Origin of the sequence: Hydrogenophaga sp. UC242_53, assembly GCF_042696965.1 — a bacterium.
Classification (GTDB): Bacteria; Pseudomonadota; Gammaproteobacteria; order Burkholderiales; family Burkholderiaceae_C; genus Hydrogenophaga.
Genome location: NZ_CP170552.1, coordinates 3755110 through 3864379, shown reverse-complemented (window position 1 = coordinate 3864379; position 109270 = coordinate 3755110). Strand labels below are relative to the sequence as shown.

The window sequence follows — 109270 nt, the reverse complement described above, 5'->3', positions numbered from 1 at the left end:
TGGTGGAAAGCCTGATCTTCGACGGCCTGCTGGAAATCGCCGACCGACGCCTGGCCTTGGTCTGAACTAGCCCTTGGCCTCGCCCCAGGGCAGCATCAGCGTCAGTGTCAGCAGCCGGGCGAACTCCGGCTCGAAGCGGTCGATGATCTGCTGCGGGTCCGGGCACAGCTGGGTGTCGGCGATCACGCCGAACTGCACGCCACCGCCATAGCTCAGGATCGACACGCCCAGGCCCACGGTGCCGGTCTGCGGCACCCAGAACATGGTCTGCTCCAGCGTGGCGCCGCACACCTTGAGCTTGGCTGCTGGCCCCGGCACGTTGGTCATCACCGCCGTGGTCTTGCGGCCGAACAGGCTGAGCATGGCGTCCTGCGCCGGCTTGATCAGCAGCCCCGCCACCGAGAGCAGGCCGAAGGTCAGCAGCGGCTGCAGGCTGCCCTTGAGGTTGTTCATGCGCGCGCGCACCGCGAACACGCGTTCGATCGGGTTGTCCAGGCCGATGGGCAGCACCAGGGGCACGAGGCCGAAGCGGTTGCCCAGTTTCCAGGCGTCTTCCATCGGGCGCAGGTTGATCGGCACCATGGCTCGGATTTCCTTGCCACCGGTGTCGTCGCCCAGACCGCGCAGGTAGGCGCCGATGGCGCCGGCCACGCAGCCCAGCAGCACGTCGTTGACCGAGCAGTTCATGGCCTTGCCGATGGCCTTGACCTCGTCCAGCGGGATGGGCTCGCACCAGGCCACGCGCTTGGTGCGGCCGGGCTGGCCCTTGAGCCGGGTCGGCGAGTCGTCGGGCATCAGCGCCAGCGAGGCCAGGTCGCTGGCGAGCTGGCCGCCCATGCGCGCGAGGTCCACCGCCTGGCCCAGCGTGTCGCTCAGGCTCTGCTGCGGAGCGGCAAGCATGGAGAGCGATTTCGCCGCGCCACCGCCAGCGGCTTCCAATGCCTTGGCCGTGATGTCGCCAAAGGGCCGGATCAGCGTGTCGGCCAGCCAGTCCTCGGCGCCGTCCAGGCCGATCTTCGGGGGCTTGCGGCGCTGGCGCTCGGGGGGCGCGCCGCCGCCATCGACCAGGCTCATCATCACGCTGATGAGCGCGATGCCGTCGGCGATGCAGTGGTGGATGCGCGCGATCAGGGCCGAACCACCGTCGTAGCGCTCGATCAGTTCGAAGCGCCAGAGCGGGTGCTCGGGGTCCAGCGCCTGCATGGCGAGGTCGCCCACGCGGTCCTGCAGCGCGTCCTGCTCGGTCTGGCCGGGCCGGCGTTTGAGCTTGTGCGTGACGATGTGCCGATCGATCTGGAAATCCGGGTCCTTGGACCAGTGCGCGCCGGCGGCGTCCTCGCGCGCGATCTGCACGAAGCGCGGGTAGGGCAGCAGGCGTTCGCGCACGCGTTCCTTCAAGGCGTCCGGCGTGAGGCCGGGGCGCAGGATCCAGACGCCCACGATCATCATCAGGTTCGACGGCGAGTCCATGCGCAGCCAGGCGGTGTCCACCTTGCTCATGCGCTCGCCTTCCATGCCCAGGGTGCTCGCCAGCGCCTGCTGGACCGAGGCGCTCGCGCCCCGCACGAGGGCCACCGGGGATTTGGCGGTGGCGGGTGGGCGCGCTGCGGAAGGGCCGGGCCGGGCGGCGACGCGTTGAACCATGGATGCTCCTCGGGTGCGTGAACCAGGCCGCTGAAAGGCCGGTGCCGCGGGTCTTGGGGTTGTGGCTCTATTGTGCAGACAGACCAAACCGTAAGATAGCGGGACAGCCCTAAGCCCGGCCGACCCGCGCCGGGCGTTTCATTTCAAACCAGGAGCATTCATGGCCGATCTCAAGTCCCGTTTCGACGCCGCGGTGGCGAATTCCAAGAACCTGAGCGAGCGCCCCGACAACGCCACGCTGCTCAAGATCTACGCGCTGTACAAGCAGGCCACCACCGGCGACAACGCCGAGAAGAAGCCCGGTTTCGGCGACATGGTGGGCCGCGCCAAGTGGGACGCCTGGAACGGCCTCAAGGGCACGGGCAGCGAGGACGCGATGCAGCAGTACGTCGACCTCATCGAAGAATTGAGCTGACCCCCCGCGCCGCCTTCGGCGTCACCCCCCTTGCAGGGGGGCGCACCTGGCGGCCCGGCAAAGCCGGTTCCGCGGGTGCTCTGGAAGAAGTCAAGCCGGCTCAGCCGGCTTTCTTCTTTTGGCCGCCGCCTTGGCGGCCGGCTTCCTGGCCGCCAGCAGCGTGTCGAGGTTCTTCACGATCTCGCTTTCGATGCGGTCCTTGAACGCACCGAGCAGAAAGCCCAGGCGGGCGTCGAGTTCGAAACGTTCGCCCGACACCTTGAGCGTGCCGCTGACGCCCGAGCGCGTGAACTGCACTTCGTCGCAGCCATCGCCTTCTTCGTAAGTGCAGCTCATGTCGAACTCGTTCTCGGCCTGTTCGGCCCAGCGCCAGGCCAGCTTGCGCGCGGCGGGCAGGCCCAGGGCGTGTTCGCGTTCGATGTGGATGTCTGCCATGGCTTGCCTCGTGTGTGGGTGGTGTGGTTGCCGGGGTCAGGGGTGGCGGGCCACCTGGGGCGCGCCGGCAGGTGCCAGGCGGCGCAACTGCGCTTGCCGTTCTTCCTTGGGCAGCGCGGCCAGGGTGCGAACCGCATCATAGAACCGCGCGAAGTCCCGCCCTTCGCGCTCGAACAAGGCCTCGAAGGCCGGGACCAGGCCGTCGTAGGCCGCCTGGGCCGCGAAGCTCGCGTTGTTGGCCTGGGCCACGAAGGGGTCGTAGCCGGCGAAGCCGCCCCAGCCGCGCTTGAGGTCCTGGTAGCTGCGGTGGAAGCCGGTCATGGCGGTGGCCTTGCGCCGCGCCTTCTCGGCGTCGTCGATCGTGGTGTCCCGGTAGATGTCCTGCAATTGCTGGCGCACGGAGAAGGTGAGCGAGCGGAAGGCGCGCCGGCGCTGGTCGAACACCGCGTAGTCGGCGCGCGCCTGCTCGCTCGCCTGGGTCGTGAGCCAGCGTGCACCGCCCAGCCGCTCCACGCTGGTGGCGAAAGCCTCGTTGAACTCGGTGTCGCCCCGGGCATAGGCCACCTGGTGCGCGAGTTCGTGGAAGACGATGCGGGCCAGCTCGCCTTCCGGGTAGCCGATGAAGGTGTTGAGCAAGGGGTCGCCGCCGGCCCAGTTCATCCAGCCCAGGGTGGAGTAGGCGGGCACGGGGTAGACCACGACCTCCAGGTCGGCGGGCAGGGTGCGGGCGAAGGCGCGCGCGTCGGCCTCGTCGAAGTAGCCCCGGTAGCCCACGCAGCCGGCGACCGGGAAACACCAGGTCTGCAGCGTGAGCGAGAGCGCGGGCGCGGCGACCACGTTGTAGACCGCGGCGCGGCGCTGCAGGTCGGCGTAGCGGTGGTAGCTGGCGTTGTCGGGCAGGGCGAGCTCGGTGACGGCGAAGGCGCGGATGCGCCGGGCCAGCGCCAACCGTTCCTTGAGGCGCTCCGGCGCCTGGGCGTCGGCCAGCCAGTCGTCCACCGGGCGCGCGGCCTGCATCAGCCGCAGGTGGCCGGTGACCGACTGCCAGTAATAGCCCACGCCGGTGGTGCTGGCGCAGCCTGCGCCCAGCAGGGCGAGGGCCATGAGCGCCAGGCCGCGCCGCATCAGGCGCCCTCGGGCAGGGTCGCCACTTCGACCAGGCAGTCGTAGAACACCGGGCCGCCGCCCATGTCGGTGAGGCGCTGGCTCGTGACCTCGTTGACGTTGGTGCCGAAGGGCCCGAGCTTGCGCCACCAGATGCCCAGGCCGTTGACCACGCCGGGACGGGCCCGCTTGGACACGCTGGCCTTGCAGCGGTATTCGCCGCGCTGGTTGAACACGCGCACCATCTGGCCGCTGGCGATGCCGCGCGCGGCGGCGTCGTCGGCGTGGATTTCCAGCAGAGGCTCACCCTCGATGTCGCGCAGGCTGGTCACGTTGACGAAGCTGGAGTTGAGGAAGTTGCGCGCGGGCGGCGAGATCATGGCGAGCGGGAACTGGGTCGAGCTGCCGAAGGCCTCGAAGTTGGGCAGGTGGTCGGGCAGGCCATCCTCGCCCTTGGCCGCCAGCCGCGCGCTGTGGAACTCGCAGCGGCCCGAGGCGGTGGGGAATTGCCCATCGGCAAACGGGGCCTCGGGCAGGTTCAGCGTGGCAAAGCCCTGGTCCAGCAGCTGCTGGAAGTCCACCGCGTCGCCGAAGGCGGTGCGGCACAGCGTGAGGTCGTCGTCGGCGAAACACGGTTCGTCGAAGCCCAGGCGCGCGGCCAGCGCGCGAAAGATGTCGGTGTTGGTGCGGGCCTGGCCGACCGGGGCGATGGCGGGCCGGTTGAGCAGCACGTCGGTATGGCCGTAGCTGGTGTGGATGTCCCAGTGCTCCAGCTGCGTGGTGGCCGGCAGGATGTAGTCGGCGAGGTCGGCGGTGTCGGTCTGGAAATGCTCCAGCACCACGGTGAACAGGTCTTCGCGCTCGAAGCCCTGCACCACCTTGCCGGACTCCGGCGCCACCGCCACCGGGTTGCTGTTGTAGACGATCACGGCCTCGACCTTCGGGCCGAAGCCGGGCGAGGTCTGGCGCAGCAGGTCGTCGCCGATGGTGCTCATGTTGATCGTGCGCGCCGCGCGCCCGGCCAGCAGCTCGGGCCGCTGCAAGGCCGCGCGCTGCACGGGGAAGTGGCCCGAGGCCGAGAGCAGCAGGCCGCCGGCCGGGTCGCGCCAGGCGCCCACCAGGGCGGGCAGGCAGGCGATGGCGCGCACCGCGTTGCCGCCGCCGCGCACGCGCTGCATGCCGTAGTTGAGGCGGATCGCCGCCGGTTTCGTGGTGCCGTAGGCGCGCGCCAGGTCCACGATCTGCTGCACCGGCACGCCGCAGACCTCGGCGGCGCGCTCGGGCGGCCATTGCAGGGCGCGTTCGCGCAGGCCTTCCCAGCCCAGGGTGTGGCGTTCGATGTAGCCGTGGTCCAGCCAGCCGTGGGTGATGAGCTGGTGCATCAGCGCCAGCGCCAGCGCGGCGTCGGTGCCGGGGCGCAGGGCGATGTGTTCGTGGCACTTGTCGGCCGTTTCGGTGCGGCGCGGGTCGATGCAGACCAGGCGCGCGCCCTCGCGCTTGGCCTGTTGCGCCAGCCGCCAGAAGTGCAGGTTGCTGCCGATCGAGTTGCTGCCCCAGATCAGGATCAGCTTGGAGCGCGCGAAGTGCTCGACCTTCATGCCGACCTTGCCGCCCAGCGTCTGCACCAGGCCTTCGCCGCCCGCCGAGGCGCAGATCGTGCGGTCGAGCAGGGACGCGCCCAGGCGGTGGAAGAAGCGCCCGGCCATGGCCTCGCCCTGCACCAGGCCCATGGTGCCGGCGTAGCTGTAGGGCAGGATGGCCTGCGGGTCGCGCGCGGCGATGGCCTGCAGGCGTTGCGCGATGTCGTCGAGCGCTTCGTCCCAGCCCACCGGCTCGAAGCGGCCGCTGCCCTTGGGGCCGCTGCGCCTGAGCGGGGTGAGCAGGCGCTCGGGGTGGTAGCTGCGCTCGGCGTAGCGCGAGACCTTGGTGCACAGGGCGCCGTCGGTGTGGCGGTGCGCCGGGTTGCCCTGCACGCGCAGGGCCACGCCGTTCTCCACCGTGGTGACCAGGGCGCAGGTGTCGGGGCAGTCGTGCGGGCAGGCGCCGCGCACCTGTTGCGGTTCCGGGGTGGTCGTGAGGGGTGTCATGGGGCGATGGTGTGGCAGCCGTTCATGATATTCGCGCCCCCATGTCCTTGCCGGTCGCACTTGCGTGCACTCGCTCACGCGGCCCCCGTTCATCGGCGACGAAATGCAGGCCGAAAGCCTTACTTTCGCCGGGGATTTGGCCTACGCTGCGGAACACATTCACGCGGTTGGGGGAACGGATCATGCGACGCAGAGACATGCTTGGACACGCGGGCCGCCTGGCCCTCTGGCCCACCCTGGGCGGGGTGGCGTTCGCCGCCCGGGCGCAGTCGGTGGGCATCAGCGACACCCGCATCGTGCTGGGGCAGTCGGCCCCGTTCAGCGGGGCGTCCGAACAATTGGGCCTGCAGTTCTACCTGGGCGCGCAGCTGTTTTTCGAGGCCCTGAACCAGAAGGGCGGCGTGCAGGGCCGGCGCATCGAGTTGCGGCGCCTGGACGATGGCGACGATCCCGATCGCTGCGCGGCCAACACCCGGCAATTCCTGAGCGAAGGCGTGTTCGCGCTGTTCGGCTACATCGGCACGCTCACCAGCGCGGCGGCCCTGCCCCTGGCACCGAAGCGAAGCTGCCGTTCTTCGCGCCCGCCAGCGGGGCCGAAGCCTTGCGCGTGCCCTTCAACCGCTATGCCATTCATGTGCGCGCCTCTTACCAGGACGAGACTGCGGCCATCGTGCGCCAGATCACCGGCACCGGCATCAAGAAGATCGCCGTGTTCCATCAGAACGATGCCTATGGCCAAGCTGGTCTGGAGGGCGTGGCGCGCGCGCTCCAGGCGCAGAACCTGTCGCCCGTGGCGCTGGGCACCGTCGAACGCCATTCGGTGGACGTGGTGAAAGCGGTCGACGAGATCCTGGCCCATCGGCCCGAGGCCATCGTGCAGATCGGTGTCTACAAGGCCTGTGCGGTCTTCGTCCGCCTGGCGCGCGGCCGGGGCTACACCGGCAACTTCTACAACGTCTCCGTGGTCGGCACGCAGGCCCTGCTCGATGAACTCGGCGCGATGGCCAAGGGCGTGCTGGTCAGCCAGGTCATGCCCTTTCCCTACACGCCGGTCACGCCCATTGCCAGCGAGTACCTCGCCGCGGTCAAGGCCCGGCCGGGCCTGGTGCCCAACCATTCCAGCATGGAGGGCTACGTCGCGGCCAAGGTGTTCAGCGAAGCCGCGCAGCGCGCCGGGCGCAACCTCACGCGCGAGGGCTTCATCCACGCCGTCCAGGGCTTGCGCAACCTCGATCTGGGTGGTTTTCCGGTGGATTTCGGGCCCAACAAGCACACCGGCTCGCGCTTCGTCGAGATGACCCTGCTCACCGAAGACGGCCGCATCCGGCGCTGAGCCCGCCAGTGGATCCCCCTGAACGCACTCGGTTGTCGCCCCGGGGGCCATCGTGGTCCCCTGCCTTGGGTACCATGGCCCCTTTGAACAGGTGCCCCGAGGGGTATCGAGAGGGTTCCCCATGAAGCTGATTGACTCCATCCTGACCCAGGCGGCCAGCATCGCCGCTGTGCGACGCGACATCCACGCCCACCCCGAGCTCTGTTTCCAGGAAGTGCGCACCGCCGACGTGGTGGCGCAGAAACTCACCGACTGGGGCATTCCGGTGCACCGGGGCCTGGGCACCACCGGCGTGGTGGGCATCGTGCACGGCCGCGACGGCGGCCAAAGCGGGCGCGCCATCGGCCTGCGCGCCGACATGGACGCCCTGCCCATGCAGGAGCACAACACCTTCGCGCACGCCAGCCAGCACGCCGGCAAGATGCACGCCTGCGGCCACGACGGCCACGTCGCCATGCTGCTGGCCGCGGCGCAGCATTTCGCGAAACACCGCAACTTCGACGGCACGGTCTACCTGATCTTCCAGCCGGCCGAAGAGGGCGGCGGCGGCGCGCGCGAGATGATCAAGGACGGGCTGTTCGAGCAGTTCCCGGTCGAGGCCGTGTTCGGCATGCACAACTGGCCTGGCCTGCCCGTGGGCACCTTCGCCGCGAGCGCCGGCCCGGTGATGGCGTCGAGCAACGAGTTCCACATCGTCATCCGCGGCAAGGGCTCGCACGCCGCGCTGCCGCACAACGGCATCGACCCGGTGCCCGTGGCCTGCCAGATGGTGCAGGCCTTCCAGACCATCATCACGCGCAACAAGAAGCCGGTGGACGCCGGCGTGATCTCGGTCACCATGATCCACACCGGCGAGGCCACCAACGTGGTGCCCGACAGCTGCGAGATCCAGGGCACCGTGCGCACCTTCACCTACGAGGTGCTCGACCTGATCGAGCGCCGCATGCAGGAGATCGCCGAGCACACCTGCGCGGCCTTCGGCGCCACGGTGGAGTTCAAGTTCCACCGCAACTACCCGCCCACCATCAACCACCCGGCCGAGACCGCGTTCGCGCGCGAGGTGATGGCCGAGATCGTCGGTGCGGACCACGTGCTGGAGCAGGAGCCCACCATGGGCGCGGAAGATTTCGCCTACATGCTGCAGGAAAAGCCGGGCTGCTACGCCTTCATCGCCAACGGCGACGGCGCGCACCGCGAGATGGGTCATGGCGGCGGCCCCTGCATGCTGCACAACCCGAGCTACGACTTCAACGACGACCTGATCCCGCTGGGGGCGACCTTCTGGGTGCGACTGGCCGAAAAGTGGCTGGGCCAGGCACGCACCGGAGGTGCCGCTTGATCTCGCCCCAGGACGCCTTTTCCTCTTCCTACGCCCGCGCCCGGGTGCGCTTCCTCGAAGGCGCGGCGGCCGCCGGCATGGCGATCACCAGCCACAACCACCCGCTGCCGGGCCGCGACGGTGAGACGCTCGCGATGGACGTGGCGCTCGACGGCTCGCCCGATGCAGAGCGCCTGCTGATCGTGAGCAGCGCCTGCCATGGGGTCGAGGGTTACTGCGGCTCGGGCGTGCAGGTGTTCGCCACGCACGACGCCGACTGGCGCGAACACGCGCGCTCGGCCGGTGTGGCCGTGCTCTACATCCACGCGCTCAACCCGCACGGCTTCTCGTGGGTGCGCCGCGTGACGAACGAGAACGTGGACCTCAACCGCAACTTCCAGGACTTCAGCAAGGCGCTGCCGCAGAACCCGGCCTACGCCGAGTTGCACGGCTTGCTGCTGCCCGCGCAGTGGCCGCCGACGGCGCAGAACGAGGCCGCGATCCAGGCCTGGATCGCCGAGCACGGCCTCCCGCGTTTCCAGGCAGCGGTGACGCAGGGCCAGCACGCGTTCGCCGACGGCTTGTTCTTTGGCGGCACCGCCGCGACCTGGAGCAACCAGACGCTGCGCGCGGTGCTTCGCCGGCACGGCCGCCAGGCCCGGCGCCTCGGATGGATCGACCTGCACACCGGCCTGGGACCCACGGGCCTGGGCGAGCGCATCTTCGCCTGCGCCGACGATGCGGCCGCGCTCCAGCGCGCGCGGGCCTGGTGGGGCGGTGATGGCAAGACTCCCGTGACCTCGATCTACGACGGCTCGTCCACCTCGGCCCTGCTCACCGGCCTGATGTGGTGCGCGGCGTACGAAGAGTGCCCGCAGGCCGAGTACACCGGCATCGCCATGGAGTACGGCACGGTGCCCGTGACCGAGGTGATCGACGCGCTGCGCGGTGACCACTGGCAGCACCTCCATCCGGAGGCACCGGCCGAATTGCGCGCCGCGATCAAGGCGCGCACGCTGGCCGCGTTCTACGTGGACACCGACGAGTGGAAGGCGCAGATCGTGTCGCAGGCGCGGCAGGCCCTGTTCCAGGTGGTCGACGGCCTGTCGGCCGGCTGATCAGCTGTCCAGCGCCACCCGCGCCGACGCGACGTACAGGCGCTCCATCGCGTCCTGCGGCTCGATCGACGCCGCGCGGTCGAGCAGCCGGTTCGCCTCGGGCAGCGCGTCGATGCCTTCCAGCATGACCAGGCCGTTGGCGTACTCGGTCAGCGTCACGACCGAGTCCGGGTTGAGCGCCATCGCCTTCTGGTACAGCGACAGGCCGGTCGCCTTGTTGGCGCCGTAGGTCATGCCGCCGACCATGCTGCCCACCTTGTCGATCACCTCGGCGTGGAACGCGGCCAGGGTGAGGTGGGCATCGGCGTGGTGCGGGCAGCGCGAGATCGTCGTCTCCAGCGCGTGGCGGATGCGCACGCCCAGGCCCTGCGTGAGTGCCTTGGCCACGCTGATGCCCTGGCTGTAGCGCCCCAGCGCGTAGGCCTGCCAGTACCAGGCCCCGGTGTGGTCGGCCTGCCGGCGTTGCAGGGCTTCGGCCCGGGCCGCGGCCTCGAGCAGCAGGTCCTGGCGGACCTGCTCGCGCGCCTCCAGGTAGTTGGCGTAGATGCAGGTGGCCTTGTTGGCCACGTTCATGCCCGCGTCGCCCAAGGCCAGGCCGGCCTCGGCCGCGCGCTGGAACTCGCCGTTGTGGAACAGCACCCAGGCCTGCACCACGGCCGACTCCTCGGGCCAGGGTTCGGCATCGCCGCGATGCAGCCGGCTCCAGAGCGCCTTGAGGCGGTCGGCGTCCAATGGGGTGTGGCCTGCGGAGGGAAAGGGTTTCCAATCGGCCATGGTGGATTCTCCCGGGAGGTGTTCAGGACTGGGGACCGTAGGCGCCGGTGAGCGTCATGAGGTGTTGCCGCTGCGTGGCTTCCAGGTAGGGCGCCAGCAGGTTGAGCACGTGGTGTGCGCCGCGCAGCAGGGCCTGCTGCGCGTTGTCGGGCTCCAGGGCGTTGCGCGGGTCGCGCACGTACTCGAAGCTCAGCCAGTAGGTGAGCACCACCACCATGCTGGTGGCGGTGGGTTCGCTCTCGCGCGCGTCGATGCTCACCGCGCCGTGGCGGCTCATGCCGTCGAGCAGGTGGCGGATCGCGCGCGACTTGTTTTTCAGCACGGTCTGGAAACGGGTTTCCAGCAGGCGGTTCTTCGAGAGCAGGTCGTTGAGGTCGCGGTAGAGAAAGCGGTACTCCCAGATGATTTCGAACAGCGAGTGCAGGAAGAACCAGGCGTCCTCCACGTTGCGCACGCCTTCGCTGGCGCTGAGCAGTTCACCGAGCGAGCGCTCGTAGCGCTCGAACAGCGAGTTGATCAGCTCGTCCTTGGCCGGGTAGTGGTAATACAGGTTGCCCGGGCTGATGCCGAGCTCGGCCGAGATCAGGGTGGTGGAGACGTTGGGTTCGCCGAAGCGGTTGAACAGCTCCAGCGTCACCTCCAGGATGCGCTCGGCGGTGCGTCGCGGGGCTTTCTTGGCCATGGCGCGGCGCTTTCAGCGGCTGTGGGCGGGCGCGGCGGGACCTTCGAGGTGCCGCTGCAGGTCATCCAGCGTGGCGTGCAGCCGCGCGGCCAGGGTGGTGCGTGCCGGTGGGGTGCGCGCGGCACCCAGCAGGCGCCGCTGCGGGTCGCGCAGCGCGGCCAGGTCCAGCGTGACACCATGGCGCGCCAGCTGCGGCCCCAGCTCGGCCTGCCGGTCCAGCAGCATGCGGCGGGTCTGCTGGTAGGCGTGCTCCGCGATCTCGCGGCGCTGGCGGTAGCTGAAGGTGTTGGCGAAGAACAGCGTGGCGTCGCGCTGGTCGGGTTCGATCAGCACGATGTCGGTGCCGGGGTAGGCGCGCTCGTAGTGCTTGAGGCCCAGCGCCAGCCGCGAATGGATCATCGAGCGGAAGGTCTGGCTCATCACCGCGGGCAGGCCGCCCTCGACCAGCGAGGGAATGCGCCGGCCGTCGTGCAGGCTGGGGTTGGTGTGGAAGGGCACCAGCGGGTTCAGGCACAGCAGCAGGTCGGTGCCTTCGTCCAGCGCCACGGTGGCGTGCAGCGTTTTCTTGAGCGCGCCGTCCACGTAGTGCTGGCCGCCGATCTCCACCGGCGGGAACAGACCGGGCAGGGCCGCGCTGGCCTGGATGGCGCGCGAGATCGGCACGTGGTCCCAGCCCGGGCGGCCGAAGGGCGCGGCGTCGCCGGTGTCGAGCTGCGTTGCGCACCAGGGTCAGGCGCGCGCGCAGCTCGCGGAAGTCGTTGCTGCGCCCCGGCTGGCTGAACAGGCGCTGAATCTGCTGGTGGATGCCCTCGTTGTCGAGCACACCGGTGGGCAGCGCCGCGCCCACGCGTTCGAGCGCGTGGGTGAAGGGCTTGCGGTGCACGCCCCAGGCCCACAAGGCACTGCCGATCAGGCGCGGCAGGCGCTGCAGCCGGTCACCGAACTCGCCCCAGGCGGGCTTGAGCAACCAGGACGGGTCGAAGTTGTCGTCCCCCGGCCGGTCTTCGATGAAGGCCTCGCACAGCTGGCGCGGGCGGATGCCGTTGGCCAGGCCGGCGGCGATGAACCCGCCGGCGGACACGCCGACGTAGTGCTCGCAGTCGTTGAGGTCCAGGCCCGGCAGGGTGTCGTCCAGCGCGCACAGCGCGCCGATTTCGTAGATCGCCCCGAGCGGCCCGCCACCGGCCAGGGCCAGGGCGATGCGGGGACGGCGCGACTTCTGCGGGGCCGGTCGTTGGGAGGCTTTGCGGGACGTCGTCATGCGTTTGAGTGTAGACCGCGAAGCGCGGCGAAACTGCTGCGTTGCAGCATGCGGCGCGGACGCGAAAAGGGGGCGTCATGCGCCCCCTGGTTCTTCGTGCCGTGGCCGGCCCGCATCGGCTCAGGCCGCCTTGCGCGGGGCCTTGCGCGCGGCCGCCTTCTTGGCGGGAGCGGCCTTCTTGGCCGGTGCGGCCTTGCGCGCCGCGGTCTTGGCCGGGGCCTTGCCGCTCAGGCCTTGCACGTGGCGGTTGAGCGCGTCGATGCGTTCGATCAGCGCTTCCACATCGCGCGCCGAGGGCACGCCCAGCTTGTTCAGCGCCTTGGCCACGCGCTCTTCGAAGATGTTTTCCAGCTTGTCCCACTGGCCGGTGGCCTTGGACGAGATGTCGGCGGCCATGCTGCTCACGCGGTTGGTCGCTTCGGAAATGCGCTCCTCGGCCACGGCCTGCGTCTTGCGCTGGATGGACAGGCCTTCCTTCACGAGCGACTCGAAGGCCTTGCCGCCTTCTTCCTGCGCCTTGGAGAACGCACCCAGGCCGGCCAGCCAGATCTGCTGCGCGGAATCCTTGATGGCACCCGACAGCGGGGAGTTGAAGCCCGCGGCGGTGGGCTTGGCGGCGCTGCCGGCTTTCTGGATTTTCTTGACCATGGGGATGCTCCTGGAGGGGTTGGAAAAACGGGGAGGGCGAACGGGCCGCCGCAACGATGGGCCACTGTACGGCCCGCGCGCCGGGCGTGTGTAGGGGCGCAAGACTAAACCCCACACGGGTTTTTGCGGAAGGCGGGGGCCCCCGACCTGGTCAAGAATGGCGGGCACACTGCGCCCCTCTTTCTTTGATTCCAACCGCTTCAGGAGACCTTCATGCATTACTTCGTCACCGGTGCCACCGGCTTCATTGGCAAACGCCTGGTGGCCAAGCTGCTGCAGCGCAAGGGCGCGGTGGTGCATTTCCTGATCCGTCAGGAGAGCGAAGGCAAGGTGGCGGGGCTGCGCGAGTACTGGGGCGTGAGCGCATCGCGCGCGGTGCCGGTGTTCGGCGACCTCACGGCCAAGAAGCTGGGCGTGTCGGCCGACGACGTGAAGGCGCTCAAGGGCCAGGTCGACCACTTCTTCCACCTCGCCGCCGTGTACGACCTGGAAGCCGATGAGGAAAGCCAGATCGCGGTCAACGTGGATGGCACGCGCAACACGGTCGAGTTCGCCAAGGCGATCGGCGCGGGCCACTTCCACCACGTCTCGTCGATCGCGGCCGCCGGCCTGTACGAAGGCGTGTTCCGCGAGGACATGTTCGAGGAGGCCGAGAACTACGACCACCCCTACTTCATGACCAAGCACGAGAGCGAGAAGATCGTGCGCAAGGAATGCAAGGTGCCGTGGAGCGTGTACCGGCCGGCCGCCGTGGTGGGCGACTCGCGCACCGGCGAGATGGACAAGATCGACGGGCCCTACTACTTCTTCAAGCTGATCCAGCGCATGCGCCAGATCCTGCCGCCCTGGATGCCCAGCGTGGGCCTGGAGGGCGGGCGCATCAACATCGTGCCGGTCGATTTCGTGGTCGATTCGCTCGACCACATCGCCCACCAGAAGCGCGGCAGCGGCGCCTGCTTCCACCTGGTCGACCCGATGGGCTACCGCGTCGGCGACGTGCTCGACATCCTGAGCAAGGCCGCGCACGCGCCCAAGATGAACCTGTTCGTCAACGCCGCGCTGATGGGCTTCATCCCCAAGAGCGTTAAGAAGGGGTTGATGGCGCTGGCGCCGGTGCGCCGGGTCTACAAGGCTGTCATGCAGGACCTCGGCCTGCCCGAGGACATGATGACCTTCGTCAACTACCCCACGCGCTTCGACTGCCGCGAGACGCTGGCCGCGCTCAAGGGCAGCGGCATCGAATGCCCCAACCTCAAGGACTACGCCTGGCGCCTGTGGACTACTGGGAGCGCCACCTCGACCCCGACCTGCACATCGACCGCAGCCTCAAGGGCACGGTGGCGGGCAAGGTGGTGCTGGTCACGGGCGGCAGCTCGGGCATCGGCCTGGCGGCGGCGCACAAGTTCGCCGAGGCGGGCGCCGTCACCATCATCTGCGGGCGTGACCAGGACAAGCTCGACGAGGCCTGCAAGGAGGCCAAGGACAAGGGCTACCAGTTCATCGCCTACCCGGCCGACATCGCCGACATGGCCGACGCCGACCGGTTCGTGCAGCTGCTGATCCAGAACCACGGCGGCGTGGACTTCCTGATCAACAACGCCGGCCGCTCGATCCGCCGCGCCATCGAAGGCAGCTACGACCGCTTCCACGACTTCGAGCGCACCATGCAGCTCAACTACTTCGGCTGCCTGCGCGTGACCATGGGTTTTCTGCCGGGCATGGTGCCAAGCGCAAGGGCCACGTGGTCAACATCAGTTCCATCGGCGTGCTCACCAACGCGCCGCGTTTCTCGGCTTACGTGCGCCAGCAAGTCCGCGCTGGACGCCTGGACGCGATGCGCCTCCAGCGAGTTCGCCGACCAGGGCATCACCTTCACCACCATCAACATGCCGCTGGTGCGCACGCCCATGATCGCGCCCACCAAGATCTACCAGAACGTGCCCACGCTGGCGCCCGAAGAGGCGGCCGACATGATCGCGCAGGCCTGCATCTTCAAGCCGGTGCGCATCGCCACGCGCCTGGGCGTCACCGGCCAGGTGATGCACGCGCTGGTGCCGCGCGTGGCGCAGATCGTGATGAACACCAGCTTCCGCATGTTCCCGGACTCGTCGGCGGCCAAGGGCGAGAAGGGCGCGAAGCCGCAGCTGTCACCCGAAGCGGTGGCGATGCAGCAGATGATGCGAGGAATCCATTTCTAGCCCCCGCCGCGCTGCGCGCGACCCCCTTGCAGGGGGCAATGCCTGTGGCCCGGCAAAGCCGGTTCCGCGGCATTTCTGGATTGGAGACAGGCAAGCGGGGCGTGTCATGCGCCGGCCCTAGAATTTCGCTTTTGCCCGCATAGCAGGAACCCGCATGACCGAGCCCTCCGACATCACCTCCATTGCACCGCGCGACAAGGCCGAGATCCTGGCGCAGGCGCTGCCGTACATCCGCAAGTACCACGGCAAGACCATGGTCATCAAGTACGGCGGCAATGCCATGACCGACCCGGCCCTGCAGCAGGATTTCGCCGAGGACGTGGTGCTGCTCAAGCTGGTCGGCATCAACCCGGTGGTGGTGCACGGCGGCGGCCCGCAGATCGAGACGCTGCTCAAGCGCCTGGGCAAGCAGGGCCAGTTCATCCAGGGCATGCGCGTGACCGACCCGGAAACCATGGAAGTGGTGGAGTGGGTGCTGGCCGGCGAGGTGCAGCAGGACATCGTGGGCCTGATCAACCAGGCCGGCGGCAAGGCCGTGGGCCTGACCGGGCGCGACGGCGCCATGATCCGCGCGCAGAAGCTGCGCATGACCGACCAGAAGGACCCGAACCTGGAGCACGACGTCGGCCAGGTGGGCGACATCGTCAGCATCGATCCTTCCGTGGTCAAGGCGCTGCAGGACGACCAGTTCATCCCCGTCGTCAGCCCGATCGGCTTCGGCGAGCAGAACGAGAGCTACAACATCAACGCCGACGTGGTGGCCGCCAAGCTGGCCACCGTGCTGCAGGCCGAGAAGCTGCTGATGCTCACCAACATCCGCGGCGTGCTCGACAAGGACATGCGCCTGCTCACCGAACTCACGCCGCGCCAGATCGACGACCTGGTGGAGGATGGGACCATCTCCGGCGGCATGATCCCCAAGATCGCCGGCGCGCTGGACGCGGCCAAGAGCGGTGTGAACGCGGTGCACATCATCGATGGCCGCGTGCCGCACGCCCTGCTGCTGGAGGTGCTCGGCAACGAGCCCTTCGGCACCATGATCCGCTCGCACTGAGGGCCGTTGCCGCACGATCGAGGCGGTCACTCACTGTCTGCCAACCACGCGGTTGCACTGAGAAAGAAGTCACCTCGCTGTGCGAGAATCGCCGAAACCTCACGGATCGCCCGCCCATGACATCCAACGCCCCTGAGTCCCCCACCCCGGAAGACAAAGCCGCGCGCGAAGCCGCCGAGGCCATCGAGGCGGCGGCGCATGCCGATGGGGGTGGTGGACGCAAGCGGCCCAAACCCGGCGAGCGCCGGGTGCAGATCCTCGAAGCCCTGGCGACCATGCTGCAGCAGCCCGGCGCCGAGCGCATCACCACCGCCGCCCTGGCCGCCAAGCTGGAGGTGAGCGAGGCCGCGCTGTACCGCCATTTCGCCAGCAAGGCCCAGATGTTCGAAGGCCTGATCGAGTTCATCGAGCAGTCGGTGTTCGGCCTCATCAACCAGCTGGGCGAACGCGAAGCCGACGCCAACGTGCGCTCGCGCAAGCTCGTCACCCTGCTGCTGCAGTTCGGCGAAAAGAACCCCGGCATGACGCGCGTGATGGTCGGTGACGCGCTGGTGTTCGAGAACGAGCGCCTGCAGCAGCGCATGAACCTGTTCTTCGACAAGATCGAAGCCGCGCTGCGCCAGAACCTGCGCGAAACCTCGCTGGTGGCCGGTGCCGCCACGCCCACGGTCGATGCCCAGGCCGATGCCTCGGTCATCACCGCCTTCTGCGTCGGGCGCCTGCAGCGGTTCGCGCGCAGCGGCTTCAAGCGCTCGCCCAGCGAAAGCCTGGAGCACAGCCTCGCGCTGCTGCTGCCCATCGTTCGCCACTGAAACACGGCATTTAGGGCGCAGCCCCTAAACAAAGGTCACACAAAACGCCGGTGGTTTGCACCGGAGCCCGGTTTTGCGGTAAAAATAGAACGACCGTTCGTATTTATTCGGACGGTCGTTTTTTCGAGCCCTCATCCAACCAGGACCGACCCCCATGAGCGTCACACCCACTGCCCGCCGCGCGCGCGCCGACGCCCCGGCCCACAAGCCCTTGCAGAAGGGGCAGCAGACCAAGGCCGCCATCGTCGATGCCGCGCTCGGCCTGGCCGACGCAGATCGGCCTGGAAGGTCTGTCCATCGGCGCGCTGGCCGAGGTCATGCAGATGAGCAAGTCCGGCGTGTTCGCCCATTTCGGCTCGCGCGAGGAACTGCAGATCTCGGTGGTGCGCGAGTACCACACGCGTTTCGAGGACGAGGTGTTTTACCCCGCCATGGTCGCGCCGCGCGGGCTGCCGCGCCTGCGCAAGCTGTTCGACAACTGGATGAAGCGCACCTCGGTCGAGATCGATTCGGGCTGCATCTACATCAGCGGCGCGGTCGAGTTCGACGACCGGCCCGGCCCGGTGCGCGACGCGCTGGCCAGCTCGGTCAACACCTGGCTCTCGGCCATGCGCCGCGCGGTCGAGATCGCGATCGAGGAAGGCCACCTGGCGGCCGACACCGACGCGTCACAGATGGCGTTTGAAATCCACGCACAGATCCTCGCGCTGCACTACGAAGCCCGCTTCCTGCGCAGCCCCGATTCGGTGCGCCGCGCGCTGCAGGCGTTCGAGGGCATCGTGGAGCGCTACAGCCACGCCCCCGGCGACGCCCCCGCGCGCGCCCGCAAATCCCCGGTGCCTGCGCGCAAGCCGCAGGGCTGATCCCTTTCGCCTTTTCACAAACCCAGCACAGGAGTTCCTCATGCCCGTTTACAACCCGCCCCTGCGAGACATGCAGTTTGTGATGCACGAAGTGCTCAAGGTCACCGACGACTTCAAGGCCATGCCCCAGCATGCCGATGTGGACGTGGACACCATCAACGCCGTGCTCGAAGAAGCCGGCAAGTTCGCCACGCAGGTGATCTTCCCGCTCAACATCAGCGGCGACACCGAAGGCTGCACGCTGGACAAGGCCACGCACGAGGTCAAGACGCCCACCGGCTTCAAGGACGCCTACAAGACCTACGTCGAAGGTGGCTGGGCCGCGCTGTCGTGCGACCCCACGTTCGGCGGCCAGGGCCTGCCGCTGGTGGTGAACCAGTGCTTCTACGAGATGATGAACTCGGCCAACCAGGCCTGGACCATGTACCCCGGCCTCACGCACGGCGCCTACGCCGCGCTGCACACCTACGGCACCGACGATCAGAAGAAGACCTACCTGCCCAAGATGACCAGCGGCGAATGGACCGGCACCATGTGCCTGACCGAACCGCACTGCGGCACCGACCTGGGCCTGATGCGCACCAAGGCCGAACCCCAGGCCGACGGCACCTACAAGCTCACCGGCAACAAGATCTTCATCAGCGCCGGTGAACACGACATGGCCGACAACATCATCCACCTGGTGCTGGCCCGGCTGCCCGACGCGCCCCCCGGCATCAAGGGCGTGAGCCTGTTCATCGTGCCCAAGTTCAACGTGAAGGCCGACGGTTCGCTGGGCGAGCGCAACGGCATCTACTGCGGCGGCCTGGAGCACAAGATGGGCATCCACGGCAACGCCACCGCGCAGATCGTGATCGACGGCGCCATCGGCACCCTGGTGGGCCAGCCCAACAAGGGCATGCAGGCCATGTTCGTGATGATGAACGCGGCCCGCCTGGGCGTGGGCAACCAGTCGCTGGGCCTGACCGAGGTGGCCTACCAGAACGCGCTGGCCTACGCCAAGGACCGCATCCAGATGCGCTCGCTGACCGGCCCCAAGGCCAAGGACAAGCCGGCCGATCCCATCATCGTGCACCCCGACGTGCGCCGCATGCTGCTCACCGCCAAGGCCTACGCCGAAGGCGGCCGGGCGTTGGCCATGTTCTGCTCGGTGCTGCTGGAGAAGGCGCACAACCACCCCGACGAGAAGGTGCGCAAGGACAGCGACGAGATGCTCTCGCTGCTCACCCCCATCACCAAGGCCTTCCTGACCGACAACGGCTACAACGCCGCCACGCAGTGCCAGCAGGTGTTCGGCGGCCACGGCTACATCAAGGAATGGGGCATGGAGCAGTACGTGCGCGATGCCCGCATCAACATGATCTACGAAGGCACCAACACCATCCAGAGCCTGGACCTGCTCGGCCGCAAGGTGCTGGGCAACAACGGCGCCACGCTCAAGAAGTTCGGCAAGCTGGTCGGTGCGCTGGTGATGGAAGAGGGCGTCAACGAGAAGATGGCCGAGTTCATCAACCCGCTGGCCGTGCTGGGTGAGCAGATCACCAAGTTCACCACCGAGATCGGCTTCAAGGGCCTGCAGAACGCCGACGAAGTGGGCGCCGCCGCCGTGGACTACCTGCGCGTGGCCGGCCACCTGGTGTTCGGTTACTTCTGGGCGCGCATGGCGCAGGTCGCGCTGCGCGAGATCGCGGCCGGCAACACCGACCCGTTCTACACCGCCAAGCTGCAGACCGCGCGTTTCTACTTCGCCAAGCTGTTCCCCGAGACCGCGACGCTGATGCGCACCGCGCGCGCCGGCAGCAAGGTGCTGATGGACACCGACGCGGCGCTGGCGTAAATACGCGGTTTCTTTCCCACCACCACCAGGAGACTTTCATGATCAAGACCACGCTGGCAGTTTCGCTTCTTGTGCTCACCGGCCACGCCTTCGCGCAGATGTCGCCCGTGGGTCTGTGGAAGACGATCGACGACGACTCGAAGAAAGAGAAGTCCCTGGTGCGCATCAAGGAAAACAACGGCGTCTACAGCGGCACCATCGAAAAGCTGCTGGACCCCAGCAGCAAGCAGGACGCGGTGTGCGACAAGTGCACCGACGAGCGCAAGGACAAGCCCGTGCTGGGCATGACCATCCTGCGCAACCTCAAGCAGAGCGCCGATGACAAGACTGTCTACGACGGCGGCGACATCGTCGACCCGAACAACGGCAAGGTCTACCGCACGCGCCTCAAGCCCGTCGAAGACGGCAAGAAGCTGGAAATGCGCGGCTACATCGGCCCGTTCTACCGCACCCAAGTGTGGATCCGTGTCGAGTGAAGCCCGCGCGTCCGACCCCTTTCATGGAAAACCAATGAACCGATTTCAAGTGAAGAAAGTCGCCGTGCTCGGCGCAGGCGTGATGGGCGCGCAGATCGCTGCGCACCTGGTCAACGTCAAGGTGCCGGTGGTGCTGTTCGACCTGCCCGCGAAGGAAGGCCCGAAGAACGGCATCGTCACCCGCGCGGTGGAAGGCCTGAAGAAGCTCAAGCCTTCGCCGCTGGGCGTCGCGGCCGACGCCGACCTCATCGGCCAGGCCAACTACGAAGAGCACATGGAGCAGCTGCGCGACTGCGACCTCATCATCGAGGCCATCGCCGAGCGCATGGACTGGAAGCTCGACCTCTACACCAGGATCGCGCCCTTCATCGCCGAGCACGCCATCGTCGCGTCCAACACCTCGGGCCTGTCGATCACCAAGCTCAGCGAAGCCCTGCCCGAGGCGATCAAACCGCGCTTCTGCGGCATCCACTTCTTCAACCCGCCGCGCTACATGACGCTGGTGGAGCTGATCGCCACGCCCACCACCGAGCCGCAGATCCTCAACGACCTGGAGACCTTCGTCACCAGCGGCCTGGGCAAGGGCGTGGTGCGCGCCAAGGACACGCCCAACTTCGTGGCCAACCGCATCGGCATCGCCGGCATGCTGGCCACCATGAAGGAGGTGGAGAACTTCGGCCTGACCTACGACGTGGTCGACGACCTCACCGGCAAGCGCCTGGGCCGCGCCAGCAGCGGCACCTTCCGCACCGCCGACGTGGTGGGCCTGGACACCATGGCCCACGTGGTCAAGACCCTGCAGGACAACCTGAGCCTGGAGACCGACCCGTTCTACGGCAGCTTCGGCACGCCGCCGGTGCTCAAGGCGCTGATCGAGGCCGGCAACCTGGGCCAGAAGGCCAAGGCCGGCTTCTACAAGAAGGTCGGTCGCGACATCCTGCGCTTCGACCTGGAGAGCGGCGAGTACGTGCCCGGCGGCGAGAAAGCCGATGAGGTCTACGGCCGCATGCTCAAGCGCCCGGCCGCCGAGCGCCTGAAACTGCTGCGAAACAGCGAAGGCCCGCAAGGCCGGTTCCTCTGGGCCATCCTGCGCAACAGCTTCCACTACGCCGCCGTGCACCTGGCGACCATCGCCGAGACCGCGCGCGACGTGGACCAGGCCATGCGCTGGGGCTTCGGCATGAAGCAGGGCCCGTTCGAGCTCTGGCAGGAAGCCGGCTGGCTCGAGGTGGCGAAGATGGTCCAGGAAGACATCGACGCCGGCAAGGCCCTGAGCAAGGCGCCGCTGCCCGACTGGGTGTTCAAGGGCCCGGTGGCCGAGGCTGGCGGCGTGCACACCGCGCAGGGTTCGTGGAACCCCACCAAGGGCACGTTCGAGGCGCGCCTGCAACTGCCGGTCTACCAGCGCCAGCACTTCCCCGAGCTGCTGCTCGGTGAAGCCGGTCCGAAGTTCGAGACCGCCGGCAGTACGTTGGAAGAGAACGATTCGATCCGCCTCTGGACGCTGGACGAACAGGTGCTCATCGCCAGCATCAAGACCAAGATGCACGCCATCAGCCCCGAGGTGTGCGAAGGCCTGATGGCCGCCGTGGACCTGGCCGAGAAGGAGTACCAGGGCCTGGTGATCTGGTCGGGTGACGAGCCCTTCAGCGCCGGTGCCGACCTGCAGGCCATGCTGCCGGCCTTCATGGCCGTGGGCGTGAGCGCCATCGAAGACGCCGAAGGCTTCATGCAGCAGACCATGCTGCGCCTGCGCTACGCCAACGTGCCGGTGGTTTCCGCCGTGCGCGGCCTGGCGCTGGGCGGCGGCTGCGAGATGGCCGTGTACAGCGCGCGCCGCGTGGTGCACATGGAAAGCTACATCGGCCTGGTGGAAGTCGGCGTGGGCCTGGTGCCCGGGGCCGGCGGCCTGACCTACATCGCCCGCCGCGCGGCCGAGAACGCCGAGACCTCGACCGGCAAGGACCTGCTGCCCTTCCTCACCGAAGGCTTCACCGCCGCCGCCATGGCCAAGGTGGGCACCAGCGCGCTGGAGTCGCGCCAGCTCGGTTACGTGCTGCACTCCGACGTGATCGTGCCGCACAAGGACGAGCTGCTGTACGTCGCCATCAACGAGGCCAAGGGCCTGTTCAACGGCGGCTACCGCGCGCCGCACAGGCGCTTGTTCCCGGTGGCCGGCCGCGACGGCAAGGCCACCATCCTGGGCAGCCTGGTCAACATGCGCGACGGCGGCTTCATCAGCCAGCACGACTTCCACATCGCCTCGCTGATCGCCAACGTGGTGACCGGCGGCGACGTCGAACCCGGCACGCTGGTGAACGAGGACTACCTGATGACGCTGGAGCGCCAGGCCTTCTGCTCGCTGATCGTGCACCCCAAGACACAAGAACGCATCCTCGGCATGCTCAACACGGGCAAGCCCGTCCGCAACTAAGGACACGACATGAGCAAACAGATTCAAGACGCCTACATCGTCGCCGCCACCCGCACCCCCATCGGCCGTTCGCACAAGGGTTCCTTCAAGCACCTGCGCCCGGACGACATGCTCGCCCTGGCGCTGCGCTCGGCGCTGGCGCAGGCCCCGGGCCTGGACCCCAAGGCCATCGAAGACGTGATCTGCGGCTGCGCCATTCCCGAGGCCCAGCAGGGCTTGAACGTGGCGCGCATCGGCGCCATCCTGGCCGGCCTGCCCAACAGCGTGGGCGGCATCACCGTCAACCGCTTCTGCGCCTCGGGCCTGTCGGCCGTGCAGATGGCGGCCGACCGCATCCGCGTGGGCGAGGCCGACGTGATGATCGCCGCCGGCACCGAGAGCATGAGCATGGTGCCCATGATGGGCAACTCGCCCAGCCTCTCGCCCACCATCTTCCGCAACACCGACGACGTGGAGAGCTACGGCATCGCCTACGGCATGGGCCTCACGGCCGAGAAGGTGGCGCAGAAGTGGAAGGTCTCGCGCGAGGCGCAGGACGCCTTCGCCCTGCAGTCGCACCAGCGCGCTGTGCTGGCCATGAAGAACGGGGAGTTCAGCGACGAGATCACGCCGGTGGAAGTGACCGAACGCAGCGTCAATCTGGAAAGCGCCGAGGTCAGCACGAGCACGCGCACCGTGAGCCTGGACGAAGGCGCGCGGCCCGACACCTCCATCGAAGGCCTGTCCAAGCTGCGCACGGTGTTCGCCGCGCGCGGCTCGGTCACCGCCGGCAACAGCTCGCAGACCAGCGACGGCGCGGGCGCGCTCATCCTGGCCAGCGAAGCGGCCATCAAGCGCTTCGGCCTCACGCCGCTGGCGCGCTTCGTGAGCTACGCCTCGCGCGGCGTGCCGCCGCACCTGATGGGCATCGGCCCGATCGAGGCGATTCCCGCCGCGCTGAAGTACGCCGGCCTCACGCAGGACCAGATCGACTGGATCGAGCTCAACGAGGCCTTCGCCGCGCAGTCGCTCGCCGTCATCAACACCCTGGGCCTGGACCCGAGCAAGGTCAACCCCATGGGCGGCGCCATCGCGCTGGGCCACCCGCTGGGCGCCACCGGCGCCATCCGCTCGGCCACCGTGGTGCACGCGCTCAAGCGGCACAACAAGAAGTACGGCATGGTCACGATGTGCGTGGGCATGGGCCAAGGGGCCGCAGGTATTTTCGAGCGGGTCTGAGCACCGTGTCGCGGGCAGGACGGCGCGCTCGCGCGCCTTCTTGCACACTCATCGCATGACCACCACACACGCTCTCGACCAGGCCGTCGCGCTGCACCCCACCGGCGCCCACCAATACCGCGGCGCCACCTCGCCCGCCTACGCCAACATGGTGGGGCCGTTCGGCGGCATCACGGCCGCCACGGCCATGCAGTCGGTGATGCAGCACCCCGAGCGCTTGGGCGAGCCGATCTCGCTCACGGTGAACTACGCCGCCGCGCTGGCCGATGGTGAATTCGCCGTCACCGCGCGGCCGGTGCGCACCAACCGCTCCACGCAGCACTGGGTGATGGAGATCACCCAGCCCGATGCGAGTGGCGCGCCCGCCACCGTGCTCACGGCCACCGCCGTCACCGCCGTGCGGCGTGAGACCTGGGGCGTGGACGACGAGCCCATGCCCGACGTGCCCGCGCCCGACCGCATCGCGCGGGCCTCGATCGCGCCGCAGGTGGCCTGGCCTCAGCGCTACGCCATGCATTTCGTCACCGGCATCATCCCCGAGCGCTGGGACGGCCAGGGCGACACCAGCCTGATCCAGATGTGGGTGCGCGACGAACCGCGGCGCGGGCTCGACTTCACCAGCCTGTCCGCGCTGGCCGACGTGTTCTACCCGCGCATCTGGCTGCGCCGCGCCACGCGCGTGCCCACGGGCACGGTGTCCATGACGGTGTACTTCCACGCCGGTTCGGCCGAACACGCCGCCACCGGCAGCGGCTGGCTGCTCGCGCAGGCGCGCGCCCAGGCCTTTCGCAACGGCTTCTTCGACCAGACCGCGCAGCTCTGGAACGAGGCCGGTGTGCTGCTGGCGACCACGCACCAGATCGTCTACTACAAGGAGTGACCCGCGCTCAGGGTCTGCCGAGGAACAGGTAGAGCCCGGTGTAGCCGCGCGGCGCGCTCACGATGCTCAGGTAGAGCGGGCCGATGCCGGTGTCCGCGCCCACGAACAGGCTGGAGCCCGCGCGCAGGTCGCCCAATGAGATGTCCCGGCGCGCCGTCCAGGCGTTGCCGGCCTCCAGCGAGCCGCCCACGAACAGCGCGCGCGCCACGCCCACGCTCCAGGGCAGGCGCTGGTAGTAGGTGAGGCGGCCGAACACCAGGTAGTTGCCCGCCACCTGGCCCACGCGGTAGCCCGAGAGCTGCTGGAAACCGCCGAGCGAATACTCGTCGATCGCGCCCAGCGGGATCTGGCTCGTCTTCGCCAGGCGTGCGCCAAAGTTGAAGGTGTGCGGGCCCCAGCTCTTCACGGCCGTGGCCGTGCCTTCGAAGCTGGTGAAGCTGCCACTGGGCGCGCCGTCGAAGCTGCGCCGGCCGAACACCACCTCGCCCTGCGCGCGGTAGCCGTGCGAGGGGAAGTTCGCGTAGTCCAGCTGGTCGGCGATCACCGCGCCGCGCACGCCGACCTCGCGCCACTTCAGCGAGGTGGTGGCGCCGGCCGGGATGGCGGCGGCCAGCAGCTCCGGCGTCACCTTGCGCTGCGCCGCGACCAGGCCCACGCGCATGTCGCCCACGTTGCCGAGCAGGCCCATGGGCCAGCCGATGTCGGCGCCCACGCGCAGGCTCTGCCGCTGCACCAGCGCCAGGGCCTCGCCCTCGGTGCCGAACAGCTCCACCTTGCGCAGGTTCGCGTCCACGTAGGCCGCCGCGAAGCGGTCGCTGCGCAGGGTCAGCGGCTGGTAGATCTCGGAATAGAGGCCCAGCGTCTCGCCCACCTGCACCCGGTTGCGCCACTCGGCGCCGGTGTCGTTGAGCCAATGCCGGTTGTGGCTGATGCGCAGGTTGAACGCGCCCTGGCCCTGGAAGTCGGTGCGCAGGTCCAGCCCCACGCGCAGGTAGTTCGGGCCCCAGGTGTTTTCGCGCAGGTGCACCTTGAGGTCCTCGGCGCCGTCCTCGCGCCGCGTCAGGGTGTAGTCCACGGCCTCGAAGTCGCCCATGGCCGCGAGCCGCTGCAGGTCGTTCTCCAGCTTGGGCACGTCCAGCCGCTGGCCTTCCGAGGTGTCCAGCGCGGTGGCCAGGCGCTCGGCGCGGATCTCGTTCACGCCTTCGAAGGTCACCGAGGCCACGGTGCCGATGCGCCCCGTGTTGGCTTTCTCCTGCGCCTCGCGCGCGGCCACCCAGCGCTCGTAGCGCGGCGCCTCCGCGGAGAACCGGGCCAGCGCGTCGCCCACCGTCTTGGCGTAGTCGTTGCCGATCTTCACCAGCTCGGGCGCCCGGCCGAAATCAGACGAGGTGAGCTGGCCCAGCGGCGGCGTCAGCAGCAGGTCGTTCGGCGTCAGCGTGGCGATGCTGGCCTGCACGTTCTGCTCGGTCAGGATGTTCACCATCTGCGTGGTGATGCCCACCACGCTGCCCAGCGTCTCGCGCCCGGCCAGCGGCGTGCCGATGTTGACCGCGATCACCACGTCCGCGCCCATGCGCCGCGCCACGGCCACCGGCAGGTTGTCCACCAGCCCGCCGTCGCCCAGGATGCGCCCGTCCACCGCCAGCGGCGAGAACACGCCCGGCACCGACATGCTCGCGCGCAGCGCGGCCGCGAGGTCGCCGCGGTCCAGCACCACGGCCTTGCCGGTCTCCATGTCGGTGCGCACCGCGCGAAACGGCGTGGGCAGGCCGTCGAAGCTGGCCAGGTGGCGCGTGGACAGCGTGTAGCGCCGCAGCAGCATTTCCAGCGAGCGGGTGGACACCGCGCCCGTGGGCAGCACGAAGGCGCCGTCGCGAAAACCCAGCATCAGCACCGGCGAGAGCTCGAAGTCCTCTTCCTTGCGGCGCTGCGACAGCAGCTGGCGCGGCTCGCGGCGGTCGAACAGGTCGCCCCAGTTCACCGCCAGGATCTCGCGCTCGAGCTCGTCCGCCGTCATGCCGCTGGCGTACAGCCCGCCCACGATCGCGCCCATCGACGTGCCCACGATCAGGTCCACCGGCACGCGAGCCGCCTCCAGCGCCTTGAGCACACCCACGTGCGCGAAGCCGCGCGCCCCGCCGCCCGAGAGCACCAGGCCCACGCGCGGGCGCTCGGCCTTCGGCGCGGGTGCCTGCTGCGCCAGCGCGGGTGCGCCGGCCAGCAGCAGGGCGAGCGCGCCGGCGAGGCCATGGACGAGAAGGGCGGTGAGTCGGGCTGGCATGGAACGGCACCTGTGGACAACGGCGGCGCCATGGCGCCCGGAAGCGGCAAGTGTAGGCGGCGGCCGTGTCCCGGGCGTGGCCGGAAACACCCTGTCACGCACCGGTCAGCCCCTGGGCGGCCCGCCTCGAAAAAAGCACGCCCGTTCGTGGTAATTTGCGGGTCCTTTCTTCGCACACTGAGAGACACCCATGAGCGACATCCTCGTCCACACCGAAGCCGGCGTCAGCACCCTCACGTTCAACCGCCCCGACAAGAAGAACTCCATCACCGCCGCCATGTACGGCCAGCTGGCCGACGCGCTGCAGGCCGCGCAGGACGACGCCGCCGTGCGCTGCGTCGTGCTCCAGGGCAACGAGACCATCTTCTCGGCCGGCAACGACATCGCCGACTTCCTCAACAACCCGCCGGCCGGCACGGATTCGCCGGTGTTCCGCTTCCTGCGCGGCATCGCGCAGTTTCCCAAGCCGCTGGTGGCGGCGGTGTGCGGCCCGGCCGTGGGCGTGGGCACCACGATGCTGTTCCATTGCGACTTGGTCTACGCCGGCGACAACGCCGCCTTCTCCCTGCCCTTCGTCAACCTCGGCCTGTGCCCCGAGGCCGCGTCCAGCCTGCTGGTGCCACAGATGCTGGGCTACCACCGTGCGGCCGAGGCGCTGCTGCTGGGCGAGCCCTTCATGGCCGAAGCCGCGCTGGAAGTGGGCCTGGTCAACCGCGTGCTGCCCCCGATGGAGGCGGCCGGTTATGCGCAGGCCGTGGCCCGCAAGCTCGCGGCCAAGCCCATCAGCGCGCTGATCGAGACCAAGCGCCTGATGAAGAAGCACCAGACGCCACAGGTGATGGCCGTGATGGCCGAAGAGGGCGCGAGCTTCGGCCGCATGCTGGGCGAGCCGGCCGCGCGCGAGGCGTTTGGCGCGTTCATGGAGCGCAGGAAGCCGGACTTCTCGAAGGTGTGAGCAGGCCTTTGCTGATCGGCTACGCCGCCTCGATGTCCTGCCCGATGCGCCACAACACGCCCGCCGGGTCGTTCAGGATGAAATCGCGGATGCCCCAGGGCCGGTCTTCGGGCGGCTCGGCGCGCACACCGTAGCGCTCGCCCAACCGCTGCGCCTCGACGTGCGCCCACCATGCGTCCACGTCCTCCACCAGCAAATGCATCATGAGGTTCTCGGCGAAGTCCTTCACGTAGAACTTCGTCAGCAGAAAACTGCTCCTGCCGGCCTCGGTGTGATCGGCGCGCTGTAGGGCAAGACGGCCGCCAAGTGACAGCCGGCGAGCGCCCGGACGAGATACTGTATAAAATTACAGCATGATGTCCGTCGCCCGCAAGATCCGCATCCTCGCGGATGCCGCGAAGTACGACGCCTCCTGCGCCTCCAGCGGCGGCACGCGCCGGGATTCGAGCGACCAGCAGGGCCTGGGGTCGAACGAGGGCATGGGCATCTGCCACAGCTACGCGCCCGACGGGCGCTGCATCTCGCTGCTCAAGATCCTGCTCACCAACTGGTGCGTGTACGACTGCCTCTACTGCGTCAACCGCGTCTCCAGCGACGTCGAGCGCGCCCGCTTCAGCGTGGAAGAGGTGGTGAACCTTACGCTCGATTTCTACCGCCGCAACGTCATCGAGGGCCTGTTCCTGAGCTCCGGCATCATCCGCTCGCCCGACTACACCATGGAGCAGCTCGCGGAGGTGGCCCGCCAGCTGCGCGAGGTGCACGGCTTTCGCGGCTACATCCACCTCAAAACCATCCCCGATGCCGACGAGGCCCTGCTCGCGCGCGCCGGGCGCTACGCCGACCGCCTCAGCATCAACATCGAGCTGCCCAGCCAGGACTCGCTCGACGCGCTCGCGCCGGGCAAGAGCAGCCAGCAGATCCGCCAGTCGATGGCCGGCATCCGCCTGAAGCTGGACGAAGCGCGCGAGCAGAAGACGCAGGCGCAACAGATCCGCTCCTTGCCCGGCCGGCCCGCCGCCAGCGCGCCACCGCCGCGCTTCGCGCCCGCCGGCCAGAGCACGCAGATGATCGTCGGCGCCGACGCGTCGGACGACCGCAGCATCCTGCAGGTCAGCGCCGGGCTCTACGCGGGCTACCGCCTCAAGCGCGTCTACTACTCCGCCTTCAGCCCGATCCCGCACGCCAGCGCCCGGCTGCCCGGGCAGGCCGCGCCGCTGGTGCGCGAGCACCGCCTGTACCAGGCCGACTGGCTGATGCGTTTCTACGGTTTCGACGCGAGCGAACTCGTGCTGCCCGGCGGCATGCTGTCCATGGACATGGACCCCAAGCTCGCCTGGGCCCTCGCGCACCCGGAGTGGTTCCCGGTGGATGTGAACCGCGCGCCGCGCGAGATCCTGCTGCGCGTGCCCGGGCTGGGCGCGCACTCGGTGCAGCGCCTGCTCGACGCGCGGCGCGTGCGCCAGGTGCGGCGCGCCGACATGGAGCGCCTGGGCACGGCGGGCCGCAAGGCGCTGGACTTCGTGCACCTGCCGGACCACCGGCCCGGCGCGGTGCCGCTGGCCCCCCTCGCTCGGCCACGGTCTCGCTCACCCGCCGTGGGCGAGCAACCCGATCTGTTCGGCTGGGCCGAAGCGCCCGCCGCTGCCTGAGACGCCCATGCGCTGGCAGATCGAGTACGACGCCAACGACGTGCCCGCCTCGCTGCGCGCGCTGTCGGCGCTGATCGCCTGCGGTGCCGAGCCGCGCGACGTGGTGTGGCGCGACGGCACCGAAGGGCAGGGCGATCTGCTGGGCGAGGACGCGGCTTCGCCCACCAGCGCACCGCCGCCCGAAGCCGTGCCCCTGCGCGCCCTGCGAAACCTGCCGGCCGAGGCCATGGACCTGGCCGACACGGTGGCGCAGCACGCGCACCCCGAGCGCTTCCGCCGGTTGCACGAGCTCGCGCTGGATGTGAAGGCCGACCCCCGCCGCTGGCGCGACGCCCTGGACCCGCGCCGCCTCGCGCTGGAGCGCATGGCGCGCGAGGTGCGGCGCGAGACCCACAAGATGCACGCCTTCGTGCGCTTCCGCCCGATCGAGGACGGCGATGGCGGCGACACGCGCTATGTGGCCTGGTTCGAGCCGGTGCATCACATCGTGCGCGCGGCCGCACCTTTTTTCGCGCAGCGGTTCGCCGCCATGCGCTGGGCCATCCTCACGCCGCGCCTGTGTGTGCACTGGAACCGCGAAAGCCTTGTGTTCTCGCCCGGCGTGGACCGCTCGCTCGCGCCCCCGCCCGACGCCGGCGAAGCCCTGTGGCTCGACTACTACCGCAGCATCTTCAACCCTTCGCGGCTCAAGACCGCCGCCATGCTGCGCGAGATGCCGCGCCGCTACTGGCACAACCTGCCCGAGACGCAGGCCATCACCGAACTGATCCAGACCGCGCCGCAGCGCAGCGCGCGCATGGTGGCGCAGGCCAGCGAGTCGCAGCGCCGCCTGCCCATCGGCGCGCCTCGCGCGGCGGCGCGCGCACCGCGCACACCGCAGGAGCAGCTGGACGACCTGGGTCGCCGCGCGCGCCACTGCACGGACTGCCCGGTGGCCTGCAGCGCGACCCAGGTCGTCTGGGGCGAAGGCCGCGTGGGCGCGCGCCTGATGATCGTGGGCGAGCAACCGGGCGACCAGGAAGACCTCGCGGGCCGCCCCTTCGTCGGGCCCGCGGGCGCGCTGCTGCGGCGCGCCATCACCGAGCTCGGCTGGCCGGTGGAATCGATCTACCTCACCAACGCCGTCAAGCACTTCCACTTTCTGGCGCGCGGGAAACGGCGCCTGCACAAGACGCCCGGCCAGCGCGCGGCCGAAGCGTGTGAGCAGTGGCTGGAAGCGGAGATCCGCCTCGTCCAGCCGCAGGCGGTGATCGCGCTCGGCGCCACCGCCGCGTCCAGCCTGCTCGGCGGGAGTGTGGGCGTGGCGCAGAACCTGGGGCGCTGGCAGGTGCGGGCCGATGGCCTGCCGGTCTGGGTGGTGCACCACCCGGCGGCCGTGCTGCGCCGCGCGGAGTCGGGCGCGCCGCCGTTCGAGGATTGGGTGGAGGCGCTGCGCCCGGCTTGGCCTCAGGCCGCGCAGGCCTCGGCCGCCACGCCCAGCCGCGTGGCGAGTGCCGACACCATCGCCGCCACTTCGTCGGTCGTGCCGGCCACGCCATACACATAGTTGTCCGGCCGCACCAGCGCCGCCACGCTCTGGTGGCGCTGCAGCCACGCTTCGGCCACGCCGTCGGTCTCCAGCGCACCCACCGTGCCGAGCGCGACGCAGCGCAACCACGGCAGGGCGCCCGCCCCGCCGGGCACGGCCTGGCCGGGGGCCAGCACCAGCCGCCAGCCGTTGCCGGCGATGGCATCCATGCGCTGGCGCTGCGGGCCGCTGAGCAGCCAGGGTTGGGGGAACAGGCTGCCGCGCGCGGCGTGCTCCTGCGGTGCGAGCCAGCCGGTGGTCAGTGCGGGCAGGATGTCCTGGCGCGGCGTGTCCTTCACCACGCCGCCGCATTGAGCCAGCATGGCCGCATCGCGCTCCCGGGCCTTCACCGGGTCGCGTTCGCAGATCACCGCGCCCACGTGTTTGATGCGGCTGGTGAGTTCGCGCACGTGGGCCTTGCGCTCGTCGCCGTAGCTGTCGAGCAGGGCCTCGGCGCTCGCGCCGGACACCTCGCCTCGCAGCACGGCCGCGAGTTTCCAGGCGAGGTTGCTCACGTCGCGGATGCCCTGGCACATGCCCTGGCCCAGGAAGGGCGGTTGCATGTGCGCCGCGTCGCCCGCGAGGAACACGCGGCCCCGGCGCCATTGCTGCGCCACCAGGGCGTGGAAGCGGTAGCTCGACTGGCGCCACAGCGTGCCGTCCTCGGGCGTGATCCAGCGCGAGAGCAGGCGCCAGGTTTCCTCCGGCGTGGCGGCGTGTTTCGGGTCTTCGCCCGGGTTGAGCGAGATTTCCCAGCGGCGGTGGTTCTTCGGGCCGATGACCAGGGTGCAAGGCCGTTCGGGCTCGCAGTACTGCACGCTGACCTGGGGCAGCTTGGCCAGGCCGCGCTCGTTCATGAGCACGTCCACCACCAGCCAGGGTTCGTCGAAGTCCAGGTCTTCCAGCGGCATCGCCAGCGCGGTGCGCACCGCGCTGGAACCACCGTCGCAGGCGATGGTGTATTGCGCGCGCACGGTGCGGGCGGGCTCGCCCTGCGCACCGCCGATGGCGAGGTCCACGCCCTGGTCGTGCGGCGTGAGGCCGGTCATCTCCACGCCGAGTTCCACCACCACGTTGGGCAACTGCGCCACGCGCGCGCGCAGGACCTTCTCGACCTCGGGCTGGGTGAACACCATCGAGGGCGTGTGGCCCTGCGGAAAGGGCGGCGCCACCATGGTCATGCGGCGGATCAGCTGGCCGTCCACGCCGAAGTACTCGGAGGGCGTGAAAGGTTCGCAGAACGGTGCCACCGCATCGGCCACGCCGAGCTGCTGGAACACCCGCATGATCTCGTGGTCCAGCGCGATGGCGCGCGGGATCTGGTGCACGTCGGTGAGCCGGTCGCACACGTACACGCTCAGGCCCGCCTGGCCCAGCAGGCCGGCGGCCACCACGCCCGAGGGCCCGCAGCCCACGATGGCGACATCGAAGACGCGCTGCTGCATGGTCAGGCCTGTTCGTTCACGATGGGGTTGACCAGCGTGCCGATGCGCTCGATCTCCACTTCGAAGGTGTCGCCGGCCTTCATCCAGGCGGGTGGCGTGCGCGCCTGGCCGACACCGGCGGGCGTGCCCATCACGATCACGTCGCCGGCTTCCAGCGTCAGCACCTCGGCCAGCAGCGCGATGGTCTCGGCCACGCTGAAGATCATGTCGCTGGTGTTGGCGTCCTGCATCACCTGGCCGTTGAGGCGGCCCTGGATCTTCAGGCCGGCGGCACCGGGCGGCAGTTCGTCGGCCGTCACCAGCACCGGGCCGAAGCCGCCGGTGCCGTCGAAGTTCTTGCCGATGGTCCATTGCGGCGTGCGCTTCTGGTAGTCGCGCACGCTCATGTCGTTGAAGCAGCTGTAGCCGAACACGTATTGCAGCGCATCCGCTTGCGTGGTGTGGCGCGGCACGGTGCGGCCGATGACGACGGCGAGCTCGGCCTCGTAGTCGAACTTGCCGGAGACGCGGGGCACCACGCCAGCGTCGCCGTGCGCGATCAGCGAGGAGCTGCCGCGGTAGAAGAACCAGGGGTAGTCGGGTTTCTCGCGGCCGCCTTCCTTGGCATGGTCGAAGTAGTTGAGGCCCAGGCACACGGTCTTGCCGGGTTCGGGCACCAGCGGCGCGAGCGCGGCACCGGCAAGCGCCTGGCGCTTGAAAGGGCCGGCCAGTGCGGCGTTCGCGGCGGCGTGCAGGTCCACGCCGGCCTTCAGCGCGGCGCGCAGGTCGGCGGGCACCTGGGGCTGGGCGTCGTGCAGGTCGACGAAGTCGGCGCCGTCGACGACGGCCAGGCGTGGCGCGCCATCGCGCAGGTAGGTGGTGAATTTCATGGTGCGGTCAGGTTGCGGAGAAAAAAACGGGTTCAGGGCATGGGGGCGAACAGCACGCGGCGCTGCGCTTCCTTGAGCGTGGCGCCGGGCGGCGGCGAAATGCCCCACTGGTCGACGCGGCCGGGCGGCCATTTCCATTCCGCCGGGCCCCGGGGCACGTAGCTGTCGTCCACCTGCTCGACCTCGGCCGTGTACTCGATGACGATGCCGAAGGGGTCGATGAAGTAGTTGAAGAGGTTGTTGCCGGGGCCGTGGCGGCCGGGGCCCCATTCGATGGGGTGGCCGGCGTCCTTCATGCGGCCGCCGCCGCGCATCACCGAGTCGGCGTCGGGCATCAGAAAGGCGATGTGGTTGAGCGCGTCGTTGTCGGCCACGCCCACCGCGAGCGTGTGGTGGTCGTGGTTGCAGTTCATGAAGGCAATGGCCACGGTGCGGTCGGCCAGCGTGAAGCCCAGGGCCTCGGTGAGGAAGCGCTGCGTGTCGTCCACCGCGTGGCTGTTGAGCACCACGTGCGTGAGCCGCGCGGGCTGGTCGCGTTGCGGGCCGGTGTCTTCGCCGCGCGCATCGCCGTGCACCACCTGGATCACGCGGCCGTGCGGGTCGCGCAGCGTGAGGCCGGTGCCGCCGGCCGGGTCGTCGCGCAGCGGGCCGATGGGCGAGAGCAGGGTGCCGCCCGCGCGCGGCACGGCCTCGGCCACGGCGTGCAGCGCGTCGAGGCTGCGCGCGCGCAGCGTGACCTGGCGGATCTGCGGCACCGGGCCGCCCGCGTGCAGCGCGAGCAGGTGGTGGTCGCTGCCGGTGCCGCGCAGGCAGATCGCCTGCTCGCCGCGGTGCGCCACGCTCAGGCGCCAGACCTCGGTGTAGAAGGTTTCGGCCTGCGCCAGGTCGGGCACGTTCAGGGCCACGCTGCGCACGGCCTCGATCCAGGGGGAACTCATGGGGTGCTCACTTTCTTGTGCGGCAGGCCGAGGAAACGCTCGGCGTTCTGGTGCACCAGGCGCGCGGTGGTGTCGGCATCGAAGCCAGCGGCCTCGATGCGCTGCACCGGCGTGTGGTCGTGGAAGTTGAAGGGGTGGTCGGTGCCCACCATCAGCTGCGTGTCGCCGAAGCTGGCCACCAGGTGGCGCAGCGTGGGCGTGTCGAACACCAGGGTGTCGTAGAACAGGCGGCGCGCCTGCTTGGCCGGGGCTTCGAGCACGCTGTCGCGCAGCGCCGGGAACACGCCCCAGCCCTGCTGCAGGCGCGGCAGCAGCGAAGCCAGCGTGCCGCCGCCGTGGCTGAACGCAATGCGCAGCTTCGGCCGGCGCACCAGCAGGTTGCCGGTGATCACCGAGGCGGCGGCCAGGCCCACGTCGCCGGGGTAGGCGATCACCTGCTGCAGGGGCGCGGGGCCCACCAGGCGCTCCATGCCGGCGGGGCGGATGGCGTGCACGAACACCGCCGCGCCCAGTGCCTCGCAGGCCTCGAAGAAGGGGTCGAACACCGGTGCACCGATCGGCACGCCGTTGATGTTGCTGCCCACCTCCACGCCCGCGAAGCCCAGCGTCTTCACCGCGTATTCCAGCTCGCGGATGGCGAGGTCCACGTCCTGCAGCGGCACCGCGCCCAGGCCGGCCAGCTGGCCGCCGCCGGCGTCCACCATGGCGGCGATCTGGTCGTTGAGGAAACGCAGCAGCTGCTGCGCATCGGCCGCCGGCATCCAGTACGACAGCAGCTCGGGCATGGGCGACATCACCTGCAGGGCCAGGCCCATGCCGGGCAGGTCCTGCAGGCGCTTGGGCACGTCCCAGCACTTGTCGGCGACGGTGCGGTAGTTCTTGCCCGCGATCATCACGTGGCGGTGGCAGGGCTGCGCCGGCGCCATCGACGGCCAGTCGGCCGGCATGCTGCGGCCGATGTAGGCCGGGAAGTTCTCGGGCACGACGTGCGCATGCACGTCGATGCCGCCGCAGGTGCAGGAAGCCCGTGCCGCCACGCCGCTCATTCCGTTCACTCCGCCGTGATGCCGAGGGACTTGATCACCTCGCGCCAGCGCTCGTGCTCGCCGCGCATGAAGGCCTCGAACTCGGGCACCGACATCTTCGGTTCGGCCAGCGAGCCCAGCGTCTGCAGGCGCTGCGCCACCTCGGGCTGGCGCAGCACGGTCTCCAGGTCGCGGTTCACGCGGGCCACCACGTCGGCCGGCGTGCCGGCGGGCGCGAAGAGGCCGTTCCAGCCGGTGTACTCGAAACCGGGGAAGGTTTCGGCGAGCGCCGGCACATTGGGCATGTCGGGCTGGCGCTGCGCGGTGCTGATCGCCAGCGCGCGCAATTGCGCCGCTCTTGATGAAGGCGGTGAGCGCCGCGTCGGGCAGGCACACCAGCTGGATGCGGCCGCCGATCAGGTCCTGGATCGCTTCCGGTCCCTTGGTGTACGACACGTGGTTGAGCTTCACACCGCCCTTGACGGCCACGCTGTCGGCCAGCATGCCGGAGAAGGTCTTGGGCCCTTCGGTGCCGATGGTGACGGCGCCCGGCTGCGCCTTGGCGGCGGCCAGGGCCTGGGCCAGGTCCTTGAACGGCGCTGCGCTGCTGGTGGCGATCACGAAGGGGCTGCGGCCCACCAGGCGCACCGGCGCGAAGTCCTTCACCGGGTCGTAGGGCAGGGCCTTGAAGGTGAAGGCGTTGGTCACCATCGCGGCCGTGGTGGCGTAGTAGAAGGTGTAGCCGTCGGCGGCCGAGCGCGCGGCGGCCTGCGCGCCGATCACGTTCTGGCCGCCCGGGCGGTTCTCCACCACCACGCCCTGGTTCCACAGGCGGGCGAGCTGCTCGCCGATGTAGCGCGCCAGGATGTCGGGGCCGGCGCCGGCCGGCTGCGACAGGATGAATCTCACCGGCCGCTGCGGCCAGGCCGGGGCCTGGGCGTGCAAGGCGCCGGCCAGCGGCAAGAGGAGTGCGGCTCCCGCGAAGTCTCTGCGTTTCATGGTCTTGTCTCCTGGGCGCCGTGCGTGCGGTGCCGATGGTGTTGGGATGAATCCGCAGCGGATGCTAGGGATCAACGCCATGGATGACCAGATGCCTCCATGGATTCATAGAATCCATGCCATGGATATTCGAACCGTGGACCTGAACCTGCTCGTGGTGTTCGACGCCATGGCCCGGCATTGCAGCGTGGGCCGCGCGGGCGAAGCCCTGGGCCTGAGCCAGCCGGCCACCAGCGCGGCGCTGGCGCGGCTGCGCACCGTGTTCGACGACGCGCTGTTCGTGCGCGCCGGCGCGCAGATGAAGCCCACGCCGCGCGCCATGGAGCTCGCGCCCGCGGTGCACCGGGTGGTGGAGGCGATCAACGCCGAGATCCTGCAGAAGGCCAGCTTCGACCCCGCGCGGGCCGAGCGCACCTTCACCATCCTCACGCCCGACATCGGCGAAGTGGCCTTCCTGCCCGGCGTGCTGCGCCGCCTGCGGCAGGAGGCGCCGCAGGTGCGCCTGCGGGCCACGGCGCGCACGCGCTTCGCCGCCGCCGAGGCGCTGGAGTCGGGCGAGGGCGACCTGGCCGTGGGCTTTTTCCCCGATCTGCACAAGGCCGGCTTCTTCCAGCAGGCGCTGTTCAAGACCTCCTACGCGTGTGTGACCTGCGCGCACGCCGGGCCGGCGGTGGAGCGCATGACGCAGCGGCAGTACCTGGCGGCGCGGCACGTGGTGGTGCGGCCCGACGGGCGCGAGCACCTGCTGGACCGTTACCTCGACGACAAGGGCTGGCAGCGCCACGTGACGCTGGAGCTGTCGCACTTCATGAGCCTGCTCTCGCTGCTGCCCGGCACCGACCTGGTCGGCCACGGTGCCGGAGGACATCGCGACCGTGATGGAGCGCCACATCGCGATCCGCCGCATCGCCTTGCCCTTCGCGGTGCCGGTGATCGACGTGCAGCAGTTCTGGCACCGCCGCATGCAGCACGACCCGGCGAATCGCTGGCTGCGCGGCCTGTTCCACGAGGTGAACCGGCGCGAGGCGAACGAGGGGCTGCGGCCCTAGCGGGAAAACCGCGCGGGCCGCTTGTCCAGCCGGGCGCGCATGCCCTCGTGCTTGTCGGGGCTGGCGAAGGCGGTCTGGAAGGCGTTGCGCTCGTACTCCAGGCCGGCCGACAGCGGCGTCTCCATCGCCATCAGCACCGACTCCTTGATCAGGCGCAGCGCCACCGCCGGCAGCTCGCCCAGCTGCTGCGCCAGCGCCAGGGCGGTGGCGTCCACGGCGTCGTCGTCGAGCACCTCGGCCACCAGGCCGCCGTGCAGGGCGGCCTCCGCGGTGATCGGCTCGCCGAGCAGCAGCAGCTTCATCGCGCCGAACTTGCCCAGCGCGCGCGTCAGCCGCTGGGTGGCGCCGCCGCCGGGCATGATGCCCACCTTCACCTCGGGCTGACCGAAGCGCGCGCTGCGCCCGGCCAGGATCAGGTCGGCGTGCAGGGCCAGTTCGCAGCCGCCGCCCAGCGCGTGGCCGCGCACCGCCGCGATCACCGGTTTGCGGCAGGCGGCGATGGGGCCCCAGAGCAGGTCGTGCCGGCGCGCCAGCAGGTCCATGGGCGTGGCGTCCACGTATTCGTTGAGGTCGGCGCCCGCGCAGAAGGCGCGCGGGCCGCCGGCCAGCACCAGCACGCGCACCGAGGGGTCGGCGTCCAGCCGGCGAAAGGCCTCGGCCAGCGCGTGGCGCAAGGCCAGGTTGAGCGCGTTGAACACCTCGGGGCGGTTCAGGCGCAGCAGGGCCACGCCCTCGAAGGGCCGTTCTTCCAGCAGGATGGGCTCGCTCATGCCGCACCACCTGTGAACGTGGGCGCGCGCTTCTCGAAAAACGCGGCCACCGCCTCGGCGTGGTCGGCCGTGTGGTGGGCCAGGCCTTGCAGGCGGCCGGCGGCGATCAGCGCTTCGTCCAGCGTGCCGGTGCGGGCCTGCTGCAGCAGCTGGCGCGTCCAGCGCAGCACCTGCGGCGGGTTGGCCGCGATGCGCCCGGCCAGGCGGAACGCCTCGTCGAGCAGCGCCTCGGGCGCGACCACGCGCGAGACCAGGCCGAAGCGCAAGGCCTCTTCGGCGTCGATGGTGTCACCCGTGAGGGCCATCTCGGCCGCGCGCGCGTGACCGATCACGCGCGGCAGCAGCCAGCAGCCGCCGTCGCCCGGCACGATGCCGACCTTGACGAAACTCTCGGCGAAGCGCGCGCTGGTCGATGCGATGCGCAGGTCGCACATGCAGGCCAGGTCGTTGCCGGCGCCGATGGCCGGGCCGTTGACCGCCGCGATGATGGGCACCTGCAGCGCCTCGAAGGCGCGCGGGATGCGCTGGATGCCTTCGCGGTAGCCCTGGGCGATCTGCTCGGGCGAGCCGGCGAACATGCCGGTGCGGTCGCGCATCTCGGCCACGTTGCCGCCCGAGCAGAAGGCCGTGCCCGCACCGGTGAGGATCGCCACGCGCACGCCCAGGTCGGCGTTCAAGGCTGCGAAGGTCTGCTCGAACGCCGCGAACATGGCTTCGCCGCTCAGGGCGTTGCGGGTGTCCGGCCGGTTGAGGGTGAGCAGGGCGATGGGGCCGCGCCGTTCGATGAGGATGGCGGGTTCGTTCATGCGGTGTCTCCCATGCGTTCGATCGCCATGGCGACGCCCTGGCCCACGCCCACGCACATGGTCACCAGGCCATAGCGCCCGCCGCTGCGCTGCAGCTGCCGCGCCGCGGTGAGCACCAGGCGCGCGCCGCTCATGCCCAGGGGGTGGCCGAAGGCGATGGCGCCGCCGTTCGGGTTCACGTGCGGTGCGTCGTCGGGCAGGCCGAGCGCGCGCGTGACGGCCAGGCCCTGGGCCGCGAAGGCCTCGTTGAGTTCGATCACGTCGAAATCGCGCATCCGCAGGCCGGTCTGCGCCAGCAGCTTGTGCACCGCGGGCACGGGGCCGAAGCCCATCACGCGCGGCGCGATGCCGGCGCTCGCGCAACCGACGATGCGCGCGAGCGGCCGCAGGCCGTGGCGCTGCGCCGCCGCCTCGCTGGCCATCAGCAGCGCGGCCGCGCCGTCGTTCACGCCCGAGGCGTTGCCGGCGGTGACGGTGCCGCCCTGGCGGAACGCGGGCTTGAGCGCGGCCAGGCTGTCGGCCGTGGTGTCGGCGCGCGGGTGCTCGTCCACGCTCACCCGCGTGGCCGCACCTTTGCGGCCGGGCACCGACACCGGCACGATCTCCTGTGCGAGCACACCCGATTGTTGGGCCGCCGCGGCGCGCTGCTGGCTGCGCAGCGCGAAGGCGTCCTGGTCGGCGCGCGAGATGCGGTGTTCCCGGGCCACGTTCTCGGCCGTCTCGCCCATGCTGTCCACGCCGTGCAGCGCCTCCATGCGCGGGTTCACGAAGCGCCAGCCGATGGTGGAGTCGTGCACCTCGGCGTGGCGCGAGAACGCGGCCGTGGGCTTGGGCATCACCAGCGGCGCGCGGCTCATGCTTTCCACGCCGCCGGCGACGGCGATCCGCGCCTGGCCCGCGTGCAGCGCGCGCGCCGCCTGCGCCACGGCTTCGAGGCCCGAGCCGCACAGCCGGTTGACCGTGACCGCCGGCACCTCCACCGGCAGGCCCGCGAGCAGCGCGCTCATGCGCGCCACGTTGCGGTTGTCTTCGCCGGCCTGGTTGACGCAACCGTAGATCAGCTCGTCGATCAGCGCCGGGTCCAGCGAAGGGTGGCGCGCCAGCAGGGCCTGCAGGGGCAGGGCTCCGAGATCGTCGGTGCGGATGCCCGAGAGCGCGCCGCCGTAGCGGCCGATCGGCGTTCGCACGCCGTCGCAAAGATAGGCATCCATGTTCACAGGCCCAGCACCCTTTCGGCATTGCCGTGCATGATCTTTTCCATCACCTCGGGCTTGTAGCCCAGCTCGTCCCACTCGCGCAGGATGCGCTCGTAGGGCAGGCTGGGGTAGTCGCTGCCGAACATGATCTTGTCCTGCAGCCGGCCGCGGATGTCCACCTTCAGGTTGCCCGGGAAGTGCTTGGGCGCCCAGCCCGACATCTCCCAGTACACGTTGCCCTTGTGCAGCGCCACGGCGGTGGTCTCCTCCACCCAGGGCCAGCCGGGGTGGGCCATGATGATCTTCAGGTTCGGGAAGTCGGCGGCCAGCTGGTCGATGTGCTTGGGGTGGGCGTGGCGCACCAGCGCGCCGTTGCCACCCGGCATGCCGGCGCCCATGCCGGTGGTGCCCACGTCGATCATCACCGCCGCGCCCATGGCGTTGATCTCCTCGAACAGCGGGTAGTAGCGCCGGTCGCTCACGGCGAAGTGCTGCATGATGGGATGGAAGTGAAAGCCGATGAAGCCCAGCTCGCGGATCGCCTTGCGGGCCTGGATCATCGCGATCTCTCCCTTGGCCGGCTCCACCGCGCCCCAGCATTGGATGACCCGCTTCGGGTGGCGCTTCCACATGCCGTGCACGTATTCGTTGGTGCAGGGCGGCGCGGCGACCGTGGTCTCCAGGTCCAGCGCGACGAGGCAGGCCTCGACGCCGGCACCGGTGAACTCGGCGATCACCTCGTCTTCGGTCTTGCCGACCCAGTCCCGTTTCCAGTAGCGGGCCAGTTCGGCGGGGTAGGGTCCCTGGGACTCGATCCAGGTCGGGGTGCCGGGGTAGCAGTGCAGGTCGATGATTCGCATGGTGGCTCTTTTCTTTCGGTGTTCAGTGGGGCACGCGGCGCGCGGCCTCTTCTTCCGCGTGCTTGTGCGCGATCAGTTCGCCCAGGGCCTTCTTGGAGACCTTGCCGAAGGTGGAGACCGGGAAATCCGGCAGCACCTCCAGGCGCTCGGGCAGCTTGAACTTGGCGATTTCCTTGGTGAGCAGGAAGCCCACGAGTTCCTTCAGGTGCAGCGACTGACCCTGTTTGAGGATCACGAAGGCGCACATCTTTTCGCCCAGGGCCGCGTCGGGCATGGGCACGCAGGCCACGTTCTGCACGGCGGGGTGCATCAGGATCAGGTTCTCCACCTCTTCGGCGCTGATCTTTTCGCCGCCCCGGTTGATCAGGTCCTTCTTGCGCCCCTCCACGATGTAGTTGCCCGAGGGGTGCTTGCGCATCAGGTCGCCCGAGCGGTAGAAGCCGTCGGGCGTGAACTGGCGCGCGTTGTACTCGGGCACGCCGAAGTAGCCGCGCAGCGTGTAGGGGCCGCGCACGGTGAATTCGCCCACCTCGCCGTCGGGCACCACGCGGCCTTCTTCGTCGAGCAGCAGCACCTCGTCGTCGTCGCACACCGGGCGGCCGCAGGTCTCGAGCTTGACCTCTTCCGGGTCGCCGGCGCGCACGAACATCAGCGTGCCTTCGGACATGCCGAAGTTCTCCTGCACGAACACACCGGGGATCAGCGCGCGCGTCTTCGCGCGCACCTCGGGCTGCATGCGCTGCCCGCCGCTCTGGATCAGCTTGAGGCTGGAGAGGTCGAAGGCCTCGGCCGCGTCGTCGTTGATCAGGCGGATCAGCAGCGCGGGCACCACCTTCAGGTGCGTCACCTTGTGCTTCTCGATCAGCGCGAACATCTCGCTCGGCCGGGTGTTGGCGTGCAGCACCACCTTGGCGCCCCGGAACAGGAAGCCCTGGATGCCTGGGCAGGCCAGCGGCAGGTTGTGCGCGATCGGCAGCACCAGCAGCAGCACCGACTCGGCGTCGATCTCCGTGACCTCGGCGGCCACCTTGGAGTTGTAGGCGTAGTCGTTGTTGGTGCGCGGGATCAGCTTGGGGATGCCGGTGGTGCCACCCGAGAGCTGGAAGATGCAGGGGTCGGTCGGGTCGATGCGGATCTCGGCCAGGCGCGAGGCCGGCAGCGTGGCGGGCTTGTTGATCAGCTCGCGCAGCGAGACCTCGCCCGGGCCGGCCTCGCCGAGCACGAGGCGGAATTTCAGCGACGGGTTTTCCGCCTGCACGCGGGCGATCACCGGGGCGAAGGCGAAGTCGCCCGCCGTGTCCGGGTAGACGCAGGTGGTCGCGCCCGAGAGCTGCACGAACTGGCTGATCTCGGCGTAGCGGTGCGTGACCAGCGCCGCGATCGGGATGCAGCCGATCTTCTGCAGCGCGAAGTACAGCAGCACGAACTCGTGCACGTTGGGCAACGTGGGCACGACGCGGTCCAACGGTTTCAGACCGAGTTCGAGCAGGTTCAGCGCCAGGTTGGTGGTGGCGCGGTCGAGCTCGGCGTAGGTGAAGCTCACGTCGCCATCGATCAGCGCCACGCGGTCCGCGTAGCGGCGGAACACGGCGTCGAACTCCTGCGCCAGCGACTGGTCGCGCCAGTAGCCCTTGGCGCGGTAGCGCGCCGCGTACTCGGGGGGAAAGGGAACGAATCCTTCAAGCATGGTGGGTCTCCTGGGTGGTTCGATCAGGTCGAGCTGGTGAAGCCGCCGTCGATGACGACGACCTCGCCGGTCACGAAGCGCATGCCCTGGATCAGGTTGAGCATCACCTCGGCCACGTCGTCGGCGGTCACACAGCGCTTGAGCGGCGTGGCCTTGGCGCGCGCGCCCATGAGGGCGTCGTACTTGTCGCCCAACATGCGCTCCATCCAGTCGCCTTCCATCCAGCCCGGGGCCACGGCGTTCACGCGGATGTCCGGGCCGAGGTTCCAGGCCAGCATCTTGGTCAGGCTCACCACGGCGGCCTTGCTCGCGGCGTAGGGCAAGGGCTGCGGGCCGGGGCGCAGGCCCACGATGCTCGCGGTGTTGACGATGCAGGGCTCGCCGCCTTGCGCCTTGCCTTGGCGCAGCAGAGGCACGGCCGCGCGGCTCACCTGGAAGTTGCCGCGCACGTTGACCGCGAAGGTGCGGTCCCATTCGTCGATCTTCAGGCTCTCCAGGTCTTTCACCTTCCAGGTCGCGGTGGTGCCGGCGTTGTTGACCAGCGCATCCAGGTGGCCGAAGGCCTCGCCCACCTGGGCCAGCATCTGGCGCACGGCCGCGTCGTCGCTCACGTCGCATTGCAGCAGCAGGGTCTTCGCGCCCAGGGCCTGGGCTTCGGCGGCCACGGCCTGCGCGGCCTTGGCGCTGGAGGCGTAGTTGATGGCGACGTCGTAACCGGCCTGGGCGAGGGCCAGCACGGCGCTGCGGCCGATGCCGGTGCCGCCGCCGGTCACGAGGGCTTTTTTGCGTGGGGTCATGGTGGGTTTCTCCAGTTGAAAGGGTGAGTTCATCCCGGACACCGGCGTGACCGGTGCCCTCGGGCGGTGGGGTTGAGGCGGCTTATTGCGGCTGCACGCCGAGTTCGGTCACCAGGTGTTTCATCGCGCCCTGCTGCTGCACGAAGAACTCGCGCGCGCCGACCACGCTGTCCTGGCGCGGGTACACGCCCAGCTCGCCCAGGCGCGCGGTGACCTCGGGCGAGGCGGTGATGCGGTTCACGTCGGCGTTGATGCGCTCGACGATGGCGGCCGGCGTGCCGGCGGGCACGATGATCTGGAACCAGCCGATGGCCTCGTAGCCGGCGTAGGTCTCCGCGACGGCGGGGGCGTCGATGCCCGGCAGGCGCTTGGCCGAGGTGACGCCCACCGCGCGCAGGCGGCCGGACTTCACATGCGGCAGCAGGCCCGGCACGCCGTCCACGGTGAGCAGCGCGTCGCCCGCGAGCACGGCGGCCACGGCCTCCGGCGGGGTGCGGTAGGGCACGGTGAACATGCCCATGCCGCCGGCCTTGCTGACCATCTCGCCGGCCAGGTGCGGCAGCGAGTTGAGTTGCGGCGCGGCGAAGTTCACCTTGCCGGGCTGGGCCTTGGCGTGTTTCGCGAGGTCGCTCACCGAGCGGATGTCGCTGGCGGCCGGCACCACCAGCATCAGCGGGCTGATGCCCACCGTCGCGGCCGGGGTGAGGTCGGTGTCGGGGTTGAACTGCGGGTTCTTGAACACCAGCGGCGTGATGGTGCCCATGGCCGCCGGCACGAAGCCGATGGCGTAGCCATCGGGCGCCGAGCGGGCCAGCGCCGACATGCCGGGAATGCCGCCGGCGCCGGGCCGGTTGTCCACCACCACGCCCTGGCCCCAGGCGGCGGCGAGCTTGTCGCCCACGATGCGCGCGATCACGTCGGGTGCGGAGCCGGCGCCCACCGGCACGATCATGCGCACCGGTTTGTGGGGCCAGGCCTGGGCCATGGCGGTGGTGCTGCCCAGCATGAGCAGCAGGAAAGCCGCATGCAGGGCATGGCGTTTGGAAAGGCAGGTCATGTCGTGTCTCCGGATCGTTGGTCTTGGTGTCCCCGCTCGGTGGGGCTGAGGCGGACTCTAGGCAAACACGAGGATTCCAATAAGATGGCGTGATTGCGAAAGCGATACGAAAATCGCATCCCCCTGGAGACACACCTGCGCATGAAACTCGATCAGCTGCAGCACCTGATGGCCATCGTCGAACACGGCAGCCTGCGCTCGGCCGCGCGGCGGCTGGACATGCCCCAGCCCGCGCTCACGCGCAGCGTGCGCGCGCTGGAGCGGGAGCTGGGGGTGAGCCTGTTCGCGCGGCAGACCACGGGCATGGTGCTGACGGCCGAAGGCGTGCGCTTTCACCGACGGGCCTGCGTGATCTCCAGCGAAGCGCGCCGCGCGCGCGAGGAGGTGCAGCACCCCGGGCCGGGCTACGAAGGCACGGTGTCGGTGGCGCTGTCCATCATGCCGCACCTGGGCATGCTGCCCGATGCCCTGTCGGTGTTCCGCAAGACCTACCCCAAGGTCAAACTCAACCTCACGGAAAGCCTGATGCCCGCGGTGGAGGGCGCATTGCGCGACGGCAGCCTGGACTTCTACCTCGGCGCGGCGCCCTGGCAGAAGACCGCGCCGGGTCTTGCGCATGCAGCACCTGTGCGACAACACCCGCGTGGTGGTGTGCCGCAAGGGCCACCCGCTGGCGCGCGTGCGCAGCCTGAAGTCATTGGCCGGGGCCGACTGGGCCAGCACCACCATCGACTACAACGCCGAGGAAGACCTGGCACGCTTGTTCGCCACGCACGGCCAGCCCGCGCCGCGCGTGATGCTGAGCGCGCATTCGGCGCTGTCGGTGCAGGTGGCGCTGGTGCAGACCGACCTGCTGGCCATGCTGCCCCGGCAGTGGATGGACTTCGCGATGACGCGCGACCTGCTGGAGGTGATCCCGGTGCGCGAGCGGCTGCCGGCGCCGGCGATCGTGCTGGTGCGGCGGCCCGACCTGCCGCTCTCGCCGCCGGCCGAGTTCTTCTGCGACGTCTTGTTGCGCGGCCTGCCGAAGGCCTGAATCAGCCGGCCTGCAGCCCGGCGGCGGCCACGCCGGCCAGGCAGATCAGCTCGTCTTCATCGCCGGTGCCGCCGCTGGCGCCCACCGCGCCGAGCAGCCGGCCCTGCGGATCCTTGATCACCACGGCGCCGGTCTGCGGCAGGAACTTGCCCTCGGCCGTGGCCGCGAGCGAGACGAAGAAGTTGGGGTTGCCCTTGGCGCGCTCGCTCAGCGTGCGGCTGGACACGCCCATGCCGACCGCGCCCCAGGCTTTGGCCTGGGCGATGTCGAAGCGGAACATGCTGGCGCCGTCTTCGCTGACGAAGGCCTTGAGGTGGCCGGCGGCGTCGAGCACGGCGATGGCGATCGGCGCGTAGGCCTTCTCCTTGGAGGTGGCGAGGGCGGCGTCGAGGATCTGCCGGGCTTGATCGAGGGTGAGGCTCATGGTGGGGTGGCGGTTCGGAAAGGGAAAAAAGGGGCGCGCGATCTTGCCACGCTCAGTCTTCGGGCTTGAAGCCGGTGACCTTGACCACGTGGGCCCAGAACGCGTGGTTCTCGCGGATGGCCTTGGCCAGGCCCTCGGGCGTGACGCGCATGACCTCCAGGCCGTTCTTGTCGATCACGTCCTTCATCGCGGCCGAGGCCAGCGCGTCGTTCACGGCGGTGTTGAGCGCGGCCACCTTGGCCCGCTCCATGCCCGCCGGGCCGTACCAGCCGAGCCAGTCGACGAAGGCCACGTCCTTGTAGCCGAGCTCGGTCAGCGTGGGCGTGTCGGGCAGGGCCTTCCAGCGCGTGGGCGCCGAGACCGCGAGCGCGCGCAGGCTGCCCGCGCGGATGTGCGGCAGCACCTCGCTGACCACGTTGAAGCTGACCGGGATCTGGCCGCCGCGCAGGTCGGTGAGCAGCGGCGCGCCGCCCTTGTAGGGCACGGCCTGCATGTCCACGCCCGACTGCTTGCCCAGCATGGCGCCGGCCAGGTGCAGCGAGGAGCCGGTGGCCGGCACGCCGTAGTTGGCCTGGGCCGGGTTGGCCTTGGCCCACTTCAGGTAGTCGGCCACGCTGCGGATCTCGGCCGGCAGGCCCGGGCCGGCGGTGAAGACGGCGGTGTAGGTGCACAGCCCGGCGATGGGCGTGAAGTCGGCCAGCGTGTCGTAGGGCAGCTTCTTGAACACGTGCGGGTGCAGCGTCATGACCGAGCTCGGGCAGCCGAACAGGGTGTTGCCGTCGGGCGCCGAGCGCTTGACGAACTCGGCCGCGATGCGGCCGCCCGCGCCGGGTTTGCTGTCGTAGATGATGGGTTGCGGGTACTTGCCGCGCAGCTGGTCGATCAGCGGGCGCGCGACCTGGTCGCCCAGGCCGCCGCCGACCGGAAAGCCCGACCACAGCGTGGCGTTGGCGGCCGGGGCCTGGGCGAACGCGGGCAGGCCGGTGGTGGCCAGGCCACCGAAGGCGGCGCTGGCGCGCAGCAGGGTTCTGCGTTGCATGTCTTGTCTCCTGTTGTTGTGGAAAACGGGGCGCCCGGTGTCAGGGCGGGTCGAGCCGGGTGAGCGAGGCGAAACCGTATTTGTTCATGCCCACGAACGCGCCCACCGCCGGGTGTGGCACGAAGCGGGTGCGGCAGTCGAGCACGGCGGGCAGGCCGGAGGCGATCGCGCGCTGCAAGGCGGGGGCCACGTCGGCCGCGCGCGTGACCACCTCGCCGTGGCAGCCGAAGCCGCGCGCGATCGCCGCGTAGTCGGTGTCTTCCAGGCCGGTGGCGATCTCGAAGCCGAGCCCGGCCTTCTGGCCCATGCGGATCACGCCCCAGGCCGCGTTGTTGTGCACCACCGTGATCACCGGCAGGCGGTGGCGGCGCGCGGTGTCGAGTTCGTTGAGCGTGAAGCCGAAGGCGCCGTCGCCGGTGATGTTGAGCACCGGGCGGCCGGGGAACTGCGTCTGCAGCGCGATCGCGGCCGGCAGGCCGTAGCCCAGGTGGGACATGCCGGGTTCGTGAAAGCGCGTGCGCACCTCGTGCACCGGCGTGAGGTCGTTGCTCCAGAAGGTGGTGTGGCCGCCGTCGTAGACCGCGAGCGCGTCGGCCGGCAGCGCATCGCCCAGGGCCTTGGCCAGCGCGGCGGGGTGCATCACGGGGTCGGGGTCGGCCACCATGCGCGCGAGCTGGCCTTCGTGCACCGCACGCACCGCGCGCAGCTCGGCGAGCCAGGCGCCGTCGGCCGGCGCGGCGCCGTCGCCAAGGGCGGCGAGCAGGTCGCGCAGCGCCTCGCCCGCGTCGGCCTGCATGCGCACCTCGTGCAGCGCGGCCTGGCCGAGCGAAGACGGGTCGATGTTGATGTTGATGAGGCGGTGGTGGCGCCGCGCGAGCGCGCCGCGCGCGTCCCACATCCACGACGACCAGCGGCAGCCCACGCTGAGGATCACGTCCGCGCGCTCGAAGGCGTGTTTCACCGAATCGCCCGCGATGATGCCGCCGTGGCCGATGAAGTGCGGGCTGTCCGAGGGCACCACGCCCAGCGCCATCTGCGTGGGCACCACCGGCGCGTTCAGGCGCTGGGCCAGCGCGCGCAGCGCGGTGGCGGCCCCGGCGGCCACCACGCCGCCACCGCCCACGATGAGCGGGCGCTGCGCGCCGCGCAGCAGCCGCACCGCGGCCTTCACCGAGGCCTGGGCCGGGCGCGGCCCGAGCGTGGCGCGGTAGCGCCCGGGGGCCACGTCGAACTCGTCGGCCGCGAAGGCGTGCACCTCGCCCAGCACGTCCTGCGGAATGTCCAGGTGCACCGGGCCGGGCCGCCCGCCCAGGGCCTCGCGGAAGGCGCGCCGCGCGAGTTCCGGCATGCGGCGCGCGTCGTGCACGACCGCGTTCCATTTGGTCAGGGGCCGGGTCACGGCCACCGTGTCCAGGTCCATGAACACACCGCTGTGCGGATACGACGAGGCGCGGTGCTGGTTGGTGGTGACGGCCAGCAGCGGCAGGTTGTTGTTGAAGGCCACGCCCAGGCCGGCGGCGAGGTTGAGGCCGCCGGGGCCCAGCTCGCCCACGGCCACCGCGAGCCGGCCGGTGCCCGCGTGCACGGCGGCGGCCATCATCGGCCCGGCGGCTTCGTGGCGCACGCCGATGAAGCGGATGCGCGGCTCGCGGCTGAGCGCGTGGAACAGCGGCGAGAGCTTGCCGCCCACGATGCCGAACACCGTGTCCACGCCCTCGGCCAGCAGCACGTTCACCAGCGCCTGCGCCCCCGTGAGGCGCAGGGGCGGGACGGCGGTCGCGGGCGCCGGCGGCAGCGCGGCGTCGGGGTGGGGGTTGCGTGTCATGGAGGCGGATGATGCGCGAGCCGCGCCGCCGAAGCGATGGACGTTTCGGCCCGATTCAGGTACTTTTCCGGCATCGCCTGCCACCCGCCCCTGCCATGACCGCCTCCCCCTTGCTGCTCGTTCCCTTCCGGGAAGTCCGCCACGACCAGCCCGACGACTGCCTGCATTACGAGTCCGTGGCGGTGCGCGGCGCCGAAATGGACTGGACGATTCCGGCGCACCGGCACGAGGGTTTGCACCAGTTCCAGTTCCTCGCGCACGGCAGCGTGCGCGGCACCATCGACGGCCAGGACTTCGAGGCCCAGGCCCCGGTGATGCTGCTGCTCGCGCCAGGCTCGGTGCACGGCTTCACCTACACGCCCGACGCCGTGGGCCACCAGGTCACGCTGCCCACCACCACGCTGCGCCAGCTGCTGGGCGGCTCGAACCTGGTGGACGACGGGCTGGGCACCTCCTGCGTGTTGCCGCGCCTGCAGGACGGGGACGAGGCGGAATGCGCGAACCTCTTCGCGCAGGTGGCGCGCGAGTTCCGCGCCCAGCACCCGGGCCGCGTGCACGCGCTGCTGGCCAGCGCCACGCTGCTCGCCGTGCAATACCTGCGCCGCCGCGGCGAGCACTTCAAGCGCGAGCGCGGGCAGGGCGAGCGCGACGCGCTGGTCAAGCGCTACCTCGCGCTGGTCGAGCAGCACTACCGCGAGCACGAGCCGCTGAGCTTCTACGCGTTGGCCCTGGGCGTGACGCCCGACCACCTCAGCCGCACCTGCCGCCACGTGGCGCGCCAGTCGGCGCTGCAGATCCTGCACGAGCGGCTGATGCTGGAGGCGCGCCGCCTGCTGGCGTATTCGTCGCTGCCGGTGGCGCAGGTGGCGCAGCAACTGGGCTACGACGACGCGGCCTACTTCAGCAAGTTCTTCGGCCGCGCGGTGGGCAACACGCCCTCGGACTACCGCGCGCTGGTGGCCAGCGGGGTGCGCGGCGCGGCCTGACGAAACGCCGTGCGGGAGGTCAGTCGAGCGCTTCGCGGCGCGCGAACCGCACCACCGTCACACCCCGGCGGGCCTGCCGCGTCGAGGGCATCACGAGCACACAGTCGTCGTGCGGCGTCACCACCGGCTCGCCGTCGTTGTCCCCGATGACGGTGCCCGCGTGGGCAATCGTCTCCAAACCCAGGAAGCGCTCGGTGAAGAAGAAGCGGGGGCTTCTCGCCACCACCGCCCCGGTCACGTGCAGCGCCCACTGCCGGGGGGCGTCGGGCTGCCTCCACCCTGGCATCCATCGGAGCGCGCCCGCATGCGTGACCGTGCCGGCCTGAAGCAGGAAGCGCGCGCACTGATCGCGGGCGACATCGAGGCTGGTCGGGTCGCCGTGATAGCCACATTCGATGAGCAGGGAGCGCGTGTCGGGCGCGTCCTCGTCCGGCAGGCCGAACTGGCCATAGTCCCGCATGCGCACCCCGTCCTGATGACCCGTGTCCACGACCACGTGCGCTGGCCCGCCCAGCTGGCGCGCCAGCGCCAGGTTGCGCCGGTGCAACCCCACCAGCGAGAGCGGTTGTCCTGGCTCGTGCATGGAGTGCAGGTCCAGCAGCCATTGCGCGCGTTCGACAAAGGGCTCCAGGGCGGCAGCGCGTTGGCGTTCGCGGGTGTCGGCACCGCGCAGGCGCTCTGGCGTCCATTGCCGGTTCATGTCTTCGTCGATGAACCGAGATGCATCGCTGTCGGCCGGGTCGAAGCGGTCGAAGGCCGCCAGATTGCAGAACGCCAGCGTGAGCGAACCGGCCTCGGGCCGCAGGCCCGCCTCCAGGAGTTCCTTCACCGCCCAGGCACCACACAACTCGTTGCCATGCACCAGCGCGCTCAGCATGACGCGGCGGCCGGCCACGCCGGTGTCGAAGTGCCACACGCCTTCGACGCCGGTGTTGCCGACGCGCCAGCGGCCGAGATCGGGAGGGCTGAGGGAGAACATGGGATGGCTCATTCCTTGATGTTCGCGAAGTCGACGATCTTCTGGTACTTCGCCGACTCCGTGGCGAGAAACCCGTTCATCTCGACGTTGAGCGGCGCCACGGTCGACCCGCTGTCCTCCAGCTTCTTGCGGAACTCCGGTGTCTGCAGGGATTCGGCGAGCGCGTTGCGCAGGCGCACCGTGATCGCCTCGGGCAGATTGGGTGGCGCCATCAGGGCAAACCAGACACTGATGTCCATCTGGTTGAGCGAGGGGTGATCGGCCAGCGGCGCGATGTCCAGGGCGACGGCCGAGCGCTTCTTCTCGGTGATGCCCAGGGCCACCACCTTGCCACCGCGGATGTGCGGCAGCCCGCTGGAGAGCACGTACACACCGAAATCGACCGTGCCAGCGTACAGGTCTGTCGTCAGCGGGCCGACACCGCGGTAAGGAATATGCGACATGAAAAGGCCGGCCTGCTGCTTGGCCATTTCCGCCGACAGGTGCAGCGCGGTGCCCACCCCGGAGCTGCCGTAGATGTACTTGCCAGGCCTGGACTTGACCGTCTTGATGAACTGGTCCACCGTCTTGACGCCGCTCTGCGTGGAGGCCACCAGCACCATGGGCTGCGACGCCACCAGCCCGATGGGCGTGAAATCCTTGTAGCTGTATTTGACCGAAGACGAAATGAGGCGGTTGATCGCGATCTCGTTGTTGGCCCCCAGGAGAAGCGTGTAGCCGTCCGGTGCCGCCCGCGAAACCTTGTGCGCGCCAATGGCACCGCCCGCGCCGCCCACGTTTTCCACGATGACGGCGACGCCCAGCTTCTTCGCCAGCTGGTCGGCCACGGCCCGGCCGGTGAGGTCGGTGCTCCCGCCGGGTGGGTAGGCCACCACGACCGTGATCGGACGCTCTGGATAGGCGCCGGTCTGGGCCAGCGCGGCAGGCGCCAGGCCCACGGACAGCACCATCGGCAGGACGGTGGAAAGGACGCGGTGAAGGTTTCTCATGTGGGTCTCCTCTTTGAACAACCGCGATTCTTGGTGTCGGGGCCTTTCGCCAAGGTGCTGAAACGGCACCTTTCAGTGCCTTTTTGACATCAGCCCACGCAGGAGACCTCCCAGAGCCTTTCCGCCAGCGATGAGAGGCGCCGTTTGGTGCGGACCATCCGGATCTCGAAAACGACCTCCAGCGCCTTGCCGGCCAGCGGGGTGACCTTTCCTGCCTTGTGGGCCCCCACCACCAGCGACCAGGGCAGCCATGCAACGCCCAGTCCCTTGAGCACGTACTCCAGCAGGGCGTCGGCCGAATCGCATTGCAGAGTGTGCGTCAGACGCGGGGCTTGGGCATGGTTCGAGAGGTGATCGGAGACCAGCTGTCCCAGCGCCAGCGTGTTGGCGTAGGCCAGATAAGGCACGGGTTTGCTGGACGAGAAGTTGTAGAGCGGCTTTCCGCCGGCGCTGGCGCGCGACACCGGCACCAGCCGGTCGTGTGCCATGGTGTGCTGCAGGTACCGGGAGGGTTGCAGGCGCACGCTGATGGCGGGGTGGTAGTAGGTCAGCAGGAAGTCGGCATCGCCGCGCTCGAAGCGCTGCAGCGACTCGCCCATCGACCCGGTGCGCACGTGGACCAGCGCCCCGGCAGTGTGGGCCCTGATTCGCCACAGCCAGTCGGCGGCCAGCGTCCGGGCCAGGGTACGGCCGGTGGCCAGCGTGAGAACGTTCTGCCCGGGGAAAGCGTGGTCCTGGATCTCGCTGCGGGCGGATGCCAGTGCCTCCACCGCTTGCCGCGCATGCTGGAGCAGGGTTTCTCCGGCGGGGGTGAAGCTCAACGGCGCGCCATCCCGCGACACCAGCTCCGCGCCGGCCCATTGTTCCAGGCTGCGGATCCGCCGGCCGAACGCGGGGTGGGTGACATGGCGCCGAGCCGCGGCCCGCACGAAGCTCTGGGTCTCGGCCAGGGCAATCAGGTCTTCCAGCCATTTGATCTGCATGGGGTGGTCCTCGTTGAAGGGATGGCACATGATGCGTGGAAGTGGTCATGTGGGTTTTGAGTAGATTCCTGTGCCTTCAGACCATGGTTGAGGGGGCCCCCGTCTCCTAGCATTGGCCCGACTCGAACACCCTTGTTCGGGGCCATCACCAAAACAGGAGACAAGCAGCATGGATCTGAAACTGTGGGCCGCCGCGTCCGTTGTCGCCGCCGCCAGCGTGGGCGTGGCCCAGGCTCAAACCGCCCAGCAGGGCAAACTGTCGAACGACGTGCTGCGCATCGGCGTGTTGACCGACATCTCCGGCGTCTACGCCGACATCTCGGGCAAGGGCGCGGTCGAGGCCGTGAAGATGGCCGTGGAGGACTTCGGCGGCAAGATGTTCGGCAAGCCGATCGAGGTGGTTTTCGCCGATCACCAGAACAAGGCCGACGTGGGCGCCGCGAAGGCGCGCGAGTGGTACGACTCGGGCAACGTGGACATGATCAACGACCTCGCCAACTCCGGCGTGGCGCTGGCCGTGGCCGGCGTGGCGAAGGAGAAGAAGCGCCACGCCATCGTGAACAACGCCTCCAACGTGGGCGTGACCAACGCGCAGTGCTCGCCCTACGCGGTGCACTACACCTACGACGCGTACGCCCTGGCCAACGGCACGGGCAAGGCCATCGTGGAAGGCGGCGGCGACACCTGGTTCTTCCTGACGGTGGACTTCGCCTTCGGCATCGGCCTGGAGCAGCAGGTGGGTGACGTGGTGCGCAACGCCAAGGGCCGCGTGGTGGGCGCCGCGCGCCACCCGCTGGGCACGACGGACTTCTCGTCCTACGTGCTGCAGGCGCAGGCCTCCAAGGCCAAGATCATCGGCCTGGCCTCCACCGGCAACGACACCATCAACGCGATCAAGGCGGCCAACGAGTTCGGCCTGACCAAGAACCAGAAGCTCGCCGCGCTGCTGCTGTGGATCCAGGACGTGCACGCCCTGGGCCTGCCGACCGCGCAGGGCCTGCAGCTCACCAACGCCTGGTACTGGGACATGAACGACGAGACGCGCGCCTTCGCCAAGCGCTACCAGCAGCGCGTGGGCGGCCAGATGCCCAACATGGCGCACGCGGGCGACTACTCGTCCACCCTGCATTACCTCAAGGCCGTGCAGGCCGCCGGTTCCGACGACCCGGACGCCGTCTCGGTCAAGATGCGCGAGCTGCCGATCAACGACATGTTCGCCAAGGGCGGCAAGATCCGCGAAGACGGGCGCATGGTGCACGACATGTACCTGTGGCAGGTGAAGGCGCCGGCCGAGTCCAAGTACCCGTGGGACTACCTGAAGCTGGTGAAGACGATCCCTGGCGAGCAGGCCTTCATGCCGCTGGCGCAGAGCACCTGCTACCTGGTCAAGAAGTAAGAAGCCCCCCGTTGCTTGCTCACTGCGTGTAGCCGCATACCCCCCACCGGGGGGCGGGCCGGCCGCTTCGGAGCGGCCGTGCGCAGCGGCCCCTTGATTGCCTCTCTCCACCATGTCTTCTATCCTCGAAACGCAGGGCCTCTCGCGCAGCTTCAACGGGTTTCACGCCGTCTCGAACGTGAACCTGTCGGTGCGCGAAGGCAGCATCCACGCCCTGATCGGCCCCAACGGCGCGGGCAAGACGACCTGCTTCAACCTGCTCACCCGCTTCATCGACGCGAGCGCCGGCCGCATCCGCTTCCAGGGCCAGGACATCACGCGCACACCGGCCGACGCGGTGGCGCGCCAGGGCCTGGTGCGCTCGTTCCAGATCTCGGCCGTGTTCGGCCAGCTCAGCGTGTTCGAGAACGTGCGCCTGGCGGTGCAGCGCCGCCGCGGCCATTCGCTGGACTGGTGGCGCAGCGACCGCGCGCTGGCCCAGTACGACGGCCGCACCCGCGAGCTGCTGGACGAGGCCGGCCTCTCGGCCTGGGCCGAGCACAGCGCCGGTGAACTGCCCTACGGCCGCAAGCGCGCGCTGGAGCTGGCGACCACGCTGGCGCTGGAGCCGCGCGTGCTGCTGCTCGACGAGCCCATGGCCGGCATGGGCGCCGAGGACATCGCCCACGCGGCGGCGATGATCCGCCAGGCCGCGCGCGGGCGCACCGTGCTCATGGTGGAACACAACCTCTCGGTGGTGGCCGACCTGTGCGACCGCATCACCGTGCTGGCGCGCAGCGAGGTGCTGGCCGAGGGCGACTACGCCAGCGTTTCGCGCGACCCGCGCGTGGTCGAGGCCTACCTGGGCCATCGCCATGGCGGCCAGCGCAAGCACCACAAGGCGGAGGCCCCGCATGGCTGAACCGCTGCTGACCCTGCGCGACGTGAGGGCCTGGTACGGGCCGAGCCAGGCCTTGCACGGCGCGAGCCTGGACGTGCGCGAAGGCGAGCTGGTCACGCTGCTCGGCCGCAACGGCGCCGGCAAGTCCACCCTGCTCAAGACCGTGATGGGCATGATGGGCCGGCGCCAGGGCTCGATCCGCTTCCAGGGCCGGGAACTCATCGGGATGGCGCCGCACCACATCGGCCGCTTGGGGCTGGCCTTCTGCCCGGACGACCGGGGCATCTACGCCTCGCTCACGGTGCGCGAGAACCTGCGCCTGCCGCCCGTGGTGGCCGAGGGCGGCATGAGCGAGCAGGCGCTGTACGAGCTGTTCCCCCAACCTCGCGCAGCGCGCCGGCTCGGCCGGCACGCACCTCTCGGGCGGCGAGCAGCAGATGCTGGCGATCGCGCGCATCCTGCGCACCGGCGCGCGCGTGCTGCTGCTGGACGAACCCACCGAGGGCCTGGCCCCGGTGATCGTGGACCGCATCGGCGAGCTCATCCGCCAGCTGAAAGGGCAGGGCTACACCATCGTGCTGGTGGAGCAGAACGTGCATTTCGCGGCCGAGCTGGCCGACCGGCACTGCCTGATGGAATCGGGCCGCATCACCGACACCTTCGACGCGGCCACGCTGCTGCGCGATTTCGACGCCATTACCGCCAGGATCGGAGTCTAGAGATGGCGCATCCTGTAATCGGAAGGGCGAAATCCCGTCAACCGTTTGAACGTGTTGGAGAACGCGAACGGGTTCACGTAGCCCACGCTGCGCGCGATCGCCTCGACCTTCTCGTCGCTGGTGCGCAGCAGGTGGGCCGCGTGCGCGATGCGCAGCGTGGCGAGCTGGCGGCCGGGGCTGCGGCCCAGGTTCTTCTGGCACAGGCGGCGCAGGTGCTCCTCGCTGGTGTTGGCCAGGCTGGCCAGGTCGGCCAGGGTCCAGTCGCGCGCCAGGTCGGCCTTCACCGCGTTCCACACCGGCACCAGGCGCGGCTCGCGCTGCAGCGGTTCGAGCAGGCGGGCCACGTAGCGCTCGATCACGTCCACCCACACCACGCAGGTGCCGGGGTCGGCCGCGCCCTGCATCTCGCCGTGCAGGCCGAGGATGGCGTGCTCCAGCACCTGGCCGTCGAACGGGCTCATGGTCGGGGCCATGGCACCGTCCACCGAGCGCACCGAGTCGGGCATGAAGCGCACCCAGGCCAGCCGCCAGCGCTGGCCCGGCACGCAATGGAAGGCGTGCAGCACGTGCGCGGGCGCGAAGCTCACGCTGCCGGGCTTGTGCGGGTACCAGCGGCCGTCGAGCAGGGTCTGGCCTTCGCCGCTCAGGCAGACCTGCATGAAGGCCCCGCTCAGGTGCGTGCGCACCACCGTGTAAGGCGCGGCCGCGTCCACCACCGCCACGTGGGCGATGTGGCGCGCGGCCAGGGCATCGCAATGTTCGGCGCGCACCACCGTCTGCACGGTGGCGTCGCCCAGCACATGGGTTTCTGTGGAGATATCGGGATGTTTCATCGACATGGCCTGCGCATCATAGAGAGGAAGGCTGTATGACGGAGGTGTTCGGTTTGCCGCTGCCAGTGCTCGCGGGCCAGGTCATGCTGGGGCTGGTCAACGGCTGCTTCTACGCCGTGCTCAGCCTGGGCCTGGCCGTGATCTTCGGCCTGCTGCGCATCGTCAACTTCGCGCACGGGGCCTTCTTCATGGCCGGTGCCTTCGGCGCCTGGATGCTGCAGCGCTACGCGGGCCTGGGCTACTGGGCCGCGCTGCTGCTGGTGCCGCTGGTGGTGGGTGGCCTGGGCGGCGTGTTCGAGCGCGGCCTGCTGCGCCGCCTCTACGGTCTGGACCCGATCTACGGCCTGCTGCTCACCTTCGGCCTGGTGCTGGTGCTCGAAGGCGGTTTTCGCGTGGCCTTCGGCACCTCGGGCCAGCCCTACCCGGTGCCGTCCAACCTGCAGGGCGTGTTCAACCTGGGCTTCATGGTGCTGCCGATCTACCGCGCCTGGGTGATCTTCGCGGCGCTCGCGGCCTGCCTGCTCACCTGGTGGCTGATCGAGCGCACCCCGCTGGGCGCGCGGCTGCGCGCCGCCACCGAGAAACCGGCGCTCACGCAGTCCTTCGGGGTGAACGTGCCGCGCCTGCTCACCTTCACCTACGCCGGCGGCATCGCGCTGGCCGCCTTCACCGGCGTGCTGGCCGCGCCCATCCTGCACGTGAACTCGGGCATGGGCTCCAACCTCGTGATCATCGTGTTCGCCATCGTCGTCATCGGCGGCATGGGCTCGGTGTTCGGCTCCATCGTCACCGCGCTGGGCATCGGCGTGATCGAGGGGCTCACCAAGGTCTTCTATTCGGAGGCATCGACCACCGTGATCTTCGTCGTCATGGCCCTGGTGCTGCTGTTCCGCCCGCGCGGCCTGTTCGGCAAGGAAGGTGCAGCATGAACCGCTCGCTCGCTCCCTGGCAGAAGGCCTTCGTCGGGGTCCTGCTGCTGTTGCTGCTGCTCGCGGTGCCCTGGGTGCCGCAGGTGGTCTACCCGGTGTTCGTCATGAAGCTGCTGTGCATGGCGCTGTTCGCCTGTGCCTACAGCCTGCTGCTCGGCTTCGGCGGCATGATGTCCTTCGGCCACGCGGCCTTCTTCGGCAGCGCGGCCTACATCACCGGCCTGGTGGTGAAGATCTGGGGTCTGCCGCCCGAGCTGGGCCTGCTGGGCGGCACGCTGTTCGCGGCGCTGCTGGGCGCGGTGTTCGGCGCGCTGGCCATCCACCGCCAGGGCATCTACCTGGCCATGGTCACGCTGGCGCTGGCGCAGATGGTGTATTTCATCTTCCTGCAGCTGCCCTTCACTGGCGCGGAAGACGGTCTGCAGCAGATCCCGCGCGGCACGCTGTTCGGCTTCATCGACCTGCGCAACGACACCGCCATGTACCACCTGGTGCTGCTGCTCACCGTGGCCGGCCTCTGGCTCATCCACCGCGTGGTGCGCTCGCCGTTCGGCCACGTGGTGGTGGCGATCCGCGAGCACGAGCCGCGCGCGCGTTCGCTCGGCTACCCGGTGGAGCGCTACAAGCTCACGCTGTTCGTGCTCTCGGCCGCGCTCTCGGGCCTGGCCGGTTCCATGAAGGCCCTGGTGTTCCAGCTCGCCGCGCTGTCCGACGTGCACTGGCACCTCTCGGGCGACGTGGTGCTGATGGCCCTGCTCGGCGGCATGCACACCGTGTTCGGCCCGGCCATCGGCGCCACGCTGGTGGTGGGCCTGCAGTACTACCTCGACGCCTTCGGCGGCTGGGTGACCCTGGTCACCGGCCTGATCTTCATGGTGTGCGTGCTCTCGTTCCGCAGCGGCATCGCCGGTGCGATCGATGCGCTCAGAACCCGCCCACGCCCCGGGCCCTGAGCCCGCGGCCCCCTTCACGTTTCCGTTTTCCGTTTCAAGGAGATTTTCATGCCGCGTTTCGAACGCCAAGCCCTGATGGCGAAATTCCAGGACATGGTGCGCCAGCGCCAGCCCATCGTCGGCGGGGGCGCCGGCACCGGCATCTCCGCCAAGTGCGAAGAGGCCGCCGGCATCGACCTGATCGTGATCTACAACTCGGGCCGCTACCGCATGGCCGGACGCGCCTCCTCGGCCGGCCTGCTGGCTTACGGCAACGCGAACGACATCGTGCTCGAGATGGCCGGCGAGGTGCTGCCGGTGGCGAAGAAGACGCCGGTGATCGCGGGCGTGAACGGCACCGACCCTTTCATCGTCATGCCGGTGTTCCTCAAGAAACTCAAGGAACTCGGGTTTTCCGGCGTGCAGAACTTCCCGACCGTGGGCATCATCGACGGCAATTTCCGCCAGAGCCTGGAGGAGACCGGCATCAACTACGCGACCGAGGTCGAGATGATCGGCGAGGCACACGCCATCGACCTGCTGACCACGCCCTACGTGTTCTCCGCCGAGGAGGCCGTGGCATGACCGAGGCCGGCGCCGACTTCATCGTGCCGCACATGGGCGTGACCACCGGTGGCACCATCGGCGCCACCACGGCCAAGTCGCTCGACGAATCGGTGAAACTCATCGACGAGTGGGGCGAGGCGGCGCGCAAGGTGCGCAAGGACGTGATCGTGATCGCGCACGGCGGCCCGATCTCCAGCCCGGAAGACGTGGCCCACGTGCTCAAGCACAGCCGACACTGCAATGGCTTCTACGGCGCCAGCAGCATGGAACGGCTGCCGACGGAGATCGCGATCAAGTCGCACGTGGAGCGCTACAAGCAAGTGACTTTCTGAATTCGAACCACCACAGGAGACAGGACATGGCCAGGGTCTACGTGAGCGCGGTGATGGACGCGACGCTGGAGGAGGCGTGGGCCTACCTGCGCGACTTCGGCGCGCTCGGCAACTACCACCCGTACTTCGAGAACTCCTACATCGAAGACGGCAAACCGGCCGACCAGGTCGGCTGCGTGCGCCACTTCACCGTGCGCGACGGCGGCGGCTTCCTGCGCGAACAGCTGCTCGCGCTGTCCGACGACACGCACCGCTGCCGCTACAGGATCCTGCACATCGACGCCGACTGGAAGAACTACGTGGCCGAGATGCACCTGCTGCCCATCACCGAAGGCAACCGCTGCTTCGGTGAGTGGTGGGCCGAGTGGGACGTGCCGGCCGACCAGGAGGCCGAGGCGGTGGAGCGCGTGAAAGGCACCTTCCGCACCTTCTTCGAGTGCGTCAACGCGCACCACGGCAAGACCCGATGACCACCGCGCCAGCCGCCGCGTGGGTGGTGGGCACCTTCGACACCAAGGCCGCCGAGCTGGACTACCTCGCCGGCCTGCTGCGCGCGGCCGGCGTGCGCGTGCTGACGGTGGACATCGGCACGCGCAGCGCGAGCGGCGTGGCCGACATCGACGCCGCCGCCGTGGCGCGGCACCACCCCAAGGGCGCGGCCGCCGTGTTCGAGCCCACCGACCGGGGCGAAGCGGTGATCGCGATGAGCGAGGCGCTGAGCGCGCTGGTGCGCGAGCGCCTGGGCGCAGGCGGGATCCAGGCCATGCTGGGCGTGGGTGGTTCGGGTGGCAGCTCCATGATCGCGCCGGCCATGCGCCTGCTGCCCATCGGCATGCCGAAGCTGCTGGTCTCCACCATGGCGGCCGGCGATGTCTCGGCCTACGTGGGCGTGGTGGACCTCACCCTGATGTACCCGGTGACCGACATCGCCGGCCTCAACCGGCTCTCGCGCACCATCCTGGCCAACGCGGCGCACGCGCTGGTGGGCATGCTGCAGCACCACGCGCCGACGGACCACGGGGCCGACAAGCCTTCCATCGGCCTGACCATGTTCGGCGTCACCACGCCCTGCGTGCAGGCTGTGCGCGGGCTGCTCGAGGCCGATTTCGACACCCAGGTGTTCCACGCCAACGGCGCGGGCGGTCGCACGCTGGAGGCCCTGGCCGCCGCCGGCATGCTGCGCGCCGTGGTCGACATCACCACCACCGAGGTGGGTCAGCACCTGGCCGGCGGCGTGTGCGACGCCGGGCCGAACCGGCTCGACGCCGCCGCGCGCCATGGCCTGCCCTGGGTGGGCTCGGTGGGCGCGCTGGACATGATCAACTGGGGCGCGCCGTCCACCATTCCCGAACGGCACCAGGGCCGCACCTTCCACGTGCACAACGCCAACGTGACGCTGATGCGCAGCAACGCCCAGGAGCTGGAGGCGGCGGCGCGGCGCATCGCCGAACAGCTCAACCGCGCCCGGGGCCCGGTGCGCCTGCTGCTGCCGCTGGGCGGCTTGTCCATGATCGACGCGCCCGGCCTGGCTTTCCACGCGCCCGAGGCCAACGCGGTGCTGTTCGACACGCTGGAGCGCCTGTTCGAGGCGAGCGACGCGCACCGGCTGATCCCGCTGCCGTTTCACATCAACGACCCGGCCTTCGCGGCGGCCGTGGCCGAACAGCTGAGGGCGGTGGTGTAAGGTTGCCGCATGAGCAACGCCACCGACCCCACCGAACAGGCCAAGGCCTTTTTCTTCGAAGGCAACGCCCTCTTCGAGGCCGACCGGCTCGACGAGGCGCAGAGCCGCTACGAGGCCGCGCTGGCCCTGGTGCCGGGGCGGCCGTCCATCCTGGCCAACCTGGGCGTGACCCAGTGCCGCCTGGGCCGCTGGCCCGAGGCCGTGGCCACGCTGGCGCAGGCCACCCAGGCCGACCCCACCCACCGCGACGCCTGGGTCGCGCTCGGCCTCTCGCACGAAGCCCTGTCGAACTGGGCCGGCGCCGCGCACGCGCTGCAGCAGGGCGTGCGGCTGGGGGCGTCCACCGCGCAGATCCACCTGTCCCTGGCGATGTGCCTGCTGCGGCTGGACCGGCCCGACGACGCGCTGGCGGCGCTGGACCGGGCGCTCGCGCTCGACCCGACCCTGGCCGAGGCCTGGAGCCAGCGTGGCAGCGTGCTGCGCGACGCCGGCCGGCACGCCGAGGCCGCGCGCTGCTTCGAGCAGGCCCTGGCCCACGGTGGCGACGAAACCCTGCACCGCTTCTACCTCGCCTCGGTGAAGGCCGGCGAGGCCACGCCACCGCAGCCGCCGCGCGCCTACGTGGAAGCGCTGTTCGACGAGTACGCCGACGATTTCCAGCACCACCTGATCCACCAGCTGAAGTACCAGGCGCACGAGACCCTGCTGGCGCCGTTGCGCGTGGGCGGCCGGCGCTACCCGCTGGTGCTGGACCTGGGTTGCGGCACCGGCCTGTGCGGCCAGCTCATTCGCCCGCACGCCGACGCGGTGGACGGCGTGGACCTGGCCCAGGCCATGGTCGAGCAGGCGCGGGCCAGCGGCGCCTACCGCCAGGTGGTGCAGGGCGAGCTGCTCGAATTCCTGCGCTCGCAAAGTGAACCCGCCGACCTCGTGATCGCCGCCGACGTGTTCATCTACGTGGGCGCGCTCGACGGCGTCTTCGCCGCGGTGCGCGAGCGCCTCGCGCCCTCGGGCTGTTTCGCCTTCTCGGTCGAACTCGCCACCGGCGCCGAAGAACTGCAACTGCGGCCCAGCCTGCGCTACGCGCATGCCCCGGCCTATGTGGAGCGCCTGGCCCGGGCGCACGGCTTCCAGGTGCGCCAGACCTGGCAGGCGCCGCTGCGCGAAGACCAGCAGAAACCGGTGATGGGCCTGTACGTGCTGCTGGAGCCGGCCGGCGCCCCATAACGCGGCCCTATACCCGAATCGCCATTCCGTATTGGTCAGCGCGCGCCGCGCTTCCTAGACTGTGGGCCACTCAACAGCCACCATGGAAAGCGCATGACCAAGCCACACGTCGATCTGTACTGGGACATCGGCAGCACGAACACCTATTTCGCGTTCAAGCTCCTCCAGCCCATCGTGGCGCGCCACGGCGCCGAACTCGTGCTGCACCCCTACAACCTGGGCTACGTGTTCCGCAACAACGAGTACGAGCTCATGAAAGAGTCCAAGGCCAAGCTGCGCTACCGCAAGCGCGACCTGATGCGCTGGGCCGAGAAGCACCAGCTGCCGTTCCAGATTCCGCTCCAGTTCCCGATCAAGTCCAGCCGCGTGCTGCGCGGTTCGCTGGCGATGCGCCAGAAGGGGCTGGAGCTGCCCTTCGTCGAAGCGGCGCTCGAGGCCTACTGGGAACAGGGCAACGCGGGCATCGTGGAATACGCGGGCCTGCGCCCCATCGCCGAGCGGCTCGGCGTGGACCCGGACTGGTTCGAGGCCACCAGCGCCAGCGACGAGACCGGCGCCCAGCTCGCCAAGAGCACGGACGACGCGGTGGCGCGCGGTGTGTTCGGCGTGCCCATGATGTTCGTGGGCGACGAGATGTTCTGGGGCAAGGACCGGCTCGATTTCATGGAAGACGAGCTGGCGCGCGCCACCGCCTGAGCGTTTCTCCCGCGCCCCTTCACAAAACGCCGGCTTCGAGCCGGCGCTTTTTTGGGGGGTGGGTGTCAGACGACCCGCGCCCCGCGCAAGGCCTCGATCTGCGCCGCGTCCAGGCCGGCCAGGCGCGTGAGCACCTCGTCGCTGTGCGCGCCCGGCAGCGGGGCCGGCTGGTCGTAGCCGCCCGGGGCGGCGCTGAACTTGATCGGAAAGCCCGAGCCCGCGGCCACCATGGTGGAGCGGCTCAGCGGGTTCCACAGCGGCACCGCCATCTGGCGCTGGACCATCTGGTCCCAGCGCAGCACACCGTGGATGTCGCGCACCGGGCTGCAGGCCAGCTTGGCCTGCGCCAGGCGGGCCTCGACCTCCTCGGTGGTGATGGTCCGCGCCCACGACGCGACCACCTCGTCCACCTGGGCGTTGTTCGCCAGGCGCCAGGCGACCGACATCATGTCCGGGTCGTCCTGGAGGTCGCGGCGCTCCATCACCTCCAGCAGCGCGAGCCAGTCGTCGTGCGTGGCCGCGCCGAGCGTGACCCAACCGTCGCGTGTGCGGTAGGCGTTGAAGGGCGAGAAACGCATGATGCGGTTGCCCTGCTGGGGCTGCAGGCCGAGCTGCGGGTAGCAGTCCAGCGGCTCGTCGAAGATCAGCGAGAACAGGCAGTCGGCCATGGACACGTCGATGGCCTGGCCCTCGCCGGTGCGGTCGCGGTGCAGCAGCGCGGCCACGATGCCCAGCGCCGCGAACACGCCCGAGATCGCGTCGGACACCGGCGAGCCGGCCTTGGTGGGCGCGCTGCCGGGCTGGCCGGTGATGCTCATCAGGCCCACGGCGGCCTGCACCATCAGGTCGTAGGCCTTGAGGTGGCGGTCCGGCCCGGTGGCGCCGTAGCCGGTGAGCGAGCAGTACACGATGCGCGGGTTGGCTTCCTTCAGCGCCGCGTAGCCCACGCCCAGGCGCTCGGCCACGCCGGCGCTGAAGTTGTCCACCACCACGTCCGCGTGGCGCACCATGCGCAGGAAGATCTCGCGCCCCTCGGCGCTCTTGAGGTTGAGCGTGGCCGACTTCTTGCCCCGCGCGCGCTTGAGGTAGGCAATGCCCATGTCCTCGTCGGTCTGGCGCTGGAAGCTCACGCCCTGCGGGCCCGCGAAGGGCGGCGCGAAGGCGGTCGGGTCGCCGGTTTTCGGGTCGTCGATCTTGATGACCTCCGCGCCCAGGCCGGCCAGGAACAGCGTGCCCTGGGGGCCGGAGAAAAAACGCGTGAGGTCGAGAACGACCACGCCGTCGAGGATCTTTGCAGTCATGGGCCCACCGTTGGAAATGTGCGCCGCAGTGTAGGCAGCGGGTCCGCGCGGGGGGAAATAGGTCTTTGACGTGGCGGTATCGCGCCGTCCTATGGGGGCGGCACGGGCGAGGCGCCGGGCCATTGGCCCGCCTCCACCCGCCGGTGCGTGACCTCGGTGATGAGCTCGACGATGCGGTGCGCCGCGCTGCTCAGGGGCACGATGTCGAAGGTGCACAGCGACAGGCGGCGCTGCAGAGCCGGCTCGGTGATGCGCTGCACGCGCAGGCCGGCCGTGCCGCCCGGAATGGCCGCCGAGCCGATGGTGGCGCCCACGCCGCTGCGCCACCACCGCGCGGATGGTTGCGCAGCGAGTCGAGCTCGGCCAGCACGCGCATCTCGTGCCCGGCGGCCTGGAAGGCCGCGTCGATGATCTGGCGCGTCACGTTGGAGCGGCCGGGCAGGGCCAGCGCGCAGGGCGCGGCCTGGGCCAGCGACACCGTGTCGCCATCGCCCACGCCCTGCGCCGACATCAGGAACAGGTCCTCGATCAGCAGCGGGCGCACGTCCAGGTGGCTGGAGACCTTCTGGCGCGCCGTGCCGGTGTCCGGCGCCAGCGGCTCGAACAGCAGGCTCATCTCGATGCGGCCGTTGACCACCAGCTCCTCCAGGTGGCCGCTCAGGCTCTCGGTGATCTGCAGCTGGATGTCGGGGTACTTCGCGGCGGCCTCGGCGATCAGCGAAGGCGCGAGCAGCGTGGCCGCGCTGCTGGGCAGGCCCACCGAGACCAGGCCCTGCGGGTAGTCGCCGGCGTGCTGCACGTCGGTGCGCATGCGCTCCATCTGGCGCAGCATGGCGCGCGCGTGGCGGTAAAACACCTCGCCCGCTTCGGTGGCCGAGACGCCGCGCACGCTGCGCGAGAGCAGCTTGACCTTGAGCTCGTCCTCCAGGTTGGCCATCTGGTGGCTGAGCGCGGGCTGGGCGATGAACAGGTCGGCGGCGGCGCGCGAGACGCTGCCCAGTTCGACGATGCGCACGAAGTACTTGAGCTGGCGGATTTCCATCGGGCCATTGTCCTATCGGCCCTTGGGGGGCTCCATATCTTTTCACGATGCCCCAAGCCCGACACGGTATTGGCGCACCTTGGCCATGCGCACCATCATCACCGCCCATGATCGATCTCTACTTCTGGAGCACGCCCAACGGCTACAAGGTCTCCATCCTGCTGGAAGAGCTGGGCCTGCCTTACCGCGTCATTCCCGTGCACATCGGCAAGGGCGAGCAGTTCCGGCCCGAGTTCCTCAGGATCAGCCCGAACAACAAGATCCCCGCGCTGGTGGACCCCGAGGGCCCGGGCGGCGCGCCGATCGCGCTGTTCGAGTCGGGGGCCATCATGATGTACCTGGCCGAGAAGCAGGGCTGGGCCTTCCTGCCGCAGGACCTGCGCGCGCGCTATGACGTGGTGCAGTGGCTCATGTTCCAGATGGGGGGGGTCGGCCCCATGCTCGGGCAGGCGCACCACTTCCGCAAGTACGCGCCCGAGAAGATCGAATACGCGATCGACCGCTACACGAAAGAGGCGCGCCGGCTCTACACCGTGATCGACCGCCGCCTGGCCGAGGCCGAGTACCTCGCGGGCGACCAGTACTCGATCGCCGACATGGCGACCTACCCTGGCTGCGCGCCCACAAGTGGCAGGGCCAGGACCTCGCCGACTTCCCTCACCTGCAGCGCTGGTACGCGGTGGTGCGCGCGCGCCCGGCGGTGCAGCGCGGCCTGGCCGTGCTGGAAGAGAAGGTCGACCGCTCCGGCGCCAAGCCCACCGGCGAGCGCTGGGACAACCTGTTCGGCGCCGGCCAGTTCTCCCCCTCGGAAAAGACCCCATGACCCAGAAGACCCCCATGCTCACCGGCTACCGCGTGCTCGACATCACGCAGATCGTGGCCGGCCCGACCTGCACCCGCATCCTGGCCGAGATGGGCGCCGAGGTGGTCAAGCTCGAGCTCGCGCCCTTCGGCGACCGCACCCGCGTGGGCGGCCTGCGCTCCAACCAGCCCGAGCACAAGCGCTGCTCGCAGAGCACCTACTTCATCCAGCACAACCACTCCAAGAAAAGCCTGGCGCTGGACTTCAAGAGCGAGCGCGCTCGCGAACTCATCAAGGCCATGGTGCCGAAGTTCGACGTGCTGGTGGAGAACTTCTCGCCCGGCGTGATGGCGCGCGCGGGTCTGAGCTACGACGAGCTGAAGGCCATCAACCCGAGGCTGGTGATGTGCTCCATCTCGCTGGCCGGCCAGGCCGGCGAGCTGGCGCAGAAGCCGGGCTACGACTACGTGGCCCAGGCCTATGCCGGCATCACCGACCTGATCGGCGAGCGCGACGGCGAGCCCGCGCTGATCACCATGGCCATCGGCGACGCCTCCACCGGCGTGGCGGCGGCCATGGCGGTGGGCTTCGCGCTGCTGCACCGCGAGCGCACCGGCGAGGGCCAGTACATCGAGACCTCGCTGCTCGACACCTACTTCAACATGCACGAGGTGGCGGTGCCGCGCGTGAGCCTGCGCAAAAACCACACCCCGGTGCGCACCGGCTCGCAGCACCCCGACGGCGGGCCGACCGGCATCTTCCGCTGCGGCGACGGCAGCTACCTCACGCTGGCCACGCTGCCGCACCAGTGGGCGGCCTTCGTCGAGGCGCTGGGCCAGCCGGAGCTGCTGAAGGACGAGCGCTTCGCCACCGCCGCGCTGCGGCGCGACCACAACGAGGCGCTCAAGCACCTCCTCGAAACCTGGCTGGCCGGCTTCACCACGCGCGACGAGGCCATCGCCGCGCTGGAACGCCACCGCATTCCCTGCGCGCCTGTGCTCACCCTGCGCGAGGCCATGGCGCACCCGCACCTGCGCGAACGCGGCGTGGTGCGCGAGGTGCACGACCCCTACATCGGCCGCTTCGACATCCCGGGCCCGCCCGCGCGCTTCTCCGCGTGGCGCGTGCCGGGAGGCCTGCGCGCCGACCTGCTGGGCGAGCACAACGAGGAGATCCTCAAGTCGCTCGCCGGGCTGGACGACGACGAGATCGGGCAGCTGTACCGCGACGGCGTGCTGGTGCGCGACCCCCTGCTGAACGCGGACCGCGAATGGACCGAGAAGACGGAGGCCTGAGACCGCCGCGACCCCATCGACCGAACCACAACGAAGGAGACAAAGATGAAGAAACGGATATTCACCCTGGCCATCGCGCTGGGCCTGGGCAGCGCCGCGCTGGCCCAGGAGTTCCCCCAGCGCCCAGTGACGCTCATCGTGCCGTTCTCGGCCGGCGGGCCGACCGACGTGGTCGCGCGCCACCTGGCCCAGGCCATGGGCAAGTCGCTGGGCCAGCCGGTGGTGGTGGAGAACCGCGCCAGCTCGGGCGGCATCGTCGGCACCGAGGCCGTGGTGCGCGCCGAAGCCAATGGCTACACGCTGCTGATCCACAACATCGGCATGTCCACGCTGCCCGCGCTCTCGCGCTCGCTGCGCTTCAACCCGGCCACCGACCTGGACTTCATCGGCCAGGTGGCGGACGTGCCCATGACGCTGGTGGGCAAGCGCGACCTCGAACCGACCGGTTTCAAGGCGCTGCACCAGTACATCACGCTCAACCAGAAGAAGATCAACCTCGCCAACGCCGGCATCGGCACGGCCTCGCACCTGTGCGGCCTGATGCTGATGAGCCGGCTGAACCTGGCCATGACCACCGTGCCCTACAAGGGCGCCGCGCCCGCCATGGCCGACCTGCAGGGGGGCCAGGTGGAGCTGCTGTGCGACCAGATCACCACCACGCTGGGCCCGATCCAGGCCGCGCGCGTCAAGCCCTACGGCAGCACCACGCGCGAGCGCCTGCCCTCGCTGCCCGAGCTGCCGACGCTGAGCGAGCAGGGGATCGACGGGCTGGAGGTCACGGTCTGGCACGGCGTGTACGCGCCGAAGAACCTGCCCAGGCCCGTCACCGAAAAGCTGGTGAAGGCGCTGCAGGACGGCCTGGCCGACCCGGCGTTCCGCGACAGCCTGCAGAAGCTGGGCGCCCTGCCCGTGAGCAAGGACAAGGCCACGCCCGAAGGGTTGGGCAAGCACCTGCGCCAGGAGATCGCGCGCTGGTCGCCCGTGATCCGGCAGGCCGAGGCCTATTTGGACTGAGCGTTTTCGGTCAGTCCTTGCGCCGCGCCACCCAATAGGTGGCGCCCTCGGCGCCATAGCGCTCGGCGTGCGGCACCTCGCCGTCGATCTGGAAGGTGTCGCCCGCGCGCAGCTGGCGCGTGAGGTCGCCCACCGTCAGCCACATCTCGCCGCGCGTGACCACCGCCTTGGCGGCAAAGGGGTGGGTGTGCATGTCCAGCACCGTGAAGGGCGCCCACTCGCGCTCGATCACCTCGTCGTAGCCTTCGATCAGGGCCTGAAGGCGAAAGGCCTCGAAGTTGGCAGGGTTCATGGAAAGGCATTGTGGGCCATCGGGTGGCGGGGTGAGGCGTTAGCATGGAGGGCTTGTGCACAGTGAAACGAGGCGCTCCATGTCCCACATGCTCCTGATCCTTGAACCGGCCGGCCAGCGCGGCACGCGCACCGAGGCCCAGGGCCGCGAGGCGTACGCCAGCATGCAGCGTTTCGGCGAGTCGCTGCGCTCGCGCGGCAAGCTGCTGGCGGCGGAATCGCTGGCCTCCCAGTCCCAGGGGGTGCGGGTGCACACCGGCGGCGGCAAGGCCCAGGTGGTGGACGGGCCGTTCGCCGAAGCCAAGGAAATGATCGGCGGCTTTTTCCTGCTGGACTGCGCCAGCATGGACGAGGCCGTGGCCATCGCCCAGGAGTGCCCGGCCGCCGAATGGGCCACCGTCGAGGTGCGCGCCCTGGGGCCGTGTTACGACGACAGCCGGGGCTGAATCCCGGCCTCAGGGTTTTTCCTGGGGTGTTTCTGTCGGCGCTTGTCGAAAACCGCGGGGCTGGTTCGTCGTGCCTGTTGAAGATCCCCATTTCAACAGGAGTTCTTGATGAACGCACCCGCCCGCATCCAGCCTTGCCTGTGGTTTGACACACAGGCCGAGGAGGCCGCACGGTTCTACGTGTCGGTGTTCCCGAACTCGCGCATCGGCGCGATCACCCGCTACGGTCCTGGCGCCCAGCTGCCCGAGGGCACGGTGCTCACGATCGATTTCGAACTCGACGGGCAGCCGCACACCGCGCTCAACGGCGGGCCGCATTTCCGGTTCTCGCCCGCGATCTCCCTCCTGGTGCGCTGCACTTCGCAGCAGGAGGTGGACCACTACTGGCAACACCTCTCGGCCGTGCCCGAGCAGGAGCGCTGCGGCTGGCTGCAGGACCGCTACGGCCTGTCCTGGCAGGTCGTGCCCGAGCAGCTCATGGCCCAGCTGCAGCACCCCGACGCGGCGCGGCGCCAGAGCGTCACGCTGGCCATGCTCGCCATGGGCAAGCTCGACATCGCGGCCCTGCAGCACGCCTTCGACCACCCCTGAACCCCTCTCCAGGAGACCCACCATGCGATTCATGATCATCGTCAAGTCCTGCGACGAATTCGAAGCCGAGACCTCGCCCGCGCCCGACGAGGCGCTGATGGCCGAGATGGTCCGCTACCACGAGGAACTGGCCCAGGCCGGCGTGCTGCTCGACGGCTCGGGCCTGCACCCCAGCCGCAAGGGCTGGCGCATCCAGTACAGCGCCGACGGCAAGAAGCGCGTCGTCGACGGCCCGTTCGCCGAGTCCAAGGAACTCATCGCCGGCTACACCCTGATCCAGGTGCGTTCGCGCGAAGAGGCGATGGAGTGGAGCCGCCGCTTCCCCCAACCCGGCGGGCGCCGGCAAGGAGGCCGTGATCGAACTGCGCCAGCTCTACGAGATGGAGGATTTCCCGCCCAGCGAGCCATTGGAAGACTTCAAGAAGCTCGACGCCATGCACAACCCCCAGCGCTGAGGAGCCGCCACCATGCTCAAGATCCTTGCTTTGCTGATCGGCGTGGCCATCGCCGCCCTGCTGCTGTACGCCGCGAGCCGGCCCGACCGCTTCCACGTCGAGCGCTCCACCACCATCCAGGCGAGCGCCGAGCGGCTGCACCCGCTCATCAACGACCTGCAGCGCTTCAACACCTGGAACCCCTACGCCCGCAAGGACCCGGCCATGCAGGGCCAGTACAGCGGGCCCACCGCCGGCACCGGCGCGGTGTACGAGTTCCAGGGCAACAAGGACGTGGGCAAGGGCCGCATCGGCATCACCGCGTCCAGCGCGCCCTCCAGCGTGACCATGCAGCTCGACATGTTCGAGCCTTTCGAGGGCCACAACGTCGTCACCTTCAGCCTGGTGCCCGAAGGCGAGGCCACCCGCGTGACCTGGGCCATGGATGGCCCCAGCCCCTTCATCGCGCGGCTCATCGGCGTCTTCATGAACATGGACCAGATGATCGGCCGCGATTTCGAGGCCGGCCTGTCTTACCTCAAGTCCCTGGCCGAGAAGCCGGCGGCGTCCTGAACCTTCTTCACCCCCTCACCCTTCGAAAGGAAACACCATGTTTCGCCAGATCTTCGTCAACCTGCCCATCAAGGACATGGCCCGCTCGCAGGCCTTCTTCAAGTCGCTGGGCCTGAACTTCAACCCGCAGTTCACCAACGAGCAGGGCGCCTGCCTCGAGGTGGGCGAGAACATCTTCGCCATGCTGCTGGTCGAGCCCTTCTTCCAGGGCTTCACCAAACTGCCGATCTCGGACGCGAAGAAGGCCACCGAGGTGCTGGTGGCGCTCTCGGTCGACCACCGCGCCCAGGTGGACGAGGTGGTGGCCAAGGCGGTGGCCGCCGGCGCCACCACGCCGAACGCGCCGATGGACCACGGCTTCATGTACCAGCACGGTTTCGCCGACCTCGACGGCCACCAATGGGAGGTGTTCTGGATGGACATGAGCGCCGCCCCCGCGCAGATGTAAATTCGGCCCATGCATTCCAGTGTCCACCAGGCCATCGCCACCGTCTGGCGCCTCGAGTCCGCGCGCATCACGGCCAGCGTGGCGCGGGTGGTGCGCGACATCGGCGTGGCCGAGGAGCTCGCGCAGGACGCGCTGGTGGCCGCGCTGGAGCACTGGCCCAGGGACGGCGTGCCCGACAACCCCGCCGCCTGGCTCATGACCACCGCCAAGCGCCGCGCGCTCGACCACCTGCGCCACCGCCAGATGGCCGACGAGAAGCACGACGGCATCGCCGCCGACCTCGAAGCCCTGGGCGCCACGCACGTGCCCGATTTCGTGGACGCGCTGGACGAGGCGCGGCAGGACGACATCGGCGACGACCTGCTGCGCCTGGTCTTCACGGCCTGCCACCCGGTGCTCTCCACCGACGCGCGCGTGGCCCTCACGCTCAAGCTGCTGGGCGGGCTCAGCACGCACGAGATCGCGCGCGCCTTCCTGGTGCCCGAGGCCACCATCGCGCAGCGCATCGTGCGCGCCAAGCGCACCATCAGCGAGGCCGGCGTGCCGTTCGAGGTGCCGCGCGGCGACGCGCTGGGCGAGCGCCTGGCCTCGGTGCTCGAGGTGGTGTACCTGGTGTTCAACGAGGGCTACACGGCCACCAGCGGCGGCGACTGGATGCGCCCCGCGCTGTGCGACGAGGCGCTGCGCCTGGGCCGCATGCTGGCCGGCATCGCGCCGCAACAGCCCGAGGTGCAGGGCCTGCTGGCGCTGATGGAGATCCAGGCCTCGCGCACCGCCGCGCGCACCGACGCCAAGGGCCGCCCGGTGCTGCTGGCCGACCAGGACCGCAGCCGCTGGGACCACCTGCTGATCCGCCGCGGCCTGGCCGCGCTGGACCGCGCCGACCTGATCGGCGCCGAGCCGGGCCCTTACCACCTGCAGGCGGCCATCGCCGCCTGCCACGCGCGCGCCGTGCGTTCCGCCGACACCGACTGGGCCCGCATCGCCGCGCTGTACGGCGAGCTCGCGCGCGTGGCGCCTTCGCCGGTGGTCGAGCTCAACCGCGCGGTGCGCGATCTCCATGCACGCCGGGCCGGCCGCCGGCCTGGTGCTGGTGGACGCGCTGCTGAAGAACAAGGCGCTGCGCCAGTACCACTGGCTGCCCAGCGTGCGCGGCGACCTGCTGGCCAAGCTGGGGCGCGACGGCGAGGCGCGCGCCGAGTTCGAGCGCGCGGCCGACCTCGCGGGCAACGAGCGCGAGAAGGAATTCCTGCGCGCGCGCGCGGCCGCGCTGCCGGGCGCCTAGGCGCCGAGCTGCCGCACCAGCCCCGACAGCAGCCGCGCGACCTCGCGCACCGCCGAGGACGCGGGGCGGCGCCGGGTCACATCGATGAAGGTGGTCTGCCGGATCGCCGGGTGGGTGATGGGCATGCACTCCAGCAGGCCCCTGGCCAGTTCGTCCTGCACCGCGTGCGCGGGCAGCGTGGCATGCAGGCCGCAGCTCATCACGGCGTCCTTCATCGCGGTGGCCGAACTCACTTCCAGGGCCACGTGCATGGACAGGCGCCGCCGGCCCGCCACTTCCTCGAACAGGGCGCGCAGGCTGTTGGGCCGCATCGGCATCACCAGCGGCAGGCCGGCCAGGGCCGAGAAGCGCACCGAGGCCTTGCCGCTGTGCGGGCCCCCGGGCGCGGCGATCAGGCACAGGGGCGAGGACAGCACCGCGTCCTGGTTTTCGCGCTGCAGGGGGCGGTAGCGGTTGAAGGTGCCCACGTCGATGTGACCCTCGGCCAGCATCACCTCGATCTGCCCGCTGTAGGCCTCGACCACGCGCAGCTGGATGTCGGGGAACGCCTCGCTCACGCGGGCGTAGAGGCGGCCGGTCATGGGGCGCGACATCGACGGCAGCAGGCCCACGTTCACCACCCCGGTGGGCCGCTGCCAGTTGCCTCCGGCTTCCTCCACCAGGGCCGAGGCGTCGGCCAGCAGCGCGTGCGCGCGCGGCAGCACATGGCGACCCAGTTCGGTGAGCACCACGCCCCGGCCGGTGCGGTGCAGCAGGCGCCCACCCAGCGTGGCTTCCAGGCGCGAGAGCTGGCGGCTGAAGGCCGACTGCGCCACGCCGGCGGCCGTGGCCGCGGCCGTGAGGCTGCCGTGTTCGGCGGCCTGGACGAAGTGGCGCAGGTCTTCGATCTGCAAACCTTTGCGATCCGGAATCAGCATGTCTGAAATGCCTCCTATGCGAATTCTGTATTTTGCATCCGCTCCCTAAACTGGCATCGAAACCGACCCATCACAAGGATTTCGAGACATGAGCACCGCCGCCGCCGGGCCCCTGCAGGGGCTGCGAATCCTGGACCTCTCCACCGTGATTGCCGGCCCCTGGGCCTCGACCTTGCTGGCCGACCTGGGCGCCGATGTGCTCAAGGTCGAGATGCCCGGCGTGGGCGACCCGCTGCGCGCCCTGCCGCCCTACAAGGACGGTGTGCCGCTGTGGTGGAAGGCGGCCAACCGCAACAAGCGCGGCATCACGCTGGACCTGCGGCGCGACGAGGGGCGCGAGCTGCTGGGCCGCCTGCTGCCCGAGCACGACGTGCTCGTCGAGAACTTCCGCCCCGGCACGCTGGACAAGTGGGGCATCACCAAGGACTGGTTGCACGGCATCCACCCACGGCTGGTCATCCTGCGCCTGACCGGTTTCGGCCAGACCGGCCCGTACCGCAACCGGCCGGGCTTCGCGCGCGTGTTCGAGGCCATGACGGGTTTCACCAACCTCTGCGGCGAGGCCGACCGCCCGCCCTTGCACCTGGGCTTTCCGATCGCCGATGCGGTGGGGGGCCTGTTCGGCGCCATCGGCATCCTCGCGGCGTTGCACCACCAGCGCGAGGGCGGTGAGGACCGGCCCGGCCAGGAGATCGACTGCTCGATGATGGAGTCGATGTTCCGCGTGCTCGACTTCCTGCCGATCGAGTACGACCAGCTGGGCGTGGTGCGCGGCCGTTCGGGCAACACCAGCCAGTACGCGGCGCCGGGCAATGTGTACCAGACCGCCGACGGGCGCTGGGCCTCGATCGCCGCCTCGACGCAGCGCATCTACGAACGCCTGTGCGCGGCCCTGGGCCGGCCCGATCTGGTGAGCGATCCGAGGTACGCCACCAACCGCGACCGCGTGGCCCACCGGGCCGAGCTCGACCAGGCGCTCGCGGCGGAGATCGCGAAGCACCGCATCGACGAGCTGGGGCGCATGCTGGAGGCCAACGAGGTCGGGTTCAGCCCGATCTGCGACATCGCCGACATCTTCGAAGACGCCCACTTCGCCGCGCGCCAGGCCATCGTCAGCGTGCCCGACGACGAACTCGGCACGGTGCGCATGCAGAGCGTGGTGCCCGCGTTCTCCGAGACGCCGGGCGCGGTGCGCCACGCCGGCCCTTCGCTGGGCCAGCACAACCAGGCCGTGTTCCGCGAACTCGGCCTGACCGACGCCCAGCTGGACGGCCTGCGGGCCGCCGGCGTGATCTGAACCCCAGCAAAAGGAGTGACCATGGACGACCCCATCCGGGCGTATCTGATCGAAGGCAGCGCGGACGCGGTGCAGGCCCGCTTCACCACCTTGACGCCGTCGCAGCTCGACCCGGGCGACGTGGTCGTGCGCATCCACCACGCCAGCGTCAACTACAAGGACGCGCTGGCGGCCACCGGGCGCGGGCGCATCATCCGCCGCTTTCCCTGCGTGGGCGGCATCGATGCCGTGGGCACGGTGGAGTGGTCGCAGAGCCCGCGCTTCCAGCCGGGCGACGCCGTCATCGTGCACAGCCACGGCTTCGGGGTGTCGCAGCACGGCGGCTACGCCACCCGCACCCGCGTGCCGGCCGACTGGGTGAACCCGATCCCGCCCGGGCTCAGCGCGCTGGACGCGATCACCATCGGCGTGGCGGGCTACACGGCGGCCCTGGCGGTGGACCTGATGGAGCTCAATGGCCTGGCGCCCGGGCGGGGCCGGGTGCTCGTCAACGGCGCCACCGGCGGTGTTGCGCAGCATCGCCATCGACATCCTGGCCCAGCGGGGTTACGAGGTGGTGGCCGTCACCGGCAAACCCGCGCAGGCGCCTTACCTGAAGGCACTCGGCGCCAGCGAGGTGGTCGCGGCCAGCGACCTGGCGGCCGCCACCCGCCCGCTGGAGAAGGCGCTGTGGGCCGGCGCGGTGGATTCGCTCGGCGGCGAACCCCTGGCCGCGCTCACCCGCACCACGAACAAGGACGGCGTGATCGCCAGCATCGGCAACGCGGCGGGCCAGGAACTGGTGACCACCGTCATGCCCTTCATCCTGCGCGGGGTGCGGCTCATCGGCGTCAACTCCGACAACGAGCCCGCGCTGCGCGAACACGTGTGGCGCCGCCTGGCCAGCGACCTGCGCCCGCGCCACCTGGGCCGCATCGCGCAGGTCAAGCCCTTCGACGACTTGCCCCAGGTGATCAAGGACGTGGTGGAGGGCCGCAACACCGGCCGCACCGTGATCGCCGTGGCCCCCGAGCTGTAGACCCCGACAACCGACGAGGAGACAACATGAAAACCGCGCGCTGGCTTGTTTTGCTGCTGACGCTGACCCTGTTCGCCGGCCTGTCCGGCGCGCAGGGCGGCCGTTACCCGGACCGTCCCGTGAAACTGGTGGTGGGCTTTCCCGCCGGGCAGGCCACCGACATCGTGGCCCGCCTGCTGGCGGACCGGCTGTCGCAGTTCATGGGGCAGCCCTTCGTGGTCGAGAACCGGCCAGGGCAGGGCGGCAGCCTGGGCCTGGCCCACCTGGCCAAGTCGCCGCCGGACGGCTACACCATGGTGCTGGCGGCCACGGCCTCGCTGGTGACCAACCCGCACCTGTACAAGTCGGTCGGCTACGACCCGCTCACCGACTTCGCGCCCAGCGGCGTGGCGATGGAAATCCCGCTCGCGCTGGTGGCCCACCCGTCGGCGCCGTTCAACACCCTGGCCGAACTGGTGGCCTATGCCAAGGCCAACCCCGGCAAGCTGAACTACTCGTCGGTGGGCAACGGCACGCTGTCGCACCTGGCGATGGAGCGCCTCAAGCGCGAGGCCGGCATCACCATGATGCACATCCCCTACCAGGGCAGCGTGCGCTCGATCGCGGACCTCGTGGCCGGCAACGTGATGCTCAGCTTCGACACCCTCACGGTCACGGTGCCGCACATCGAATCCAGGCGGCTCAAGCTGATCGCCGTGGCCTCCGGCAAGCGCGTGCCGCAACTGCCCGATGCACCCACCCTGATCGAGGCCGGCATGCCGGGCTTCGTCGCGAGCCCCTGGCTGGGGGTGCTGTTCCCCAAGGGCACGCCGGCGGAGATCGTGATGGCCATGAACGCGGAGATCCGCAAGGCGCTCGACGACCCGGGCATGCAGAAATCCATGTTGACCATCGGTGCCGTGGCGCGGCCCAACAGCCCCGAGGAGTTCGCCCGCCTGCTGCAGGAGGACCACGCGAAGTGGGGCCGCATCGTGCGCGAATCCGGAGCCCGCGTTGACTGAGCCGGCCAGCGGCCCCGGGGTGGCGCTGGGCGAGCGGTTCGGCCTGGCGCGCGAGCTCTCCGGCGACGACCTGGAACAGGCGGTGCGCCTGACCCAGGGCACGCACCCGGTGCACGTGAGCGACGGCGCGGCGACCCATGCGGGCCTGCGCGGCCGCATCTTCCACGGCGCGGTCACCGCCGCGATCATGGCCAGCGCCATCGGCGCGCGCTTCGCCCGCAGCCGCATCGCCCTGCTGGAGCAGCACAACCGCTACCGGCTGCCGGTCTATCCCGGCGACACGCTGCGCGCGACCTGGACGGTGCAGCGCCTGCGCGAAAGCCGGCAGGCGGGGCAGTGGGTGGTGGAGCTGGCGGGTGAGACGGTCAACCAGCAGGGGGCCGTGGTGCTGGAGGCCCATGCCCAGGTGCTGTGGCAAGGCCCGTTGGCGGAGGCTTGAAGCGAGGCATTGTGCGACAGGTTTGGCGCCTGCGTGTGGGTGAAAGCCCCATGGCGTGCGCAAAGGGTGCCGGCCAAACTGGCTGAAAATAACGGCACCGCCATGGAATACGACCCGCCCGATTTCCACACCGAGCCATTTCGCGGTTCCAACCACGCCCCCCTCGACCCCGAGACGGAAGCCGACGTGATCATCGTCGGTGCCGGCCCGGCCGGTCTGGCGGTGGCGGCCTGCCTGGTGCAGCGCGGGCACAGCCCGCTGGTGATCGACCGCGCGCAGGACATCGCCTCGTCCTGGCGCCACCATTACGAGCGCCTGCACCTGCACACCGTCAAGACCCATTCGGCCTTGCCCGGCCGGCCATTCCCCGACGACGCGCCGCGTTACGTGCCGCGCCAGGGGGTGGTGGACTACCTGGTCGCCTACGCGCGCCAGCATGGCATCGAGCCCACGCTGGGACAGAACGTGACGGCGATCGAACCCCGGCAGGGCCCGGGCGCGCCCTGGCAGGTGGCGCTGGCGAATGGGCGCCAGCTGTCGGCCAACCACGTGGTGGTGGCCACCGGCGCCAACCGCCAGCCGCGCGCCCCCCGCCTGCCGGGCGAAGACGTGTTCCAGGGCCGCCTGCTGCACAGCCGCGGCTACCGCAACGCCGCGCCCTTCAAGGGCCAGCGCGTGCTGGTGGTCGGCATGGGCAACACCGGTGCCGAGATCGCGCTGGACCTGGTGGAACACGGCGTGCGCACCGCGCTCTCGGTGCGCTCGCCGGTCAACATCGTGCGGCGCGACGTGCTCGGCCGGCCCGCGCAGCTCTCCAGCCTCATGCTCAGCCAACTGCCGCCGGTGCTGGGCGATGCGCTGGCCGTGCTGCTGCGCAACCTCACCGTGGGCGACCTGCGCCGCCACGGCCTGCCCAGCGCGAGCGTCTCGCCGTTGCGCCAGTTGCGCGAGGAGGGCAAGACGCCGGTGATCGACGTGGGCACGGTGCAGCGCATCAAGACCGGCGACATCCTGGTCTACCCCGGCATCCAGCGCCTCACGTCGGGCGGGGTGCGGTTCACCGACGGCAGCGAACACCCGTTCGACACCGTGCTGCTGGCCACCGGCTACGACGCGGCGCTGGGTGAACTCTTTCCCCGCACCGCCTTGCCGCTGGACGAACGCGGCATCCCCTTGCAACTGAGCGGCGAGGGCGCGCTCGAAGGCCTGCACTTCGTGGGCTTCGACGTGCGCCAGCCCGGCGGCCTGCTGCGCACCATCGCCCTGCAGGCGCCGCGGGTGGCGCAGCGCATCTCGGCGCGGCAGGCGAACGGAGGCCGGCATGCGTGAGGCGCGCACCCACATCGAGATCGGCAAGCAGGAGACCTTCATCGCGACCGAGCCCGTCGAAGGGGGCAGCCTGGAGTGGATGCTGGACATCGGCACCCGCGCGCTGGGCAACGGCCCGTTCAAGCACACGCCGCCCACGGCGCTGGAGATCGAGACCGCGATCGAACACGTGGAAAATGCCGTCATGCCGCTGCTGCGGCAGCTGCCGCGCGGCTCCCAGCTGGTGACGTCGGACGCCGCCGCGCACGAGCTGCGCCGCCTGGTGCACGAGCGCGAGGCCGGTGGCGCGCTGCTCCTGATCGACGACATCGAGCAGGTGTTCAACCAGATCGCGGCGGTCTCGCTCGGCCGGCCCGCCACCTCCTCGGGCCTGCCGCCGCAGCCCGAATTCGCGGCCTACGTGCTCATCCTGCGCGAGACCATGCACCACCTCGGCTTCGCATCGCTGATGCTGCGGGCCCCCAACGACTGAACCCACCCACCGCCATGCCCAACCCCGACACCCTCGAACGTTTCATCGCCCTGGTGGAGCAGAACGCGCACGACCAGGCCATCGAAGACTTCTACGCGCCGCACGCCACCATGCAGGAAAACCAGGCGCCGCCGCGCGTGGGCCGCGACCAGCTGGTGGCCGGCGAGCGCCAGGTGATGGCGCGCGCGGCGTCCATCAAGTCGCGCTGTGTGCGCCCGGTGCTCGTCCACGGCGACCACGTGGTGATCCGCTGGCGGTTCCGCTTCGTCTGGCGGGACGAGTCGGTCACCGAGATGGAGGAACTGGCCTGGCAGCGCTGGGAGGGCGAACGCATCGTGTCCGAGCAGTTCTTCTACGACCCGGCGCAACGCACGCCGCAACCACCGGCCGGGGTGGCGATATGAGCTCGGACCTCGAACCCAGGGAATTCCTGGTGATCTCGCGCGGCCAGTGGGACGCCGACAAGTCGCCCGAGGAGATCCAGGCCGCGATCGACCGCTTCTACGTGTGGCACGGCGAGCTGGTGGCCCGGGGGGTGATGCGCTCGGGCCAGCGGCTGGCGCGCGACGGCAAACTGGTCACGCGCGAGCGCATCGTCGATGGCCCGTTCGCCGAGGCCAAGGAGGTGGTGGGCGGCTTCTGGTTCGTGCGCGCCACCAGCCTGGAAGAAGCCGCGCGCCTCTCGGCCGACAACCCCTGCCTGGCCTGCGGCCTGCAGTACGAGATCCGGCCGTTCGAGCCGGTGCGCGCCAGCGCGTTCGCGCTGACGAGCGAAACACCGACGCGTTAGTCGTTGGCCTTGAAACCCGTGGCCTTGACCACCTGGGCCCAGCGCGCCGTCTCGCTTGCGATGGTGGCCGCGAAGGCCTCGCCATTCTCCCGCGGCACGTCAAAGCCCTGCGCTTCCAGCCTGGCCTTGTAGTCCGCGTCGGCCTGCGCCTTCACCGTGGCGGCCTGGATCTGGTCCACCACCGCCTTGGGCGTGGCCGACGGGGCCATGAGGCCGAACCACACCGTGGCGCCCAGGTCCGGGTAACCCAGTTCGGCCAGGCTGGGCACCTGGGGCAGGAAGCGGGTGCGCTCGCGCGAGGTGACCGCGATGGCGTGGAGCTTGCCGCTTTGCACGTGCGGCAGCGCGGCCTGCAACTGAGCGAAACCCAGCCGCACCTGGCCGCCGAGCAGGTCGGTGATCTGCGGTGCGCTGCCCTTGTAGGGCACGTGCACCATGTCCAGCTTGAAGCGTTCGTTGAGCTGGAAGCCCAGGAAGTGCGACGGCGTGCCGGGGCTGAACGAGGCGTAGGTGACCTGGCCCGGGTTGGCCGCCACCCACTTCACCAGATCGGGCAGCGTCCTGGCCGGCACGGACGGGTGGGTCACCAGCACCAGCGGGTTCTCCACGCCTTTGGCGATGGGCTTGAAGTCCGACTGCTTCCAGCGCAGGGCCGGGTAGACCGAGGGGTTGATGGTGAACATGGCCTGGGTGCTGATCCACAGCGTGTGCCCGTCGGCGGCCGCGTTGCGGACCTGCTCGGCGCTGAGGTTGCCGTTGGCCCCGCCCTTGTTCTCCACCACGAAGGTGCCGCCGGTCTGTTTCGCCAACTGATCGGCCAGCGCGCGGCCGTACACGTCCACCGCGCCGCCGGCCGGTGTGCCCACCACCAGGGTCACCGGTTTGCTCGGCCAGGTCTGCGCGAGGGCCTGGGGCGCGGCCAGGCCGGCCGCGAGGGCGAGCAAGAGGACGCGCACAGGGGAATGGGGGGATGGCATGGGAGTCTCCTGGATGATGTTCGGGTGCCTTTTTCGAATCTATGCCCTCCTGGATTGGTTGATCAATACAACTATGCTCAGGGTATTCACTGGTGGAGTCGATGTGTGATGGGTGAACTCTTTCTCTACCGCCTGACCCGCCTTCAGGCGGCGGCCGTCGCGCCCGTGGGGCGGCTGTGCCAGGCCCGCTATGGCGTGTCGCGCCGCGAGTGGCGGCTGATCGTGGTGCTGGCCCGGCACGGCCCGGTGCTGTCGTCGGAGCTGGCGGACTTGGCGCAACTGGACCGCGCGCGCACCTCGCGCATCGTCACGACCCTGGTCGACCTCGAACTCGCCGCTCGCGAGGTCATTCCCAGCGACCGCCGGCAGGCGAAGGTGTCCCTGACGGACAAGGGCCGCGCGCTGCACGAGGAGTTTCTGCCCGTGGTGGTGGAGCTCAACCGGCAGCTGCTGCTGGCGCTGGAACCGGAGGAGGTCGCGCAACTCGACGGGCTGATGGACCGCCTGGCCGAGCGCGCCAAGGCCAACCTCGCGGCGCTGGACCTGCCCAAGCAGCGGCGCTCGCGCCCCGTGCGGCGCTAGCGCTCGCCGCGGCTGCGCCCTTTGGCGCGTTTCTGCGTCGGCCAGGCCTGCATGCGGAAGGCCTCGACCAGAAAGTCGATCAGCAGGCGCACCTTGGGCGAGACGAACTTGCGCGAGGGGTAGACCACGTACACGCCCAGCTCGATGGAGCGGAACTCGGGCATCAGCTCGACCAGGGTGCCGGCCTGCAGGTCCGGGCCCACGAGGAAGGAAGGCTGCAGCACGATGCCCTGGTGGCGCAGGGCCGCGAGGCGGCAGGTGTCGCCGTTGTTGCAGCGCAGCCGGGGCGAGACCTTCACCGAGACCGGCCCCTGCGGCCCGGTGAAGCTCCAGTGGTCGCCCATGGAGAACAGGCTGTAGGCGGCGACCTGGTGCTGCGCCAGCTCGGCGGGGTGGCGGGGCGTGCCGTGCTGGCGCAGGTAGCCGGGCGAGGCGCACAGCACCAGGCGTGTGCTCGCGATCTGGCGGCTCACCAGGCTGGAGTCGGGCAGGCGCGCGATGCGCACCGCCATGTCGAAACCTTCCTCCACCAGATCGACCACGCGGTCCGACAGTGTCACGTCCAGCGTGAGCTTGGGATGGCTGGCCATGAAGGCCACCCACAGCGGCGCCAGGTGCAGCAGGCCGAAGGTGAAGGGCGCGTTCACGCGCAGCAGCCCGGTGGCCTCGCCGCTGCGCGAGGTGATCTCGGCCTCGGCCTCGTCCACCGAGGCCAGCACCTCCTTGCAGCGCGTGTGGAACACCTCGCCTTCCGGCGTGAGCGAGAGCCGCCGCGTCGTGCGGTTGAGCAGGCGCACGCCCAGGTGCGACTCCAGCTCCGCCACGTGCCGCGACACCGCCGCCTTGGACATGGGCAGGGCGTCGGACGCCGCGACAAAGCTGCCGGCATCGACCACCGCGGCAAACACCCTCATCGCTTCCAATCGGTCCATTTGTCTCTGAATAAGGAACAGTTTGTCTCATTGAAGCATGTTTATCTCTGGATGTGGAACTTTTAAAGTCCCTCCATCGACCTGTTGAAGGAGCACTTCATGAACCGCCTGCCCACCCTGTTCGTATCCCACGGCGCCCCCACGTTCGCGCTGGAGCCCGGCCTCGCTGGCCCGAAACTGAGCGCGCTCGGGCGCACCCTGCCCACGCCGAAGGCGGTGCTCATCGTCTCGCCGCACTGGATGACGCGCGGCGCGCGCGTGGGCCTGAGCGAGCAGCCCGCCACCATCCACGACTTCGGTGGTTTTCCGCAGCCGCTGTACGAGATCGGCTACCCGGCCACTGGACACGCCGAGCTGGCCCGCCGCACGCTGGACGCGTTGAAGCGCGCAGGCTGGACCGCCCAGGGTGAAGAGCACCGCGGCCTGGACCACGGCGCCTGGGTGCCGCTGCGCTACCTGTACCCGGAGGCCGACGTGCCCGTGTTCCAGGTGTCGCTGCCGCACGGGCTGGACGCGGCCGGTGCCTGGGCTTTCGGGCAGGCGCTGGCCCCCTTGCGCGACGAGGGCGTGCTGGTGATCGGCTCCGGCAGCCTGACCCACAACCTCTACGAGTTCCGCAGCGGGCACGGTGACGACGCGGCCTACGCCACCGAGTTTGTGGCCTGGGTGCGCGAGGCCGTGCAACAAGGCGACAGCCCGCGCGTGCGCCGCACGCTGGACGACGCTCCGCACGCGCAGCGCGCCCACCCGACCACCGAGCACTTCCTGCCGCTGCTGGTGGCGGCTGGGGCGGCGGGCGAGGGCGTCCGCGCCGACGTGATCGATGGCGGCATCACGCACGGCGTGTTGTCGATGGACAGCTTCGTCTTCGGGACCGCGTCATGAGCGACGTCATCCTCATCCAGCAGCCCGCCGTGTCTTCAGGTGCGCTCATCCTGCTGTTCCATGGCGTGGGGGCGCAGCCAGGCGACCTGGTGCCCCTGGGTCAGGCGCTGGCCAAGCGGCAACCCGCGGCCTGGGTGGTCAGCGTGCGCTCGCCGGACCCGGCCGACCTGGGCCGGGGCTGGCAATGGTTCTCGGTGGTAGGCGTCACCGAAGACAACCGGCCCGCGCGCGTGGCCGAGGCCATGCCGCGCTTCGCCGACACGGTGCGGCATTGGCAGCGCCGCAGCGGTGTGGGGGCCGCGCGCACCACGCTGATCGGCTTCTCGCAGGGCGCCATCATGGCGCTGGAGTCCACGCAGCAGGCCCCCGGGCTGGCGGGTGCGGTGGTGTCCATCGCCGGCCGCTTCACGCAGCCCCCGAGGACTGCCCCGGAGGGCACGCGCATCCACCTGATGCACGGCGACGCCGACGCGGTGATGCCGGTGCGGCTGGCGCGCGATGCCGCCGACACGCTGACCCGGTGCCAGGCCGAGGTGACGCTGGACGTGTTTCCTGGGCTCGGACACGGGGTGGATGCCCGCGTGCTGGCCGCCATCGACCAGCGCCTCGCGTTGCCACATCACTGACACACGGGGCCGATCCAATCGGCCCATGCGAACCGTCGACCTGATCTATTTCAATGCCGGTGGCGGCCACCGCGCTTCCGCCCTGGCCCTGGAGGCCGTGCTGCGCGAACAGCCCACGCCCTGGAGCGTGCGGCTGGTCAACCTGTTCGAGGTGCTGGACCCGAAAGCCAAGTTCCAGCAGATGACCGGCAGCGCGCCGGAGGACTGGTACAACCGGCGCCTGGCGCGTGGCTGGACCATCGGCATGGCGCAGGAGCTCAAGCTGCTGCAAGGCCTGATCCGCCTGGCGCACCCCATGCTGCTGCGCCAGCTGCAGCAGCATTGGCTGCGCACCGAGCCCGACCTCGTGGTCTCGCTGGTGCCGAACTTCAACCGCGTGATGCTCGAAAGCCTGGGCGCGTCCTTGCCGGGCGTGCCCTACGCCACCGTGCTGACCGACCTGGCCGATGTGCCGCCGAATTTCTGGATCGAGCGCGACCCGCGCCAGCACGTGGTCTGCGGCACACCGCGCGCGGTGGCGCAGGCGCTCGCCCTGGGCCACGCGCCCGAGCAGGTGCACGCCACCTCCGGCATGATCATCCGGCCCGAGTTCTACCAGCCCATGCGGCTGGACCGCGAGCAGGAGCTGAGCCAGCTCGGGCTCGATCCTTCGCGGCCCACTGGCATCGTGATGTTCGGCGGCCACGGCTCTAAGGCCATGCTGGGCATCGCCGAGCGCCTGAGCGCGAGCACGCAACTGATCCTGATCTGCGGCCACAACAAGGCCCTGGCCGCGCGGCTGCAGGCGCTGCCGCGTGGTGCGCCGCGCTGCGTGGTGGGCTTCAGCACCGAGGTGCCGCGCTACATGCGCCTGGCCGATTTCTTCATTGGCAAACCCGGGCCGGGCAGCCTGAGCGAGGCGGTGCAGCAGGGGTTGCCCGTGATCGTGGTGGACAACGCCTGGACCATGCCGCAGGAACGCTACAACGCGGACTGGGTGCGCGAGAACGGCCTGGGCCTGGTGCTGCGCAGCTTTCGCGGCATCGACGCGGCGGTGGCGCGGCTGCTGGCCGGCCTGGAGGGCCACCGCGCCTGCGTGCGCCGCATGGACAACCGCGCGCTGTTCGAGATCCCGCAGATCCTCGAACGCGTGCTGGACGAGGCGCAGGCCGTGAGAGGGCCGCCGGTTCGCGTGTCCGGCGCGTGACAGGGCTTCTTATTTTTACAAAGCGCCTGCTTGCTGAAAATCAAGCCGGCTGCTATCGTGCCGCGCATGAGCCTGGCCGACACCGATGCCCCCCCCGCCGACGAAGCGCCGCGCCGCCCGCGCGGCCGCCCGCGCAAGACCGCCGATGAGCGCGACGACGGCAACCGCCGCCGCGAGCTGATCGCGGGCGCGGCCCGCCTGTTCCGCCAGCAAGGGTTCGCCGCCACCAGCACGCGCGACATCGCGGCCGCCGTGGGCATGCGCTCGGGCTCGCCCTTCTACCACTTCGAAAGCAAGGATGCCCTGCTCGGCGCGGTGATGCTCGAAGGCATGCAGGGCGCGCTGCAGCGCCAGCAGGCCGCGCTGGCCTTGCTGCCGCCCGGTGCACCGCCGCGCGAGCGCCTGCGCGTGTTGATGCGCAACCACTTCGAGGTGCTGCTCGGGCCCGACAGCGATTTCATTCCCGTGATGCTGTACGAATGGCGCTCGCTCAACACCGCGCAGCGCGGCGAGGTCAACCAGTTGAAGGACCGCTACGAGGGCGACTGGGTGCCCGAGCTGGAAGCCCTGCACGCGCAGGGCCAGCTCGGTGCCGACCCGGTGCTCGCGCGGCTCATGATCTTCGGCGCGCTCAACTGGTCGGCCCAGTGGTACGTGCCGCCCTCGGGCCGCAGCGCCAAGGCGCGCTCGCGCGTCTCGCTCGACGAACTCACCGAATCGGCCTTGAAACTTTTCCTGAAGGAGCCGGCATGAGCACTACCTCCCATTACCGCTCGGCCTTCGCGCCGGGCCTGCTGCACGGCCGCGTGGTCGTGGTCACCGGCGGCGGCTCGGGCATCGGCCGCTGCACCGCGCACGAGCTCGCCAGCCTGGGCGCGCACGTGGTGCTGATCGGGCGCAACCTCGCCAAGCTGCAGGACACCGCCGGCGAGATCGTGAGCGACGGCGGGCGCGCCAGCTTCCACGCCTGCGACATCCGCCAGGAAGACATGGTGCGCACCGTGGTCACGGCCATCGTGGGCGCGCACGGCCGCATCGACGGCCTGGTGAACAACGCGGGCGGCCAGTACATCACGCCACTGGAGAACATCAGCGCCAAGGGCTGGCAGGCGGTGATCGACACCAACCTCACGGGCGGTTTCCTGTTCGCGCGCGAGTGTTACGTGCAGAGCATGCAGGCGCACGGCGGCGCCATCGTCAACATCGTGGCCGACATGTGGGGCTCCATGCCCGGCATGGGCCACAGCGGCGCGGCGCGCGCGGGCATGGTGAACTTCACCGAAACCGCCGCGCTGGAATGGGCGCGCAGCGGCGTGCGCGTGAACGCCGTGGCGCCGGGCTACATCGCCTCGCACGGCATGGACCACTACCCGCCCGAGGCCGGCCCCATGTTGCGCGAGATGCGCGAGACGGTGCCGGCCGGGCGCTTCGGCAACGAGGCCGAAACCTCGGCCGCCATCGTGTTCCTGCTCAGCCCGGCGGCCAGCTTCATCAGCGGCACGGTGCTGCGCGTGGACGGCGCGCGGCCGCAGGTGCGCATGGGCTGGGGCCAGGTGGCCGCGCCGGCCGAGGCGCAGGGCCGCGACGCCGTCAAGCCCTTCGATGGTTTCCATCGTTACGTGACGCCCAAGGTGTTCCAGGATGTTTGAGTCGTCGTTCAACCCCCAGAGCCCGGTGGCGCAGCAAAGGCGCGAAGCCATGCTGGCGCGCATCGCCCAGTTGCGCGCGCTCGAAGACCGCGCCGCGCTGACCTCGGCCAGGTCCAAGCCCGTGTTCGACAAGCGCGGCCAGCTGCTGCCGCGCGAGCGCGTGGCCCTGCTGCTGGACCCGGGCGCGCCCTACGTGCCGCTGTGCGCGCTGGCCGGTTACCTGCAGGACACGAAGGACCCCGAAAAGTCCGTGCCCGGCGGCGGCATGGTGGCCGGCATGGGTTTCATCGGCGGCGTGCGCTGCATGGTGGTGGCCAGCGATTCGGGCATCGACGCGGGCGCGATCCAGGCGCGCGGGCTGGAGAAGATCCTGCGCGTGCAGGAGATCGCGCTGGAGAACAGGCTGCCCTTCGTGCACCTGGTGGAGAGCGCGGGCGCCAACCTCACCAAGTACAAGGTGGAGGGTTTCGTGCACGGCGGCTCGCTGTTCCGCAACCTCGCGCGCCTCTCGGCGGCGGGCATTCCCGTCATCACCGTGCAGCACGGCTCGGGCACGGCGGGCGGCGCCTACATGCCGGGGCTCTCTGACATCGTGATCATGGTGCGTGGCCGTTCGCGCGCCTTTCTCGCTGGGCCGCCCCTGCTGATGGCGGCCACGGGCGAGGTGGCGACGGAAGAGGAGCTCGGTGGCGCCGAGATGCACACCGGCGTGTCGGGCTTGGGCGAGTACCTGGCCGAGGACGACCGGCAGGCCCTGGGCATCGCGAGGGACCTGCTGCAGCGCATCGGCTGGCAGGGCGTTTCGAGGCCCCAGGCCGCCGAGCCGGTGTTCCACCGCGACGAGTTGCTGGGCCTCATGCCCGCCCACCACCGCGAGCCGGTGGACATGCGCGAGGTCATGGCGCGCATCGTCGACGGCTCCGAGCTGCTCGAATTCAAGCCGCTCTACGGTGCCGCCACGCTGTGCGCGCAGGCGCGCATCGGCGGCCATGCGGTCGGCCTCATCAGCAACAACGGCCCGATCGACGTGGCGGGCGCGAACAAGGCCACGCACTTCATCCAGTGGATGTGCCAGCTCGGCCACCCCCTCATCTACCTGCAGAACACCACCGGCTACATGGTGGGCAAGGACAGCGAGCAGGGCGGCATGATCAAACACGGCAGCAAGATGATCCAGGCCGTGACCAACGCCACCGTGCCGCAGATCACCATCCAGTGCGGCGCCTCCTTCGGCGCGGGCAACTACGGCATGTGCGGGCGCGGCTATTCGCCGCGTTTCCTGTTCAGCTGGCCGCAGGCGAAAACCGCCGTGATGGGCGGCGAGCAGGCCGCGCGCACCATGCAGATCGTGGCCGAGGCCGGCATGGCCCGCAAAGGCATCACGCCCGACCCGGCGCAGATGCAGGCCCAGTTCGACCAGATCGTGAACGTGTTCGAAAGCCAGGCCGACGCCTTCCACACCAGTGGCCTGGTGCTCGACGACGGCGTGATCGACCCGCGCGACACCCGCGCCGTGCTCGCCTTCTGCCTGGACACCTGCGCCGAGGCCGCCGCGCGCGAACCCCGGCGCATGCAGTTCGGCGTGGCCCGCATGTAGCCACCCCCGCCCATCCATTCAAAACACCACGGAGACAAGACCATGCAGCTCAGCCACGAACACCGCGAAGTGCAGAAGACCCTCAAGCGCTACATCGACGAGCACATCAACCCGCATGTGGACGAATGGGAAGCGGCCGAGATGATGCCGGCGCACGAGATCTTCAAGGGCCTGGGCAACCTGGGCCTGCTGGGCCTGACCAAGCCCGAGGAATATGGTGGCGCGGGGCTGGACTACAGCTACAGCACGGCCATGGCCGAGACCCTGGGCCACATCCACTGCGGCGGCGTGCCCATGGCCATCGGCGTGCAGACCGACATCGCACGCCCGCCCTCGCGCGTTTCGGCAGCGAGGCACTCAAGCGCGAATTCCTCGCGCCGGCGATCGCGGGCGACATGGTGGGCTGCATCGGCGTGAGCGAGCCCGGCGCGGGCAGCGATGTCTCGGCCATCAAGAGCGTGGCGCGCAAGGACGGCGACGACTACCTCATCAGCGGCCAGAAGATGTGGATCACCAACAGCCTGCAGGCCGACTGGATGTGCATGCTGGTCAACACCAGCGACGGCCCGGCGCACAAGAACAAGAGCCTGGTGATGGTGCGCATGCGCGAGAACGGCAAGCTGGTCAAGGGCATCGAGGTGGCGCAGAAGATCCGGAAGATCGGCATGAACAGCAGCGACACCGGTTTGATCTATTTCGACGAGGTGCGCGTGCCGCAGAAAAACCTGATCGGCACCGAAGGCTCGGGCTTCATCTACCAGATGCAGCAGTTCCAGGAAGAGCGACTCTGGTGCGCGGCCAGCACGCTGCAGAGCCTCTCCAACTGCATCGGCTGGACGGTGGAGTGGGCGCAGGACCGCAAGCTCTTCGGCGCCAGCCTGGCCGACCAGCAGTGGGTGCAGTTCAAGCTGGCCGAGCTCAAGACCGAGGTGGAGAGCCTGCGCGCGCTCACCTACCTGGCGGTGGAGCACTACGTGGCCGGCGAGGACGTGACCGAGTGGGCCACCATGGCCAAGCTCAAGGCCGGCCGGCTCAACCGCATCGTGCCCGACACCTGCCTGCAGTTCTGGGGCGGCATGGGCTTCACCTGGGAGAACAAGGTCTCGCGCATGTACCGCGACGGGCGCCTGGCCTCCATCGGCGGCGGCGCCGACGAGGTGATGATGGGCATCCTGAGCAAGATCATGGGCATCGCCAAGAGGCCGCAGAAGTGAGCGGCGCGGCTTTCCTGGTCGAGCGCGCGGGCGACGTGGAGCGCTGGACGCTCAACGACCCCGCCACACGCAACGCCCTGAGCGACGCCATGGTGGTGGGCCTGTACGAGGCCTGCCTGCGCGCGCAGCAGGACTCGACGTTGCGGGTTGTCATCCTCACCGGCGCGCCGGGCGCGTTCAGCGCCGGTGGCAGCCTGGGCAACTTCGCCAGCGCCATCGGCCAGCCATTGCAGCCCGGCGAGGACGACCCGCTGATCGCGCTGAACCGGGGTTTCGGCGATGTGCTGCACGCGCTCTGCGCGCTGCCGCAGCTGCTGGTGTGCGCGGTGGACGGCGCGGCCATGGGCGGCGGCTTTGGCCTGGTGTGCTGCGCGGACCACGTGATCGCCACCGAAGGCTCCAGCTTCGCCACGCCCGAGGTGACGCTGGGCCTGCCGCCCGCGCAGATCGCGCCCTTCGTCTGGCAGCGCCTGGGCGACGCGGCCGCGCGCCAGTGCCTGCTGCAAGGCCGCGCATACCGCGCGGCCGACGCGCAGGCGCTCGGCCTGGTGGACGAGGTGGTGCCCGATGGCGCGCTGGCCGCCGCGCTGCCCGAACGAGTGCAGGCGATGAAGCGCGCCGCGCCCGGCGCCGTCGCCAGCACCAAGCGCCTGCTGCAGCGCCTGCGCGGCGACACACCGGACTTGCGCGACGAAGCCGCCATCGCCTTTGCCAGCGCGCTGCGCGGCCCGGAGGCGGCCGGTGGTCTGGCCGCTTTCGCGAAGAAACAGCCCGCGCCCTGGGCCCCGAAGCCATGAAGCGCCTGCTCATCGCCAACCGCGGCGAGATCGCCCGCCGCATCATCCGCACCGCACACGCCATGGGCATCGAGACCGTGGCCGTGTTCTCCGAACCCGACGCGGGCGCCCTGCACGTGCGCGAAGCCACCAGCGCCTACGCGCTCGGCGGCGCGGCCTCGGCCGATTCCTACCTGCGTGTGGACCGCCTGCTCGACGCCGCCGTGCGCACCGGGGCCGACGCCGTGCACCCGGGCTACGGTTTCCTGAGCGAGAACGCCGACTTCGCGCAGGCCGTGATCGACGCCCGCCTCACCTGGGTCGGCCCGCCGCCGGCGGCCATCCGCGCGCTGGGCAGCAAGTCCGCCGCCAAGGCGCTGGCTGTGCAACACGGTGTGCCCTGCCTGCCCGGTTACTTCGGCGACGAGCAGCGCGAAGACACCTTCGTGGCCGAGGCGCAGCGCGTCGGTTTCCCGCTGATGGTCAAGGCCGTGGCCGGCGGTGGGGGGCGCGGCATGCGCCTGGTGCACGAGGCCGCGCAGCTGCTGCCCGCGCTCAAGGGCGCGCGCTCGGAGGCGCTGGCGGGTTTTGCCAACGGCGACCTGCTGATCGAACGCGCCCTGCTGCGCCCGAGGCACGTGGAGGTGCAGGTGTTCGCCGACGCCCACGGCCACTGCGTGCACCTGGGCGAGCGGGACTGCTCGGTGCAGCGCCGGCACCAGAAGATCATCGAAGAAGCGCCGAGCCCGGCCGTCTCGCCCGAGCTGCGCGAACAGCTGGGCCGCTGCGCCGTGGCGCTGGCCCAGGCCGCTGGCTATGTGGGTGCGGGCACGGTGGAATTCCTGGTGGAGGGGAACGAGTTCTTCCTGATGGAGATGAACACCCGACTGCAGGTGGAACACCCCGTGACCGAAGCGCTCACTGGCTTGGATCTTGTGGAATGGCAGCTGCGCGTCGCGCGTGGCGAGCCGCTGCCGCTGGCGCAGGACGCCATCACCTTCCACGGCCACGCCATCGAGGTGCGCCTGTGCGCCGAAGACGAGTACTACACGCCGCACACCGGCCACGTGCGGCACTTCGCCGAGCCGCCCCTGCCGAGCGGCCTGCGCTTCGACCACGCGCTGGAAACCAGCAGCGAGATCACGCCGCACTACGACGCCATGCTCGGCAAGCTGATTGCCCACGCGCCCACCCGAAGGGAGGCAATCGACCGCCTGGCCCACGCGCTGGACCAGACCCTGGTGCTGGGCCTGCCCACCAACCGCGCCTTTCTCGCGGCCTGCCTGCGCCACCCCGTGTTCCACGAAGGCGGCGCGCTCATCCCCTTCCTGGCCGAAGAGGGCGACACCGTGCGCGCCATGCTGCTGCACCCACCCGACGCCGTGCTGGCCGGTGTGCTCGCGGCGGTGTTCGGTGCGCAGGCGCCCGCCACCGCGTTGCCATGCCCCTTCGCCCGCCCGCTGCGCTGGTTGCACGGCGACCAGGTGCTGGACCTCGCGGTGCAGGAACAAGGGCAGGACGCGCTGAGCGTGGCCTGGGGCGAGCGCACCGTGCCCGCCCGCGTGGCCCCGGGCCGTGTGGTCATCGGCGGTGTCACCTGGGCCGTGAGCGCCGCGCCGCTGGGCGCGGGCCGCTGGCAGGTGCAGGCCGGTGCGCACACCCTGTCGCTCACCGATCTCAGCCTCGCGCCGCGCGAGCGCGCGGGCGGTGCGTCCGCCGCGCGCGAACTGCGCGCGCCCTTCAACGGCAAACTGATCGCGGTGCACGCGCAACCGGGGGCGGTCATCGCCAAGGGCGAACCGCTGCTGGTCATCGAATCCATGAAGCTCGAACACACCCTGGCCGCGCCGCGCGACGTGACCGTGGAAGCGCTCTCGGTGGTGGCGGGCCAGCAGGTCGCGCCCGGGCAATTGCTGGTGACCTTCGCCGCATGAACACCACCGACCTCTCCGCCTTCACCGCCGAAGACCGCGCCGCGCTGGTCGACACCGTGCGGCGTTTCGCCACGCAGGCGATCGCGCCCCACGTGCCCGCCTGGGAAGACGCGGGCGAACTGCCGCGCTCGCTGCACCGCGAGGCCGCCGACATCGGCCTGCTCGGCCTGGGCTACCCCGAGCCCCTGGGTGGCACACCCGCGCCCTGGAGCGCGCGCAACGCCATGTCGCGCACGCTTGCCCGGTACGGCGGCAGCGGCGGCGTGATGGCCAGCCTGTTCACCCACAACATCGGCCTGCCGCCCGTGCTCGCGCACGGCACGCCCGAGCTGCAGCAGGAGGTGATTCCGCCTGTGCTGCGCGGCGAGAAGATCGCGGCCCTGGGCATCACCGAGCCCGGGGGCGGCTCCGACGTGGCGGCCCTGCGCACCACCGCGCGGCTCGAAGGCGACGAGTACGTCATCGATGGCGAAAAGGTGTTCATCACCTCCGGCATGCGCTGCGACTGGATCACCCTCGCGGTGCGCACCGACCCGCAGAGCAAGGGCGCGAGCGGCATCTCCATGCTCGTGGTGCCCTGCGATGCCCCGGGCATCTCGCGCAGCGCGCTGCAGAAGATGGGCTGGCTGTGCTCGGACACCGCGCACCTGCGCTTCGACGGCGTGCGCGTGCCCGCGCGCCACCGCCTGGGCGCCGAGGGCGCGGGTTTTCGCATGATCATGGGCAACTTCAACGGCGAGCGCCTGGCCCTGTCCGCCATGGCGCTCGGCTTCGCCGAGGCCTGCCACGACGAAGCCCTGGCCTGGGCCCGGCAGCGCAGCACCTTCGGCGCGCCGCTCATCGAGCGCCAGGTGATCCGCCACAAGCTGATGGACATGCAGATGCGCATCCGCTCCACCGAAGCCTGGCTGGAGGCGCTGGGCGCGCGCGTGGACGCGGGCGACGACGGCGGCGACTGGGTGGCGAACGTCTGCCTGCTCAAGAACCACGCCACGCAGACCATGCAGTTCTGCGCCGATGCCGCGGTGCAGATCCTCGGCGGCATGGGCTACATGCGCGGCACCGTGAGCGAGCGCGTCTACCGCGAAGTGAAGGTGATGATGATCGGCGGCGGCGCCGAGGAAATCATGAAGGAACTGGCCGCACGACAATGGGGACTATGAGCAAACACACCGCCGCCACTTCTTCCGCGCCGACCGAGTTCGAGCCCGAGTTCATCGCCGTGCTCAAGGACCTGTTCGAGAACAAGATCGTCTTCAACAAGGTGCTGGGCCTGAAGATCGAGGACATCCGCCCCGAGCGCGTGACCGCGCGCATCGACATGAAGGCCGACCTGATCGGCCACTACCAGCACGGCCGCGTGCACGGCGGCGTGGTCAGCGCCGCGCTCGACGCCATGGGCGGCCTGGCCTGCATTGCCGCCAACGGCGCGCGCCACATGAACGAGGAGCCGATGCAGCGCCTGCAGCGCTTCGCCAAGCTCGGCACCATCGACCTGCGCATCGACTACCTGCGCCCTTGCGTGGGCGAGTACTTCAAGCTGAGCGCCGAGGTGCTGCGGCTGGGCTCGAGGGTGGCGAACACGCGCATGGCGTTCGAGGGGGCGGATGGCAAGCTGTTGTGTGTGGGGGCGGGGGCTTACATCGTTTCTTGAAGAAGGGGCGGTGCGCTCGGCCTTCTCCCAGGGTCGGCAGACTTGGCGTGATGTGAAGTGAACCTTCCACGCCGGCCGCGGTCAGACGCCGTTACAAGCAGTTGCGAATGGCTATCATCTGTCGTTCGTGCCTGCTCTCACGCAGCCAGCGTCGACGCCGCCAGAGAGGCCGGTGTTCGACCAGCCACCGGCCCGCTTTTCGCCTCTCCCTTTCGCCTTTCCACACGTTTTCATGTCCGCACCTGAGCCTTCTTCCGCCGCTGCGCACTCGCCTTCCCGTCTGTCCTGGCCGCGCCGGCTGTTGTGGCTGGGCCTGTTCCTGGGCGTCGGCTTCGCGGCCTGGTGGTTCCTGCTGCGCCCGCCGCCACAAGCCCCCGCCGCACCCAGCGCCTGGCGCGGCCCGGTGGCGGTGCGGGTGGAGCCGGCGCGCACCGAAGACTTCACGGTGCAGGCCCGCGCCGTCGGCACGGTGGCGCCGTACAACACGGTGACGGTGCGCAGCCGGGTGGACGGCCAGCTGGCTCGCGTGCTGGTGCGCGAAGGGCAGAAGGTGGCGCGCGGTCAGTTGCTGGCCGAGATCGACCCCGAGCCCTTGCGCGTGGCGCTGGCGCAGGCGCAGGGCCAGCAGCAGCAGAACCTGGCCCAGCTGCGCAACGCCGAGAGCGAACTGGCCCGCTATGAAGGTCTTTTCAAGCGCGACGCCGTGGCCCGCCAGGTGCTGGACCGCCAGGCCGCGCTGGTGCAGCAGCTGCGCGGCACGCTGAAATCCGACGAGGCGCAGGTGGACAACGCGAAGCTGCAGCTCTCCTACACGCGCATCGTGGCGCCCATCGCCGGCCGCATCGGCCTGCGCCGGGTGGACGCGGGCAACCTGCTGTCGGCCAACGACGCCAACGGCCTGTTCACGCTGACGCAGACGCAACCGGTGTCGGTGGTGTTCAGCGTGCCTGAGCCGCAGGTGGCCGAGGTGCGCGCCGCGCACGACGGCAAGAACCCGCCTCCCGCCGAGGCCTGGGACCGGGACAACCGAACCCGCCTGGCCCTGGGCCGGCTGGACACGCTGGACAACCAGATCGACGCGGCCACGGGCACGCTGCGGCTCAAGGCGCGTTTCGAGAACGCGGACGACGCGCTGTTTCCCAACCAGTTCGTGAACGTGCGCCTGGCGCTGCGCCAGCTGCCCGGCGCGGTGACGATTCCCACCGACGCGGTGCAGCACGGCTCGCGCGGCAGTTATGTGTATGTGATCGCCGAGAACAAGGCCCAGGTGCGCGACCTCACGCTCGGCCCCGCCAGCGGCGGGCGCACCGTGGTGCTCAAGGGCCTGGTCAGCGGCGAGCCGGTGGTGCTCGAAGGCCTGGACCGCCTGGAGAACGGCCGCGCGGTGAACGTGGTGCAGGCGGCGGCGCTGCCCGCCGGTTCGCCGCTGGCGCCGGAACCCGATCAGCCGGTGGCGCCCGCCACCCCGGCGCGCTGACGGGGGCGTTCGCCGATGTCTTCCGCCGCCGCCCCCCTCTCGCTCTCGCGCCCCTTCATCCTGCGGCCGGTGGCGACCTCGCTGCTGATGCTGGCCGTGCTCATCGCCGGCCTGCTGGCCTGGCGCCAGCTGCCGGTGTCGGCGCTGCCCCAGGTGGACTACCCGGTGATGCAGGTGTTCACCTTCCAGCCCGGTGCCAGCCCGGACGTGACGGCGCGCACCGTCACCGCGCCGCTGGAGCGCCGGCTCGGGCAGATCCCGGGCTTGTCGCAGATGTCGTCCACCAGCTCGGGTGGCGCTTCGGTGATCACCCTGAAGTTCGCCCTGGAGGTGGACCTGGGCGTGGCCGAGCAGGACGTGCAGGCCGCGCTGCAGAGCGCCAACAGCCTGTTGCCGTCGGACCTGCCCGCGCCGCCGATCTACCGCAAGGTGAACCCGGCGGATGTGCCCATCCTCACGCTGGCCATCGGCTCGGACACACTGCCGCTGCCGCGCGTGGTGGACATGGTGGACACGCGCATGGCGGGCCAGCTGTCGCGCCTGCCGGGCGTGGGCCTGGTGAGCCTGGCGGGTGGGCAGCGCCCGGCCATCCGAGTGCAGGCCAACAGCCGCGCGCTCGCCGCCAACGGCCTCACGCTGGAAGAGCTGCGCACCGCGATCGCCGCGGCCAACAACAACCAGCCCAAGGGCAGTTTCGACGGCCAGTTGCGCAGCACCATGCTGGACGCGAACGACCAGCTGCGCTCGGCGGCCGAGTACCAGCGGCTCATCGTGGCCTGGCGCGATGGCGCGCCGCTGCGGCTGGCCGACGTGGCCCAGGTGGAAGAGGGCGCGGAAGACCGTTTTCTCGCGGCCTGGGCCGGCATGGCCTGCGCCGAGGGGCAGAGCAGCGGCTGCGGCCTCGCGCCCGCGGTGCTGCTGAACATCCAGCGCCAGCCCGGCGCCAACGTGATCGCGGTGGCGGACCAGGTGCGCGCGCTGCTGCCACAGCTCACGGCCACGCTGCCGGCGAATGTGAAGGTGCAGATCGTGTCGGACCGCACCGAAAGCATCCGCGCCTCGGTGCGCGACGTGCAGAAGGAGCTGCTGTTCGCCATCGCGCTGGTGGTGATGGTGACCTTCGTTTTTCTGCGCACGCTGCCGGCCACGCTGATTCCCAGCGTGGCGGTGCCGCTCTCGCTGGTCGGCACCTTCGCCGCCATGCTGTTGCTGGGCTATTCCCTCAACAACCTGAGCCTGATGGCGCTGACCATCGCCACCGGCTTCGTGGTGGACGACGCCATCGTGATGCTGGAGAACATCGCGCGCCACCGCGAGGAAGGCGCGGGCCCGATGGAAGCCGCGCTCAAGGGCGCGAGCGAGATCGGCTTCACCCTGGTCTCGCTCACGGTCTCGCTGGTGGCGGTGCTGATTCCGCTGCTGTTCATGGCCGACGTGGTGGGTCGCCTGTTCCACGAGTTCGCGGTCACGCTGGCGGTGGCGATCGCCATCTCGCTGGTGGTCTCTCTCACGCTCACGCCCATGATGGCCGCGCGCATGCTCAAGCAGGCGCCCGCGCACGCGCAAGGCCGGCGCGACTGGCTCAGCGGCACCATCGAGCGCTACGGGCGCGGGCTGGACTGGGTGCTGGCGCGCCAGCCGCTGGCGCTGCTGGCCATGGCCGCCACGCTGGTGCTCACGGCGCTGCTCTACCTGGCCGTGCCCAAGGGCTTCTTCCCGGTGCAGGACGCGGGCGCGATCCAGGTGGTGACCGAGGCGCCACAGAGCGTGTCCTTCGGCGCCATGGCCGAACGGCAGCAGGCGCTGGCCCAGGCGCTGCTGGCCGAGGCGCCGGTGCGGAGCCTCTCGTCCTTCATCGGCGTGGACGGCAGCAACGCCACGCTCAACAGCGGGCGCATGCTGCTCACCCTGGCACCGCACGCACAGCGCTCGGTGTCGGCCGGCGAACTGATCGAGCGGCTGCGTGAGCGCGCGCGCGACGTGGGCGGCATCGAGGCCTGGTTCCAGCCGGTGCAGGAACTCGGCATGGAAGACCGCATCAGCCGCACGCAGTACCAGTTCACGCTGAGCTCGCCCGACAGCGCGCTGCTGGGCGAGTGGACCGGGCGTTTGCTGGCCGCCTTGAAAGAGCGGCCCGAGCTGATCGACGTGGCCAGCAACCTGCAGCGCGAAGGCCTGCAGGCCTACCTGGAAATCGACCGCGACGCGGCGGCCCGCCTGGGCCTGCGCATGGGCGACATCGCCTCCGCGCTGCAGAGCGCGTTCGGCCAGCGGCAGGTGAGCACGCTGTTCACGCACGCCAGCCAGTACCGCGTGGTGCTGGAGAGCGACGACGCGAAACAGGGTGGCCTGCAGGCGCTGGAGGGGGTGTACGTGCAGCCCGCCGGGGGCGGAGCCGACGCGAAGCCGGTGCCGCTGTCGGCCGTGGCGCGCGCGGTGGAGCGGCGCGCGCCGCTGGCCATCGAGCACCAGGGCCAGTTCCCGGCGGTCACGCTGTCGTTCAACCTCGCGTCCGGGCATTCGCTGGGCGAGGCCGTGGCCGCCATCGAAGCCGTGCAGCGGCAGGTGGAATTGCCCGTGGCCGTGGAACTGGCCTTCCAGGGCGCGGCCGAGAGTTTCCGCAATTCGCAGGCGAACACGCTGTGGCTGATCCTGGCCGCCGTGGTGGTGATGTACCTGGTGCTGGGCATGTTGTACGAGAGCGCGGTGCACCCGCTCACCATCCTGTCCACGTTGCCCTCGGCCACCGTGGGCGCGCTGGCCGCGCTGCTGCTGGCGGGCCGGCCGCTGGACCTGATCGCGGTGATCGGCATCGTGCTGCTGATCGGCCTGGTGAAGAAGAACGGGATCATGATGGTGGACTTCGCGCTGGACGCGCAGCGCCGCCTGGGCCTCTCACCGCGCGAGGCCATCCACCGCGCCGCGCTGCTCCGCTTCCGCCCCATTCTCATGACCACGCTGGCCGCGCTGTTCGGCGCCATCCCGCTCATGCTGGCCAACGGTTCGGGCGCCGAACTGCGCCAGCCGCTGGGCATCGTGATGGTGGGCGGGCTGATCGTGAGCCAGGTGCTCACGCTGTTCACCACGCCGGTGGTCTACCTGGCGTTCGACCGGCTGGCGCGCCGGCGCACCGAGATGGCATGAACGCGCTGGCCCGCTTCTTCATCCGCCGCCCCATCGGCAGCGTGATGCTGGCCGTCGGCATCGTGCTGGTGGGCCTGCTGGCGTGGCGGCTGCTGCCGGTGTCGCCGCTGCCGCGCGTGGATTTTCCGGTGATCCAGGTGCGCGCCAGCCTGCCCGGCGCCAGCCCCGAGAGCATGGCCTCCACCGTGGCCGCGCCGCTGGAGCGCGCGCTGGGCAGCATCGCGGGCGTGGCGAGCATCCGGTCCAGCAGCAACCAGGGCAGCACCAGCGTCACGCTGCAGTTCAACCTGGACCGCGACATCGACGAAGCCGCGCGCGAGGTGCAGGCCGCCATCAACGCCTCGCGCGGGCAGCTGCCCTCGGGCATGACGGGCAACCCGAGCTACGTCAAGGTCAACCCCTCGCAGGCGCCCATCATGGCGCTGGCGCTCTCATCGCCCCGGCTGCCGTCGTCGGCGCTGTACGACAACGCCTCCACCGTGCTGGCGCAGAAGCTCGCGCAGATCGTGGGCGTGGGTGAGGTCACGGTGGACGGCTCGTCGCTGCCCGCCGTGCGCGTGCAGGCGAAACCCGAGGCGCTGTCGCACCGCGGGATGTCGCTGGACGACGTGCGCCAGGCCATCGCCCAGGCCAACGCCTGGCGCCCGCTCGGCCAGACCGAGCAGGGCGGCCAGCGCTGGCAGATCGCGCTGCCCGAGCCGCTGCGCTCGGCGGCGGATTTCTCCCAATTGGTGGTGCGCAACGAAGGCGGGGCGCTGGTGCGCCTGGCCGACGTGGCCGAGGTGACGGACTCGGTGGAAAACCGCTACACCGCCGGATACCACAACGACAGGCCCGCCGTGGTGCTGCTGGTGAGCCGGCGCGCGGGCGCCAACATCGTGCAGACCATCGACGCCATCCACGCCCAGATGCCGCAACTGCGCGCGCTGCTGCCGGCCGACACCGAGCTGCGCGTGGTCATGGACCGCTCACCCGGCATCCGCGCCACGCTGCGCGAGGCGCAGTTCACGCTGGTGCTGTCGTGCGTGCTGGTGATGGCGGTGGTTTGGGCCTTCCTGGGCAGCGTGCGCACCGCGCTGATTCCGGCGCTGGCCCTGCCGGTCTCGCTGATCGGCGCGTTCTCGGTGATGTGGTGGCAGGGCTTCTCGCTCAACAACCTCTCGCTCATGGCCCTGATCGTGGCCGCCGGTCTGGTGGTGGACGACGCCATCGTGGTGCTGGAGAACATCCAGCGCCACATCGAGCGGGCGCGTGCGGCGCAGGCCGCGAACGGCCAGCGCGAGGTGGGGCGGCGCACGGTCTGGCGCGCGGCCTTCACCGGCGCGGGCGAGGTGGGCTTCACGCTGCTGGCGATGAACCTGGCGCTGATCGTGGTGTTCATCTCCATCCTGTTCATGGGCGGTGTGGTGGAGCGCTTGTTCCGCGAGTTCTCGATCACGCTGGTGGCGGCCATGCTGATCTCGCTGGCGGTGTCGGTCACGCTCACGCCCGCGCTGTGCGCGCACGGCCTGCCGGCCGGCCCGCCCAAGCCGCCAGGCCCGCTGGCGCGCGGCATCGCCAGCCTGCTGGCCGACGTGCAGGCGGGTTACGCGCGCAGCCTGGGATTCGCGCTGCGCCACCGCGTGTTGACCCTGTTGTTGCTGGCCGGCACTGTGGCCCTCAACGTGTGGCTCTACGTGGCGATTCCCAAGGGCATGCTGCCGCAGCAGGACACCGGCCAGCTCGGCGGCTTCGTGCGCGGCGACGACGGTTTTTCGTTCCAGGGCATGCAGCCCAAGGTGGAGGCTTTTCGCGGCCTGCTGGTGGCCGATCCCGCCGTGGCCGACGTGACGGGCGTGAGCGGCGGGCGCACCGGCACCAGCAACTCCTGGTTCCGCATCCGCCTCAAGCCCCTGGCGGAGCGCGGCGAGCCCGCCTCGGCCGTGGTGGCGCGCCTGCGCGCCAATGCCCCGCAGATCGCCGGCGGCGTGCTGTTCGTGAACGTGGACCAGGACATCCGCCTCTCCAGCGGCGGCGGCGACAACGAGTACCTGTTCGTCATGCGCTCCGATTCGCTGCAGGACCTGCGCGGCTGGACCAAGCCGGTGGGCGAAGCGCTGCGCGCGCTGCCCGAGCTGACCGACGTGGACTTCGGCGCCGGCGAGGACGCGCAGCAGGTCGTGCTGAACGTGGACCGCGAGGCCGCGCGCCGACTCGGCGTGCGCATGGACACCGTGACGACGGCCCTGAACAACGCGTTCTCGCAACGCCAGGTGCGCACGCTGTACGACCCGCTGAACCAGTACCGCGTGGTGATGGAGGCCGACCCACGCGGCAACAGCGAGCCTTCCGCGCTGAACCAGGTGCAGCTGCTCAACGACGCGGGGGAGCGCGTGCCGTTCAGCGCCATCGCCACCTGGCGCTACGGCCTCACGCGCGACCGCGTGCAGCACGACGCCCAGTTCGCCTCCGCCGGCATCAGCTACGCGCTGGCGCCCGGCGTGAGCCTGCAGCAGGCGCAGCAGGCGATCGACCGCGCCGTCAACGGCCTGCTGCTGCCCACCAGCATCTCTACCGGCGAGCGGGCAGGCGACCCCAACAGCCTGCAGGCCACGCTCAAGCGCCAGCCCTGGCTGATCCTGGCCGTGCTGGTCACGGTCTACCTGGTGCTGGGCATGCTGTACGAAAGCACGCTGCACCCGCTGACCATCCTGTCCACGCTGCCCTCGGCCGGCGTGGGCGCGCTGCTGGCGCTGCGCATCTCGGACACCGAGTTCAGCCTGATCGCGCTGCTCGGGCTGTTCCTGCTGATCGGTGTGGTCATGAAGAACGCCATCCTGATGATCGACTTCGCGCTCGCCGCGCAGCGCACGCGCGGGCTGGCGCCGCAGGCCGCCATTCACGAAGCCGCCTTGCGCCGCCTGCGCCCCATCCTCATGACCAACCTGGCCGCGCTGCTGGGCGCGGTGCCGCTGGTGCTGGGCCTGGGCGAGGGCTCGGAATTGCGCCGCCCGCTGGGCATCGCCATCATCGGCGGCCTGGCCGTGAGCCAGCTGCTCACGCTCTACACCACGCCCGTGGTCTACCTCGCGCTCGAGCGCCTGCGCCGCCGTGTGCAAGGCCCAAGCCCGGTGGCCCAGACCGCCTGAACCCATGTCCTTTTTCTTGTTTCCATCCCGCTTCGCGCTCGCCGCCCTGCCGTTGCTGCTGGCGGCGTGCGCCACCAGCACCGACTACCGCGCCCCCGAGATCGCGCTGCCCGCCAGCTTTCAGCACGCCGGCACCGAGCCGACGGCTGCCGTGATCCAGCCCGATTGGTGGACCGTGTACGCCGACGCCGAACTCGACCGGCTGCTGCGCCGCGTGGGCGAGGCCAACGCCGAGCTGGCCCAGGCCGAGGCGCGCTGGCGCCAGGCGCTGGCGCAGGTGGATGCCGCGCGCGCGCTGGCGCTGCCGCAGATCGGCGCGGGCGCTTCCGTGACACGCAGCGGTGGCAACGCGGCCGCTGGCGCCAACGCCGGCACGCGCCAGCTGTACGCGACCGGTCTGGACCTGTCCTGGTCGCCCGACCTCTGGGGTCGAGTCGCGCTTTCGCGGCAGGCCGCCACGGCCAGCGCCGAGGCACAGGCCGCGCTGGTGGACGCCGCGCGCCTGGCGCTGCAGCTGGCGGCCGCGCAAGGCTATGTGCGGCTGCGCGCGCTGGACGCGCAGCTGGCGCTGCAGGCCCAGGCGGACGTGGCCTACGCGCGTTCACTGCAGGTCACGCAGCTGCAATACGAAGCCGGCCTGGTGGCGCGTGCCGACGTGATCCAGGCCGAAACACAGCTGCAGTCGCTGCGCACACAGGTGTTCACCCTGCAGCGCCAGCGCGCGCTGGAAGCCAACGCGCTGGCGCTGCTGGCGGGTTCCACGCCCAGCGACTACCCGATGGCCGCGCGCGACGGAGGGCTGCCGGTGGTGCCCGCGATTCCCGCGGCCTTGCCCGGTGAGTTGCTGCGCCGCCGCCCCGACCTGGCCGCCGCCGAGCGCGCGCTCGCCGCCGCGCACGCGCGCCTGGGCGTGGCGCAGCGCGCCTGGCTGCCCGACCTGACGCTCTCGGCCAGCGGCACCCTGCAGGCCAGCAGCTGGTCCCGCCTGCTGGACGCGCCCGCGCGCGTGTGGTCGCTCGGCCCGCAACTCGCGGCCACGCTGTTCGATGGCGGCACGCGCCGCGCCGATGAAGCCACCTTCCTCGCCGCCTACGACGAGCAGGCCGCGGCCTGGCGCGGTGGCGTGCTCTCGGCTGTGCGCGAAACCGAGGACGCGCTGGTGCAACTGGCCACGCTGGCCGAGCAGGACCGCCAGCAACAGCAGTTGGTGACGCTGGCCAGCGAGAACGAGCGCGTGGTGGGCTACCGCTACGAGGCCGGTGAGATCAGCTTCCTGGAGGTGGCAACCGCGCAGAACCTGGCGCTGTCGGCGCGCCGCGCGGCGCTCGACGTGCAGGCCGAACGGCTGGCGGCCAGCATGGCGCTGGTGGCCGCATTGGGCGGCGGCTGGCAGGCGACTGCGCGCTGAGTCGGTCAGATCGGGACGCCGGCCACCATGTGTCGGGCCGCGTCCGAAGCCTTGACGCTGCGCACCAGGGCGTTTTCGATTGCGCGCAATTGCGACTCGAGATCGGTTTCCACCAGGCCCATGGCGCTCCTCAGCACGAAGGTGCCAGGCTTGAGGCGCGAGTCCCGTTCCACCACCAGCGATTGCAGGCCGGGGGTGTCGCGCAGCAGCGCCGGGACGGCCGCGCACAGCGCATCGTGGTGGCTCGGATGCACGTGCAGCGTGGCCTGTGTCTGCTGGCGAAGGGCCTTGAGCGCCTTGCCGACGGCCAGGGCCGCGCGCTCGTGGTCGTTGTATTGGGAGAAGATCGATCGCACCGCGTTGATGACCACGCTCACCAGCTCCGATTCGACTTCCGTCATGTAGGCGTCCCGGCTCGCGATGGCTTGCAGCATGAGGCGGGAGGTCTCCTGGGCGGCGGCTTCCACACTGTCCTGGCGGATGCGTTCGGCCTCCGAGGCGGCTTGATGGCGCGCGGTCTCCAGCAACGAAGCCGCTTCGGCTCGCGCGTCTGCCAACACCTGGGCGGCCTGGCGGAAGTGGTTGGCATCCTCACGGCGAATGATCTTTCCCGATCTCATGGGTGGGCTCCGATGCCGTCGAAGGCGCTGGCGAGCACGGGCTCCACTTCGCGCAGCACCCGTTGAAGGAGTGCGCCACTCGGTGGGGCGACGAAGATTCGGGTGGGGTCGCTCGGCGCGATCTCGTGCAAACGGGCCGACAGCCGGGCGCGAAGGTGGAGATGTTCTTCGACATCGGGGTCATGGCAGAAGGCCTGCAAGGCAGCCATGCCGACTTCGCGCACGGCCGCGCTCACGCGTCCGGGGTCGTCAAATGCCGGAGGGGCCACCGAGATCGTGCCGATCAACGGCGCTCTCAGCATGCCGAACTGGTAGAGCTCGTGGCCGAGCTGTTCGCGGAAGGCCGCGATGCGCCGGCCTTCCAGCACATGCCGCAGGGAGGCCCCAGCGCCCAGCATGCCCACATGGTCCGCGAATCGCCGCAGGCGCGACACGCGCATCACCAGCAAGGTCCAGAGCAGAACGTGCGCCTGTCCGGGGGCTGGCGCTGCCGGCTCCTGGGGGTCGTGGCCGCCAGCCGCCATCAGCAGCGCACGGGACCGCTCGCTGAGCGTGGCGGCGTCGATACCCATGGTGGAGGGGAAGTCAATGAATGGCATGGACCGGTGGCAGGCGAAGTCCGAGAGCGGTTGGAAGGATGAGTGGGGATGGGGGCTTCAAGGTTCACACCCGTCAGAAATCCCCGAAGAGCCAGCGGCTTGCCCGAACTTTCTTTCAGACCTTGCGCACTCAGCCCTTCAACCACGTCCGCTCAGCCATGCGATCCCCCAACCCTGCCCCTTCCGTGCAACACGCGGTGGCGATCTCGATGCCGGACTTGCTCTCACCCGACTTGGCGAAGTCGTTGGCGGAGGTGGGTTTCCTGGCGATCGATCTGAAGGATTGGTCGCGTGCGCAGCAGATCTTTTCGGTGCTCATGGGGTTTCGGTTGCAGAGCGAGTGCCCGTATGTGGGTCTGTCCCTGATCGAGTTGCTGCAGTGCCGATGGGAAGCTGCGGCGCACTGGGCGAGCCTGGGGCTGGCCCAGGTCCCTGGAAGTTGGGCGCTGGCCCAATTGCGGGACAGGGCTGTGCAAAGAGGAGTCATGCCGTGAGTTCATTGAACATCTCTGCCGCGAAGGGGGGGCTGCCCCCTGTCTCATCCCCAGGGCCTGGGTCGATCGGTCAGGGGAAGCCCGAAGGTTCTGCGTCTGCCGCATCGTTCGCCGCCCTGCATGCCGAGCGCGTGGGTGTGACGCCTGCAGCGGCCGAAGCGCCGTTGCCCAAGCCCGCGGAGACCTCGGCCATGGGCCGTCCCCTCACTCTGGGTGACGCCATTCTCAACACCATGGACCGCATGGGGCAGAGCGCGCGTGAGCATTGGAAGCATGTGGCCGCGCCGCTGAATCCGGCGGTCGGGTTCAACAGCGCGGACCTCCTGAATCGGCAGATGCACCTGCAGCGTTTCATGCTGGAGGTGGAGTTCGCTTCTCTTCTGAGCAAGCAGGCGGCCAAGACCGTCGATCAGATCTCCCGCACGCAATGATCTTGATGGCACTTCAGGTGGTAGGTCGCTGGTGGCGGGTGTTGTTGGTCACCAGCCTGCTGGCGGCGTGTTCTGGCGCCGTCAATCTGGTGAGTGGGTTGACGGAAGCCGAAGCGAACGAAGTGCTTGGTCTGCTGCTCAGTGCCGACATCCCTGCCACCAAGACCACCAGCAAGACCGGTGTGGGCATCCAGGTGGAAGCTGGCTCGGTGTCCGCAGCGATCGACATCCTGCACCGAAATGGGCTGCCTCGCGAGCGGCGCTCCAAACTGGGCGATGTGTTCAAGAAGGAGAACCTCATCTCCTCACCGTTGGAAGAGCGGGCGCGTTACCTGTACGCGCTGTCACAGGAGCTGGAGCAAACCTTGTCCTCCATCGACGGGGTGGTGACGGCCCGCGTTCATGTGGTGCTGCCCGAACGCGCTGGTCCTCTGGAGGCCTCCACCCCTTCATCGGCGTCCGTTTTCCTGAAGTTCCAGAAGGGTTATGGCGTAGAGAGCGTGGTCGTGCCCGTCCGGGCATTGGTGGCCAATGGCATTCCCGGGTTGTCGCAAGACCGCGTGGCCGTGGTGCTGGTGCCGGCAGCCGGTGCCGAGGCTTCGGGCCAGAGTGCGGCCCTTTCCAAGGTGCTGTTCATGCGGGTGGGCCAGGAATCCGTTGCCGCACTGTGGACCTTGTTGGGTGTGCTGGGCGCGGCCATCCTGGGTGGCATTGCCTGGGGTGTGCGGTTCTTGATTCGCCTGCGCCAGGATGGCGTCGCCTTGTAGGGATCACATGAATGCCATGCCGGATCTCAATGCGGTGGACGGTGTCCTTGGCATGACCCCTGCTCGCCTCAAGGAGCTTCGGATGGAGTTGGAACGGGCAAGCGAAGCCGCGATTTCGGCAATGCGGCGAGGGGGATCGCCTCAGTGGTACAGCGAGCTCTGTCTGTTGAAGACGGCGGTGGATACGGCACAGCAGGTGCTTGCGTCATGCGACGCTCACCGTTGCTGACGCCCGCATCATTTTCTTTGCGAGGAGATTCCCATGGCTTTGTTCAAAACCTCAGGTGTCGACGTCCTTGGCTCTGGCATCAACATCGGAGCCGTGTACGGCACGCTCACGCCGATGCTGCAGGCCAACAACCTGCGTTTCCGCGACCTCATCCAGCAATTGCAGCAGCAGGGTGACATGTCCAGCCAGGACCTGCTGGCGGTGCAGCGCGAGACGGGCGAAATGGCCGGAGCCACGCAGCTGACGTCGGAGCTCATGAAGTCGCTGCGTGACATGGTCAGTTCGGTGCTCAAGAACGTTGCTTGAGTGTTCGAAGCCAGAGGCCACGGTCCTGCAGCCTCTGCTGCGCATCGACCGAAGCCTAGGGAAATTCCCTTAACGGTGCATCTCGCCGAACCAACGCTTTCTTCACCGCCACTCAGTTTGTACAAATTGCTTTCAAGGATGTGAGCCATGAACCAGACACCTTCTCATGCTGCAGAACCTTTCGAAGCCATGCCCTTTGCGAAGGAAATCCGAGCCTCAGCCAAGTACTCGGCGGAACTGCGTGCCCATGCTGCTGGCGGGCTCCGGCATCCAGCCGGTGACGGCGGGATTGGGCTTGTTGATCAAGTCCTTGCTGCTGACCACGGCCTTCGTCTTCACTGTCATCGCAGGGTTCGACTGGCTCATTCAGCGCAAGCTGTTCGCCCGCCAGCAGATGATGACCAAGGATGAGGTCAAGCGCGAACACAAGGAGTCCGATGGAGCGCCTGAAATCAAGGGAGAACGGCGAAAGCTGCATCGGGAAATCGTCCAGGGCGGTGGCGGTGGCAAGCGCAAACCCTCGCTGGTGGTCACCAACCCCACGCACCTTGCGGTTGCACTGCTCTACGAGCATGGTGAAACCCCACTGCCCCTGGTGCTGGCCAAGGGCGCGGGTCTGCACGCTCAGGCCATCGTCCGGGATGCGCGCGCAGAGGGCATTCCCATCATCCAGCACATTCCACTGGCCCGTGCGCTGGTCGCGCAGGTGGAGGTGGACGAGCCTGTGCCCGAGCATCTGTTCGAACTGGTCATCGATGTGCTGAAGGCCGTGAAAGAGGTGGCGCCCGCAGAGCGCCCTCGATCCTGAGGTCTGTGGCGGGGTCTTACGTGCGCGGCGTTGGCCTGACCCACCACCAAGCCAGGGTCACGATCATCGTGAAGGCTGTGTACGCCGCCACAAACACCCACCAAGGGGCGTCCCAGTACAGCAGCCTTGAGAGCCAGTGGTCGATGAAACTCTCACGGTAGCTGCTCTGGCCGGCGGCGCGGCGCAGGGCTTGCTCCCACACGGTCAACGGGCACAGCTGGCCCAGCCACGCCTGGGCGGCGATGAAGACCATCAGACCCAGGTGGCCGATCCGCAGGCCCGCATGGCGCACCCAGCGCCAACCGAGGGCGCCGCCCAGGAGCACCAGGGGCAGCAGGCCGACCACGAAGACCACGATGCCCGTGTGCAGCGCCAGCAGCGCGTCGGCCAGCAGGGCGGCGGTGGCGGGGCTGAGGTTCGGGTCCCACATGGTGGCGCCATGGTACGTCGCCGGCCCCACGGCAGGCGAAAAAAAACCGCCAGGGCACGAGGCTCTGGCGGCTGCGCGCATGGCCCGCCGAAGCGGGCGGCGCGGTACTCAATCCTTGGCGGACATGTAGTCGCTGAGCACTTTCCAGCGGCCGTCCGTGATCTGCGACAGGCGCGTGGCGCTGCTGCCCAGGCGCTTGGTGGGGCTGAAGGTCATCTCGGCGCTGCCGAAGATGTCTGGCGGGATCTTCATCGTGTCCATGGCCTTGATGAAGCTGTCGGTGGTCAGGCCGGGGCCGGCCTTGGTGGCGGCGCGGATGAAGGCGTCGATGGAGCCGTAGCCGTACACCGAGAACACCGTGGGTTCTTCGTTGAACTTGGTCTGGTACTTGTTGGCCCAGAAACGCAGGGGCTGCGAGGCCGAGTCCAGGTAGGGGTGTTGCACCGTCATGGCGGCGTAGAAGCCGTTCATCGCAGGACCACCGAGCTTGTGGATGAGGTCGGTGTAGGCCGCACTGGAACCCACGAAGGTGGGGTTGAAGCCCAGGCGTTTCGCGGTGGCGATGCCGCCGATGGTCTCGCGGATGATGGTGCCCATCACCACCAGGTCGCATTGGTCGGCCTGCAGCTTCTGCATCTGCGAGGCGAAGTCGGTGGCGCCCCGCTTGTAGGTGGTCTCCGCCGCGAGCGTCATGCCGGCGGCCTTCAGGCCGTCTTCGGCGCCGCGCTTGACTTCCAGGCCGAACTCGTCGTCCTGGTACATCGCACAGACCTTCTTGGCACCCTTCTCCTTGGCGAGCATGGGCGTGACGATCTTCATCTGGTCGTAGTAGGTGGCGGCGAACGAGTACTTGAGCTTGTGGAAGGGCTCGTACATCTGGCGCGCGGCCGTGATGGGGTAGAAGTTCAGCACGTTCTTCTGGAACTGCACCGGCATCGCCGCCATGTTCTGCGCGGTGCCGATGTGGCCCACCATGGCGAAGATCTTGTCCTGGTTCACGAGCTTCTGCGCGGCCAGCACCGCGTTGCGCGGGTCGTACTTGCTGTCCTCGACGAGCAGCTTGATCTTGCGGCCGTTGATGCCGCCCTGCTCGTTGATCTCGTCCACGCGCAGCAGCATGCCCATGCGCACCTGTTTGCCGAAGCCGGCGATCGGCCCCGAAAGGTCCTGGATCGAGCCGATCACGATTTCGTCCTTGCTCACGCCCTGCGTCTGGGCCAGGGCCGGCCCGGCGGCCAGTGCCAGCACGGCCGCGGCGGTCAGTGTCGTTTTCATCGCTGATGTCTCCTGTAAAGGGTGGTTGACACGGGGATGCGGGATCACTGGTTCACGTAGTCCGACGTCACCTTCCAGCGGCCGTCCTGGATCTGCGACAGGCGCATGGCCATGCTGCCGTAGCGCCGCTGCGGGCTGAAGCGCAGTTCGGGCGAACCGAAGATGTCGGTCGGCACGGTCAGGCTGTCCATGGTCTTGACGAAGCTGTCGGTGGTGAGGTTGGCGCCGGAGCGGCCCGCGGCGCGGGCGAAGATGTCGATGGCGTTGTAGCCGTAGACCGAGAAGACGTTGGGGTCTTCGTTGAACTTGGTCTTGAACTTGTTGGCCCAGAAGCGGATCGGCTGCGAGGCTTCGTCCAGG

100 protein-coding genes and 15 pseudogenes (2 of these 115 running past the window's edge) are annotated in these 109270 nt (G+C 69.7%); 73 read left to right on the top strand and 42 right to left on the bottom strand.

Annotation, left to right across the window (positions count from 1 at the left end):
• Positions 1-65 carry the end of a type III pantothenate kinase gene (locus tag ACFJI0_RS19435; RefSeq protein ID WP_382321948.1) on the top strand. 706 nt of this gene lie to the left of the window's left edge, so only the last 65 of its 771 coding nucleotides appear in the window; the start codon falls outside the window, past its left edge; its stop codon occupies positions 63-65.
• 1 nt (position 66) lies between these two features.
• Here the strand turns inward: ACFJI0_RS19435 and ACFJI0_RS19430 are convergent, their stop codons facing one another.
• A complete protein-coding gene (locus ACFJI0_RS19430; RefSeq protein WP_382325735.1) occupies positions 67-1500 on the bottom strand; it encodes a wax ester/triacylglycerol synthase family O-acyltransferase in 1434 nt (477 codons plus the stop codon).
• Positions 1501-1804: 304 nt separating this feature from the next.
• On the opposite strand from ACFJI0_RS19430, the gene ACFJI0_RS19425 reads away from it, so the two are divergent.
• Positions 1805-2059: an acyl-CoA-binding protein gene (locus tag ACFJI0_RS19425; protein WP_382154125.1), complete on the top strand. Its 255-nt coding sequence runs from the start codon at positions 1805-1807 to the stop codon at positions 2057-2059.
• A gap of 90 nt (positions 2060-2149) precedes the next feature.
• On the opposite strand, the gene ACFJI0_RS19420 is transcribed toward ACFJI0_RS19425, so the two are convergent.
• Genes ACFJI0_RS19420 through ACFJI0_RS19410 form a run of 3 tightly spaced genes read right to left on the bottom strand, consistent with a single transcriptional unit; the run spans position 2150 to position 5685 of the window.
• Positions 2150-2494, bottom strand: coding sequence for a polyhydroxyalkanoic acid system family protein (locus ACFJI0_RS19420; protein WP_382321946.1), 345 nt, complete (start codon positions 2492-2494; stop codon positions 2150-2152).
• 36 nt (positions 2495-2530) lie between these two features.
• Positions 2531-3619 carry an aminopeptidase gene (locus ACFJI0_RS19415; RefSeq protein WP_382321945.1) on the bottom strand — a complete coding sequence of 363 codons (1089 nt, stop codon included), beginning with the start codon at positions 3617-3619 and terminating at the stop codon, positions 2531-2533.
• On the bottom strand, positions 3619-5685 hold the full coding sequence (locus ACFJI0_RS19410; RefSeq protein ID WP_382321944.1) for a molybdopterin-dependent oxidoreductase: 2067 nt from the start codon (positions 5683-5685) through the stop codon (positions 3619-3621). Before ACFJI0_RS19410 ends, ACFJI0_RS19415 begins: the two co-directional genes overlap by 1 nt.
• Positions 5686-5726: 41 nt before the next feature.
• Between ACFJI0_RS19410 and ACFJI0_RS19405 the strand changes: the two are divergent.
• The 3 genes and pseudogenes from ACFJI0_RS19405 (at position 5727) to ACFJI0_RS19395 (ending at position 9454) form a co-directional block, all read left to right on the top strand.
• A pseudogene (locus tag ACFJI0_RS19405) lies at positions 5727-7018 on the top strand (ABC transporter substrate-binding protein).
• Positions 7019-7139: 121 nt separating this feature from the next.
• Positions 7140-8357: a M20 aminoacylase family protein gene (locus ACFJI0_RS19400; RefSeq protein WP_382321943.1), complete on the top strand. Its 1218-nt coding sequence runs from the start codon at positions 7140-7142 to the stop codon at positions 8355-8357.
• Complete coding sequence (locus ACFJI0_RS19395) at positions 8354-9454, top strand: M14 family metallopeptidase (RefSeq protein WP_382321942.1); 1101 nt, start codon at positions 8354-8356, stop codon at positions 9452-9454. Before ACFJI0_RS19400 ends, ACFJI0_RS19395 begins: the two co-directional genes overlap by 4 nt.
• Here the strand turns inward: ACFJI0_RS19395 and ACFJI0_RS19390 are convergent, their stop codons facing one another.
• The 5 genes and pseudogenes from ACFJI0_RS19390 to ACFJI0_RS19370 all read right to left on the bottom strand — a co-directional run bounded on the left by ACFJI0_RS19390 (position 9455) and on the right by ACFJI0_RS19370 (position 12819).
• The gene (locus tag ACFJI0_RS19390; RefSeq protein ID WP_382321940.1) at positions 9455-10228 is read right to left on the bottom strand and encodes a hypothetical protein; all 774 of its coding nucleotides are present in this window, start codon (positions 10226-10228) and stop codon (positions 9455-9457) included. It abuts the gene before it with no gap.
• Between the two features lie 22 nt (positions 10229-10250).
• The gene (locus tag ACFJI0_RS19385; protein ID WP_291111097.1) at positions 10251-10910 is read right to left on the bottom strand and encodes a TetR/AcrR family transcriptional regulator; all 660 of its coding nucleotides are present in this window, start codon (positions 10908-10910) and stop codon (positions 10251-10253) included.
• 12 nt (positions 10911-10922) lie between these two features.
• Positions 10923-11573, bottom strand: a complete 651-nt coding sequence (locus tag ACFJI0_RS19380; RefSeq protein WP_382321938.1) for a patatin-like phospholipase family protein — start codon at positions 11571-11573, stop codon at positions 10923-10925.
• A 169-nt stretch (positions 11574-11742) separates the two neighbouring features.
• Positions 11743-12171, bottom strand: a pseudogene (locus tag ACFJI0_RS19375) (patatin-like phospholipase family protein); the annotation flags it as partial.
• Positions 12172-12291: 120 nt separating this feature from the next.
• Positions 12292-12819 (bottom strand): phasin family protein, encoded by a 528-nt coding sequence (locus ACFJI0_RS19370; RefSeq protein ID WP_382154151.1) that lies wholly within the window; start codon positions 12817-12819, stop codon positions 12292-12294.
• 213 nt (positions 12820-13032) lie between these two features.
• On the opposite strand from ACFJI0_RS19370, the pseudogene ACFJI0_RS19365 reads away from it, so the two are divergent.
• The 10 genes and pseudogenes from ACFJI0_RS19365 to ACFJI0_RS19320 form a co-directional block, all read left to right on the top strand.
• Positions 13033-13674, top strand: a pseudogene (locus ACFJI0_RS19365) (SDR family oxidoreductase); the annotation flags it as partial.
• A 386-nt stretch (positions 13675-14060) separates the two neighbouring features.
• Positions 14061-15017: an SDR family NAD(P)-dependent oxidoreductase gene (locus ACFJI0_RS19360; protein WP_382321936.1), complete on the top strand. Its 957-nt coding sequence runs from the start codon at positions 14061-14063 to the stop codon at positions 15015-15017.
• A 154-nt stretch (positions 15018-15171) separates the two neighbouring features.
• Positions 15172-16071 (top strand): acetylglutamate kinase, encoded by a 900-nt coding sequence (gene argB / locus ACFJI0_RS19355; protein WP_382321935.1) that lies wholly within the window; start codon positions 15172-15174, stop codon positions 16069-16071.
• Positions 16072-16187: 116 nt separating this feature from the next.
• Complete coding sequence (gene slmA / locus ACFJI0_RS19350) at positions 16188-16883, top strand: nucleoid occlusion factor SlmA (RefSeq protein WP_382321933.1); 696 nt, start codon at positions 16188-16190, stop codon at positions 16881-16883.
• 154 nt (positions 16884-17037) lie between these two features.
• Positions 17038-17746 (top strand): annotated as a pseudogene (locus ACFJI0_RS19345) (TetR/AcrR family transcriptional regulator).
• Between the two features lie 40 nt (positions 17747-17786).
• Entirely contained in the window at positions 17787-19583 is a 1797-nt protein-coding gene (locus ACFJI0_RS19340) for an acyl-CoA dehydrogenase C-terminal domain-containing protein (protein ID WP_382321931.1), read from the top strand.
• Between the two features lie 38 nt (positions 19584-19621).
• Positions 19622-20059: a DUF2147 domain-containing protein gene (locus ACFJI0_RS19335; RefSeq protein WP_382154167.1), complete on the top strand. Its 438-nt coding sequence runs from the start codon at positions 19622-19624 to the stop codon at positions 20057-20059.
• A gap of 34 nt (positions 20060-20093) precedes the next feature.
• Positions 20094-22493, top strand: a complete 2400-nt coding sequence (locus ACFJI0_RS19330) for a 3-hydroxyacyl-CoA dehydrogenase NAD-binding domain-containing protein (protein ID WP_382321930.1) — start codon at positions 20094-20096, stop codon at positions 22491-22493.
• 9 nt (positions 22494-22502) lie between these two features.
• Positions 22503-23711, top strand: coding sequence for an acetyl-CoA C-acyltransferase (locus ACFJI0_RS19325; RefSeq protein ID WP_382321929.1), 1209 nt, complete (start codon positions 22503-22505; stop codon positions 23709-23711).
• Between the two features lie 55 nt (positions 23712-23766).
• A complete protein-coding gene (locus ACFJI0_RS19320; protein ID WP_382321928.1) occupies positions 23767-24591 on the top strand; it encodes an acyl-CoA thioesterase in 825 nt (274 codons plus the stop codon).
• 7 nt (positions 24592-24598) lie between these two features.
• Here ACFJI0_RS19320 and ACFJI0_RS19315 read toward each other — a convergent pair whose 3' ends face one another.
• Positions 24599-26872, bottom strand: a complete 2274-nt coding sequence (locus ACFJI0_RS19315; protein ID WP_382321927.1) for a patatin-like phospholipase family protein — start codon at positions 26870-26872, stop codon at positions 24599-24601.
• Positions 26873-27062: 190 nt separating this feature from the next.
• On the opposite strand from ACFJI0_RS19315, the gene ACFJI0_RS19310 reads away from it, so the two are divergent.
• Positions 27063-27827, top strand: a complete 765-nt coding sequence (locus ACFJI0_RS19310; protein ID WP_382321926.1) for an enoyl-CoA hydratase — start codon at positions 27063-27065, stop codon at positions 27825-27827.
• Positions 27828-27846: 19 nt separating this feature from the next.
• Here ACFJI0_RS19310 and ACFJI0_RS19305 read toward each other — a convergent pair whose 3' ends face one another.
• On the bottom strand, positions 27847-28056 hold the full coding sequence (locus ACFJI0_RS19305; RefSeq protein ID WP_382321925.1) for a VOC family protein: 210 nt from the start codon (positions 28054-28056) through the stop codon (positions 27847-27849).
• Positions 28057-28183: 127 nt separating this feature from the next.
• Here ACFJI0_RS19305 and ACFJI0_RS19300 point away from each other — a divergent pair, with 127 nt between their 5' ends.
• On the top strand, positions 28184-29476 hold the full coding sequence (locus tag ACFJI0_RS19300) for a putative DNA modification/repair radical SAM protein (RefSeq protein WP_382325733.1): 1293 nt from the start codon (positions 28184-28186) through the stop codon (positions 29474-29476).
• A gap of 7 nt (positions 29477-29483) precedes the next feature.
• Positions 29484-31022, top strand: coding sequence for a UdgX family uracil-DNA binding protein (locus ACFJI0_RS19295; RefSeq protein ID WP_382321923.1), 1539 nt, complete (start codon positions 29484-29486; stop codon positions 31020-31022).
• On the opposite strand, the gene ACFJI0_RS19290 is transcribed toward ACFJI0_RS19295, so the two are convergent.
• From ACFJI0_RS19290 to ACFJI0_RS19265, 6 genes and pseudogenes are all read right to left on the bottom strand, one after another.
• Complete coding sequence (locus ACFJI0_RS19290; protein WP_382321922.1) at positions 30923-32488, bottom strand: bifunctional 3-(3-hydroxy-phenyl)propionate/3-hydroxycinnamic acid hydroxylase; 1566 nt, start codon at positions 32486-32488, stop codon at positions 30923-30925. The genes ACFJI0_RS19295 and ACFJI0_RS19290 overlap by 100 nt on opposite strands.
• Positions 32489-32490: 2 nt before the next feature.
• Positions 32491-33357: a fumarylacetoacetate hydrolase family protein gene (locus ACFJI0_RS19285; RefSeq protein WP_382321921.1), complete on the bottom strand. Its 867-nt coding sequence runs from the start codon at positions 33355-33357 to the stop codon at positions 32491-32493.
• Positions 33358-33389: 32 nt separating this feature from the next.
• Entirely contained in the window at positions 33390-34295 is a 906-nt protein-coding gene (locus tag ACFJI0_RS19280; protein WP_382321919.1) for a VOC family protein, read from the bottom strand.
• Positions 34292-35287 (bottom strand): annotated as a pseudogene (locus ACFJI0_RS19275) (amidohydrolase family protein); the annotation flags it as partial. The pseudogene ACFJI0_RS19275 and the gene ACFJI0_RS19280, both read right to left, overlap by 4 nt.
• Positions 35288-35346: 59 nt before the next feature.
• Positions 35347-35625, bottom strand: coding sequence for a Bug family tripartite tricarboxylate transporter substrate binding protein (locus ACFJI0_RS19270; RefSeq protein WP_382325731.1), 279 nt, complete (start codon positions 35623-35625; stop codon positions 35347-35349).
• Between the two features lie 73 nt (positions 35626-35698).
• A pseudogene (locus ACFJI0_RS19265) lies at positions 35699-36319 on the bottom strand (Bug family tripartite tricarboxylate transporter substrate binding protein); the annotation flags it as partial.
• Between ACFJI0_RS19265 and ACFJI0_RS19260 the strand changes: the two are divergent.
• Together ACFJI0_RS19260 and ACFJI0_RS19255 are read left to right on the top strand one after the other, a co-directional pair.
• Positions 36219-37091: pseudogene (locus ACFJI0_RS19260) on the top strand (LysR family transcriptional regulator); the annotation flags it as partial. The pseudogenes ACFJI0_RS19265 and ACFJI0_RS19260 overlap by 101 nt on opposite strands.
• A gap of 82 nt (positions 37092-37173) precedes the next feature.
• A complete protein-coding gene (locus tag ACFJI0_RS19255) occupies positions 37174-37368 on the top strand; it encodes a hypothetical protein (RefSeq protein WP_382321918.1) in 195 nt (64 codons plus the stop codon).
• Here ACFJI0_RS19255 and ACFJI0_RS19250 read toward each other — a convergent pair.
• From ACFJI0_RS19250 to ACFJI0_RS19220, 7 genes are all read right to left on the bottom strand, one after another.
• A complete protein-coding gene (locus tag ACFJI0_RS19250) occupies positions 37365-38138 on the bottom strand; it encodes an enoyl-CoA hydratase-related protein (RefSeq protein WP_382321917.1) in 774 nt (257 codons plus the stop codon). The two genes, ACFJI0_RS19255 and ACFJI0_RS19250, sit on opposite strands and share 4 nt — an antisense overlap.
• Positions 38135-38944, bottom strand: coding sequence for a crotonase/enoyl-CoA hydratase family protein (locus ACFJI0_RS19245; protein ID WP_382321915.1), 810 nt, complete (start codon positions 38942-38944; stop codon positions 38135-38137). Before ACFJI0_RS19245 ends, ACFJI0_RS19250 begins: the two co-directional genes overlap by 4 nt.
• A complete protein-coding gene (gene pcaF / locus ACFJI0_RS19240) occupies positions 38941-40155 on the bottom strand; it encodes a 3-oxoadipyl-CoA thiolase (RefSeq protein ID WP_382321914.1) in 1215 nt (404 codons plus the stop codon). The genes ACFJI0_RS19245 and pcaF overlap by 4 nt, the downstream gene beginning before the upstream one ends.
• A 2-nt stretch (positions 40156-40157) precedes the next feature.
• Positions 40158-41000, bottom strand: a complete 843-nt coding sequence (locus ACFJI0_RS19235) for an amidohydrolase family protein (protein ID WP_382321913.1) — start codon at positions 40998-41000, stop codon at positions 40158-40160.
• 22 nt (positions 41001-41022) lie between these two features.
• A complete protein-coding gene (locus ACFJI0_RS19230; RefSeq protein WP_382321912.1) occupies positions 41023-42687 on the bottom strand; it encodes a (2,3-dihydroxybenzoyl)adenylate synthase in 1665 nt (554 codons plus the stop codon).
• A 23-nt stretch (positions 42688-42710) separates the two neighbouring features.
• Complete coding sequence (locus ACFJI0_RS19225; RefSeq protein ID WP_382321911.1) at positions 42711-43484, bottom strand: SDR family NAD(P)-dependent oxidoreductase; 774 nt, start codon at positions 43482-43484, stop codon at positions 42711-42713.
• Positions 43485-43566: 82 nt separating this feature from the next.
• A complete protein-coding gene (locus ACFJI0_RS19220) occupies positions 43567-44541 on the bottom strand; it encodes a Bug family tripartite tricarboxylate transporter substrate binding protein (RefSeq protein ID WP_382321910.1) in 975 nt (324 codons plus the stop codon).
• A gap of 141 nt (positions 44542-44682) precedes the next feature.
• Between ACFJI0_RS19220 and ACFJI0_RS19215 the strand changes: the two are divergent.
• Together ACFJI0_RS19215 and ACFJI0_RS19210 are read left to right on the top strand one after the other, a co-directional pair.
• A pseudogene (locus ACFJI0_RS19215) lies at positions 44683-45093 on the top strand (LysR family transcriptional regulator); the annotation flags it as partial.
• A 64-nt stretch (positions 45094-45157) separates the two neighbouring features.
• Complete coding sequence (locus ACFJI0_RS19210; RefSeq protein ID WP_382321909.1) at positions 45158-45577, top strand: LysR substrate-binding domain-containing protein; 420 nt, start codon at positions 45158-45160, stop codon at positions 45575-45577.
• 1 nt (position 45578) lies between these two features.
• Here ACFJI0_RS19210 and ACFJI0_RS19205 read toward each other — a convergent pair whose 3' ends face one another.
• The 3 genes from ACFJI0_RS19205 to ACFJI0_RS19195 are packed head-to-tail and all read right to left on the bottom strand — an operon-like array spanning position 45579 to position 48865.
• Entirely contained in the window at positions 45579-46001 is a 423-nt protein-coding gene (locus ACFJI0_RS19205) for a heme-binding protein (protein WP_382321908.1), read from the bottom strand.
• Positions 46002-46053: 52 nt separating this feature from the next.
• Positions 46054-47040 carry a Bug family tripartite tricarboxylate transporter substrate binding protein gene (locus ACFJI0_RS19200; RefSeq protein ID WP_382321907.1) on the bottom strand — a complete coding sequence of 329 codons (987 nt, stop codon included), beginning with the start codon at positions 47038-47040 and terminating at the stop codon, positions 46054-46056.
• A gap of 40 nt (positions 47041-47080) precedes the next feature.
• Positions 47081-48865 carry a thiamine pyrophosphate-binding protein gene (locus ACFJI0_RS19195; protein ID WP_382321906.1) on the bottom strand — a complete coding sequence of 595 codons (1785 nt, stop codon included), beginning with the start codon at positions 48863-48865 and terminating at the stop codon, positions 47081-47083.
• Positions 48866-48960: 95 nt separating this feature from the next.
• Between ACFJI0_RS19195 and ACFJI0_RS19190 the strand changes: the two genes are divergently transcribed.
• Positions 48961-49851, top strand: coding sequence for an AraC family transcriptional regulator (locus ACFJI0_RS19190; protein ID WP_382321905.1), 891 nt, complete (start codon positions 48961-48963; stop codon positions 49849-49851).
• Positions 49852-49870: 19 nt separating this feature from the next.
• On the opposite strand, the gene ACFJI0_RS19185 is transcribed toward ACFJI0_RS19190, so the two are convergent.
• The 3 genes from ACFJI0_RS19185 to ACFJI0_RS19175 form a co-directional block, all read right to left on the bottom strand.
• On the bottom strand, positions 49871-50830 hold the full coding sequence (locus tag ACFJI0_RS19185; RefSeq protein ID WP_382321904.1) for a succinylglutamate desuccinylase/aspartoacylase family protein: 960 nt from the start codon (positions 50828-50830) through the stop codon (positions 49871-49873).
• Positions 50831-50838: 8 nt separating this feature from the next.
• On the bottom strand, positions 50839-51819 hold the full coding sequence (locus ACFJI0_RS19180) for a Bug family tripartite tricarboxylate transporter substrate binding protein (RefSeq protein WP_382321903.1): 981 nt from the start codon (positions 51817-51819) through the stop codon (positions 50839-50841).
• 89 nt (positions 51820-51908) lie between these two features.
• Positions 51909-52802, bottom strand: coding sequence for a LysR family transcriptional regulator (locus ACFJI0_RS19175; RefSeq protein ID WP_382321901.1), 894 nt, complete (start codon positions 52800-52802; stop codon positions 51909-51911).
• A gap of 169 nt (positions 52803-52971) precedes the next feature.
• Here ACFJI0_RS19175 and ACFJI0_RS19170 point away from each other — a divergent pair, with 169 nt between their 5' ends.
• The 3 genes and pseudogenes from ACFJI0_RS19170 (at position 52972) to ACFJI0_RS19160 (ending at position 55797) form a co-directional block, all read left to right on the top strand.
• On the top strand, positions 52972-54198 hold the full coding sequence (locus tag ACFJI0_RS19170; RefSeq protein WP_382321899.1) for an ABC transporter substrate-binding protein: 1227 nt from the start codon (positions 52972-52974) through the stop codon (positions 54196-54198).
• A 112-nt stretch (positions 54199-54310) separates the two neighbouring features.
• Positions 54311-55099, top strand: a complete 789-nt coding sequence (locus tag ACFJI0_RS19165; protein WP_382321898.1) for an ABC transporter ATP-binding protein — start codon at positions 54311-54313, stop codon at positions 55097-55099.
• Positions 55092-55797 (top strand): annotated as a pseudogene (locus ACFJI0_RS19160) (ABC transporter ATP-binding protein). The gene ACFJI0_RS19165 and the pseudogene ACFJI0_RS19160 overlap by 8 nt, the downstream one beginning before the upstream one ends.
• On the opposite strand, the gene ACFJI0_RS19155 reads toward ACFJI0_RS19160, so the two are convergent.
• Positions 55794-56630 carry an AraC family transcriptional regulator gene (locus ACFJI0_RS19155; protein ID WP_382321897.1) on the bottom strand — a complete coding sequence of 279 codons (837 nt, stop codon included), beginning with the start codon at positions 56628-56630 and terminating at the stop codon, positions 55794-55796. The pseudogene ACFJI0_RS19160 and the gene ACFJI0_RS19155 sit on opposite strands and share 4 nt — an antisense overlap.
• 35 nt (positions 56631-56665) lie before the next feature.
• Between ACFJI0_RS19155 and ACFJI0_RS19150 the strand changes: the two genes are divergently transcribed.
• The 7 genes and pseudogenes from ACFJI0_RS19150 to ACFJI0_RS19120 all read left to right on the top strand — a co-directional run bounded on the left by ACFJI0_RS19150 (position 56666) and on the right by ACFJI0_RS19120 (position 62997).
• On the top strand, positions 56666-57559 hold the full coding sequence (locus ACFJI0_RS19150) for a branched-chain amino acid ABC transporter permease (protein ID WP_382321896.1): 894 nt from the start codon (positions 56666-56668) through the stop codon (positions 57557-57559).
• Positions 57556-58512: a branched-chain amino acid ABC transporter permease gene (locus ACFJI0_RS19145; protein ID WP_382321895.1), complete on the top strand. Its 957-nt coding sequence runs from the start codon at positions 57556-57558 to the stop codon at positions 58510-58512. Before ACFJI0_RS19150 ends, ACFJI0_RS19145 begins: the two co-directional genes overlap by 4 nt.
• Positions 58513-58560: 48 nt before the next feature.
• Positions 58561-59390, top strand: a pseudogene (locus tag ACFJI0_RS19140) (phosphoenolpyruvate hydrolase family protein).
• 26 nt (positions 59391-59416) lie between these two features.
• Positions 59417-59860 carry an SRPBCC family protein gene (locus tag ACFJI0_RS19135; RefSeq protein WP_382154270.1) on the top strand — a complete coding sequence of 148 codons (444 nt, stop codon included), beginning with the start codon at positions 59417-59419 and terminating at the stop codon, positions 59858-59860.
• Positions 59857-61074 (top strand): Tm-1-like ATP-binding domain-containing protein, encoded by a 1218-nt coding sequence (locus ACFJI0_RS19130; protein WP_382321894.1) that lies wholly within the window; start codon positions 59857-59859, stop codon positions 61072-61074. The genes ACFJI0_RS19135 and ACFJI0_RS19130 overlap by 4 nt, the downstream gene beginning before the upstream one ends.
• A gap of 9 nt (positions 61075-61083) precedes the next feature.
• A complete protein-coding gene (locus tag ACFJI0_RS19125) occupies positions 61084-62301 on the top strand; it encodes a tetratricopeptide repeat protein (RefSeq protein WP_382321893.1) in 1218 nt (405 codons plus the stop codon).
• A gap of 93 nt (positions 62302-62394) precedes the next feature.
• Entirely contained in the window at positions 62395-62997 is a 603-nt protein-coding gene (locus ACFJI0_RS19120) for a 2-hydroxychromene-2-carboxylate isomerase (RefSeq protein WP_382321892.1), read from the top strand.
• Between the two features lie 65 nt (positions 62998-63062).
• On the opposite strand, the gene ACFJI0_RS19115 is transcribed toward ACFJI0_RS19120, so the two are convergent.
• Entirely contained in the window at positions 63063-64298 is a 1236-nt protein-coding gene (locus ACFJI0_RS19115) for a CaiB/BaiF CoA transferase family protein (RefSeq protein WP_382154282.1), read from the bottom strand.
• A 190-nt stretch (positions 64299-64488) separates the two neighbouring features.
• Positions 64489-65340, bottom strand: a complete 852-nt coding sequence (locus tag ACFJI0_RS19110; RefSeq protein WP_382321890.1) for a LysR family transcriptional regulator — start codon at positions 65338-65340, stop codon at positions 64489-64491.
• Positions 65341-65447: 107 nt separating this feature from the next.
• Between ACFJI0_RS19110 and ACFJI0_RS19105 the strand changes: the two are divergent.
• The 3 genes and pseudogenes from ACFJI0_RS19105 to ACFJI0_RS19095 all read left to right on the top strand — a co-directional run bounded on the left by ACFJI0_RS19105 (position 65448) and on the right by ACFJI0_RS19095 (position 68451).
• Positions 65448-66163, top strand: a pseudogene (locus ACFJI0_RS19105) (glutathione S-transferase N-terminal domain-containing protein).
• Entirely contained in the window at positions 66160-67437 is a 1278-nt protein-coding gene (locus tag ACFJI0_RS19100) for a CaiB/BaiF CoA transferase family protein (protein ID WP_382321888.1), read from the top strand. Before ACFJI0_RS19105 ends, ACFJI0_RS19100 begins: the two are co-directional and overlap by 4 nt.
• Positions 67438-67482: 45 nt before the next feature.
• Complete coding sequence (locus tag ACFJI0_RS19095; RefSeq protein ID WP_382154293.1) at positions 67483-68451, top strand: tripartite tricarboxylate transporter substrate-binding protein; 969 nt, start codon at positions 67483-67485, stop codon at positions 68449-68451.
• A 10-nt stretch (positions 68452-68461) separates the two neighbouring features.
• Here ACFJI0_RS19095 and ACFJI0_RS19090 read toward each other — a convergent pair whose 3' ends face one another.
• Positions 68462-68743, bottom strand: a complete 282-nt coding sequence (locus ACFJI0_RS19090; RefSeq protein ID WP_382154296.1) for a cupin domain-containing protein — start codon at positions 68741-68743, stop codon at positions 68462-68464.
• A 79-nt stretch (positions 68744-68822) separates the two neighbouring features.
• Here ACFJI0_RS19090 and ACFJI0_RS19085 point away from each other — a divergent pair, with 79 nt between their 5' ends.
• From ACFJI0_RS19085 to ACFJI0_RS19060, 6 genes and pseudogenes are all read left to right on the top strand, one after another.
• On the top strand, positions 68823-69188 hold the full coding sequence (locus ACFJI0_RS19085) for a YciI family protein (RefSeq protein WP_291111210.1): 366 nt from the start codon (positions 68823-68825) through the stop codon (positions 69186-69188).
• Positions 69189-69296: 108 nt separating this feature from the next.
• A complete protein-coding gene (locus ACFJI0_RS19080) occupies positions 69297-69779 on the top strand; it encodes a VOC family protein (protein WP_382154299.1) in 483 nt (160 codons plus the stop codon).
• Positions 69780-69801: 22 nt separating this feature from the next.
• A pseudogene (locus ACFJI0_RS19075) lies at positions 69802-70234 on the top strand (YciI family protein).
• Between the two features lie 12 nt (positions 70235-70246).
• A complete protein-coding gene (locus ACFJI0_RS19070) occupies positions 70247-70786 on the top strand; it encodes an SRPBCC family protein (RefSeq protein WP_382321887.1) in 540 nt (179 codons plus the stop codon).
• A gap of 37 nt (positions 70787-70823) precedes the next feature.
• Positions 70824-71234 (top strand): VOC family protein, encoded by a 411-nt coding sequence (locus tag ACFJI0_RS19065; protein WP_382154305.1) that lies wholly within the window; start codon positions 70824-70826, stop codon positions 71232-71234.
• 9 nt (positions 71235-71243) lie between these two features.
• A pseudogene (locus tag ACFJI0_RS19060) lies at positions 71244-72519 on the top strand (RNA polymerase sigma factor).
• On the opposite strand, the gene ACFJI0_RS19055 reads toward ACFJI0_RS19060, so the two are convergent.
• Complete coding sequence (locus ACFJI0_RS19055) at positions 72516-73436, bottom strand: LysR substrate-binding domain-containing protein (protein ID WP_382154311.1); 921 nt, start codon at positions 73434-73436, stop codon at positions 72516-72518. The pseudogene ACFJI0_RS19060 and the gene ACFJI0_RS19055 overlap by 4 nt on opposite strands.
• Before the next feature lie 88 nt (positions 73437-73524).
• Between ACFJI0_RS19055 and ACFJI0_RS19050 the strand changes: the two genes are divergently transcribed.
• From ACFJI0_RS19050 to ACFJI0_RS19010, 9 genes and pseudogenes are all read left to right on the top strand, one after another.
• The gene (locus tag ACFJI0_RS19050; protein WP_382321885.1) at positions 73525-74733 is read left to right on the top strand and encodes a CaiB/BaiF CoA transferase family protein; all 1209 of its coding nucleotides are present in this window, start codon (positions 73525-73527) and stop codon (positions 74731-74733) included.
• A 21-nt stretch (positions 74734-74754) separates the two neighbouring features.
• A pseudogene (locus ACFJI0_RS19045) lies at positions 74755-75045 on the top strand (alcohol dehydrogenase catalytic domain-containing protein); the annotation flags it as partial.
• A gap of 193 nt (positions 75046-75238) precedes the next feature.
• A complete protein-coding gene (locus ACFJI0_RS19040) occupies positions 75239-75751 on the top strand; it encodes a zinc-binding dehydrogenase (RefSeq protein ID WP_382325729.1) in 513 nt (170 codons plus the stop codon).
• Between the two features lie 26 nt (positions 75752-75777).
• On the top strand, positions 75778-76752 hold the full coding sequence (locus ACFJI0_RS19035; protein WP_382325727.1) for a Bug family tripartite tricarboxylate transporter substrate binding protein: 975 nt from the start codon (positions 75778-75780) through the stop codon (positions 76750-76752).
• Positions 76745-77191: a MaoC family dehydratase gene (locus tag ACFJI0_RS19030; protein WP_382321884.1), complete on the top strand. Its 447-nt coding sequence runs from the start codon at positions 76745-76747 to the stop codon at positions 77189-77191. The genes ACFJI0_RS19035 and ACFJI0_RS19030 overlap by 8 nt, the downstream gene beginning before the upstream one ends.
• A 102-nt stretch (positions 77192-77293) precedes the next feature.
• Positions 77294-78520: a flavin-containing monooxygenase gene (locus ACFJI0_RS19025; protein WP_382321883.1), complete on the top strand. Its 1227-nt coding sequence runs from the start codon at positions 77294-77296 to the stop codon at positions 78518-78520.
• Positions 78513-78992, top strand: coding sequence for a hypothetical protein (locus ACFJI0_RS19020; protein ID WP_382321882.1), 480 nt, complete (start codon positions 78513-78515; stop codon positions 78990-78992). The genes ACFJI0_RS19025 and ACFJI0_RS19020 overlap by 8 nt, the downstream gene beginning before the upstream one ends.
• A 14-nt stretch (positions 78993-79006) precedes the next feature.
• Positions 79007-79396 (top strand): nuclear transport factor 2 family protein, encoded by a 390-nt coding sequence (locus tag ACFJI0_RS19015; protein WP_382154332.1) that lies wholly within the window; start codon positions 79007-79009, stop codon positions 79394-79396.
• Entirely contained in the window at positions 79393-79782 is a 390-nt protein-coding gene (locus tag ACFJI0_RS19010) for a YciI family protein (protein WP_291111225.1), read from the top strand. Before ACFJI0_RS19015 ends, ACFJI0_RS19010 begins: the two co-directional genes overlap by 4 nt.
• Here the strand turns inward: ACFJI0_RS19010 and ACFJI0_RS19005 are convergent.
• Positions 79779-80759, bottom strand: a complete 981-nt coding sequence (locus ACFJI0_RS19005) for a Bug family tripartite tricarboxylate transporter substrate binding protein (protein ID WP_382321881.1) — start codon at positions 80757-80759, stop codon at positions 79779-79781. The two genes, ACFJI0_RS19010 and ACFJI0_RS19005, sit on opposite strands and share 4 nt — an antisense overlap.
• Before the next feature lie 108 nt (positions 80760-80867).
• Here ACFJI0_RS19005 and ACFJI0_RS19000 point away from each other — a divergent pair, with 108 nt between their 5' ends.
• Positions 80868-81341, top strand: a complete 474-nt coding sequence (locus ACFJI0_RS19000) for a MarR family winged helix-turn-helix transcriptional regulator (protein WP_382321880.1) — start codon at positions 80868-80870, stop codon at positions 81339-81341.
• Here ACFJI0_RS19000 and ACFJI0_RS18995 read toward each other — a convergent pair.
• On the bottom strand, positions 81338-82273 hold the full coding sequence (locus tag ACFJI0_RS18995) for a LysR family transcriptional regulator (RefSeq protein WP_382321879.1): 936 nt from the start codon (positions 82271-82273) through the stop codon (positions 81338-81340). The genes ACFJI0_RS19000 and ACFJI0_RS18995 overlap by 4 nt on opposite strands.
• A 99-nt stretch (positions 82274-82372) precedes the next feature.
• Between ACFJI0_RS18995 and ACFJI0_RS18990 the strand changes: the two genes are divergently transcribed.
• The 15 genes and pseudogenes from ACFJI0_RS18990 to ACFJI0_RS18920 all read left to right on the top strand — a co-directional run bounded on the left by ACFJI0_RS18990 (position 82373) and on the right by ACFJI0_RS18920 (position 102951).
• Positions 82373-83158 (top strand): dioxygenase, encoded by a 786-nt coding sequence (locus tag ACFJI0_RS18990; RefSeq protein ID WP_382321878.1) that lies wholly within the window; start codon positions 82373-82375, stop codon positions 83156-83158.
• Entirely contained in the window at positions 83155-83784 is a 630-nt protein-coding gene (gene ypfH / locus ACFJI0_RS18985) for an esterase (RefSeq protein ID WP_382321877.1), read from the top strand. The genes ACFJI0_RS18990 and ypfH overlap by 4 nt, the downstream gene beginning before the upstream one ends.
• Before the next feature lie 25 nt (positions 83785-83809).
• Complete coding sequence (locus tag ACFJI0_RS18980) at positions 83810-84970, top strand: glycosyltransferase (protein ID WP_382321876.1); 1161 nt, start codon at positions 83810-83812, stop codon at positions 84968-84970.
• A 66-nt stretch (positions 84971-85036) separates the two neighbouring features.
• On the top strand, positions 85037-85723 hold the full coding sequence (locus tag ACFJI0_RS18975) for a TetR/AcrR family transcriptional regulator (RefSeq protein ID WP_291111238.1): 687 nt from the start codon (positions 85037-85039) through the stop codon (positions 85721-85723).
• Positions 85720-86619, top strand: coding sequence for an SDR family oxidoreductase (locus ACFJI0_RS18970; protein WP_382321874.1), 900 nt, complete (start codon positions 85720-85722; stop codon positions 86617-86619). Before ACFJI0_RS18975 ends, ACFJI0_RS18970 begins: the two co-directional genes overlap by 4 nt.
• Positions 86612-88216, top strand: coding sequence for an acyl-CoA carboxylase subunit beta (locus ACFJI0_RS18965; protein WP_382321873.1), 1605 nt, complete (start codon positions 86612-86614; stop codon positions 88214-88216). The genes ACFJI0_RS18970 and ACFJI0_RS18965 overlap by 8 nt, the downstream gene beginning before the upstream one ends.
• A gap of 42 nt (positions 88217-88258) precedes the next feature.
• Positions 88259-89430 (top strand): annotated as a pseudogene (locus ACFJI0_RS18960) (acyl-CoA dehydrogenase family protein).
• Positions 89427-90227, top strand: a complete 801-nt coding sequence (locus ACFJI0_RS18955) for an enoyl-CoA hydratase/isomerase family protein (RefSeq protein WP_382154397.1) — start codon at positions 89427-89429, stop codon at positions 90225-90227. The pseudogene ACFJI0_RS18960 and the gene ACFJI0_RS18955 overlap by 4 nt, the downstream one beginning before the upstream one ends.
• Positions 90224-92140 carry an acetyl/propionyl/methylcrotonyl-CoA carboxylase subunit alpha gene (locus ACFJI0_RS18950; protein ID WP_382321872.1) on the top strand — a complete coding sequence of 639 codons (1917 nt, stop codon included), beginning with the start codon at positions 90224-90226 and terminating at the stop codon, positions 92138-92140. The genes ACFJI0_RS18955 and ACFJI0_RS18950 overlap by 4 nt, the downstream gene beginning before the upstream one ends.
• Positions 92137-93303, top strand: coding sequence for an acyl-CoA dehydrogenase family protein (locus tag ACFJI0_RS18945; RefSeq protein WP_382321871.1), 1167 nt, complete (start codon positions 92137-92139; stop codon positions 93301-93303). The genes ACFJI0_RS18950 and ACFJI0_RS18945 overlap by 4 nt, the downstream gene beginning before the upstream one ends.
• Positions 93300-93794 carry a thioesterase family protein gene (locus tag ACFJI0_RS18940; protein WP_382154405.1) on the top strand — a complete coding sequence of 165 codons (495 nt, stop codon included), beginning with the start codon at positions 93300-93302 and terminating at the stop codon, positions 93792-93794. The genes ACFJI0_RS18945 and ACFJI0_RS18940 overlap by 4 nt, the downstream gene beginning before the upstream one ends.
• A gap of 232 nt (positions 93795-94026) precedes the next feature.
• A complete protein-coding gene (locus tag ACFJI0_RS18935; RefSeq protein WP_382321870.1) occupies positions 94027-95271 on the top strand; it encodes an efflux RND transporter periplasmic adaptor subunit in 1245 nt (414 codons plus the stop codon).
• Between the two features lie 15 nt (positions 95272-95286).
• Positions 95287-98415: an efflux RND transporter permease subunit gene (locus tag ACFJI0_RS18930; protein WP_382321868.1), complete on the top strand. Its 3129-nt coding sequence runs from the start codon at positions 95287-95289 to the stop codon at positions 98413-98415.
• Positions 98412-101543 (top strand): efflux RND transporter permease subunit, encoded by a 3132-nt coding sequence (locus ACFJI0_RS18925; protein WP_382321866.1) that lies wholly within the window; start codon positions 98412-98414, stop codon positions 101541-101543. Before ACFJI0_RS18930 ends, ACFJI0_RS18925 begins: the two co-directional genes overlap by 4 nt.
• Before the next feature lie 4 nt (positions 101544-101547).
• Entirely contained in the window at positions 101548-102951 is a 1404-nt protein-coding gene (locus tag ACFJI0_RS18920) for an efflux transporter outer membrane subunit (RefSeq protein ID WP_382321863.1), read from the top strand.
• 5 nt (positions 102952-102956) lie between these two features.
• Here the strand turns inward: ACFJI0_RS18920 and sctL are convergent, their stop codons facing one another.
• Positions 102957-103571, bottom strand: a complete 615-nt coding sequence (sctL, locus tag ACFJI0_RS18915) for a type III secretion system stator protein SctL (protein ID WP_382321860.1) — start codon at positions 103569-103571, stop codon at positions 102957-102959.
• Positions 103568-104170, bottom strand: a complete 603-nt coding sequence (locus tag ACFJI0_RS18910) for a SctK family type III secretion system sorting platform protein (protein ID WP_382321857.1) — start codon at positions 104168-104170, stop codon at positions 103568-103570. Before ACFJI0_RS18910 ends, sctL begins: the two co-directional genes overlap by 4 nt.
• A gap of 185 nt (positions 104171-104355) precedes the next feature.
• On the opposite strand from ACFJI0_RS18910, the gene ACFJI0_RS18905 reads away from it, so the two are divergent.
• The 6 genes from ACFJI0_RS18905 to ACFJI0_RS18880 all read left to right on the top strand — a co-directional run bounded on the left by ACFJI0_RS18905 (position 104356) and on the right by ACFJI0_RS18880 (position 107205).
• Positions 104356-104664 (top strand): hypothetical protein, encoded by a 309-nt coding sequence (locus ACFJI0_RS18905; protein ID WP_382321855.1) that lies wholly within the window; start codon positions 104356-104358, stop codon positions 104662-104664.
• Complete coding sequence (locus tag ACFJI0_RS18900; RefSeq protein ID WP_382321852.1) at positions 104661-105095, top strand: hypothetical protein; 435 nt, start codon at positions 104661-104663, stop codon at positions 105093-105095. The genes ACFJI0_RS18905 and ACFJI0_RS18900 overlap by 4 nt, the downstream gene beginning before the upstream one ends.
• Positions 105096-105100: 5 nt before the next feature.
• The gene (gene sctJ / locus ACFJI0_RS18895) at positions 105101-105862 is read left to right on the top strand and encodes a type III secretion system inner membrane ring lipoprotein SctJ (RefSeq protein ID WP_382321849.1); all 762 of its coding nucleotides are present in this window, start codon (positions 105101-105103) and stop codon (positions 105860-105862) included.
• Positions 105846-106091, top strand: coding sequence for an EscE/YscE/SsaE family type III secretion system needle protein co-chaperone (locus ACFJI0_RS18890; protein WP_382321846.1), 246 nt, complete (start codon positions 105846-105848; stop codon positions 106089-106091). The genes sctJ and ACFJI0_RS18890 overlap by 17 nt, the downstream gene beginning before the upstream one ends.
• 33 nt (positions 106092-106124) lie before the next feature.
• Entirely contained in the window at positions 106125-106397 is a 273-nt protein-coding gene (locus tag ACFJI0_RS18885; RefSeq protein WP_382321843.1) for a hypothetical protein, read from the top strand.
• 247 nt (positions 106398-106644) lie between these two features.
• Positions 106645-107205: an EscU/YscU/HrcU family type III secretion system export apparatus switch protein gene (locus ACFJI0_RS18880; RefSeq protein ID WP_382321840.1), complete on the top strand. Its 561-nt coding sequence runs from the start codon at positions 106645-106647 to the stop codon at positions 107203-107205.
• Positions 107206-107221: 16 nt separating this feature from the next.
• Here the strand turns inward: ACFJI0_RS18880 and ACFJI0_RS18875 are convergent, their stop codons facing one another.
• From ACFJI0_RS18875 to ACFJI0_RS18865, 3 genes are all read right to left on the bottom strand, one after another.
• Complete coding sequence (locus tag ACFJI0_RS18875; protein WP_382321838.1) at positions 107222-107635, bottom strand: DUF2784 domain-containing protein; 414 nt, start codon at positions 107633-107635, stop codon at positions 107222-107224.
• A 108-nt stretch (positions 107636-107743) separates the two neighbouring features.
• The gene (locus ACFJI0_RS18870; RefSeq protein WP_382154448.1) at positions 107744-108910 is read right to left on the bottom strand and encodes an ABC transporter substrate-binding protein; all 1167 of its coding nucleotides are present in this window, start codon (positions 108908-108910) and stop codon (positions 107744-107746) included.
• Between the two features lie 44 nt (positions 108911-108954).
• On the bottom strand, positions 108955-109270 hold the final stretch of the coding sequence (locus tag ACFJI0_RS18865) for an ABC transporter substrate-binding protein (protein ID WP_382321835.1). Its footprint extends 851 nt past the window's final position; 316 of the gene's 1167 nt are visible here — the last part of the coding sequence; its start codon lies beyond the right edge, outside the window; it ends in the stop codon at positions 108955-108957.

What these genes read in the sequence shown, in the direction of transcription:
- ACFJI0_RS19185 (WP_382321904.1), bottom strand. Translation starts at nt 50,830, where the DNA reads ATGTTCTCCCTCAGCCCTCCCGATCTCGGCCGCTGGCGCGTCGGCAAC.
- ACFJI0_RS18980 (WP_382321876.1), top strand. Translation starts at nt 83,810, where the DNA reads ATGCGAACCGTCGACCTGATCTATTTCAATGCCGGTGGCGGCCACCGC.
- ACFJI0_RS19155 (WP_382321897.1), bottom strand. Translation starts at nt 56,630, where the DNA reads ATGAAACATCCCGATATCTCCACAGAAACCCATGTGCTGGGCGACGCC.
- ACFJI0_RS19190 (WP_382321905.1), top strand. Translation starts at nt 48,961, where the DNA reads ATGACCGCCTCCCCCTTGCTGCTCGTTCCCTTCCGGGAAGTCCGCCAC.
- ACFJI0_RS18930 (WP_382321868.1), top strand. Translation starts at nt 95,287, where the DNA reads ATGTCTTCCGCCGCCGCCCCCCTCTCGCTCTCGCGCCCCTTCATCCTG.
- ACFJI0_RS19000 (WP_382321880.1), top strand. Translation starts at nt 80,868, where the DNA reads ATGGGTGAACTCTTTCTCTACCGCCTGACCCGCCTTCAGGCGGCGGCC.
- ACFJI0_RS18950 (WP_382321872.1), top strand. Translation starts at nt 90,224, where the DNA reads ATGAAGCGCCTGCTCATCGCCAACCGCGGCGAGATCGCCCGCCGCATC.
- ACFJI0_RS19115 (WP_382154282.1), bottom strand. Translation starts at nt 64,298, where the DNA reads ATGACTGCAAAGATCCTCGACGGCGTGGTCGTTCTCGACCTCACGCGT.
- ACFJI0_RS19280 (WP_382321919.1), bottom strand. Translation starts at nt 34,295, where the DNA reads ATGAGTTCCCCCTGGATCGAGGCCGTGCGCAGCGTGGCCCTGAACGTG.
- ACFJI0_RS19020 (WP_382321882.1), top strand. Translation starts at nt 78,513, where the DNA reads ATGCGTGAGGCGCGCACCCACATCGAGATCGGCAAGCAGGAGACCTTC.
- ACFJI0_RS19080 (WP_382154299.1), top strand. Translation starts at nt 69,297, where the DNA reads ATGAACGCACCCGCCCGCATCCAGCCTTGCCTGTGGTTTGACACACAG.
- ACFJI0_RS19205 (WP_382321908.1), bottom strand. Translation starts at nt 46,001, where the DNA reads ATGAGCCTCACCCTCGATCAAGCCCGGCAGATCCTCGACGCCGCCCTC.
- ACFJI0_RS19175 (WP_382321901.1), bottom strand. Translation starts at nt 52,802, where the DNA reads ATGCAGATCAAATGGCTGGAAGACCTGATTGCCCTGGCCGAGACCCAG.
- ACFJI0_RS19245 (WP_382321915.1), bottom strand. Translation starts at nt 38,944, where the DNA reads ATGAACGAACCCGCCATCCTCATCGAACGGCGCGGCCCCATCGCCCTG.
- ACFJI0_RS19110 (WP_382321890.1), bottom strand. Translation starts at nt 65,340, where the DNA reads ATGGAAATCCGCCAGCTCAAGTACTTCGTGCGCATCGTCGAACTGGGC.
- ACFJI0_RS19170 (WP_382321899.1), top strand. Translation starts at nt 52,972, where the DNA reads ATGGATCTGAAACTGTGGGCCGCCGCGTCCGTTGTCGCCGCCGCCAGC.
- ACFJI0_RS18935 (WP_382321870.1), top strand. Translation starts at nt 94,027, where the DNA reads ATGTCCGCACCTGAGCCTTCTTCCGCCGCTGCGCACTCGCCTTCCCGT.
- ACFJI0_RS19360 (WP_382321936.1), top strand. Translation starts at nt 14,061, where the DNA reads ATGCCCCAACCTCAAGGACTACGCCTGGCGCCTGTGGACTACTGGGAG.
- ACFJI0_RS18890 (WP_382321846.1), top strand. Translation starts at nt 105,846, where the DNA reads ATGGCGTCGCCTTGTAGGGATCACATGAATGCCATGCCGGATCTCAAT.
- ACFJI0_RS19165 (WP_382321898.1), top strand. Translation starts at nt 54,311, where the DNA reads ATGTCTTCTATCCTCGAAACGCAGGGCCTCTCGCGCAGCTTCAACGGG.
- ACFJI0_RS19370 (WP_382154151.1), bottom strand. Translation starts at nt 12,819, where the DNA reads ATGGTCAAGAAAATCCAGAAAGCCGGCAGCGCCGCCAAGCCCACCGCC.
- ACFJI0_RS19085 (WP_291111210.1), top strand. Translation starts at nt 68,823, where the DNA reads ATGTCCCACATGCTCCTGATCCTTGAACCGGCCGGCCAGCGCGGCACG.
- ACFJI0_RS18990 (WP_382321878.1), top strand. Translation starts at nt 82,373, where the DNA reads ATGAACCGCCTGCCCACCCTGTTCGTATCCCACGGCGCCCCCACGTTC.
- ACFJI0_RS19180 (WP_382321903.1), bottom strand. Translation starts at nt 51,819, where the DNA reads ATGAGAAACCTTCACCGCGTCCTTTCCACCGTCCTGCCGATGGTGCTG.
- ACFJI0_RS19055 (WP_382154311.1), bottom strand. Translation starts at nt 73,436, where the DNA reads ATGCTGATTCCGGATCGCAAAGGTTTGCAGATCGAAGACCTGCGCCAC.
- ACFJI0_RS19145 (WP_382321895.1), top strand. Translation starts at nt 57,556, where the DNA reads ATGAACCGCTCGCTCGCTCCCTGGCAGAAGGCCTTCGTCGGGGTCCTG.
- ACFJI0_RS19150 (WP_382321896.1), top strand. Translation starts at nt 56,666, where the DNA reads ATGACGGAGGTGTTCGGTTTGCCGCTGCCAGTGCTCGCGGGCCAGGTC.
- ACFJI0_RS19335 (WP_382154167.1), top strand. Translation starts at nt 19,622, where the DNA reads ATGATCAAGACCACGCTGGCAGTTTCGCTTCTTGTGCTCACCGGCCAC.
- ACFJI0_RS19095 (WP_382154293.1), top strand. Translation starts at nt 67,483, where the DNA reads ATGAAGAAACGGATATTCACCCTGGCCATCGCGCTGGGCCTGGGCAGC.
- ACFJI0_RS19195 (WP_382321906.1), bottom strand. Translation starts at nt 48,865, where the DNA reads ATGACACGCAACCCCCACCCCGACGCCGCGCTGCCGCCGGCGCCCGCG.
- ACFJI0_RS18885 (WP_382321843.1), top strand. Translation starts at nt 106,125, where the DNA reads ATGGCTTTGTTCAAAACCTCAGGTGTCGACGTCCTTGGCTCTGGCATC.
- ACFJI0_RS19200 (WP_382321907.1), bottom strand. Translation starts at nt 47,040, where the DNA reads ATGCAACGCAGAACCCTGCTGCGCGCCAGCGCCGCCTTCGGTGGCCTG.
- ACFJI0_RS18910 (WP_382321857.1), bottom strand. Translation starts at nt 104,170, where the DNA reads ATGCCATTCATTGACTTCCCCTCCACCATGGGTATCGACGCCGCCACG.
- ACFJI0_RS19070 (WP_382321887.1), top strand. Translation starts at nt 70,247, where the DNA reads ATGCTCAAGATCCTTGCTTTGCTGATCGGCGTGGCCATCGCCGCCCTG.
- ACFJI0_RS19270 (WP_382325731.1), bottom strand. Translation starts at nt 35,625, where the DNA reads ATGCCCAATGTGCCGGCGCTCGCCGAAACCTTCCCCGGTTTCGAGTAC.
- ACFJI0_RS19010 (WP_291111225.1), top strand. Translation starts at nt 79,393, where the DNA reads ATGAGCTCGGACCTCGAACCCAGGGAATTCCTGGTGATCTCGCGCGGC.
- argB (WP_382321935.1), top strand. Translation starts at nt 15,172, where the DNA reads ATGACCGAGCCCTCCGACATCACCTCCATTGCACCGCGCGACAAGGCC.
- ACFJI0_RS19400 (WP_382321943.1), top strand. Translation starts at nt 7,140, where the DNA reads ATGAAGCTGATTGACTCCATCCTGACCCAGGCGGCCAGCATCGCCGCT.
- ACFJI0_RS19315 (WP_382321927.1), bottom strand. Translation starts at nt 26,872, where the DNA reads ATGCCAGCCCGACTCACCGCCCTTCTCGTCCATGGCCTCGCCGGCGCG.
- ACFJI0_RS18995 (WP_382321879.1), bottom strand. Translation starts at nt 82,273, where the DNA reads ATGGACCGATTGGAAGCGATGAGGGTGTTTGCCGCGGTGGTCGATGCC.
- ACFJI0_RS19015 (WP_382154332.1), top strand. Translation starts at nt 79,007, where the DNA reads ATGCCCAACCCCGACACCCTCGAACGTTTCATCGCCCTGGTGGAGCAG.
- ACFJI0_RS19415 (WP_382321945.1), bottom strand. Translation starts at nt 3,619, where the DNA reads ATGCGGCGCGGCCTGGCGCTCATGGCCCTCGCCCTGCTGGGCGCAGGC.
- ACFJI0_RS19330 (WP_382321930.1), top strand. Translation starts at nt 20,094, where the DNA reads ATGAACCGATTTCAAGTGAAGAAAGTCGCCGTGCTCGGCGCAGGCGTG.
- ACFJI0_RS19050 (WP_382321885.1), top strand. Translation starts at nt 73,525, where the DNA reads ATGAGCACCGCCGCCGCCGGGCCCCTGCAGGGGCTGCGAATCCTGGAC.
- ACFJI0_RS19125 (WP_382321893.1), top strand. Translation starts at nt 61,084, where the DNA reads ATGAGCAACGCCACCGACCCCACCGAACAGGCCAAGGCCTTTTTCTTC.
- ACFJI0_RS19130 (WP_382321894.1), top strand. Translation starts at nt 59,857, where the DNA reads ATGACCACCGCGCCAGCCGCCGCGTGGGTGGTGGGCACCTTCGACACC.
- ACFJI0_RS19390 (WP_382321940.1), bottom strand. Translation starts at nt 10,228, where the DNA reads ATGGCCGATTGGAAACCCTTTCCCTCCGCAGGCCACACCCCATTGGAC.
- ACFJI0_RS19320 (WP_382321928.1), top strand. Translation starts at nt 23,767, where the DNA reads ATGACCACCACACACGCTCTCGACCAGGCCGTCGCGCTGCACCCCACC.
- ACFJI0_RS19430 (WP_382325735.1), bottom strand. Translation starts at nt 1,500, where the DNA reads ATGAGCAAGGTGGACACCGCCTGGCTGCGCATGGACTCGCCGTCGAAC.
- sctJ (WP_382321849.1), top strand. Translation starts at nt 105,101, where the DNA reads ATGGCACTTCAGGTGGTAGGTCGCTGGTGGCGGGTGTTGTTGGTCACC.
- ACFJI0_RS19425 (WP_382154125.1), top strand. Translation starts at nt 1,805, where the DNA reads ATGGCCGATCTCAAGTCCCGTTTCGACGCCGCGGTGGCGAATTCCAAG.
- slmA (WP_382321933.1), top strand. Translation starts at nt 16,188, where the DNA reads ATGACATCCAACGCCCCTGAGTCCCCCACCCCGGAAGACAAAGCCGCG.
- ACFJI0_RS19210 (WP_382321909.1), top strand. Translation starts at nt 45,158, where the DNA reads ATGCAGCACCTGTGCGACAACACCCGCGTGGTGGTGTGCCGCAAGGGC.
- ACFJI0_RS19235 (WP_382321913.1), bottom strand. Translation starts at nt 41,000, where the DNA reads ATGCGAATCATCGACCTGCACTGCTACCCCGGCACCCCGACCTGGATC.
- ACFJI0_RS19410 (WP_382321944.1), bottom strand. Translation starts at nt 5,685, where the DNA reads ATGACACCCCTCACGACCACCCCGGAACCGCAACAGGTGCGCGGCGCC.
- ACFJI0_RS19220 (WP_382321910.1), bottom strand. Translation starts at nt 44,541, where the DNA reads ATGACCTGCCTTTCCAAACGCCATGCCCTGCATGCGGCTTTCCTGCTG.
- ACFJI0_RS18870 (WP_382154448.1), bottom strand. Translation starts at nt 108,910, where the DNA reads ATGAAAACGACACTGACCGCCGCGGCCGTGCTGGCACTGGCCGCCGGG.
- ACFJI0_RS18965 (WP_382321873.1), top strand. Translation starts at nt 86,612, where the DNA reads ATGTTTGAGTCGTCGTTCAACCCCCAGAGCCCGGTGGCGCAGCAAAGG.
- ACFJI0_RS19250 (WP_382321917.1), bottom strand. Translation starts at nt 38,138, where the DNA reads ATGAGCGAGCCCATCCTGCTGGAAGAACGGCCCTTCGAGGGCGTGGCC.
- ACFJI0_RS18970 (WP_382321874.1), top strand. Translation starts at nt 85,720, where the DNA reads ATGAGCACTACCTCCCATTACCGCTCGGCCTTCGCGCCGGGCCTGCTG.
- ACFJI0_RS19090 (WP_382154296.1), bottom strand. Translation starts at nt 68,743, where the DNA reads ATGAACCCTGCCAACTTCGAGGCCTTTCGCCTTCAGGCCCTGATCGAA.
- ACFJI0_RS19065 (WP_382154305.1), top strand. Translation starts at nt 70,824, where the DNA reads ATGTTTCGCCAGATCTTCGTCAACCTGCCCATCAAGGACATGGCCCGC.
- ACFJI0_RS18920 (WP_382321863.1), top strand. Translation starts at nt 101,548, where the DNA reads ATGTCCTTTTTCTTGTTTCCATCCCGCTTCGCGCTCGCCGCCCTGCCG.
- ACFJI0_RS18875 (WP_382321838.1), bottom strand. Translation starts at nt 107,635, where the DNA reads ATGTGGGACCCGAACCTCAGCCCCGCCACCGCCGCCCTGCTGGCCGAC.
- pcaF (WP_382321914.1), bottom strand. Translation starts at nt 40,155, where the DNA reads ATGGATGCCTATCTTTGCGACGGCGTGCGAACGCCGATCGGCCGCTAC.
- ACFJI0_RS19300 (WP_382325733.1), top strand. Translation starts at nt 28,184, where the DNA reads ATGTCCGTCGCCCGCAAGATCCGCATCCTCGCGGATGCCGCGAAGTAC.
- ACFJI0_RS19285 (WP_382321921.1), bottom strand. Translation starts at nt 33,357, where the DNA reads ATGAAATTCACCACCTACCTGCGCGATGGCGCGCCACGCCTGGCCGTC.
- ACFJI0_RS18940 (WP_382154405.1), top strand. Translation starts at nt 93,300, where the DNA reads ATGAGCAAACACACCGCCGCCACTTCTTCCGCGCCGACCGAGTTCGAG.
- ACFJI0_RS19230 (WP_382321912.1), bottom strand. Translation starts at nt 42,687, where the DNA reads ATGCTTGAAGGATTCGTTCCCTTTCCCCCCGAGTACGCGGCGCGCTAC.
- ACFJI0_RS19385 (WP_291111097.1), bottom strand. Translation starts at nt 10,910, where the DNA reads ATGGCCAAGAAAGCCCCGCGACGCACCGCCGAGCGCATCCTGGAGGTG.
- ACFJI0_RS19420 (WP_382321946.1), bottom strand. Translation starts at nt 2,494, where the DNA reads ATGGCAGACATCCACATCGAACGCGAACACGCCCTGGGCCTGCCCGCC.
- ACFJI0_RS19120 (WP_382321892.1), top strand. Translation starts at nt 62,395, where the DNA reads ATGACCAAGCCACACGTCGATCTGTACTGGGACATCGGCAGCACGAAC.
- ACFJI0_RS19295 (WP_382321923.1), top strand. Translation starts at nt 29,484, where the DNA reads ATGCGCTGGCAGATCGAGTACGACGCCAACGACGTGCCCGCCTCGCTG.
- ACFJI0_RS18945 (WP_382321871.1), top strand. Translation starts at nt 92,137, where the DNA reads ATGAACACCACCGACCTCTCCGCCTTCACCGCCGAAGACCGCGCCGCG.
- ACFJI0_RS19025 (WP_382321883.1), top strand. Translation starts at nt 77,294, where the DNA reads ATGGAATACGACCCGCCCGATTTCCACACCGAGCCATTTCGCGGTTCC.
- ACFJI0_RS19325 (WP_382321929.1), top strand. Translation starts at nt 22,503, where the DNA reads ATGAGCAAACAGATTCAAGACGCCTACATCGTCGCCGCCACCCGCACC.
- ACFJI0_RS18925 (WP_382321866.1), top strand. Translation starts at nt 98,412, where the DNA reads ATGAACGCGCTGGCCCGCTTCTTCATCCGCCGCCCCATCGGCAGCGTG.
- ACFJI0_RS19340 (WP_382321931.1), top strand. Translation starts at nt 17,787, where the DNA reads ATGCCCGTTTACAACCCGCCCCTGCGAGACATGCAGTTTGTGATGCAC.
- ACFJI0_RS18880 (WP_382321840.1), top strand. Translation starts at nt 106,645, where the DNA reads ATGCTGCTGGCGGGCTCCGGCATCCAGCCGGTGACGGCGGGATTGGGC.
- ypfH (WP_382321877.1), top strand. Translation starts at nt 83,155, where the DNA reads ATGAGCGACGTCATCCTCATCCAGCAGCCCGCCGTGTCTTCAGGTGCG.
- ACFJI0_RS19100 (WP_382321888.1), top strand. Translation starts at nt 66,160, where the DNA reads ATGACCCAGAAGACCCCCATGCTCACCGGCTACCGCGTGCTCGACATC.
- ACFJI0_RS19310 (WP_382321926.1), top strand. Translation starts at nt 27,063, where the DNA reads ATGAGCGACATCCTCGTCCACACCGAAGCCGGCGTCAGCACCCTCACG.
- ACFJI0_RS19290 (WP_382321922.1), bottom strand. Translation starts at nt 32,488, where the DNA reads ATGCAGCAGCGCGTCTTCGATGTCGCCATCGTGGGCTGCGGGCCCTCG.
- ACFJI0_RS19035 (WP_382325727.1), top strand. Translation starts at nt 75,778, where the DNA reads ATGAAAACCGCGCGCTGGCTTGTTTTGCTGCTGACGCTGACCCTGTTC.
- ACFJI0_RS19005 (WP_382321881.1), bottom strand. Translation starts at nt 80,759, where the DNA reads ATGCCATCCCCCCATTCCCCTGTGCGCGTCCTCTTGCTCGCCCTCGCG.
- ACFJI0_RS19135 (WP_382154270.1), top strand. Translation starts at nt 59,417, where the DNA reads ATGGCCAGGGTCTACGTGAGCGCGGTGATGGACGCGACGCTGGAGGAG.
- sctL (WP_382321860.1), bottom strand. Translation starts at nt 103,571, where the DNA reads ATGAGATCGGGAAAGATCATTCGCCGTGAGGATGCCAACCACTTCCGC.
- ACFJI0_RS18975 (WP_291111238.1), top strand. Translation starts at nt 85,037, where the DNA reads ATGAGCCTGGCCGACACCGATGCCCCCCCCGCCGACGAAGCGCCGCGC.
- ACFJI0_RS19225 (WP_382321911.1), bottom strand. Translation starts at nt 43,484, where the DNA reads ATGACCCCACGCAAAAAAGCCCTCGTGACCGGCGGCGGCACCGGCATC.